The organism is Idiomarina sp. UBA3176 (assembly GCF_002364295.1).
Lineage (GTDB): Bacteria > Pseudomonadota > Gammaproteobacteria > Enterobacterales > Alteromonadaceae > Idiomarina > Idiomarina loihiensis.
Genome location: NZ_DEXU01000026.1, coordinates 1 through 81,644 on the forward strand (window position 1 = coordinate 1; position 81,644 = coordinate 81,644).

An 81,644-nucleotide genomic window follows, 5' to 3' on the forward strand; every position below is an offset into this window, starting at 1 on the left:
CTGACTGCGTAAAGTTTCAGCAAATGTGATCAAATCCAACATAAATAAAGGGCGTTGGCACATAAAGGCATTGATGCGTAAAATAGAAGCCTGACTAATTACTGGCAAATATGGCGTAACCTCATAATGACTTACAAACGAATCGATACATCTGAATACCCACAACAACTCGCACAGAAGGCAGACCGGGTTAGAGAGATGTTTCGTCCTTTTCACCTTAATGAAGTGGAAGTGTTTGAATCGCCCGCCAGTCACTACAGAATGCGTGCTGAGTTTCGAGTTTGGCACGAAGGCGATGACTTATACTACATTATGTTTAACCCTGAGACGCGTGAAAAAATCCGCATGAATGAATTCATACCAGGGAGCCTGCTTATTAATGAACTAATGAAAGAGCTTATTAGTTTATTAAAGCCGAATGATGTTTTACGTCGCAAACTGTTTCAAGTGGATTTCCTGACTACCACCACCGGTGAAGCCATTATCTCTTTACTCTATCATCGCCCTTTAGATGACCAATGGGAACAGGAAGCCATCCAACTTCGCGAAGCGCTGACCTCTATAGCTAAGGTTGAAGTTATAGGAAGAGCTCGTAAGCAAAAACGCGTGTTATATAAAGAAAGCGTCACTGAAGAAGTTAAGGTTGATGGAAAAAGCTATCTGTCTCTACAAACCGAGAACAGCTTCACTCAGCCAAATGCCATTATTAATCAGCAAATGATCAGTTGGGCTAAACGCCACGCGGGCAACAATTCGCATGACTTATTAGAGCTCTACTGCGGCAACGGCAATTTTACCTTACCGCTGGCTGAGAACTTTAATCGCGTTTTAGCTACTGAAATTAGCAAAAGTTCTGTTGCGGCGGCTCGCGAGAACGCAGAATTGAACAATATTAAAAATGTCACCGTTGTTCGTATGTCTGCCGAGGAGTTTAGTGCAGCGTTAAGTGGAGAGCTGGAATCTAAACGAGCGGCTGATGCTGAGATTCACAGTTTTGATTGTCAAACCGTATTGGTTGATCCACCCAGAGCGGGTTTAGATAAAGACACGTTGAAGCTGGTGTCTCAGTATCAAAGAATAATTTATATTTCCTGTAACCCGGAAACTTTGACAGAGAACATTCATGATTTATCCAGTAGCCATAAAGTGACTGCAGCGGCAATGTTCGATCAGTTTCCCTACACAGACCACATTGAAACGGGCGTTGTTCTGGAAAGGAAGAGTTAACCTTGAACGGGCTCTTCAGCCACCGAGGAAAAATTAAGCTTGCGGCTTAAGCGAAGGTTCGAGACATGGGCATAAATAATGAGACCGGCACCAAATAGAATAATGACAGGTTCACCCCAGTGTCCCAGAATATCGCGTTGAGAATAGATAAATGCTCCTAGCAGTAACAATGACAGCAGGTGCCATTTACCGTGCTTCCGCGCACCACTAATAAGAGATAATAGCCCGATAACAACACTGAAGCCTAAAATGGTGTTTTCCAATAGGTCTTCGCCGATAAAGGCTAAACCCGCCATAGCGAGCAACGGCAGAATAACAGGCAGCAATAAGCAATGAATCGCACACAAAGTGGTGACCCAAATTCCTGCTTTATCCAAATTTTTGGATGCTGTTGCTGACATACTAGAAACGACCTTCTGCATAAACCTAAGCTGTAATATTATAACATACGAAAAGAATAGCCAAGGGAGATCAGAAAAAATTGTTTTCTCAGGCGATACTGATCAAGCAGTTTGAATAGAAAAAGGCAGCACTTCGGTTATTGATTTCGCCCCACAGGCAATCATTAGCAGCCGATCGAACCCTAGTGCTACGCCGGAACACGCGGGGAATCCCGACTCTAACGCCGCCAATAAACGAGTATCTTCGGGTTGTGTGGGCAAATTCAGCTGTTTACGTCGTTGATTATCCTGGTCAAAACGCAGGCGTTGCTCAGCTGGATCAGCAAGCTCATTATAACCATTGGCCAATTCCACTCCCTGATAATAAAACTCAAATCTTCTGGAGACACGCGGATTATGCTGGTCAATTTTGGCCAAAGCAGCTTGCGACTTTGGAAACTCGGTGATGCAAATCGGTATCTCCGCAGGAAACTGGCCTTCTATTAATTCCGAAAATGCCACTTGAAGAATGGTATTTTCATCGTCTTCTTTTGACATCCAGTCCGTTAAAGCGGGTTGTTCAATAAGCTCTTGTCTGATGTTTTCAACACCGCAAGTCGTCAAAGGGTCTTCGCCAAGGTAATCAAGAAAACACTGCTGGTAGGTGATGACTTTAGTTTCCGGCGCGTCACAGACTTCAGTCAGCAGCTCTGAAACTTCAGCAATTAGCTGAATATCGTCGTACCCAACCCGGTACCACTCAAGTAAAGTAAATTCCGGATTATGGAAGCGCCCTATTTCGTCATCGCGCACCACATGGCTCAATTGATAAATATCTTTTCCATAGGCTGCAAGAATTCGCTTCATGGCGTATTCGGGAGAGGTCTGCAAATAGAGTGTTCTATTTCCTGAAGCCAGCGGATACTTGAATTCCGTGGTGAGATTATTCAGATGACAATCGGTTACCCCAAACTGGGACAACAAATGCGTATCGACTTCGGTTACCTTCCTTTCATAAAAAAACTGGCGGACTTGTCGCATGAAATCAGCGCGTTTAACAAGCACTGACCAATCTGCTGCTGGCCGCCAGTCGGTCGTCATATCTATTTACTTTTGAACGCGGGAAACGTATTCGCCCGAGCGAGTATCAACTTTGATCACTTCGCCAATTTGTACGAATAACGGAACACGAACAACCGCGCCAGTGCTCAGTGTGGCAGGTTTACCGCCAGTACCGGCAGTATCACCTTTAAGTCCGGGGTCAGTTTCAGTAATTTCCAATTCAACAAAGTTTGGCGGCTGCACATTAATTGGCTTCCCTTCCCACAGAGTCAAAGTACAAACATCTTGTTCGACAAGCCATTTCTCCGCTTCGCCTACCGCTTTCTCGTCGGCAGGAACTTGTTCAAAGGTTTCGTTATTCATAAAGTGCCAGAATTCACCATCGTTATAAAGATAAGACAGTTCCAACTCAATAACATCAGCGCCTTCAACGGATTCGCCCGACTTGAAGGTTTTCTCAACCACTTTACCGCTGATTAATTTGCGAATTTTAACGCGGTTAAAGGCCTGACCTTTACCGGGCTTAACCATTTCATTTTCAACGATCGAGCATGGCTCGCCGTCCTGCATGATTTTTAAACCACCTTTAAATTCACTCGTACTATAATTCGCCATAACAAGACTTTCCTTTGTAAATGCCTGATCATTTGCGCGCAATAATAAAACAAATAGCGACTTTTTTCAGGTAAAATATGGAGTATTTGCAGCAGTCGCGGAGGCGTAGTGCCTGAGCCAGCGTATCCTATCTCTATAAATGATCGTCCTGACTGGCAGTTTGAGCTGAAACAAGCCTATACCCAGCCAGAAGAACTGCTACGCGCACTCAAACTCGATCCCGCATTATTTAGTGAGGATATCAAAGCCCGTAAGCTCTTTGCTATGCGCGTGCCAAAGCCTTTTGTTGCGCAAATGCAAGTCGGAGACTCTAACGATCCATTATTACGTCAGGTGCTCCCTTTGCACAACGAGTTTGAGTCGGAGCCCGGTTACAGCACCGACCCTCTGCAAGAACAGCAAGGCCCCGTAAATGGTCTTCTGCACAAGTATAAAAGCCGAGTATTGTTGATACTGCAAGGCGGTTGCGCAGTCAATTGCCGTTATTGCTTTCGGCGTCACTTTCCTTACGACGAATTAACTTTCAGCAAACGCCAACTAACGGAGACACTGGAGTACATCCGACAACACCCGGAAATTAATGAGGTGATTCTGAGCGGCGGCGACCCTCTAATGGCAAAGGACGAGCGGCTTAAAGGGTTGATTAACGAATTTGAATTATTGCCCCAACTCACCCGTTTACGTATTCATAGCCGGTTGCCAGTCGTGATACCCTCCCGCCTGACGCATAAGCTTAAAGAAGTGCTCAGCAACAGTCGTTTGCAAAGCGTCTTAGTGCTTCATGCGAATCATGCAAATGAGATTTCTCCTGAGTTAGCCGGGGCACTCGATGACTGGCACCACGCGGGTATCCATTTACTGAACCAGAGCGTCTTGCTCAGCGGAGTAAATGATAATTTAACCGCGCTTATTGAGCTTAGTGAAAAGTTATTTAGTGCCCGGGTTATGCCCTACTATTTGCACCAGCTGGACAAAGTTGAAGGCGCCAGCCATTTCGCGGTTAGTGACGAGAAGGCGCAAGCCTTGTGGCAAAAAATGACTCATGAATTACCTGGGTTTCTGGTTCCTCGCCTGGTCAGAGAGGAAGCTGGTGAACTCAGTAAAACCGCTATCATGCCGGACGGCACTAATACATTAACAGAGGAAAAACTATGAGCGATAACCTGGAAAGTGTAGAAAGCAAACTGCAGGATCATCTTCAGCAACTGTATCGTCAAGTTATTGATGCAGACCAGTACCTTGACGATCTGCGTCAACAAGGCAAAGCCAAGTTCCAGGGCGTTTTCGCCGAGCAAACGGTATTTGAAAGCACAGGCAACCGTTTTCAGCCCTACCTTAATGAAATTGCTGCCAACTTTGAAAAATGGCAGCAGGACAAAGAAAACGAGCAGCAGTTGCAGTTACTGGTACAACAATTACAGTTGATGACTGAAACTCTCGCTCGTCTTAAAGCTATTCGTCAGGCTGGTTAACAAAGGTTTCTTCGAACCACTGAGTCAGCATCTGCTTTTCAAAATATAAGTCATCCCGTCTCATCCGTGATGCCAGGCTGTCGTAATTAAACCCCATATTTTTTACGTGAGCCTGGCCTTCCTTTACAGCTTCTCCTGAGTTACTCATTAAACGATAATCAAATTCCATTCTAGGGAAGTCAATTTCCCGAACAATGCGCACGTAATTTGAACTCGAGCGTCCAAATGTCGGTTCAACCCGGCCGGTTAAATCAACGTCTGTTACGGTAATTTCCAGCTTCTGATCTTCAGGAAGCTTTGCCGCCAACTCCTGAAAATGCTCAGTCAGCTTATCCATCACCTTTTTCTGGTACCGATCACGTAAGCCATCGGCCGGTCGAATATCTGTGTAACTATCAACATCTTTCCAGGAAACTTCAGCCGTACCAGCATATGCTGTAAAGCTACAGGCTAATAACGCCGCTCCCACTATACCTTGAACACGCATGCTATCTTCCTCCCATACAATCGCCAAGGGTGTCATCTCTAGGTTAGAACACAAATAATGAAAAAAATTCCATAAAAAAAGGGGAGCCATCAAGGCTCCCCTTTTCAAAAGTGCGTTGGGAGGCTTACATCATGCCGCCCATACCGCCCATTCCACCCATGTCGCCGCCAGGCATGCCGCCTGCGTTGTCATCTTGTGGGATGTCAGCAATCATTGCTTCGGTGGTGATCATCAGTGCGCCAACAGATGCCGCGAACTGAAGTGCCGAACGGGTTACTTTGGTTGGATCCAGAATACCCATTTCCAGCATATCGCCGTAAGTGTCGTTACCGGCATTGTAACCATAGTTACCTTCGCCAGCACGTACGTTGTTAGCAACCACAGAACCTTCGGCGCCAGCGTTCATTGCGATTTGACGCAACGGCGCTTCCATCGCACGCAGGGCTAAACGGATACCAACGTTCTGTTCTTCGTTGTCACCACGCAGTTCTGCCAGTTTGCTCGCAGCGCGAACCAAAGCAACACCACCACCAGGTACCACGCCTTCTTCAACAGCTGCACGAGTTGCATGCAACGCATCTTCAACGCGCGCTTTTTTCTCTTTCATTTCCATTTCAGTAGCAGCGCCGACTTTAATCACCGCAACACCGCCAGCTAACTTAGCCAGACGCTCTTGCAGTTTTTCACGGTCATAGTCAGACGTAGTGTCTTCCATCTGCTGCTTGATTTGGTTAACACGACCGTCGATAGCGGTATCGTCGCCATTACCGTCAACAACAGTGGTGTTGTCTTTAGTAATCACAACGCGCTTCGCAGTACCTAAGTCTTCCAGCTGCGTTTTTTCCAGCTCCATACCAATTTCTTCAGAAACCACAGTACCGCCAGTCAGAACAGCAATGTCCTGCAGCATAGCTTTACGACGGTCGCCAAAGCCTGGTGCTTTAACCGCAGCAACTTTAACGATGCCACGCATATTGTTCACAACCAGAGTTGCCAGCGCTTCGCCTTCAACGTCTTCAGCAATAATCAGCAGAGGTTTACCGGCTTTAGAAACACCTTCTAATACCGGCAGTAACTCGCGGATATTAGAGATTTTCTTATCAATCAGAAGAATGAACGGGTTGTCTAATTCAACCGAACCACTTTCCTGGTTGTTAATGAAGTAAGGAGACAAGTAACCACGGTCGAACTGCATACCTTCAACAACGTCCAGCTCGTCAGTCAGTGCCTGACCTTCTTCAACGGTGATAACACCTTCCTGGCCTACTTTGTCCATTGCCTGAGCAATGATTTCGCCAATAGTGTGATCAGCGTTTGCAGAAATAGTCGCTACCTGAGCAATGGCTTTGCTGTCGGCACAAGGCTGAGAAATTTTCTTCAGCTCTTCAACTGCAGCGATAACCGCTTTGTCGATACCGCGCTTAAGATCCATCGGGTTCATGCCTGCGGCTACTGACTTCAAGCCTTCGTTAACAATGGCTTGAGCCAGAACGGTTGCGGTTGTTGTACCGTCACCCGCTTCGTCATTTGCTTTAGACGCCACTTCTTTAACCATCTGCGCGCCCATGTTCTCGAACTTATCTTCCAGCTCGATTTCTTTCGCAACAGACACACCGTCTTTGGTGATAACAGGAGAACCGTAAGACTTATCTAATACAACGTTGCGACCTTTTGGACCCAGCGTCACTTTTACTGAATCAGCAAGAATGTTAACGCCTTTCAGCATTTTTTGACGTGCTGTGTTACCAAATTTGACTTCTTTAGCTGCCATTTTTGCTTTCCTCTTAAATTCGTTTAGTCGGTTGTGCTAGTAAGCGTTTCTGACGTCTTATTCTTCAACAGCCAGAATGTCGCTTTCGCTCATGATTAAGTACTCTTCACCGTCAATTTTCTCGGTTTTAACACCGTAGCCTTCATTGAACAGCACTTTGTCACCAGCTTTTACGTCTAGTGCACGTACCTCACCGTTATCCAGAATGCGGCCTTTGCCTACTGCTACGATTTCACCGCGAGTAGATTTTTCTGCCGCAGAACCAGTCAGAACAATGCCGCCAGCCGATTTCGCTTCGACTTCGGTGCGCTTAATAATGACTCGATCGTGTAAAGGACGAAGTTTCATTGTTGATAACTCCTCAACCTATTGTTGTTAGTGGTTAATACCCCTAAGGGGCGGATAAAAATGTGTGTGCACATTAAATGGGGGAGGAATTTTTGTTATCAAGGGGGAAGCTCAAAAATTTTTATGCTAATTTGCAAAACTGACAGGCGCTATAGGGAGGTTCTATGACTCAGCAACCACAATTGATTTTATGCACCACAGACAGTTCTGACTCGGCTAAACAGCTGGCGCGTTCTCTGCTCGAAAAAAAGCTAGTGGCCTGCGTCAACATAGTGCCTAATATGACCTCTATTTACTCCTGGCAGGGCGAATTGCATGAAGACCAGGAGTGGCTTTTACTGATAAAATCGACTGCGGAACGTTTCAGTGACATAAAAAGTACCATCAGTGCTAATCACCCTTACGATTCTCCAGAATTAATAAGCATCAATATTGAAGATGGTTTACCCGATTATCTGACGTGGATACAGGACTCAGTTAAATGATACAAAGATTCATCACATGTCTCGCAGCCTTAACTCTGGTTTTTGCCGTCGTTGCGCCAGCACATAGTGTGCAGTCGAATCCATTCCAGCAGGACAATCAGTTTTTATCGGTAGATCAGGCTTTTGATTTCGACAGCGAAGTTAATGACAGCAAAGTGACGGTCAGTTGGGTTGTCGCTCCCGAGTACTATTTGTATCAACACCGCTTTAAGGTGGTTCCCGAAAATGCATTAGCAGCAGAACCCGAACTCCCGCAAGGCGAGTCTCATAACGATGAGTTTTTTGGCGAGTCAATTGTATACCGCAACTACGTTGAGTGGTCTTTTACACTTAACCCGGAGTTTTCCGGCGACACCATTACCGTTCAGTATCAGGGCTGCGCAGATGCGGGGTTATGTTACCCGCCCACTGAAAAGCAGATTAAACTCTCCAGTACTAGTGAAACCGCCCCCGCCACCGCACCGCCAAACACCGACAGCAGCCTGTTCGGTATAGGTGAACAACATTTAATCATTACATTGTTACTCTTTTTTGCTTTGGGTATTGGCTTAGCTTTTACCCCCTGCGTGTTTCCTATGTACCCCATTTTATCCGGCGTAGTGCTGGGCAACCGTGAACGTAACTGGAAAAACACACTTTGGCTTTCCTTTATATACGTTCAGGGTATGGCTATTACCTATTCTTTATTAGGCCTGGTTGTGGCGTCGGCGGGTATGCAGTATCAGGCTTACTTTCAGCATCCGGTGGTGTTAATCGTTCTGGCAGCGTTGTTCGCTCTTTTTGCTTTGAGTATGTTCGGAGCTTATACGCTGCAGCTTCCTATTAGCTGGCAGTCAAAACTGCAAAGCTTTAGCGGCCAGCAAAGCGGAGGCAATGTCGTTGGCGTCTTTATTATCGGCGCTATTTCCGGCCTGGTAGCATCACCCTGTACCACAGCCCCCTTGTCAGGAGCCCTACTCTTTATTGCGCAATCGGGCGATATGGTAAGCGGCGTCGCTATTCTTTACGCATTAAGCCTGGGTATGGGCGTGCCGCTTATTCTATTCGGCTTAAGTGGCGGCAAGCTTCTGCCCAAAGCCGGCGCGTGGATGAACGTGGTTAAGCAGTTCTTCGGTTGGCTGTTATTGGCAGTTACCTTATTCTTAATTGAGCGCCTTATTCCGACCAGTATTAGCATGTGGCTATGGATTTTTTACTTTATTCTTGCCACCGTATCTCTGGCTGTTTCGATAAGCCAGCCGCTTCGGATAACCACGAAAGTTATCACTATTGTACTCTTAGCAGCGGCGGCTACTACAGGCAGTTACTGGCAGGTTAATAAAGCGCAACTGGAACAAAAAAGTCACGGCCTTTTTACTGTTGTTAGTAATGTCAGCGACATACAACAACAAGTAGCAGAAAGTGACCGATGGGTAATGCTAGACCTTTATGCGGACTGGTGCGTGGCCTGCAAGGAATTTGAGCAGTACACCTTTTCAGATGAGCAGGTTCAGGCGCAGTTTCAGGAGTTTAAACTCATTCAGGCCGATGTTACCCGCAATAACGCGCAAGACGTTGAGATTCTGAGTCGCTACAAGGTGCTGGGGCTACCCACCATTCTGTTCTTTGACCCTGAAGGCAACGAACGCCCTGAATACCGGGTTACCGGTTATATGAACGCTGAGGATTTCAAAAAGCATCTGGAAAAGATAGTTTCCGAGTAAACTTGTGCCTAAATGCGCTGATAAGACCAGTAAAGTGCTGCAATCTTGCTTTTTTTCCCTATAATACTGTTGTTATAGGAACCCAAACTGAAAGTTGTGGTCACTTTTAATAGTTTCCGTAACTTCACAGCAAATGGCGGCACAATGGCAGAACGTTTTAAAATATTAGTGCTCAATGGCCCGAATCTAAATTTACTGGGGCAGCGTGAACCAGAGCTTTATGGTAAGCAAAGCCTGGATGATATCGCTGATTCGCTGGGAGCCATTGCTAAACAACACGCAACAGCACTAGATTTCCGTCAGTCCAATGCTGAACACCAGTTAATTGACTGGATCCAGCAAGCCGCCAAAGACTCCGTAGATTATATTGTGATTAATCCGGCAGCCTACGCACACACCAGCGTGGCATTACGCGATGCGTTATTGGCTGTGAAAATCCCTTTTATTGAAGTGCACCTTTCCAATATTTATCGCCGTGAGAGCTTCCGCCACCATTCTTATTTGGCAGACGTGGCTGACGGTGTTATCTGCGGGCTTGGCGCCCGTGGTTATGAATACGCATTACAAGCAGCTTTAACTACATTGAACAATACAGATAACTAAAGGTAGACGTTAGCATGGATATCCGAAAAATTAAGAAACTGATCGAGCTCGTTGAAGAATCTGGCGTAGCAGAACTGGAAATTACCGAGGGCGAAGAGTCAGTTCGGATTAATCGTTACAGTGCGCAGCCTGCACCGATGCAATACGCGCCACAACCGCAACACGCCCCTCAGCAAGCGCCACAATCAGCTCCGGCAAGCCAGCCAGCGGCTGAACCAGCCAGTGAAGAAATTAGCGGCCACGTTGTTCGCTCTCCTATGGTTGGAACCTTCTACGAAGCTCCATCTCCTGATGCAAAGCCTTTCGTTACTGTTGGCTCTCGCGTTAATGCCGGCGAAACACTGTGCATTATTGAAGCAATGAAAATGATGAACCAGATTGAAGCAGACAAATCCGGTGTCGTTAAACAGATTTTAGTAGATAACGAAGAGCCGGTTGAATTTGATCAGCCACTGTTTATCATCGAATAAAGTAACCGCAGGTATTTGTCATGTTAGATAAAGTGGTCATTGCCAACCGTGGCGAAATTGCACTGCGCATACTGCGAGCCTGTAAAGAGCTCGGCATTAAAACAGTGGCAGTTCATTCAACGGTTGATAGAAACCTTAAACACGTTTTACTTGCAGACGAAGCAATTTGCATAGGTAAAGCGCCAGCGAACGAGAGCTACCTGAACATTCCCCGTATTATCAGCGCCGCTGAAATTACGGATGCAGCAGCTATTCACCCGGGTTACGGCTTTCTGGCCGAAAACGCCGATTTTGCTGAACAAGTTGAACAATCTGGCTTCATTTTTGTTGGACCAACGCCGGATCTTATCCGTCTTATGGGCGACAAAGTATCAGCCATTAAGGCAATGAAGAAAACCGGCGTTCCTTGCGTTCCGGGGTCGGATGGCCCTCTGGATGACGACGACGAACGTAATAAGAAGCTTGCTAAGCGCATTGGTTACCCCATTATTATTAAAGCAGCAGGCGGCGGCGGTGGTCGTGGTATGCGGGTTGTACGCGAGGAGAGCGAATTGCTCAGCTCTATCACTATGACTCAGAACGAAGCTCGCGCAGCCTTCGGTAACCCTGTTGTCTATATGGAAAAATTCCTTGAAAACCCTCGCCATGTGGAAATTCAGGTTCTGGCCGATGGACAAGGCAATGCCATTCATTTAGGTGAACGTGACTGCTCGATGCAGCGTCGTCACCAGAAAGTGGTTGAAGAGGCACCTGCGCCGGGTATCACCCCTGAAATGCGTAAATTTATTGGTGAGCGTTGTGCCAAAGCTTGTGTAGAGCTTGGCTACCGTGGCGCTGGTACATTTGAATTCTTGTACGAAAATGGTGAATTCTATTTCATTGAAATGAACACCCGTATTCAGGTTGAGCATCCGGTTACCGAGATGGTCACAGGTATCGACTTGATTAAAGAGCAGTTGCGCATTGCAGCCGGTCGTCAGCTTTCGGTCAGCCAGGAAGATGTTGTCATTCGTGGTCATGCCATTGAATGTCGGATTAACGCCGAAGACCCTGAAACCTTTACACCGTCACCGGGCACTATCACCCGTTTCCACTCTCCGGGTGGCTTTGGTGTGCGTTGGGACTCACACGTTTACGCGGATTACAAAGTTCCGCCGAACTATGACTCGATGATAGGCAAGCTGATTACTTACGGCGAAAACCGTGATATTGCTATTGCCCGTATGCGTAATGCTTTAAATGAATTGATCATCGAAGACATTAAAACCAATATTCCTCTGCAAAAATCAATTATGGCAGATGAAAACTTCCAGCACGGTGGTACCAACATTCACTACCTTGAGAAAAAACTTGGTATAGGCGGGCATTAATTAATGCCCTGGATACAACTCACCCTTTCCTGTAGTGAAGAGCATGCGCCCCAAGTGGGTGACATGCTCATGGCTAACGGCGCTCAGGCGGTAACTTACCGAGACGGCGCCGACACGCCCATTTTTGAACCCCGCCCCGGCGACGTTATATTGTGGGAACACACTCTAGCCACGGGCTTATTTGACGCCGACGCGGACATCAAAGCCATTATTGCCAACCTGAAACAGTCCAACATTTTCGGCAGCGATTTGCAGTACAAAGTCGATGCACTGGAAGACAAAGACTGGGAACGCGAATGGATGGATAACTTCCACCCTATTCAGTTTGGCGAGAATTTATGGATTTGCCCCAGCTGGCGGGAGATACCAAAACCTGAAGCCGTTAATATTTTGCTCGACCCTGGCATGGCTTTTGGTACCGGAACACACCCAACAACCGCTATGTGTCTGCGCTGGATAGACGCCAACCCACCAACCGGCAAAACCGTGGTGGATTTCGGTTGTGGCTCAGGGATATTAGGCATTGCCGCATTACTATTTAAAGCAGAACACGTAGTTGGCATTGATATTGACCAACAGGCGCTGATTGCGACCAAAGATAACGCTGAGCGCAATAAGGTGGGCGATAAATTTAGCCTTTATCTACCCAGCCAACAACCTGAAACCCAGGTGGACTTGGTACTTGCCAATGTCCTCGCCGGCCCTTTACGAGAGCTAGCCGATACCATACTCGGCTTCGTTTCCCCCGGCGGACAACTGGTTTTATCCGGTATACTGGAACGGCAAATAGAAGGGGTTATTGAGGCTTACCAACCGCACATAAAATTCGATACCCCGACTATAGACGGCGACTGGGCAATGCTCAGCGGTACCCGCGTTGGTTAACAAGCGTACGCTTTGTCAATAGTAAAAAATGAAAAAAAGACTCAAATTGCGTAATAAATAGCCTTTTCTTTATTGCGCAAATTCCCTAAAATTCCTCACCCTTTCGCTGAGTAGTTTTTAACCGATGCGGATTGGTCCATATCAACTCGACAATCAGGTCATATTAGCTCCCATGGCTGGAGTTACTGATCAGCCGTTCCGTCAGCTGTGTTACAGCACGGGGGCCGGGCTTACAGTATCAGAGATGCTGTCCAGTAACCCTAAGGTATGGCAGACCGATAAATCCAGGCAACGCATGGATCATTCGGGAGAGCTGGGCATTCGTGCTGTGCAGATAGCGGGCTCGGAACCGGCATTAATGGCCGAAGCAGCGCGCGTGAATGTGAGTATGGGTGCGCAGATTATTGACATAAATATGGGCTGCCCGGCGAAAAAGGTAAATAAGAAGATGGCTGGCTCGGCGCTCATGCAGCATCCCGGGTTAGTAGAAGAGATATTAACAGCTGTGGTTGCAGCTGTTGAGGTTCCGGTAACACTGAAAACCAGAACCGGTTGGGATCCTGAACACAGAAACGGTATTGATATAGCGCAGCTGGCAGAACGTTGCGGTATTCAGTCTCTTGCCATTCATGGTCGTACTCGTGCCTGCATGTACAAAGGCATTGCCGAATACGACACCATTAAGGCAATTAAGAAGGCTGTTTCTATCCCAGTAGTGGCTAACGGCGATATCCGTACACCACTGCAGGCTCAACAGGTTTTAGAGTACACCGGAGCCGACGCCATTATGATTGGTCGCGGCGCGCAGGGTAACCCCTGGCTGTTTAGAGAAATTGCTCATTTTCTTGAAACAGGACAGGAGCTAAGCCCGCCGTCCTTAACCGAAGTGGCTGAGACCGTTATTCATCACGTTGGCAAACTGCACGAATTTTACGGCAGTTACCAGGGTGTCAGAATCGCCCGAAAACACGTTGGTTGGTATTTAAAAGAACAAGCCAGCAATGATGAATTCAGGCAAACATTTAATCGTCTTGAGGATGCCAGCGAGCAACTTAAGGCACTTGAAGATTATTTTGTCACTGTAGAGAAGAGATAAGCGCATTATGTTTGATCAAAACCCTAGTCGTGAGAACGTATCTCCCCTAACCACTATCGGCAATAACGCACAGCCAAAGCCATTGCGTGATTCCGTAAAACAAGCATTGAACAGTTTTCTGCGTCAGCTTGATGGTCAGGATCCTGAAGAACTTTACGAGTTGGTGCTATCTGAAGTAGAAGCACCGTTACTGGAAGAAGTCATGACTTACACCCGGGGTAATCAAACCCGCGCCGCAACCATGTTAGGCATTAACCGCGGCACCTTACGCAAGAAGCTGAAAAAATACGGCATGAATTAAGAAGTTTTTTGGGCGCCTTTTGGCGCCCTTTTTTTATTAACCTCCCCGTAAGTTAACTCAGTATAGAAAGGCAAAACAATGGAAACCCGTCCAATCCAACGCGCTTTAATCAGTGTTTCTGATAAAACCGGTATTGTTGAATTCGCTCAAGCTTTGGCTCAAAAGAACATTGAAATTCTCTCTACTGGCGGTACAGCTAAACTACTCCGTGACTCAGGCATTGCCGTTATTGATGTTTCTGAACATACCGGTCAGGAAGAGATTATGGGCGGGCGGGTAAAGACACTGCACCCTAAGGTTCATGGCGGTATTTTAGGTCGCCGCGATGTCGACCAGGGTGTTATGCAGGAGCAAAACATCGCGCCTATCGATATGGTTGTCGTGAACCTGTATCCCTTTGCTGAAACGGTTGCCAAAGAAGGTTGCTCTCTGGAAGACGCTATTGAGAATATTGATATTGGCGGTCCAACTATGGTTCGTGCAGCAGCGAAAAACCACAAAGACGTGACTATTGTTGTGAATGCCAGTGACTACCAGCGCGTGCTCGCTGAGCTCAATGAGCAAAATGGGGTCAGCCACAGCACTCGCTTTGACTTAGCAGTAGCAGCATTTGAGCACACCGCTCAATATGATGGCATGATTGCAAATTACCTCGGCAAGCAGCTGAGCGAAAACGATTTTGCGCGCACGTTGAACCTGCAGGTATCAAAAAAGCAGGACCTACGCTACGGCGAGAACTCACATCAGGCAGCGGCATTTTACGCAGAGCGCAATGCACCAAAAGGGACAGTTTCCAGCGCGACTCAAATTCAGGGCAAAGCGTTGTCCTTTAACAATATTGCCGATACAGACGCGGCACTTGAGTGCGTAAAAAGCTTTGTTGAACCAGCCTGCGTTATTGTTAAGCACGCAAACCCTTGCGGTGTTGCAATAGGTGAATCTATTTCCGACGCTTATGACCGCGCCTTTAAAACCGACCCAACTTCCGCATTTGGTGGCATTATTGCTTTTAACCGCGAGCTGGATGAAGCAACCGCAACCGCTATTGTTGAGCGTCAGTTTGTGGAAGTTATTATCGCTCCGAGCGTCAGCGAAAGCGCCAAGGCAGCTGTTGCCGGCAAAAAGAACGTTCGCTTACTGGAATGTGGTGAGTGGTCGGACTCTGTTGAACAACTGGACTACAAGCGCGTCAACGGAGGCTTACTGGTACAGGACACCGATAACCAGGACTTCATTCAGGACGATCTGAAAGTCGTCACCGAAAAACAGCCAACCGAAGCACAGATGACCGACTTATTGTTCTGCTGGAAAGTCGCTAAGTTTGTTAAGTCTAATGCCATTGTTTATGCCAAAGACGGCATGACCATAGGTGTTGGTGCAGGCCAGATGAGCCGGGTTTACAGTGCCAAAATTGCAGGAATTAAAGCTGCGGACGAGAACCTCAGCGTACCGAGTTCGGTCATGGCGTCAGATGCTTTCTTCCCATTCCGTGATGGCATTGACGCCGCAGCTGAAGCCGGTATAACCGCTATTATTCAGCCAGGCGGTTCTATCCGCGACGAAGAGATCATTGCCGCTGCCAATGAACACGGTATTGCGATGGTCTTTACCGGCATGAGACATTTCCGTCACTAAGCACCTTTGCTGATAACTGCAGCATTGCGTCAGTAACGTTTGGGGGCTAGTCTTATAGGCTAGTTCTCAACTCTACAGGTGATAGTATGAAAAAAATAATAACTTCTGTTTCCGCCATTGCACTAGCAAGCGTCCTTAGCGCCTGTTCGCCGGCTCCTGAAGCCGACTCTTTGCAAGCCGCTGTTGACCATGAATCACGTACTGACAAGTATCAGGCTCGTGACGAATTTCGTCATCCCAAAGAAACGTTAGAGTTCTTTGAATTAGAGCCAAGCATGACGGTCGTCGAAATTTGGCCGGGCGGCGGTTGGTACACTGAAATACTGGCACCTTACCTTGCCGACGAAGGGCAGCTATACGCAGCTCACTTCCCGGAAAATTCAGACAGTGACTATTACCAGCGTTCACTGGAAAACTTTAAAGAAAAACTCACCACGAACCCGGTTTACGGGAACGTCGAATTAACCGAATTCGCGCCAGGTGAAGACACCGATATAGCGCCACCCAGAAGTGCGGATCGTATATTAACGTTCCGTAACCTGCATAACTGGTACATGCAGGAAGGTGAAGAAGGCGTGCTGCAAGCTTTCCGTCACTTTCATCAGACATTAAAGCCTAACGGCATGCTGGGTATCGTTGATCATCGCTTGCCCGAGTCAGCAGATGCAGAAGCTTTTAAAGACTCAGGTTATGTGAAAGAAAGCTGGGTTATAGACTTAGCCGAACAAGCCGGTTTTGAGTTTGTCGCAAGCAGTGAAGTTAACGCAAATCCGAAAGATACAGCCGATCATCCTAAAGGTGTCTGGACTTTACCACCAACCCTTACTCTGGGTGATGAAGACAAAGAAAAATATGAAGCCATTGGTGAAAGTGATCGCTTCACTTTAAAATTTCAAAAACCCGTTACAGACTAACAGGATACAACTAACCTTATGAAAGTACTGGTCGTTGGCGGCGGAGGCCGTGAGCACGCTCTGGCGTGGAAAGCAGCGCAATCAAGTCAAGTTGACAGCGTGTATGTTGCACCCGGTAATGCAGGTACAGAGCGCGAGCCAAACCTGACAAATGTTGCCATTGGTGCCGAAGATATCGACGGTCTTCTTAACTTTGCCAAAAAGGAAGGTATAGAGCTGACTATCGTCGGGCCGGAAGCGCCATTGGTTGCAGGTATTGTTGACCGCTTTAACGAAGCCGGACTGGCAGCTTTTGGCCCAACCGCAAAGGCTGCACAGTTAGAAGGCTCTAAAGCCTTCAGCAAAGACTTTTTGCAGCGTCACAACATACCCACCGCCGACTACCAAAACTTTACCGAGGTTGAGCCTGCTAAAGCTTATGTCGCTGAAAAGGGTCTTCCTATTGTCATTAAGGCCGACGGACTGGCCGCTGGCAAAGGCGTTATTATTGCCGAAAGTCAGGAACAGGCAGATGCCGCTATCGACGACATGCTGGCCGGTAACCGTTTCGGCGATGCCGGGCATCGCGTGGTTATCGAAGAGTTTTTACGTGGCGAGGAAGCCTCCTTTATCGTGATGGTTGACGGTAAACATGCAATACCTTTTGCCTCAAGCCAGGATCATAAAGCCCGTGATAACGATGACAAAGGCCCAAATACTGGTGGTATGGGCGCCTACTCTCCGGCTCCGGTCGTTTCTCCGGCCATCCATGACTGGGTTATGCGTCATGTCATTAAGCCTACAGTGGACGGAATGGCTGCAGAAGGTGCGCCTTACAAAGGCTTCCTATACGCGGGTTTAATGATAGCTGAAGACGGCACCTCCAAAGTTCTGGAATACAACTGTCGCTTTGGTGACCCGGAAACTCAGCCCATTATGATGCGGCTGAAGTCTGATCTTGTCGAACTTTGCCTCCAGGCAATTGAGGGCAAACTCAACCAGGCACCTATCGACTTTGACGAGCGTGCCGCAGTTGGTGTGGTTATGGCCGCTGGCGGATACCCTGAAAGCTATGCAAAAGGTGACGTCATTCACGGTTTGCCGGATCACGCACCTGAAAACCAGAAAGTATTCCACGCCGGTACTAAAATGGATAACGGTAAAGTGGTCACTAGTGGTGGTCGAGTTTTGTGTTGTACGGCTTTGGGTGACACTGTTACAGAAGCACAAAAACTAGCATATCAACTGGTTGATCAAGTGAGCTGGAATAACGTCTATTACCGTACTGATATCGCTCACCGCGCAATAAAACGCGAAGGCTAAATACTTACCTCCTGTCATAGCACTGTCATAAAATAAAACTAAGCTTTTATGTTGTGCTGTAACAGGGGGTTCCATGTCAGGGTCTGATTTAACTAAAGAGCTGCTAAACCTTATTCAGGAAAAGCAGCTTTATCCTCTGTTCCAGCCCGTTATGGACACTTCCCGCGGAATTGTTATTGGTCACGAAGCTCTTATTCGCGGCCCCAAGGGTCACCCACTTGAGTTCCCGGATCGCCTGTTTTCTCTGGCCAGCCAGGTACAGTTACTCTCTGAACTAGAGCTTGCCTGTCGCTCGGCAGCAATGGAAGCGTTTCAAAAAAACGCCATGCAGGGAAAGCTGTTTCTTAACGTAAACCCTAACGTCTTGCAGGACGACAGCCACCCTCATGGCTCAACGTTACGCTTGTCTCAGCAATTCGGCATAGCGCCGGAACAAATCGTTATCGAAATTTCTGAGCGTTACCCAATTGAAGATACCGAGAACTTAAAACACGCTATTATTCATTATCAGAAACTGGGGTTTATGATAGCAATTGATGATTTAGGAGCCGGTTACTCAGGACTGAAACTCTGGTCCGAATTACGTCCTGACTATGTGAAAATTGATCGATACTTTATTCATTCTATTGAGACGTCCTCAGTAAAAAGAGAATTTGTACAAAGTATCTTATCGCTGGCCACCAGTCTGCGTACAAAAGTTATAGTGGAAGGCATTGAAACCCCAGATGAGCTTGAGCAACTGCAGGCCATGGGAGTTAATTATTGTCAGGGGTTCCTGCTTGGCAGACCCGCGCCTTATCCGGTGTTGGAGGTTCCGTCCTCGCTGCTGCTACCGCATCATCATGTTGCATTAAACTACCAAAGCACTATCGCCAGTGTGGTCGATACCATTCATTGCGTATCAGCTCATACGCGCTCATCGGAGGTACTTGATACCTTTACACAGGACAAAACCTTATCCTCCCTGCCCGTTATTCATGAGAAAAGAGTCGCCGGAATTATCCGCAGAGAAAAAATTATGGAATTCTTTTCCGGTTCCTACGGGCATGCACTTTATGCTAATAAACCGGTTTCTTACATAATGGACGAACACCCTCTTTCGGTTGACTGGCAAACGTCGCTGGAAGAAGTGAGCCAGCTTATTACCGATAACGACGAAGTCGATATTTATCAGCACATTATTGTGACTAAAAGAGATGTTTACTACGGCGTGGCATCCATTAAAAACCTACTACGCAGAATCACCGAATTAAAAGTTAACAATGCACGCCATGCTAACCCTTTAACCCAACTGCCGGGTAACGTGGCCATTAACCAAATTATCGAGGACCAACTTTCCCGGGCACGCCCATTTCACGTAGCCTACTTTGATCTGAACCATTTTAAGCCCTACAACGACATTTATGGGTACGAACAGGGCGATCAAATTATTAAATGGCTGGCGCAGATACTGCAAAAGCAATTATTCAGACACGGTCATTTCATTGGTCACATTGGCGGGGACGACTTTGTCGCCATTTTCAAAGACACAGATAAAGAACAAACCGAACAACAATGTAATAAAATTATCAGGGATTTCGAGCAGGATATTACCCGCTTTTATCATCAGGAACACATTGATTTAGGGGGAATAAAAGCGCTATCCCGAAACGGCACGCCAGTTTTTTACCCTTTACTGGGCCTTGCTATAGGAGTTGTTCAGCCTGATCCTTCCGAGTGTTTATCGCATCACGATGTCGCACTGCTGGCCAGTGAAGCCAAAAAAGAAGCGAAACAATCTGACGGCAGCCATTGTTACATGTGCCACCGTCAAAAACCCAGACGTTTACGCCAAATCAGTCCTCAACAATAAGGTCATCTTCGGTGTCCGAGGCTGAACTGAAAGTGTCATCAGCAAATTTCCCCCGACCATACATACTGGCAACTTTAGGGCGATGAATTCGCGCCTGATACTTGGCCCAAACCTTTTCTACAGTACTTACCGGAGCTTGTTCGCCTTTGCATGCAGCCAGTAATTCAATGTCTTCTTTTAACGTCGGCTTAAACTCACCGTTCAGCATAGCTGTAATCAAACAACCATAATGAGTCAATGCATCGCTTTCACGAATTGAAAAGTCGCCGGAGCGTGAAAAGCCATAAGGATAGTTACGGAAATCGTTAAACGGTTTCTTTAACAGTAATTCACGGGTCATCTTGGTCATGGGTAAGCCCTTCCTACAGACTAAAAACCGAACAAAAGTCTGTCGTTGTATACGACAAAGACGATATAGAGCTAACTCAGAATTTTGTCAATGAAAATTTTCGTAAAATGTCTTTTAACAAATTGTTACAGCATCTATACATTAGCCTCACATGTTTAAGTATGTCATTTTGTTTCACGACTAAAAGGAAGAGCGCTATGAATAAGTTAATGTTAACAACGCTGGCTACCGCTACATTAAGTTTGGCTGCATGCGGAGGCTCTGATAGTAATGACACTAACGATGTCGCTCAGTTCTCTTTAGGTATCAGTGACGCCCCTGTAGACAACGCAGAATCCGTTGTCGCCTGTTTTAACGCCATTGAGCTTACGGGAAATGGCAACTCTCCCCGCACTTTCACTGTTGGTGAAGACATCGAGGCTCCTGAGGAAAATGATCTTTGTACTAATGAGGAAGGCCAGCCCATAGCTAACACCATAGGTATTAATCTATTAGAATTCACCGGCAACGATTCAATGATGTTTCTCGAAGATGCCGAAATAGAAGCAGGGCAATACGGTCAATTGAGGCTGGTTATGGCCGATGGCTCGTACATTATGACCGACACAAATAGTGACGGCGAAGCCGAGAAGGTAAGTATTGAGGTTCCTTCTAATGAACTCAAACTGGATGGCTTTATTGCCGATGCCGGTGGAAATCTAAACTTTACAGTCGAATTCGACTTGCGACACTCGATGACAAACCCCGTGGGCCAGGAGCATTACATTCTTAAGCCTCGTGGTGTTCGTTTAGTCGATAATTCTGCGGTTGGTCACCTGAAAGGAACCGTAGCTGAAGGCGCACTGCTGTTTAACGACACTTGCACCGTGGCACCGGAAAACACTGAGGAGCCAGTTGCTTATGTCTATCTATACGAAGGTAGTGATCTTGACGAAGCAACTCTGGCTGATAACGGCGGTGCAGAAGAAAATACGCCGTATGCCAGTACAGGGGTTTACTTTGATGGCGTCAACACCTACGACTTTTCGCTTGGGTTTATTGCCGCAGGGGACTACACCGTCGCTCTAACCTGCAATGGTGACGACGACCCTGAAGCCGACGATGACATTAACTTCTTCTTAACGGAGAATGTCAGTATTGAAGCGTCCAGCGAACCACAAGAACTTGAGTTTATTGGTGCCGCCAGCGATTAATAACCTCAAATTAAAATAAAGCTACAGGGACGTAGCTTTTACCTACCAAAACCCAAAAGCGGAACCAAGACTTCTACCACTCAGTACTACAGAAATCAGAAAAATAATGGCAGCTAAAATGTTTTGCAGCAGTGAGTTACGATATTTTCCCAGCAAAGGGCTTTGGCAAAGCCACCAAAGAAAGCCGGCTATCACGGGAAGCAAGATGCCATTAGCCACCTGTGCAAACCAGATAACGGTAACTGGTTTGATACCAACGCTGGAAATAATAATGCCGATTACCAGAATCGTGAACCAGATAATCCGAAAAGCTCTGCTGCGTAAATTAACGGACCAGCCCATAATTCCGCAGAGTGCATAAGCACTGGCTAAAGGCGCTGTTGTTGCCGACGAAATACCCGCCGCAAACAACCCTATTGCCATTAAATAAGTGGCTCCGTCTCCAAACAATGGTCTTAAAGATTCAGCCAGGTCGCCAGCACTCTCTATCTCAACTTGCTGACCAAAAAAGGCCGAGGCAGCTGTAGCCACAATAGCCATAGAAATAAGGCCGCCAAAAGGAATAGAGAGGAAAAGATCACGCCGCGCGGCTGGCAATTCTTCTGCTGTTTTCCACTTTTTTGAAACACTGGATGCGTGCAGGAATATATTATAAGGAACCACAGTTGTGCCAATTAAAGCCACAACTGTTAAAGTCGCTCCGGTAGGCATGGAAAAACCAAAGGTACCATTGAATACCGCCCCCCAGTCAGGGTCTGTTAATAGAAACGTGCCGATAAAAGCCACGCTCATTAACAGCACCATAACGATAAGAGCTCGTTCTATCACCCGCGCATTACCAGACCAAAGTATTAATAGCGCAATAATACCAATAATAAGCGCCCAGGCATTACTCAGCCAGACATCAAGTACAGGTACCGGTCCAAGCAGTTCGCTGGCACCCAGGCTTGCCCCGGAAAGGTTGCCACCCTGATAGACACTATTGCCAATAGCAATAGCACTAAAAATGAGCAACAGCGCCAGCCACCGAAGCCAGCCAGAGGTTAAATTATTACGAATATTCTCGCCCAGACCAGCTTGAGTGACTAACCCAATACGGGCAGACATTTCCTGCAAAATGACACAGGCGACAACGGAAAACAGCAATGCCCACAGCAATGCATAACCAAAATTAGCTCCAGCTAATGAAGCCGTAACTACCGTACCCGGACCAATAAAAGCCGCAGCGACCAGAGCGCCTGGGCCAAAGTTAGACAGTTTTAACATAAGTATTCCTGTGCCCCGGAGACAACAGAAAATTTAATTTTTTGATTAACCCATTTATTGTTTTTATTTTGCATGGGAAGCATGTCCGTTTGACGGTAATTTAACCGCTGAGTCTATCTCACTTTAGAGGATTGCACAAAGCACCTCACTGCGGTAAAACAGTGCTATGACAAAGACAAAATTAGACTGGTCAAAAATACTGAAATCCGGGCAGAGAATCTTTATAGGTTCTCACGCAGCGGTGCCTACGGCCCTTATTGATGACCTGATAGAAAATTCGAAAAACCTGCACGATATTGAAATTGTGCAGTTAATGACGCTGTCTGATAACAAATGGGCAGGTCCGCAGTATCAGCAACTCTTTAAGGTAAACACCTTTTTTATTGGTGGGGATACAGTACGAACTGCGGTTAACGAAGGACGCGCAGATTACACTCCCAGCTTTATTTCCGACATTCCGAATTTGTTCAGTAACGGAATTCTGCCGCTGGATGCGGCCTTAATTATGGTCAGCCCCGCCGACAAGTACGGCTACCATTCTATGGGCGTGTCGGTTGATGTGGTTGCCGCGGCAGCTAAGTCTGCCAATACGGTAATAGCGCAGGTTAACCCTAATATGCCGGTTACCTATGGACAGTCGTTTCTGCACACGAACCAGATTCACCATTTTTGGGAACATGCGGCGCCACTACCGGAGCTGCCGCCGCCAAGCCTGGAAAACAATAAAATCATTGAACGTATAGGCCAGTACATTGCTTTGCTGGTTGAAAATGGCGCGACTCTGCAAATTGGTGTGGGTACCATTTGCGCGGCGGCACTGCGTTACCTGAGCAATCACAAAGATCTTGGCATTCACAGTGAGCTTATCACTGACGATGTTATGCACCTTATGCTCAAAGGGGTCATCAACAATCGTAAAAAAACCTTTCACCCGAACAAAATCGTCACCAGTTTTTGTATGGGTTCTAAAGCTCTGTATGACTTTGTTGATCACAACCCCCACGTTGGTTTTTACCCTAGTGAGTACGTTAACTCACCGGCCAATGTCGCCCGCAACGACAAACTCGTGGCTATTAATAGCGCCATTGAAGTGGACTTAACCGGACAGATTGTTTCCGACTCCATAGGACATCAGTTTTATAGCGGTATTGGCGGGCAAGTTGACTTCAGTCGTGGCGCTTCCTTAAGTAAGGGGGGTAAGCCCGTCATTGCTCTGCCGTCAACCACCGAAGACGGCAAAGTATCGCGCATTGTGCCTTTTATTCGTGAAGGAGCCGGAGTGGTCACCACGCGAGGGCACGTGCATTATGTCGTAACCGAATTTGGGGTGGCGTCGCTGCGCGGAAAAAGTATCCGCGAACGCGCATTAGAGCTGATTCGTGTTGCCCACCCTAAATTCCGTAGCCATCTGTTACAGGAAGTACGCAAACACTACTGGGTGCCCAACTATCAGCAACAAACGCCTGTCGATGTGCCTGAACTTGGTGACATCGGCTTTAAAAAGCTAAAAATTAATAATGAGTCTTTCGACTTAAGACCTCTCTATCCATCAGACGAACGACGATTGCAGGAGTTTTTCTACTCTCATACAAAAGAAACTCTGCAGTTACGATACAACGCCGTGCCCACCAACATGACCCGGGAGAAATCCTGCAATTTGGTCAGCGTTGATCAATCCAGAGACCTGGCTCTGTGTATTGTTCGCCAAAAGGGCTCAGCGGTTCAAATTCAGGCCGTAGGACGTTACTACTTCATTGAGTCTCAAAATAGCTGTGAAGTGGCTTTTGTTACCCGTGAGAAGTATCAGGGGCGGGGCATGGCGGGCATGTTACTGGATGAAATGATCCGTATTGCCAAAGAACGCAAGCTGGACAGTATGCAGGCCTATGTTCTGGCAGCTAATAAGCCCATGCTCAGCGTGTTCGAGCGCGGAGGCTTTAAGCGCCTACCCAGTGAAGAGCCCGGAGAAGTGCTGCTGAAACTCGAGCTGAACGAGGACGCAGACTAGCTATGTCTATCGTTGTTTTTAGTCATTCAGATTGCCTGGAGCATATTCCGGATGAACAACACCCAGAGTGCCCGGCTCGCATAGCGGCCATTAACGACCAATTGATCCGCTCCGGAATGGACTTTGTTCTGGTCAGAAAAGACGCTTCCGACGCGCCACTTGAGGCTATTTACAGAGCCCATACCAAAGAGCATGTCGATTTTGTTTTCGCGCAAATTCCGGAGTACGACCACGAGTGGATTGATCCGGACACCTTAATAACCGCAGGCAGTAAAGCCGCCGCCCTGAAGGCTGCCGGAGCCGCCATCAATGCAGTGGATGATGTACTGACCACTTACAACAAGCAGGCCTTTTGTGCCGTGCGCCCGCCCGGACACCACGCCACCCGCGACAAAGCGATGGGCTTCTGCCTGTTCAATAATGTTGCTATTGCCGCTTACCATGCTCTGGAAACGCACGGGCTTGAACGCGTTGCCATTGTCGACTTTGACGTGCACCACGGCAATGGAACAGAAGACATTGTTCAGAGCGATGAGCGTATTTTATTTTGTTCGTCTTTTCAGCAGGCGTTTTACCCCTTTACCGGCGAAGACACCAGCGCCGACAATATCCACAACGTTCCCTTACCCGCAGGATGCAAAGGCCCACAATGGCAAGAAGCCGTTAGCCAAAAGTGGTTTAAGGCGTTAGATGACTTTGCTCCACAACTCATGCTGATTTCTGCAGGGTTTGACGGCCACGCCGAAGACGACATGTCGCAGTTCTTATTGAAAGAAGAAGACTACCACTGGATAAGCCTCAAACTGAAAGAAATTGCCGATAATCATTGCGACGGCCGTATCGTATCTTGCCTGGAAGGCGGGTATAATCTCAGCGCTTTAGGCCGCAGCGTGGTTGCGCATTTAAAAGGCTTGCTCTAATTAGCTAAGGCTTAAATAGCGCCTAAAACAGCAAGCTTCCATTCGTAAAAACATTCATAAAAAGAGTCGAGTATTATGGGATTAATTCTTAAGCTAATTGCGGGTATTGTCGCCGGTATTCTCATTGGGCTATATATGCCCGAGTGGGTCAGCCAACTGTTATTGACCTTTAAAGCTCTGTTCGGTCAGTTGTTATTCTTTACCATCCCATTACTTATTTTGTTCTTCATTACCAGCGGTATTGCCAGCTTACCAAGCAACTCCGGAAAAATGCTCGGTAAAACCTTAGGTATAGCTTATGCCTCTACCGTCATCGCCGGTAGTGTTGCGTTTTTCGCCGCCAGCCTTGTCGTGCCCTGGCTGACCACCGATGCTCAAAGTGTTTCTACCGAAGCCAAAGCCACTATCGAACCTTTTATTGAACTGTCAGTTCCGCCACTTATGGAAGTCATGTCAGCTCTGGTTCTAGCCTTTATATTCGGGTTGGGCATTGCCAGTACTAAAGCTGAAAGTTTGAAAAAACTGTCGGATCAAGGCCGCGACATTATCGAGCTGCTGTTGGTTAAAGTTATTATTCCATTGCTGCCGCTGTATATTGCCGGTATCTTTACAGAAATGGCCGTTGCCGGCACGGTGTTTAATACCCTGAAAACATTTGGTGTCATTCTCATACTTGCCGTTGCTCTGCACTGGGTTTACATCACCTCTATGTACATTATGGCAGGCATAAAAACCGGTCGTTCGCCACTGTTTTTAATTAAAAACATGCTGCCAGCCTATTTCACCGCGTTAGGTACTATGTCCAGTGCTGCAACTATTCCTGTTACCTTACAAAGCGTGCGTAAAAACAAAGTCGATAATGACGTAGCCAACTTTACCGTGCCACTTTGCGCTACCGTTCACTTAGCTGGCTCCACCATTACCATTGTTAGCTGTGCGGTCGCGGTTATGGTGCTGCATAATTCACTGGCTATTCCCGGCTTCTTTACCATGCTGCCGTTTATTTTAATGCTTGGCATTGTCATGTTAGCCGCACCAGGTGTGCCCGGCGGCGCCGTTATGTCGGCGGTTGGTCTATTGGGTTCAATGCTGGGCTTCGGCGAAACTGCTATCGCCTTAATGATAGCCTTGTACATGGCACAAGACAGCTTCGGTACCGCCTGTAATATTACAGGTGATGGCGCTATTGCTATGTTTGTAGATAGTTCGAAGAAGAGTTAGTAAACGAAGGTTCAGAACACCTTGTCGCTGGTGCGTATTAAATTCAATTTAAACGTACTAGCGATTAAAACTTGGAGCGGGAAACGAGATTCGAACTCGCGACCCCAACCTTGGCAAGGTTGTGCTCTACCAGCTGAGCTATTCCCGCGTATTGGTACTTATTGCAGTATTTCTGGAAAGACTGACGTTGGAGCGGGAAACGAGATTCGAACTCGCGACCCCAACCTTGGCAAGGTTGTGCTCTACCAGCTGAGCTATTCCCGCTTCGTCAGTGCGGCGTGTATTCTACTGATACCACCGATAAGGTCAATAGTTTTCACGCCGCAATTGGTTTATTTGCTGAAAAAATGCTCTCGATAGTGCTGTAATTCTGCAATAGACTCGCGAATATCCGCTAAAGCCTCATGCGCACCTGACTTTTTAAAGCTATTGGCAACTTCCGGGTTCCAGCGTTTAGCCAGCTCTTTTAACGTACTGACGTCTAAATTCCGGTAATGGAAAAACGCTTCCAGTCCAGGCATATGCTTTGCCAAAAAACGGCGATCCTGACAGATACTGTTGCCGCACATTGGTGATACGCCGGCATCAATGTACTGCTTTAAAAACTCAATGGTCTCTGCAGCCGCTTTATGCTCGTCGTGCTGACTTTTCTTTACCCGTTCAACCAGACCAGAACCGGTATGTGTTTTCACATTCCAGTCGTCCATCCTGTCCAGGTACTTTTGTGGCTGATGAACCGCAATGACAGGCCCTTCGGCCAGAGTGTTTAACTCGGCATCGGTGACTATGGTAGCCACTTCAATAATGTGATTTTCATCAGGCTCCAGGCCTGTCATTTCAAGGTCAATCCAAATTAAGCGTTGTTTCTTATTGTCCTCGGTCATTACCCTGCTCTCTCAATACAATTTGTTGTATGATAGCGTCATTTCTAGCACGACAACAGGTTAACGGGCTTGGTAAAACGCAGACGTCTTAACAAAGGTCAGCAACGGCAAGTATCAGTCAATCAGAAAAAGCGACTGAAAAACACTGATATAGAGTGGACTGACAGCCAGCTTAATGCACCGGAGCCCGGTCGCGTTATCAGCCGCTTTGGCCAACATGCCGATATCCGTGACGAGCAGGGAAACACCTATCGCTGCCATATTCGCAGGGTTATCAGCAGTCTGGTGTGTGGCGACAGTGTTTTATGGTCCAGATCTTCGGTTGAGCAACAAGGCATGAAGGGCGTAGTGGTTGCCGTTCAGGAACGCGACAGCTTGCTCTCGCGTCCCGACTACTACGACGGTCTTAAACCGGTTGCCGCTAATATTGATCAAATCTTTATTATCTCGAGCGTATTGCCAAGCTTCTCCTCTCCGATTATCGATCGCTACTTAGTCGCCTGCGAAGACATTGGCATAGAGCCGGTTATTGTCCTGAATAAAGCCGATTTACTGCCGGAAATAGACGAAGAAGAGCGCAACCATATCCAGCAGCGCTTAAAAGACTACGAGAGTATTGGCTATAAAGTCCTTAACGTCAGCAGCGCGACTCAGGATGGTCTGGATGCCCTGCAGGACATGCTGAAAGACAGTATTTCTATTGTGGTTGGGCAGTCCGGGGTGGGTAAATCCTCGCTGGTCAATCAACTGTTACCTGAGGTGAACGCCGAGACGAATTTAGTGTCCGATAATTCAGGATTAGGACAGCACACAACCACCGTCGCAACTTGGTATGATTTAAAGCAAGGCGGTGCACTGATTGACTCTCCTGGAATTCGGGAGTTTTCATTGTGGCATCTGGAACCCGAGCGAATCGCTCGTTGCTATGTGGACTTTCGCGACTATTTAGGCGGCTGTAAATTCCGTGACTGCAAACACGCAGACGACCCAGGTTGTGCATTACAGGAAGCTGTCAGCAACAATCAATTGCATGACTGGCGTCTTTCTAATTATCATCGCATTATTGAGACTATGAAAACACAAAAGCCCAGTCGGGCAATTCGAGGTAAATAACTGTGGCTAAGACCGATAAAGTCAAAATATTCTTCCAGCATGTCATGCCTAAGCATTTAATTTCCCGCTTAATAGGAAAGTTTGCTGCGGCGCGTGCCGGATGGTTTACTCAGCTGTTTATCCGTTGGTTTATCCGACAGTATAAAATTGATATGAGTGAAGCCATTGAAGAATCGCCAACAGCTTATAAAACCTTTAATGCGTTTTTTACCCGCCATTTAAAACCTGAGCTCAGACCCTTAGAAGCCAGCGAAAGCGAACTGGCTCATCCGGTCGATGGTGCCGTCAGCCAACTGGGCGACATTGAAAACGGACGTATTTTTCAGGCCAAAGGCCACGATTATTCGTTGCAGGAATTACTGGGAGGCAACGAAGAAGATGCGAAACCTTTCGTTGACGGTAAATTCGCGACCATTTATTTGGCACCGAAAGACTATCATCGCATTCATATGCCCTGCGACGGCGTGCTGAAAAAAATGATTTATGTGCCAGGTGACTTGTACTCCGTTAACCCGTTAACAGCGGCTAATGTCCCTAATCTTTTTGCCCGAAATGAGCGCGTGGTTGCCATTTTTGATACCGAAGTTGGCCCCATGTCATTGGTATTGGTTGGCGCTACAATTGTTGCCAGTATCGGTACTGTATGGTCCGGTACCATAACGCCTCCTACCGGCGGGCGTATTCAAAGTTGGTCATATCCAACCTCGGGGCACTCTGCGATACACCTTAAAAAAGGTGAGGAAATGGGTCACTTTAAACTGGGCTCGACCGTTGTGTTGACCTTTGCTAAAGACGCCATTGAGTTTAACGACGAACTTAAACCTCTGTCAGTGACCCGTATGGGTGAAGTCATGGCAGAAATAAAAGAGAGCGACGATTGATTTTATGGGCTCACCGAGGAGCCAGTTATGAGGCTCCGGAAAACACGCTCGCCGCGTTCTCGCGCGCAATGGACAGCGGAGTGCATGGCATAGAGCTGGATGTTTACGCTATTGACGGTGAGCGTTTTGTCTTTCACGACCGGTATTTAGAACGCCTGACCGCCACCCCGGGCAGATTAAAAGATTTAACCGCAGAGCAAATTCGGCATCTGAAAGTCTTCGGTCAGCAGTCTATACCCACGCTGCGAGAAGCTTTAGCTCATATTAACGGACATTGTCATGTCAACATCGAGCTTAAAGGCGATGTGCCGACCAAAGAGCTGTTACTGGACGTTGATTACGCTCTGCAGAACTCGAATTTTAAGCCCGAGCAACTGCTGGTTTCGTCTTTTAACCACCATTGGTTACAACGCCTTAAAAAGCGTCGTCCCAGCATTAAAATTGGAGCGTTAAGTGCCAGTTGCCCTTTGAGTTATTGCTACTTCGCTGAAGAACTCAAAGCCTTCTCAGCTCATTTCGCTGTCGACTTTGTGACACCTGAGTTAGTCGCAGATGGTCATCGCCGGGGCTTACAAGTTTATGTCTATACTGTGGATGGTCAGCACGACATTGAAGAACTGCACGCAATGGGAGTCGACGGTATTTTTACCAATCACCCTAGTTATGCACAAAACGTCGTTGCCGGCCTGACCACTGCCGGCAACGAACCTATTCTGCACTATTAGCACCGCAGGCCATCAACTATGATGGTCTGGATACTCTTCCTGTAAAGATTCCAGTTTACGCGTGATAGCCATTGGTGAGCTGGTATTCTTCGCCAGAGCGATATACAGAGCAGGAATAACAAATAACGTCAAAAATGCTGACACTGCAACCCCGGCAAAAATAACCGTACCAATGACCATACGGCTTTCAGCTCCCGGCCCAGAACCGAGGATAAGTGGCACGGAACTCATTAGAGTTGTGAACGCCGTCATCACAATCGGTCGTAAACGCTGTTGCGCAGCTTTAAGCACAGCTTCTTTGAACTCCACTCCTGAATCACGCAACTGATTCGCAAATTCAACAATAAGAATACCATTTTTCGCTGCCAGACCAATGAGCATTACTATGCCTATCTGACTGTATATATTGATGCTCATTCCGGCCAGATACAGCGCCATTAAAGCCCCAACTATAGCCATAGGTACCGCCAGCATAATGACCAACGGATGAATAAAGCTTTCAAACTGCGCCGCCAGAACCAGGAAGGTAATGACCAATGCCAACCCAAAAACAAAGACAATTGAACTACCACTCTCTTTGTACAGTTGAGACTCGCCTTTATAGTCAATTGAGACATCTTCCGGCAGTTTTTCCTGCACCACGCCTTCCAAATAACTCAACGCTTCACCCAGTGAATATCCCTCAGCCAGATTCGCTTCAATGGTGACACTGCGCATACGGTTGTATCGGTTAAGCCGGGCTGAAGTGGCCTGCTCAGTGATGGTTACGAGGTTAGAAAGCGGAATCAATTCGTCACTTTTACGCGAACGTACATAGATATTATCTATGGCGCTGGGGCTACGGTAATCGGCTTTTTCGCCCTCCAGCATCACGTCATACTCTTCACCGCGATCAAGGTAGGTTGTCACTCGTCTTTGGCCTAATACAGACTGCAAGGTGATACCTATATCCTGCACTGAAACTCCTAAATCAGCCGCGCTGGCTTCATCCACCTGAATCAGTAATTGTGGCAAAGTTTCTTTATAGTCACTGTCCAGATCCTGTAAACCCGGGTTGGTAGAAGCTTCCTCAATAACAATGTCACGAAATTCAGCTAAGCGCTCGTAGGTATTCCCCTGCAACACGAATTCGACCGGACGCCCGCCTCCGCCGCTAATACCACTCCGCATAAAAGCGAACGCCTGAACGCCGACAACCGAATCCAACTGAGAGCGCATTTCTTCCATTAGATCAAAACTTGACCAGTCACGCTCGTCAAACGGAACGGCACCGACGATAGCAATACCGGCGCTACCGCCCCAACCGGGAGCACGAACAATCAAACGGTCAATCTTGCCTTCATCAATATAAGGCAAAAGAATCTGTTCTATTTCGTCCATATGTCTGGAGCTGGACTCGAAACTTGCGCCTTCGGCACTGCGCACCTGAATATAAAAAGTACCGCGGTCTTCAGGTGGCGCGAACTCTTGTGGAATAAAGCTGAATAAACCGAACGCAACAACACCCGACATAACCACCAACACGATTGCCATCATAGGCCGCTTCACGCTTTTCTCAAGCACGCCACGGTAACCTTGTTCCAGCCAGTTGAAAGTCGCATCAAAAGCCTTACCAAATTTACTGGTACGCTCTTTTTTACTCAGTATTTTAGAGCTCAGCATTGGCGTTAACGTCAGTGCAGCAATACTGGAAAAAGCAACAGCAGCGGCTATGGCAAGGGCAAACTCCGTAAAAAGCTTACCGATATTTCCGTCTAAGAAAGCCAACGGTACAAATACCGAAATCAGTACCAGAGTTGTCGCAATAACCGCAAAGCCCACTTCTCTGGCTCCACGATAAGCAGCCAGAACCGGAGGCTCTCCCTCTTCTATACGGCGGTATATGTTTTCCAGCACGACAATAGAGTCATCAACCACCAGTCCAATAGCCAGTACCAGCGCCAGCAAGGTTAACAAGTTTATGGAAAAGCCCAGTGCGAATAGCACCATGTAGGACGCAATAATCGCCACAGGCACCGTCAGCGCAGGAACAATAGTTGCCCTTATATTTCCTAAAAACAGGTAAATAACGACAATAACCAGTGCCATCGCCACAGCCAGAGTATTATAAACTTCGTCAACTGAGCCCTGAATAAATATCGACGAGTCATAGCTGGGTGCCAGATACATGGTTTCAGGCAGGGTTTCCTGAATTTTTTTCATTTCCCGGTGAACGTTCTTCACCACATCCAGGGTGTTGCCCTTCGACTGTTTAATGACACCAACACCAACCATGTTAACGCCATTACCCCGGAAGTCGGTTTTGTCATCTTCGGCACCCAGTTCTACCCGGGCCACTTCACCCAACCGGACTAAGTAACCATCGTCGCCCTGTCGTATCACCAAGTTTTTAAAGTCTTCCGGCGATAAATACGCGCGTGCCATACGAACCGAGAATTCTCTGTCGGTTGACTCAACTTCACCTGCCGGAAGCTCAACGTTTTCTTCTCGCAAACGGCTAACAATATCGGTTACCGTCACCTGCCGTGCCGCCATAGCATCACGGTCCAGCCATACACGCATGGCGTAACGGCGGTCACCACCAATGACTACCCGTGCGACACCGTCGGCAACTGACAGACGGTCTACGATGTATCGCTCCGCGTAGTCAGTTAGCTCCAGAATCGACATGCTCTCGCTGCGAAGGTTATACCAGACAATGGTACTCTCATCGCTTGAGGCCTTTGAAACTTCAGGGGGGTCAGCTTCTTCCGGCAGGTTATCAAGTACCCGGGACACCCGCTCACGAACGTCGTTAGAAGCGGCATCAATGTCGCGAGTCAGATTAAACTCTATACTGATACTGGAGCGCCCGTTGCGGCTGCTAGAGCTAATGTTTTTAATGCCTTCTATGCCACTAATACGGTCTTCGACTAACTGCGTGACCTGAGTTTCTACAACTTCGGCAGAGGCGCCGGGGTAGTCTGTATCAATAGTAACTATAGGACGATCGATATCCGGATATTCTCGCAACGGCAGCATGGTAAAAGCTACAATACCGAAAACCACCAGCAGAATATTCAGTACGGTTGCAAAAACCGGACGTTTTACAGAAAGGTCTGACAACAACATACTTTAACCTCCCTGCACAGAAACGGGTACACCGTCACGAAGGCGAACAATACCTTCTATAATAACTTCTTCTCCGGGTTTAAGGCCGCCTGTAATTTCCACAATACCGGGCTTACGTCGACCAATAGTGACTTCTTTTTGGCGCGCGCGATTATCCGGTGTTAACACATACACATATTGTCTGTTTTGAATGGGGATAAGCGCTTTTTCCGGCAACAAAAGAGCTTCATCAATGCTCCGTAGCAAAGTAATTTGCAAAAGCATTCCCGGACGCAGGCGTTCATCATCATTGTTAATTTTTGCACGGACTTTTACTGACCGCGTTACCGGGTCCACACGAGAATCAATGCTGGAAATACGCCCAATAAACTGTTCGCCCGGATATGCACGGCTGCGGGCAATCACTTCCTGATCTACGGCAATACTAGCGAAATAACGTTCAGGAACGCTGAAGTCCACTTTAATAGGTTTGATATCATCAAGCGTTGTAAACACATCCCCCGGACTGACCAGAGAACCGGCGCTTATTTCACGAATACCGACACGGCCTGAAAATGGCGCATAAATCTTCATTTCTTTTAAAGTTGCTTCCGCAACTTCTAAATCGGCCTGGAGCCCATTTACCCGAACTTGTTGCTCATTAAGTTGTTGTTGTGAGGCTGCATTACCACGACGCAATTCGGTTATGCGTTCCAGCTGTCGTTTTGCTTCGTCTAAACTAAATTTGAGTTGTTGCACACGAGCTACTTCTATACGCGCATTTAACTCAGCCAGCAGTTGTCCCTGCTCAACTAAGTCGCCGCTTTCAAAATAGATTTTTTCAACAACGTCCTGAGTTTGCGCGGTAATACGAACCGTTTCATTGGCCATGGCGGTGCCTAACGCTTCAATAGTATCGCGGAACTCACTAATTTCAGCGGTCTGAGTTTTAACCGGAACCGACTGTTCCTTTCCCTCTTCAACCTTAGTTTCAGGCGGAAACCCAAACAAATACACAGCTGCCGCAGTCAGGACAACGACAACAATAGTAATGGGATTAATCCAGGAACGTTTCGCCATGCTTACCTCTAGGTTCTTTTTACAACGGTTTTAACATGGACTATTGTACGCAAAACACCGCCTAAAGGCGGTGCACTTAACGAGGATTCTGGCGGTTTAATCGCAAATTCAATCGTTTGAATGAAACGCGGGGCTGTATTTGTGAATAGCTTCAATAAAAGCAGCAGCATGCTCCGGATCTACTTCGGGGTGAATTCCATGCCCCAAATTGAACACATGGCCAGTACCTGAACCATAGCTTTGTAATATGCTTTGTACTTCTTCCTCAATCCGCGCTGGTTTCGCATACAGTACGCTAGGGTCCATATTTCCCTGCAGCGCGACTTGCCTACCAACACGAGCTCTGGCATCGGATAAATCGGTGGTCCAATCCACACCCAGCGCATCGGCACCGCTGGCAGCCATAGCTTCCAACCATTGCCCACCATTTTTGGTAAATAAAGTAACCGGCACTTTGCGTCCGTCGGCTTCCCGCGTAAGACCCGCTACAATTTTCTCCATGTAAGCCAGAGAAAATGCTTTGTAGTCACGTGGTGATAAAACTCCCCCCCAGGTATCGAATATCATGACCGACTGCGCACCTGCGGCAATCTGCGCATTTAAATACTGAGTAACGGACTCAGCCAGTACATTCAGCAAGGTATGCATAGCTTCAGGATCAGCAAACATCAGTTGCTTCACCTTGGAGAAGTTTTTGGTGCTGCCACCTTCAACCATGTAGGTCGCCAGTGTCCAGGGACTTCCGGAGAAACCAATAAGTGGCACACTGCCATTCAGTTCGCGACGAATAGCGCGCACAGCATCCATCACGTAACCCAGCTCGTCTTCCATATCGGGCACAGCCAGATTTTTAATAGCAGCCATGCTGCGAACCGGGTCTTTAAATTTTGGACCTTCGCCAGCCTCAAAATATAAACCCAGACCCATAGCATCCGGAATGGTCAAAATATCACTGAAGAGTATAGCGGCATCCAGGTCGAATCGACGTAACGGTTGCATGGTCACTTCACAGGCCAGTTCAGTGTTACGGCATAATGACATAAAGTCGCCAGCCTGACCGCGCACTTCTTTATATTCAGGTAAATAGCGCCCAGCCTGACGCATCATCCAGACGGGTGTGCGATCAACAGGTTGTTTTGCCAATGCACGAAGGTAACGATCATTTTTAAGCGCCGGAGCGGTCATAGCGAATCCAATTATTTATCAACATCAATGCCCGGCATTTTATCAGTCCACAGGCATTGGCTCCATGAAAACTTATGCTTACCTCTTTTGAGATAGGTCAATCAACGTTCTTGCTATGGTCCCTTCCGGCGGAATATTCGGAAGGCTGTCAAAAGCAAACCAGTCGCCTGTCACCAATTCGTGCGGATCAATATGCAATTCGCCTTCTGCCCAGTCTGCAGTGTATCCCATCATTAATGAATGAGGGAAAGACCAGGGCTGGCTTAAATGGTACTGAATGTTCTTAACGCGGATACCTGCTTCCTCATAAACTTCTCGCTCTAATGCCTGCTCCAGACTTTCGCCGGCTTCAACAAACCCTGCCAGTATAGAGTGCAACCCAGGCTTATGCCGCTTACCCTGAGCCAATAAAATTTTGTCACCTTTGCGAATAGCCACGATAATGCATGGCGACACGCGCGGGTAACAACGTTGCTGACACTGGTTACAATGCATCGCCAGCTCCCATTCAATGGTCTGCATGCGGGCCCCGCAGCGGCCACAAAAGCGATGAGTATTCAAAAAGTCGCTGAATTGCCGGGCTCTGCCTGCCATCGCAAACTTTTCCATGTCATCCACGGTAAGTAATTGCCGTAAAGGCACGAACTCACCACCAATGAACTGCTCATCCATATAGTCAGCCATGACCAAATAACAGCTGCGCTCCCGCAGTTCTCCTATTTCCACTACCCGGTAGTCATTTAAGTCTGGAAAGCTCAGATCTTGCAGGCAGCCAAAGGGGACTTCTCCGCTTTCATCCAGAAAAAGATGGTCAGAGCTCACCACAAACCACCAGGCAGGTTCATCACCCGCCGGTTTTGAATACAAAGTCGCCATATTAATCCCGCGTATCAAATGCGTTTGGTTTTCTGTAAAATCAGTTGAGTTCTAATGCTTCTGAATTTACATTAGGTACTGAAACTATAGACGGAGAGTATCATGTTAAGCCGTAATGAGCAGGCAAAAAAGCGCTGGGGCGGCGCTCATAAAAGTATCGACCTATGGCTATCCGAGCGCCAGGACTTACTGGTGAATTACTTTAAACTTGCCGCGCTCCCGCCTTATGAAAGCATTCGCTCGGGCTTACCCGACGTCACTGATATCCGTAACTTTTGCGGTCAATTAGTCGACTACGTATCGAGTGGTCATTTTGAAATTTATGACCAAATTGTGCGCGAAGCTTCATCTCAGGGAAACTCAGTTGATGATTTGGCTGATGAGTTATTCCCTTTAATTTCTGACACAACCGAAATAGCGTTAGATTTTAACGATAAGTACGGTGAGATAAGCTCAACTGACCACTGTGAAACCTTCGATAGAGATTTATCGGCACTTGGTGAAGCATTGGAATTAAGAATGGAGTTTGAAGACAAACTTCTCAACCATTTAGACGAGCATAATTTAATAACAGCTTAAGCTGACTTTTATTGAATTTATAAAAACGCCGGCAATTCGCCGGCGTTTTTGTATAGATGAAAACTCAACTGAGCTTATTCGGTATCCGGTTCGTCTTTTTGTACGTTAAGTAATTCAACGGTAAAAATCAGCGTTGAATTTGGTGGGATTTGACCATCACCCAATTCACGATCTCCATATGCAAGTTCAGACGGGATCACAAAACGGTACTTAGCACCTTCCTTCATCAACTGCAGACCTTCAGTCCAGCCCGGAATAACTCGGTTTAGCGGAAAAGATGTAGGCTCGCCACGTTCATAGGAGCTATCAAAAACTTCCCCATTAACCAACGTGCCTTCGTAATGAACTTCTACCATATCGGTTTCGGATGGACTAACACCGTCACCCTCTTTAAGAACTTCATACTGAAGACCTGAATCCGTTGTTTGAACACCTTCTTTTTTCGCGTTCTCGGCTAAATACGCTTTACCTTCTTCCGCCGCTTTCTTACCCAATACGTTTTGACGTTGCTCCATAACTTCTTTGCGCATAGTGTTCAGGATTTTTTCAGCTTCCTCATCACTTAACTGAGGATCACCTTTAACCGCATCCACAAAGCCAGCAATAACAATATCGCGTTCCAGCATGAAATCCGCTTCTTCCTGACGTTCTAAGTTACGTGCAATAAACCCGCCAACAGAAGAGCCTAGAGCGTAAGCCTGCTTGTCTTTGTCTGTTTTTAATTCCGTATCATTCGCCGGAAATTTTTCTTGTGAGCAGGCCGCCAGTACCAGCGCGATAGCTGAAATAGCTAACGGCTTCATCAGTTGTTTCATCGTTTTCTCCAATTATCGTCTTGCATCCTTTCGGACTATGCCATAATAGTGTTATCTAACAGAACCATACTACACAACCACAAGGAACTTGCCTATGCCTTTTCTTAAGCTCTGCGGTGCGTTTATTTTGCTGGTTGTAATTACCGGTTGCCAACCTGCACCGGAAAAGGTCAAGAAAACGATTCACGCTGAAAACGGCACCTACGCCGCTGATATTTCCGACGACGGAAACTATAGCCTAGTCTCTACAGATGAAACTGGTTTACTGCTGTGGCCACGTTATGCCACCAACGCCAAGTACCAATGGCAGCATAATGAAAACACCGTCTCTCAGATTATAGACGTTGATATTAGCGCCGACGGGGAAGTGGCGGTTGCAGCATCGCGTAAAGAATTCTCCATGTGGGATATTAATAACGGCGAAAATCTGGGGTTCTGGCAAATAGGTTCAGGCGAGATACAAAAGCTGGTGGTCAGTAAAAAAGGTGGAACGGTGGTGCTTGGAAAGCAAGACGGTACACAGGTTGCTTTCAACCCCGCCTCAGGTCGACGTATTGAATTTTATGGGCATACCGAAAGTATTAATGTTCTTGATATTTCGCCCAATGGTTTTTATGTTCTAAGCGGTTCAAACGACCATTCGGCTATTCTGTGGGATACCCGGAGCGGGCAAATTATGCACCGTTGGCCACTGGAAGGGCGGATCACACAGGTTGCTCTGCACCCTGATGGTCACTTCGCGTTTATCTCAGATGCAATCGATAATTCGATTATTCACTCACTACCCGATGGCGAAATTGCCTCAAAACTTAAATTCATAGAGCGCCATAAAATTTTTAGTGCTGCGCGTTTTAGCGCATCCGGTGATTATCTCATTACCGGCTCGCCATCACGTCAAATTGCAATCTGGGACACCTCGACAGGAGAAGAGCTCACGCACTGGCGGGTAGATTTACGCGACGGAGGACGTCCCAGCAACGCTGCGGTGTTAGCCGTCGTCTTTGATGAAAAACAGCAACAGGTCATTAGCGAGAGCTCTGCCGGTCTTGCTGAGTGGTGGAATATTGATTTAACAGGTAGTAAAGAATGACAGTAGAGAAGATAGAAGCACAATTAACTAATCTGGAAATGCAGTTAACATTCCAGGAAGACACTATTGATTCACTAAATAAACTAGTTACTGAGCAGACTCAGCAAATGAGTGAAATGCAAAAGCAAATTCGCTGGTTAGGAAAACGCCTAAAACAAATGCAGGAGAATCAGTCGACTGACTCAGATCCGGCAGACGAACCACCCCCTCCTCATTATTAAAGCGTTGGGTTTACCTTGACCTTAGCAAATCAGGTCAGTATAACAACTGTTCTTATTTAGTTTGCGAGAATGTTATGTCATCAAAGCACCCGATTATTGCCGTTACCGGTTCATCAGGAGCAGGAACAACCACCACAGGTCAGGCCGTACGCCATATCTTTCGTTCGTTAGATGTGAGTGCAGCGTTTGTGGAAGGTGACAGCTTTCATCGCTACTCCCGCCCTGAAATGGACTTGGCTATTCGCAAAGCTCAGGAACAGGGTCGTCATATCAGTTATTTTGGTGCCGAAGCCAACGACTTTGACCGGTTAGAATCGTTATTCCGCTCTTATTCGCAAACCGGCAACGGTAAAGTCCGTCGCTATTTACACAGCTTTGATGATGCGGTTCCTTATAACCAAATGCCCGGTACTTTCACGCCCTGGGAAGAACTGCCTGAAAGTACCGATGCACTTTTCTATGAGGGCTTGCATGGTGGTGTTTGCGGAGACGGCTACGATGTAACTCAATATGTTGATTTATTAATCGGTATGGTGCCCATTGTTAACCTTGAGTGGATCCAGAAATTAATTCGCGATACCTCGGAGCGGGGGCACTCACGTGAAGCGGTTACCACCAGCATTATTCGCGGCATGGAAGATTACATTCACCATATTGTTCCGCAGTTTTCGCGTACTCATATCAACTTCCAGAGAGTACCTACGGTTGATACGTCCAACCCTTTCAGCGCCAAGGATATTCCATCACTGGACGAGAGTTTTGTTGTTATTCGTTTTCGCGGTATTAAGAACGTCGACTTCCCATATTACCTGCAGATGATAGACGGCTCGTTTATGTCACGTACCAGCACCCTAGTTGTGCCCGGTGGGAAAATGGCCTTAGCCATGGAGCTTATTCTGACACCGCTGATTGAACAAATTATGGAAAGGAAAAACCAGGTTCGCCGTCAGGTTGACTGGATATCAAGTAAGTAACTACTCACCAACTAACCAGCGACTGTGAAAGTTGGCACCTTTATCCTGAGCCAGAGTCTTGCACAACACGGGTAACAGATGCTCGCTGTCCTGTACCACGCCATAAGGCGGATTAACCCAGAGAAAGCCACAGCCGTGAAGCCCTTTACGCTCATCATTGGTGCGTATATTCAGCTCCATGATCAGAGTCTTAGGCAGATCCGACAAAGCGCCAACGTCGCGATGAAAAGCCGCCGTTTTCAGCTCATCTTTAATGGGATACCAAACCGCAAAGCTGCCGCTTTTCCAGCGTTTTAAGCCCTGTTCAAGCGCGCTGACCACATCGTCAAACTCCGTGGTGTTTTCAAAAGGCGGGTCAATAAGTACCAAACCACGCTTTTCAGCCGGGGGCAGTTGCGCACGCACAGCCTGATAACCGTCCATAGGAGCCAGTATTTGCACTTGTTTGTGTCGCCCCAAGGGGGTGTTTTTAAGAGTCTCTGCGTCTTCTTTATGCAGTTCACAAACAACTAACCGGTCATTTTCGCGTAAAAATTCAGAAGTTATGACCGGTGAACCGGGGTAATACCGAAGCTTATCCTGCTCTTCGTTTAATTGACGCACGGTGCTTAAGTATGCGGCGGCTAAAGGCTCTTCAGCTGAGTGCTCAGCAAAACGAACAATGCCCTGCTCAGCTTCAGCAGTTCTTATTGCCTGATCGCCTTGCAAATCGTAGTAGCCGATACCACCGTGGGTATCGAGTACAAAGTAGGGCTTATTCTTTTGCTGAAAATACTCTAGCGCCCGCGCCAACAGCAAATGCTTAAAAACATCGGCAAAATTGCCAGCATGAAAAATGTGTCGATAATTCAAAGATCAGTCGTCTTGTTGAGGGGATTCAATACGGTAACTGTGGGTAATATTAACCGAAGCTTCCAGCATCTTAGCCACCGAACAGTACTTGTCGGCTGACAGTTTCACCGCACGCTCTACGTGCTTTTCGTTGATATCGGTGCCCACGACCACGAACTCCAGGTGAATGTCGGTAAAAACCTTTGGTACTGAATCGGCACGTGTCCCTGACAACTCACAATAGCAGCGCTGAAAGTTCTGCTTAGCTTTTTGCAATATGCTGACCACATCAACCGATGCGCAACTTCCCGCAGACATTAGCACCATTTCCATAGGGCTGGGCGCCTTGCCCGGGCTGTCACCATCCATAACCACTTGATGACCACTACCTGAGGTAGCCACAAAAGTCATGCCCTCTACCCAGGTGACCTTTGCATTCATGCTATTTGCTGACATTGAAGATCCTTGCTGAACTCAATAAAAGACTAAAGTCGGTAACTTTGCAGACGCTCATCGAAAAGGTTTTTTACCAGACCGACAAACTCGTTAATGAAGGCTTCCTGCTGCGGAGTCGGGTGTGTATCCAGAACTTTCGATAACACCTCTTCTAAATCGTAAACGATAGCATCCGTTTCCCGGACAATATCCAGCCGCACAGCCTCATCAAGCTCATTCTGCTCAAACACTGCCATCATGCTTTCTGACAAGCGCTCTTCCATAAAGTCGCGCAAAGTGTAATCCGCAGTTCTTGCGCTGCTACTTTGTTCAGTGAAGACCGGTAACTGACCTGTCAGGTACTGGATTAACTCAATGTATCCGTCTGTTTCAACTATCATCTGTTTCTCTTTGTCACGCGGCCAGGCAACCCATACGTTGCCCAGCCACTAAACTAGCACAGATTGCGATTAAAATTTAAGCCCTGGTGCTAAACTCTCAGGTAAGCTCATGCTGTCAGCTTCCACAGAGGCGACCGGATACGCGCAATAATCCGCCGCATAATACGCACTAGCGCGATGATTACCGCTTGCGCCAATACCACCAAAAGGTGCGGCACTGCTGGCACCAGTAATCGGCTTATTCCAATTCACAATACCTGCACGAATGTGTTTAAAGAAGTAACGATAGGTTTGTTCATCGTCACACAATACACCAGCAGACAAACCATAACGCGTGTTGTTCGCTTCTTTAATAGCCGCATCGATATCTTTAAAACGATACACTTTCAATAATGGTCCGAAATGCTCCTCGTCCGGTAAATCTTCAACTCCGGTTACATCCACAATACCCGGAGTGACAAAGCCTTTCTTCGAATCGGTCTGCTTCATACGAACTAATGACTTAGCTCCTTTATGTAACAGCTCATTCTGTGCATCGACCATTTCGCCCGCAGCTTTAGCAGAAATCATGGCACCCATGAATGGCTGTGGATCAGCTTCGTAGTCGTCGACCAGAATATTCTCAGTCACTTCAATGAGGCGTTCCAGTACAGCACGACCTTGCTCAGAATCTTCGATGAACAAGCGACGTGCACAAGTGCAGCGCTGACCAGAAGTGATGAAAGCCGATTGCACAATATTGTGTACCGCTGCATCAATATCAGCCACATTAGTCACCAATAATGGGTTATTACCGCCCATTTCCAGTGCCAGAATTTTATCCGGACGACCGCCAAACTGTTTGTGTAACAAATGGCCGGTGTTTGATGAGCCAGTGAAATACAGACCGTCAATTTGTGGATGCGCTGACAATGCTTTACCCGTATCAACTTCACCCTGAACCAGGTTGAGAACACCCGCTGGAATGCCTGCTTTTTCCCATAACTTCACGGTTTCCTGAGCCACCATAGGAGTCAGTTCGCTTGGCTTGAACACCACAGTGTTACCCGCAATAAGCGCCGGTACAATGTGCCCGTTAGGCAAATGCCCCGGGAAGTTATAAGGGCCATAAACAGCGACCACACCGTGCGGCTTGTGGCGGATAAAGGCTTTTGCGCCCGGCATGTCGTTTTCCACGGTACCGGTGCGTTCATGGTAAGCACGCTCGGAAATAGCCACTTTACCCATCATAGCGCCAACTTCGGTGCGAGTTTCCCAAACGGGTTTGCCGGTTTCTTTAGCCATGGTACGAGCCAAGTGCTCTTTATTTTCTTCCAGCAATTCAGAGAATTTTTGGCAAATAGCCAAGCGTTCTTCAACACTGCGACCAGACCAGTCCGGAAATGCCGCCCGTGCTGCCAGAATGGCCTTTTCAACCTGAGTTTCACTGGCAGCTTCGCCACTCCAGATAACTTCGTTTCGTGCTGGATCAATCGATTTGAACAACTGGCCTTCGCCAGCTTCCCAACAACCATCAATAAATTGAATACTGTTCGTCATACAAATACTCCTGCTTAGAGTGCAACAATGCGGGCTTCATCGCCGCTTTCTAAATGCATTGCCTGGGCTTGTTCTGTCGTCAATATGAGTTCGTCTGCACCTGCTGGTAAAGACAGTTTGGTTGCGCGGAAGTTCTTCAGTTGCGTGTTGCAGACAATATGAGGAATACCTTCATCTTCCGCTGTAGATCCGCTGACAGTTACCGTCACTAAACGACTGTTACGGACACTATTAAGATTACACACTTCGGCTTCAACCGTTGGCCCTGCGTCAAATATATCGACGAAGCCTCTGAACCGGAAACCTTCCGACTCCAGCAATTTCAGTGCCGGGCGGGTATTGTCGTGAACTTTACCGACAACCGCCTGCGCTTCCTTACTCAACAAGTTGGTATAAATAGGGAAGCGTGGCATCAATTCAGAAATAAAGACTTTATCACCAATGCCGCTTAAGTAATCGGCTTTAGGAAAGTCCATCGAGAAAAAGTTCTCTTCCAGCCAGTTCCAGAATGGCGAATCCCCATTTTCATCTGAAACACCGCGCATTTCGGCTATTACCCAGTCGCTGAAACGCTGTTTAAACTGCGCTAAAAACAGCATACGGAAACGAGATAAAGTACGTCCGTTCATATTGTGCCGGTAGGGTTCACGCAAAAATAGAGTGCATAGCTCAGAAACACCTGTGTAGTCATTACACAAGGTTAAGGTTTCCAGCGCATTATAAATATTAAGCTTTTCTGAATGATGCACAACTTTACCCAAACGGTAATGCCAGAAGGCTTCATTCAAACCCACCGCAGCTTCAATACCACTGACACCTGCAATAGTACCGGTTTCGGTATCTTCCATAACAAACAGGTAGCTTTCATCGCCCGGTGTTTCAACGGTGTCTTTAGCGAATGCTTTTTGCGCCGCATTAATGCGGCGCTCCAGCAGCGACTGGTCTACCGGTAAGGAAGTAAAACCATGACCGGATTCAATCGCGCACTGATATAACGCTTCGTAATCTGACGGCTTAATGGGTCTGATTAGCAACATAAAACAGCCTCAGTTATTGACCGACGACCTGAGCAACAGCTTTTTCAAAGCGCTGCAGGCCTTCTTTAATGTCTTCTTCAGAAATAACCAGTGACGGGGTAAAACGCACCACATTAGCACCGGCAATCAGTACCATCACGCCATGCTCTTGACCGGCCAGCAAGAAGTCGCGCGCACGCCCTTCGTACTCTTTATTCATTGCCGCGCCAAGTAATAAGCCCTGACCTCGAATTTCGCTGAACACGTTATATTTTTCGTTAATTGCGGCCAGTTGCTCTTTGAACCACTGCTCACGTTGCTTCACGCCGTCCAGCGTTTCTTTCGTATTCACAACATCAAATACCGCTTCTGATACAGCACATGCCAGTGGGTTACCGCCGTAAGTACTACCGTGAGTACCAGGTTTAAGATGCTCAGCAATTTCCGTTGTTGTCAGCATAGCGCCAATAGGGAAACCACCGCCTAAAGCCTTGGCTGAAGTCAGAATATCCGGCGTTACGCCCAGCTGTTCATAAGCATAGAGGCTACCGGTACGGCCAAAGCCTGTTTGTACTTCATCAAAAATCAATAACGCGTCGTTTTCATTACACAGTTCACGTACCGCCTTCACGAATTCCACGTCAGGGCTTACTACGCCGCCTTCACCTTGCAATGGCTCCATCATTACCGCGCAAGTTTTGTCGGAAATCAGTTCCTTAAGCGCGTCGATGTTGTTGTAATCCACATGCTCAATAGCACCAGGTTTTGGACCAAAACCGTCAGAGTAGGCTGGCTGGCCACCCACGGTTACGGTAAAGAAGGTGCGTCCGTGGAAACCTTTGGTAAAAGCAATAATTTGTTGCTTATGCTCACCGTGCTTTTCAATTGCCCAGCGACGCGCCAACTTTAATGCCGCTTCGTTGGCTTCAGCACCTGAGTTAGCGTAGTAAACGCGATCAGCAAAGGTGGCTTCGGTTAATTTCTTCGCCAGACGAATTGCCGGTTCGTTGGTAAAAACATTACTTAGATGCCACAACTTCTGGCTCTGTTCCTGTAGGGCTGACACCATCGCTGGGTGGCAATGACCAAGACAGTTCACAGCGATACCACCGGCAAAGTCGACATACTCACGACCTTCTTGATCCCAAACACGAGCACCTTCTCCTTTAACTGGAATCATCGATGCCGGGTTGTAGTTTGGAACCATTACATCATTAAACATTTCACGGTTTACTGTCTTATTGTCTGTCATTACTCTCGTCCTTATCGCCTTAGCGAGTTAACAAAGGTGTCAACAAATTCATCTCTAAAAGTAGCCGGCTATTATGCCAAAATTTGTGCAGTTTGTCTGTGATAATTCGGTTATAAATCCCTAATCCCGAGGGTTTACGCTTTTCTTGCATAAGATACGAATAGTTATGCTAATGCATACTGAAACCATGAATCTTTAGTCATTATTTTTTAGGTCACGAAAATGTTTTCTCCGAATTAACATTTAAGTACGCAGAATTACATTGATCTTTAACTGGTGTTAATTTAGCCTGACTTATTGAATAAATGTTCGGCAACAGAAGACGTTATGGAAAATCAGACTCCGCCCCTGAACGCCTCATCTCAACCACAGTTAAAGCTTACCTACTTACGTCCGGGCGACGTAATTGATGTTGAGTTTTCTTCGGCGACCAAGGTGCGCACCAAGCTTCAGGTTGTGGGCTTTGATACCGGTAACTATTTATTGTTAAAACAGCCGAATCCACGCACTGACGGCAGCTATGCCGATGTGTTATATGAAGGCAACCCGGTTATTGTTCGCTTGGTTTTAGAGGGAGAAGCGGGTGAATGCCTGGCGTTTAAAACAAAGATCCGGGCCGTCTCAAATATCCCGTTCAGGTTGCTGTATCTGGATTATCCCAAAGAAATTGAGAATCGCGCACTACGCGCACAGCGGAGGGTTCGAACACACATTCCAGTCGATGTTACTGCTGACGGCAGCCAGACTAACACTAAAAAGAAATTGGCCAGTGGTGTTATCGTCGATATCTCTTCTGCCGGGTGTCGAATTGTGTTTAAGGCGCAGAACCAGACAGGTAATGTCACTCATATGAATATAAAAATCAGTATTGGCTCGGGTTCTCAGAAAGAGCCTCTGACTCTTTCAGGTCAAATTATGAATCAGCGCAAAGAGCATGGAATGATAAGTGTTGGCGTGCGCTTCACTGACGAGGAAGCGCATATCGGTAAAGTGTTCGAGCATTTATTAATCGACACCGAGTTTGAGTGCTGACCTCTCTATTCCGGCACGACAATTGGCGGGCGTTTTAAGCTCACATTGTGCAAGCGAGCAACAGTTTCTGACGTTATTGAATGCTTATTGAGTAGATGTTTACCCTCTTCCAGACTGGCAAGGTCCACTTCCCGCAGCATTCTGAATTCGCAATAAGCATTAGCTTGGGCTAAGGCTTCCGCGTATTCAGATTCATAGCCTTTGTCTTTCGTTTTGCTTTGCGTAAAAGCCAATAAGTGTTTGCTTACCGGAACACGCTTTAACCCCCAGCCTTCAGCAACCAGATAGCTCACGTCTTTATCCTTTTCCAGCATTAAGTCGCGTAGAAAGCGTTCGTCCGGAGTTAAAGTGACAATAGTATTGTGGCGCTCGGGTGACTTATCGTTAACGCTTTGCATAGCGAATTCGCGCTGCACATCATCAAATAAACGCAAATACAGCTTGGTTAAGGCAATTTTTCCCAGCTCATGGAACATACCAATGGTATAGGCTAGAACCGGATCTCGCAGGTTACGCTCTACCGCAATATTGTGTGCAGCAATAGCCGTACCCAGCGAATGCTCCCAAATTTTGCGGCGGAATAAGGTGAAGGGTTGCGTTGCCGGCGGCAGCCAGTTTTGCATAATATAAGCGGGAGCCAGCAGGCGTAGGTTTTCGGTGCCCACAAAGCTCATGGCTACCCTAAGGTTATCAATTTTCACCTGCTTATTCCGATCAATAAACGGTGGTTGATTGACCGTACGGATTAACCCCGTATGAAACCAGTCCATACCTTGCACAACGGACTCAATCCGGCGCATAGAAGCGGCTTTCATGCTAAGCGTATCGAGCAATTCAGGTAGCTTTTCAGGTAGTGGGATCAAGCGCTCGCGAATGTAGTCACCATCTTCGATGGTTTTCAACGCACGATGATAAATCTCTTCATGCAATTCATCAGAAATACGATCGGCGTACCGTTGGCGCGCCTGCGCTTTACGATCGCGCTCTTCGTAATTGAGACGCTCAACTTCTAAAAGCTTACGTCGCTGTTCATGCTCTTCGTCGTCGGTACCATCTTCTTTTGAGCGAGTTTTACGCGCAAACGGGAAGCTTATCAGATAGTTGATAAAGCGTTTTTCTAAGCGCAGGGCGGGATCATTACTACCGCCTTCTGTGGTACCCGCAAAAAAGTGGAACATGTTACCTCGGTATTATCTGAACTGCGGCAGTATTATGTTGAATAAGCAGAGAAAATACTACTTACTGATTATCGTATATAACGTAAAAAATTCGCTAACAGATTATGTCCTTGTGCTGTCATCACAGACTCGGGATGAAACTGAACACCAAACAGCGGCAAATGCCGGTGCCTTATTGCCATAATCTCGCGCTGACCTTTTTCGGTTTCTGTATCGGCATCAATGACAAAATCTGTTGATAAGCTTTCAGGAGAAACAACAAGGGAATGGTAACGGGTCACTTCTAATGGGTTATTCAGCTGTCGGAAAAGTCCTTCGCCGGAGTGTTTAATCACACTGGTTTTTCCATGCATAACTTTTTCTGCCCGAACAACGTTTGCACCAAAAACCTGTGCCAATGCCTGATGACCAAGACACACACCTAATATTGGCAGCTTAGTCTGAAAGTGCTCAATAGCAGCTAAAGATATTCCCGACTCGTTGGGAGTACAGGGGCCAGGTGATATAACAAGTGCTTGCGGCGCTAACTGCTCTATGTCGGTAAGGGTTAATTCATTATTCCTGAAAACACTAACGTCTTCGCCTAATTCCCGAAAGTAGCGTGCAAGGTTGTGAGTAAATGAATCAAAGTTATCAATTAAAACAATCATACTGCTAGGACAACCGCTCACTCAGCCAGTCTTTAAAATGGACGGGGCGGGCAAAGTAGAAGCCCTGCAATAAGTCAGCGCCATTTTCTTTCAGAAATTTAACCTGAGTTTCAGTTTCTACGCCTTCTGCTACCGAGGAAACCGATAGAGATTTAGTCATATTCAGCATAGCCAGTAGCAGACCCATATGTTTGTCATTCACTTCCGCCAGTTGAACAAACTCCCGGTCTATTTTTAGCTCGCCTATTGGCAGTTGCTGAATGCGCATGAAATTAGAATACCCAGTCCCAAAGTCATCAATAGAAAAAACGACGCCGAGCCCGGCAAGCCGCGACATTGTTTGCTCGACTATTTCAGGGTCAGCTAACAGTAAGTTTTCGGTAATTTCAATGGTCAGTTGATTCAGCGGCGCATCCTGTTCGGTAAATATTTTCTGTACCGTCTCGACATAGTCGTCTTGTAAAAACTCAATTGGACTGACATTCACCGCTATACGATCGTTAAGCCCTTTATCGCTCAGCTGCCGCACAACGAAAGCGACCTGACTCAACAATTCTTTAGCCATAGGAATAATCAGCTTAAAACGCTCCGCAATCGGGATAAATTGATCTGGAGGAATGATTTCTCCGGCTTCGTTGCGCCAACGCATTAGAGCCTCTGCACCACGAACAACACCGTTGGTATCCACTTTAGACTGCAACCAGCATTCGAACTGCCCTTTACCCAAAGACGCTCGTAAGGCCACTTCGGTTTCGGCATCGGTTACAACCGAGTTGGATATTTCAGCTCGGTGTACCGCAACTTTATCCCGGCCGCTATGTCGTGCATTAGACGTTGCCGTATCGGCCTGTGACAGCAGTCCGGAAGCATTTTCATCACCTCCACTTAAACTGACACCGACACTTGCGGTGAGATAATGCGTCTGGAATGCCGTTTTAAACGGCTCGCGCAGTACGCTATGAAGCTCATCAATAATAGCCAGACTGGTCTCGGTAGAGTCCTGCATAACCCCCACCCAAAATCTGTCACCAAGATCTCTCGCTATCCAGCCCGAATCGCCAATAGTTTTTCTCATTCGCTGTGCAATTAACTGAATAACACGGTCACCTTCCTCGTGTCCGTGAATTGTATTAACGCGATTAAAGTAGTCAATATTAACGGCAGCGACAGCAATGGGTAACTGACTTTCAATACGTTTCTCAACCAGATCAAGAAAACGATGACGATTTGGCAACCCCGTTTGCTCATCGAAGTTTGCTAAATATTCAAGCTTACGGGCATTTTCTTTTTGTTCGGTAATATCCCGTATAATGCCAACATATTGCGTTTCACCAGAATGCGTTATCTCGGTTACCGCCAAATCGATAGGAAACACTTCTCCAGTTTTGCGCTTAGCCTGAACTTCACGGCCAATACCAATAATGCGGGCGCGGCCTGTTTTTTGATAAGCACTAATATAACGGTCATGTTCACGGGCATAGGGTTCGGGCATTAACACACTGACATTTTTACCCTTCACTTCAGCGGCGCTGTAACCGAACATGCGTTCAGCCGGCACACTAAAGTTAATAATCATGCCGTTATTGTCGATGGTAATAACTGCATCCAGTAAATTGTCCAGTGTGCTGCGTAAGGTGTTGGCTTGCTCTTGCAACTGCTGCAAACGGTACTTTTTAACCGTAATATCCTGAATGGCACCAAACAGTGCCATGTCACCATTTTTCAGCGTTCGGGTAATGCCCGTAATAGCAACCCAGTGAATTATTCCGCTTCTGTCTTTAAGACAGCTTTCTGCCGACCAGCTATGGTGATTTTGAAAGCTTTGCTCGACCAGGTGCTCAATATTTTCACGGTATTCAGGAAGGTGAAACGCCATTGCCTGTTCATAAGTAATGGGTTCATCCTGGGCTACACCATGAATTTCTCGTAACTGAGGGCTCCAATATAAATCTCCGGACGCGGGTTCATACCAAAAGCTGCCAATGTTAGCCATGGTTTCAACACTGGTTAGCAACTCCTTTTCGCGCTGTTCCGGAGATTTATCCACCATAGTTAAATTTATCCCGGGTAAGGTACAAAACCTACCGCTTTATAAACATCTGACAAAGTTTTTGCTGAGGCTTCACGTGCCTTATCAGCGCCTTGTTTCATAACCTGTTGCAAAAATGCCTGATCATTACGCATTGCGTGATACCTCTGCTGTATCGGTTCCAGCATGGCAACCACAGATTCCGCCACATCCACCTTTAGATGCCCGTACATTTTGTCTTCGTACTCAGGTACCAGCTCGTCTATCGACTTACCTGTGGCAGCTGACATAATGCTAAGCAAATTCGAGACGCCCGGCTTTTCTTCCTGATTAAAGTAAATGCGCGCCTGCTCATCAGAGTCGGTAACGGCTTTCTTAATTTTCTTCAGAATCTTCTTCGGCTCTTCCAGCAAGCCGACAAAATTATTTGGATTATCGTCCGACTTTGACATTTTCTTAGTCGGTTCCTGCAGTGACATCACCCGCGCCCCGACTTTTGGAATCATTGGTTCCGGAATCGTAAAAATATCGCCATACAAGTTATTAAAACGCTCAGCAACATTACGCGTCATTTCCAGGTGCTGCTTCTGGTCATCGCCCACCGGCACTTCATTCGCCTGGTACAACAGAATGTCTGCCGCCATTAACGCCGGATAAGTGAACAAACCCGCATTAATATTACTAGCGTGACGCTGAGACTTATCCTTAAACTGCGTCATGCGGTTTAGCTCGCCCATTTGCGTGTAGCAGTTAAGCACCCAGGCTAATTGAGAATGTTCCGGCACATGCGACTGAATAAACACCGTACTTTTTGCCGGGTCAAGGCCACAAGCCAGGTACAAAGCCAGTCCATCAAGAGTTGCTTGCTGCAGTTTCTCGGCGTCCTGGCGTACAGTAATGGCGTGCTGATCAACCAACATAAACTTGCAGTCGTGAGTGTCCTGCATCTTAACCCACTGACGTAATGCGCCAATATAATTACCAATAGACAACTGTCCCGACGGCTGACAACCACTTAACACAATTGGTTTCGACATTACTGTTTCCTCTAAGAACCTGTTACCGCAGCGATTTCATCGCGCATTGTCTGGATGACACTGGCGTAATCATCCGCATTAAAAATAGCTGAACCAGCAACGAACATGTCCGCGCCAGCTTCTGCAATTTCACCAATATTTGAAACCTTAACACCACCATCCACTTCCAGGCGTATGTCGCGGCCACTTGCTTTAATTCGTTTACGCACCGCTCTGAGCTTATCAAGCGTTGACGGAATAAAAGACTGTCCACCAAAACCTGGGTTAACCGACATCAGTAAAATGACATCCACTTTGTCCATAACATGATCAAGGTAATGCAGCGGTGTTGCAGGGTTTAACACTAAACCCGCCTGGCAACCCTGTTCGTGAATAAGCTGTAAAGTCCGGTCAACATGGTCGGATGCTTCCGGGTGGAAAGTAATGATAGAAGCCCCGGCTTCGGCAAAGTCTGGAATAATACGGTCAACAGGCTTAACCATTAAATGCACGTCAATTGGCGCTTCAATTCCGTAATCACGTAACGCTTTGCATACCATAGGACCTATCGTCAGGTTAGGCACGTAGTGGTTATCCATTACGTCAAAATGCACGACATCGGCACCAGCGTTCAATACCGCGTCAACTTCCTCACCTAACCGCGCGAAGTCCGCGGACAGTATCGACGGTGCAATTAGTGGTTTCATTGTTCGTTTTCCTGACCTATTTCAAAATGATGCTTATTGTAGCAGTTAACCCATGACAAAAAAATTCGCAATGATGACTAGAATTTTTACAAAATCGCTGATAAATTAGTCAATCAAGACTTGAGAGGGACTTTCATGCGATTACTAACAATAATAACATCACTAGCATTAGCTGCGTTTACTGCGCTTGCTATCGTGAGTCCTTCCTCGCTCGTTGCTCAGCAAAACCCCACTCAGCGCTGCCAGCAGCTTGTCACTGAAATAGAACCCAGTAACACCTCTGTTGAGTGTCAGTTAGCTGCCGAGCAAGTGACATGGTTTAGCTGGTTAAAAGGCAACAGCCGGTCCGTACAATTTCACTTCTTCGACTTGATTGAGTTAATCTCGAGTTCAAGCGACAGCAACAAAAAACATTATCAAAACGAATACACTGATTAATGTCTGAATCTACCGAAAATAAAACCTCTAAACCAGGTGTCTTTAGTATGGTTATGAGTGTGTTGGCGGCATTTTTGGGTGTGCAAACAGAAAAAAACCGCCAACGAGACTTCCAGCATGGTAGCCCGAAAGCCTACATCATCATTGGTGTTATTCTTACCATTCTATTCGTGTTTGGTTTAATTGGTCTCGTTAACCTGGTCCTGGCTACCGCGGCCTGATGCAATAGCATCAGGCAGCTATGCCGCTATGACGTAACAAAGCTTCGGCATTCGGTTCGCGACCACGAAATTCCTGGAATAAATCTGCGGCTTTACGGCTGCCACCACGTTCCAGAATGACATGTAAAAAGTCGCGCCCGGTTGTAGCGTTAAATATGCCCTCTTCTTCAAAGCGCGCAAACGCATCAGACGACAGCACTTCAGCCCATTTGTAACTGTAATAACCTGCCGCATAGCCGCCAGCAAAGATATGACCAAAGCTATGCTGAAAACGGTTGTACTCCGGTGGAATACGTACCGAAGTTTGCTGACGCACTTCACTCAGAATTTCACTAATACGCGCACCCGTGTTTTCGTCAAACTCGTGGTGAATGCGCATATCAAACAGCGAGAACTCCAATTGACGCATCATTTGCATAGCCGACTGATAATTGCGCGCAGCCAGCATTTTTTCCAGAAGCTCCTGCGGCAGCGGTTCACCGGTTTCATAGTGTCCGGATATTAATGCCAGCGCTTCCGGTTCCCAGCACCAGTTTTCCAGGAATTGACTGGGCAGCTCAACAGCGTCCCATTCAACACCGTTAATACCAGACAAACCAGCGGTATCGACCTGAGTTAACATGTGGTGCAAGCCATGACCGAATTCATGGAATAATGTCAGCACTTCATCGTGAGTAAAGAGTGCAGGCTTACCACCCACCGGCTTGCTAAAATTACAGGTTAAAAAGGCCACCGGGTTTTGCAATTCGCCATCGGCGTGCACTCTGCGGCCGACAAAATCCGCCATCCAGGCGCCTCCTCGCTTGCCTGAACGCGCGTAGAGATCCAGGTAGAAGCTGCCACGCAAATGTCCGTCGGCATCGTGAATGCGGAAGAAACGCACATTCTCATGCCAGGTTTTTACGTCTTTTTGCTCGCTAACCGTCATGCCAAACAGGCGCTTAACCACCTCAAACAAACCGTTTAGCACTTGTTGCTCAGGAAAGTAAGGGCGTAATAATTCATCGGAAATAGAGTAGCGCTGCTGCTTTAACTGCTCACTAAAGTAAGGAACATCCCAGGCTTCCATTTTCTCCACGCCTTGCTCTGCCGCAAAGGTTTCAATTTCAGCATACTCGGCTTTCGCCTGTGCTTTAGACTTATTGGCAAGATCCTGCACAAAACCTAATACCTGCTCCGGCGACTCAGCCATTTTCGTCGCCAGTGACATTTCAGCAAAGTCGTTAAAACCTAACAGCTCCGACATTTCATGACGCAAAGCCAAAGTTTCGTTCATAACCTCAGAGTTATCGAACTCCCCGCCATTAGGTCCAGTTTCCGACGCGCGGGTCACAAAAGCCTGGTACATTTCTTTACGCAGCTCCCGGTCTTCGGCGTACAACATGACCGGCAGATAACTTGGAATATCTAAAGTGAACAACCAGCCTTCTGTTTCCTGGTCTGCTGCGGTTTCTTTTGCAGCTTCTTTGATGCTTTCCGGCAAGCCAGCCAGGCGGCTTTCATCGGTAATCAGGCAAGTCCATGCGTGGGTGGCATCCAGCAAGTTGTTGCTGAAGGTTGAAGACAAGTCAGACAGCCGCGATGAAATTTCAGCATAACGTTTCTTTTTGTCTTCGGGTAAATCCACACCCGACAAACGAAAATCACGTAAGGTGTCGTTAATGAGTTTTTGCTGAGCTTCGGTCAAACTGTCGAACTCGTCACTTTCACGCAGTGCCTGATAAGCGTCAAACAAGCCTTTGTGCTGTCCTACATAGGTTGCGTAGTCCGACAACAATGGCAGGCAACTGTCATGCGCTTCACGCAGTTCTGATGTGCTTACTACCGAGTTCAAATGCGAAACTGGCGCCCAGACATGCTCAAGCTTTTCATCCGCATCGGTCAAAGGTTCAATCAAACCATTCCAGCTAAAATCACCACGTTCCAGCACGTCATCAATGGTTTTTCGAGCATGCTTTATGCACTCTTCAACAGCGGGTTGAATATGTTCGGGTTTAATTTGCTCAAAGTCCGGAAGATGGCTCTGTTCTAATAGCGGGTTATGGCTCATTTTTACCTCAATTTTTCAAAATGCTTACAATGGATATTGGGGCTTTGCGCTAGTCTTCAACCACGCTTATGTGGTTTCCTGCGTTTTTTGCGGTATTATCAGTTCGTTAATAAATCAGAATAAAGGTAAATGTCATGTCTGACACCTCTTTTCGATCTTTACGCTTATTGGCCGGATTAACGGCCATTATCACCTTAAGTGCCTGTAGTAACTTGGGTGGACAATCCACTGCGGACTCCGATAAAGCTGACGTAACAGGTGTTAGCCAGCTGACAGCGGAGAAAATATTCGCCAGTGATACCTTCAATATTGACCGCCCGGCTCCAACTCGCTGGCTTGAAGACGGCTCAGGTTATACGACTTTAGAGCAGTCCAACTCGGCAGATGGCCGCGATATTGTTCGTTATCATCCTGAAACCAACGAACGCACGGTTTTAGTCAGTGCTGAACAGCTTACCCCTAAAGGTAAAAGCAAAGCGCTGGATATTGCCAATTACGTCTGGTCAGACGATGGCGACAAAGTACTCATTTTCACCAATACCAAGCGTTCGTGGCGTACCCATACTCTGGGCGACTACTGGGTGCTGAACCTCAACAACAACGAATTACGCCAACTGGGTGGTAATGCGCCTGAGTCGACTTTGCAGTTTGCTAAGTTTAATCCGCAAGGTACAAAAGTCGCGTTCGTTATGCAGAACAACATTTACGTGCAGGATCTTAGCAGCTTCACTGTCAGCGCGCTGACCAGCGACGGCAACGACACTATCGTTAACGGTACCTTCGACTGGGTTAACGAAGAAGAGTTTTTCCTGCGCGATGGTTTTCGCTGGAGCCCGGATGGGCAGCACATTGCGTACTGGCAGCTGGACACCGAAGGCACGCCGGTATTCACCATGATCAATAACACCGACGAACTCTACCCAACGTTAAAAGAATTCCCTTACCCGAAAGTGGGTGAAACTAACGCGGCTATGCGCATTGGCGTTATGCCGGCCGGTGGCGGCCAGACAAAATGGATGGATATTCCCGGTGACCCTCGCCAGCATTACCTGGTGCGCATGAACTGGGCTGGCAACAGCGAAAAACTGTTAATTCAGCAACTGACCCGCAAACAGCACATTAATCGCGCTTTTATCAGCGATATTGAAACCGGTCGCAGTCAGGAGCTGTTACGCGAAAGCACCGACTCGTGGGCCGAATATGTCGACGACATTCACTTTTTAAATGATGGTCGCGAATTTACTTGGTTAAGCGAACGCAGCGGTTATCGCCATATCTATCGCGTGCATCGTGATACCGGCAGAACCACAGCGATTACCCGCGGTAATTGGGACGTGGTTGAAGTGCTGCGGGTAAACGAAGAAAACGGCTGGGTCTATTTTATTGCTTCACCGGAAACACCTCTGGAGCGTTATCTGTTCCGCGCCAGCTTAGACGGCAGCGGCCGCTTAGAACGTCTGACCCCGGACATGGAGGGCACCCACAGTTACAGCATTTCGCAAGACGCCAAATACGCTGAACATACCTTTAGTTCGGTTAACCAGGTTCCGGTTACTAATATGATTTCACTGCCGGATCATGAAGTTATTCGCACGGTGGTTGACAATAACGAGGTACAGCAAGCGGTTGAGCAGGTGCAGAAACAACCAGTTGAGTTTTTCCGGGTGGAAGCTCGTGACGGGTTAGAGCTGGACGGCTACATTATGAAGCCGACTGACTTCGACCCCAGCAAAGAATACCCCATTTTGTTCTACGTTTACGGCGAACCCTGGGGGCAGACAGTGGCCAACCGCTGGGGCGGCTCATTGTATTTATGGCACACCATGCTGACACAGCAGGGCTATATTGTTGCGTCTATTGATAACCGCGGCACCAAATCACCACGCGGCTTTGACTGGCGCCGTTCTATTTACAAGAACCTGGGCGTTGTTACCGTACGCGACCAATACGATGCGCTACAACAAATGCTGGAACGCTGGGACTTCATTGATGAAAACCGCGTAGGCATTTGGGGACACAGCGGCGGAGGTTCACAAACGCTGAATGCTCTGTTCCGTTACCCGGACAGCTACCACATGGGTATGGCGCTGGCACCGGTACCCGATTTAACGCTGTACGACACCATTTATCAGGAACGTTACTCCGGCTTACTGCCTGAGTCAGCCGAGCGTTATAAAGAAACCTCTGCCATTACTCACGCTGAAAACCTCGAAGGCGACTTACTGTTAGTGCATGGTACGGGCGACGACAACGTTCACTTTCAGGGCAGCGAGCGCCTGGTCAATGAGCTCATTAAACACGGTAAGCAGTTTGAGTTTTTTGCCTACCCGAACCGCTCTCATGGTATTTACGAAGGTGAAGGTACAACCCTTCATTTACGCACCATGATGACCGAGTTTGTGAAAGAGAACTTACCTGCCGGCGAACGCCCGTCATCTGAGTAATGAACTGATCTTTCGATTACCGCTATCGGTATAAAAAGCATGACAACCCCGTGTCTTTATTTGCAAGATACGGGGTTTTTATTCAAGATATCCGCAGTTTTTGAATTGAGTACAGGAGTTAAGCAATATGACCAGACATTATGACTATCTTGCGATAGGCGCCGGCAGTGGCGGCATAGCCTCAGCCAACCGCGCAGCCATTCGTGGCGCGAAAGCCGCCGTTATTGAAGCGAAACACGTTGGCGGCACCTGCGTAAACGTGGGCTGTGTTCCCAAGAAAGTCATGTGGTACGGCGCTCATATTGCTGAAGCCATAAAATACTCGCCGTCATACGGCTTTGAGCTTGAACAGAAAGGTTTTGACTGGGCGACTATGGTTAAAAACCGCGAAGCCTATATTGAACGCATTCACGGTGGTTACCATCGCGGCTTTCAAGGTAATGGCGTTGAGTTTATAGAAGGCTTTGCGAAATTCGTTGACCACAAAACAGTAGAGGTTAACGGAGAAAAGATTACCGCTGACCATATTACCATTGCCACCGGCGGGCGCCCCATGATCCCTGAAATTCCGGGCGCAGAGCATGGTATAGACTCTGACGGCTTCTTTGCCCTGACGGAACAGCCTAAAAAAGCAGCCGTTATTGGAGCCGGTTATATTGCCGTTGAAATTGCCGGTGTCTTCCATGCCTTAGGCACTGACACGCACTTAATGGTGCGACGTGATCGCCCGTTGCGTACCTTTGATAAGGATATTACCGATGGTTTGCTGGAGCGCATGAAGCAGGACGGCCCTGAACTTCATACAGAAACCACCGTTCGTGAAGTGGTTAAGCAAGACGACGGTACGTTAACGCTGCACTTTGAAGGTGGTCAGACAATGGACGGCTTCGACTGCTTAGTCTGGGCTATAGGCCGCGTGCCATCCACCGATAAAATTAACCTGGAATGCACCGGTGTAGAACTGGATAGCGAAGGCTTTATTAACGTCGATAAGTTCCAGAATACCAACGTACAAGGTATTTACGCTGTAGGCGATAATACTGGTGCCGCAGCACTTACACCGGTTGCTATAAAAGCAGGACGTTTACTGGCGGAGCGTTTGTTTAACAACATGCCAAACGCGCACATGGACTTTGAAAACATTCCGACCGTGGTATTCAGCCACCCGACCATTGGCACCGTTGGTCTGAGCGAGGAAGACGCTAAGCTCAAATTCGGTGAAGACAACATTACCGTGTATAAGTCATCGTTCGCAGCCATGTACAATGCCGTGACTCCGCACCGAGCTCTTAGTTATTTTAAGCTGGTATGCCACGGCAAAGAAGAAAAAGTGGTCGGCATTCACGGTATCGGTGAAGGTATGGATGAAATCTTACAAGGCTTTGCCGTTGCTTTGAAGATGGGGGCAACTAAAGCTGACTTAGATTCGACTGTGGCTCTGCATCCGACCAGTGCTGAAGAGTTTGTTACCCTGAAATAAGAAGGGTACAGGAAGCCCCGCAAATTCTCTCGCGGGGCTTATTGTCAACAGTATAAACATGTCAAGCTTTAGCGCCAGAGGCATATTCCCAAGGATCCCGAACGTTTTCGTCAGACTCAGCTGGCGGAATATAAGATGACACCACATTTTCCAAGTCTTCCAGGTAGCCGATTTGTTCCTTTCTATTTAGGTCGTTAAGTTGGTCACCCATTTCTACGAGCTGTTCGTCACTGAAATTATAGGTTGTCAGCAACTCCCCCATATTCTCAAGCATTTTTTTCGTTGTCTCGAATAGGTTATCGCCAAACCCTTTGCTGATACTCACCACATGTTCCGAATCACCAAAAGCGCTCATTTCAAAGAAAGGGTTTGTTTTAAGTGCTACTTTACCAATAAAAGACAATATGCTCGTTCTGGCCTCATCACTTTTATCCAGAAGACCGTCAAGCAGTTGCTCACCTTCAATCCGGCTCATTCCAAGCACATTTAACAAGCTACTTTGCTGTTCCCGGCTGTATTGATCGAGCTTGTTAACAAAATCAGCGGGCGATTTGGTATCTATTACGGTCGAAACAAAGTTCTGCAGGTCGTTCGCGCTCGATTTAACGTCGAAATATCCTCCTAGAGATTCATAGGTATCATTGTTCTCACGCTCAGCTTTGTGAATACTGATTTTTTCATCATATTCAGCCGCCTTTTCAATCAGTTGATCCCGGGCAATTCGCTGAGTGTCTGATAGCACTTCAATAAATTGTTCTACTTTTTCTTCGTATGTTCTGGAGGGATTAAATTCATTAACATGGGTAAAAAGCATGTTTGCAGAAGCCGACAACCCATAAAATGTATCGGTTAACTGCGAAAGTTGTTCTTTGTCCAGGGTTTCAACCATAGACAAGAAATCATCGTTCGATGTAATGCCTAACCTACCCAGCCGGATAAAATCTTCCTCAGACATTTTTGAGTACAAATCTTTTAGTTTTTCTATTTTCTCCGCCGAGAATTCTGATTGTATTGGCTCTTCCAACCATTTATTAAAATTAAAATAGAGTTTATCTAGCTCACTAAGGAAGACCCCCTGGGTATTTTCAGGCTGGGTATCCAGAGGCTCCGACACATGGCTCTGTAGCACCGTTATCGGCTGCTTAGCGGGTACCGGCTTGGTTAAGGATGAATAGTGATTTGTTATTGATATTTTCACCTTTAGTCTCTTATTAGTATGAGATACCTACTATAATCATCGGCAGTAACGAATAAATATTGAGCAAAATTTCGAGAGTTTCTTACTTGCGCCGCCAGCACTTTGCGGTAATCTTTAAAAAAGATAACAAACGAACTTAGATAACTTTGAAGGCAGCCAGTATTCCATGAGCAATATTCTTAACAATGCTGAACAAGGTTGTGACTCGCACGAACAACCGTCATCTGCAATAGAAGTTATTATTGAACCTCGCGACAGCGACTTAGGCGGCTTTTATGTCCGCCGCGCATTACCCACTCGCCAAAAGCGTATGGTCGGACCGTGGATTTTCTTTGATGAAATGGGCCCAGCCGACTTCCCACAGGGAGAAGGTGTCAATGTCGCACCACACCCGCATATTGGGTTATCCACTGTCACTTACTTATTCGATGGCGAAATGCTGCACCGGGACTCCATTGGCAGTTATCAGATAATTATGCCCGGCGATATCAACCTGATGGTCGCAGGCAAAGGCGTTACGCACTCAGAAAGAGAGCGCCCGGAAATTACGGCCCGCGCTCACAGGCTACATGGCTTGCAACTCTGGTTAGCTATACCCGAACAGTACGAGCAGACAGAGCCTGCCTTTTATCATATTCCGTCAACCGATATTCCGTCGGCTAATGTGAATGGGGTTTCGGTTCGCGTCATGATAGGTGAAGCTTATGGCGTAAAGTCACCTGTACCTACCTTGTCTGAAACTTTGTACCTAGAAGCCAAGTTGGACTCTGGCCAAGAACTGACGTTACCGACAACAGAAGAGTTGGCTGTTTATATCGTTTCTGGTCGCTTAAATTCAGAAGGTAAAGAACTAGCGGCAAGAACATTGGTTGTATTAAAAACTGAAGAGCAACCCGTTATTACAGCTCAGAAACCATCACATATTGTCATTATTGGCGGTAATGCATTGGGCAACCGGTTTATTAACTGGAATTTTGTGTCCTCTAATAAAGAACTAATAGAGCAGGCAAGAAAAGATTGGCAGAATCAACGCTTTGATAAAGTTGTTGGCGATGAAGATGAGTTTATTCCTTTGCCTTAGTGGTTCCAGCCAACCGCTATAATAGCCATTCCGGTTAAAGTGAAAGCAGCGCCTACGGCATCGTAAGTCGACAATGAAGCTCCTTCAACAGCCTTTAACCACAGCAGTGCAGTTACCACGTAAACGCCCCCATAAGCCGCATAGACCCTGCCACTTTCAGCCGGATGCAATGTAAGCAGCCAGGCAAATACTGCCAAACTGATAGCTGCAGGAATCAATAACCAGGCACTTCCATCTTTTTTCAACCACAGGTAAGGTAAATAGCATCCGATAATTTCGGCAATTGCAGTAATAAAGAAAAGCCCTAGCGTTTTGGCTATCAACAAAACAGACATGTTCAGCACCTTTATTTAGCAGGAGAAGACATTATGCAGTCTACACTGAATGTACTGCAGAAAAATAACCTCTGCTCGTTATCGGATCTAATAGTGAATGATCATGAACTCGCAATTTTCTGGTAATACTTTATTGTCGCTGTTCGTAACGACTATTTTGTCTGCGGTTTTCATTCCCGCATAGGTTTCTACAGACACTTTAGAAAGCCTCAGTGTTACGGGGCCTTCCAGACTCTCGAAGTTAGCATGAATAGTGTCAGGTAATATGGACTGATAGCTTCCTTTGTACGAGGTTATTTCTTCTTTTTCTACGTCAATATGTACCCGTTTATTATTCTTAAATTCAAGAATCATACGCTGGTTATTACAGGTTTGGTGGTTACCGCGAAGAACCGGTGGAAGCCTTAATTCAGGAGCATTACCTCGCACGTATAACCCAACATTACGCCCTTTATAATAATGTTTCTGCTGATAAAACTTTTGATAAGCTACAGGCTCAAGGTTTTGTTGCCTAATAACCTGTTCAAGTTTAGCGAAAAACTCAGGGTTTTCATTCGCGGGGTTTGTTGCTACAACCACATCTGGGAATTCTTCCGGAACCATCACGCCTGAAGTTGCTTTAACTTTGAACCCATTTTCAGACAATGCAGAAATTAATTCCTGACGCTCTTTCTGTGGCAGCCGTTCTGTTGTAAGAAATACCGTGGGTGAACTGCAGCTAACTAAAAAAAAAAGCACCGCTATTATAATAATTGCTTTCATTTTGACATCCCTGTACCAAAAGTATGTTTTAACTCTCACAATCTGTTACAAATTAGTCAACAAATAATTAAAAATCACCCTCAACAAGCAGGGTAGTCGTCGTTATTATATTGTGGTCATTTTTTAAGGGATATTTTTATGAAGAAGTTATTACTCGCAAGCTCTATTAGCTTCGCTCTTCTAGCTGCAGGTTGTAGCCAGCCAGCAACGGAGAGCAGCACGGTACAACCGGCAGTAGCCGGCGAAGTCATTAAAAGCCCGAACGACCAGCGCGAATATCGCGTAGTGACTTTGGATAATAATATTGAAATTATGTTGGTTTCTGATCCGAATACAGATAAGTCGGCTGCCGCTTTAAGTGTTGGCGTTGGTTTATTGCAGGATCCCGAAGCTCAGCAAGGACTGGCGCATTATCTTGAGCACATGTTGTTTCTGGGAACCGAAAAGTATCCCGATACCAACGAATACAGCGAATTTATGAGTAATAACGGTGGTAGTCAAAATGCCTCTACCTGGCTGGATGTCACCAACTACATGTTTAAAATTAATAACAACGCCTATGATGAGGCTTTAGATCGCTTCTCTGATTTTTTCAAAGCACCAAAACTGTACCCTGAGTACGCAGACAAAGAGCGCAACGCAGTGAACGCCGAATGGTCAATGCGCCGTGAAATGGACTTTTTCGGCCAGTTTAAATTAGGCCGCTTATTATTGGGGGAGCACCCTTCCAACCGTTTCCTTATTGGCAACCTCGACAGCCTGAGTAACAAAGAGAACAGCGAGCTGCATAAAGAAACCGTCGATTTCTACAACCGTTTCTATTCTGCCAACATTATGAAAGTTGCCATGATAAGCAACCGTTCGTTAGAAGAGATGGAAACCTTAGCTCGTAAACACTTTGCCAGCATTGAAGACGACGGTATTGAAGAACCCGAAGTCACGGCTCAAATTAATTTCGATGACGTTGGCAAGAAGCGCATCCACTATGTACCGAATGAAGACGTTAAGCAGCTAAAGCTGGAATTCATTATCAATGACAACCAGGAACAGTTTGCCGTTAAGCCCAACCGCTATGTCAGTTACTTGCTCGGCTCAGAAATGCCTGGAACGCCAGCACAACAACTCAAAGATGCAGGCCTTATTGCTAGCTTAAATGCATCGGCACAACCCACTTTTTACGGGAACTACGGTGTTCTGGCCATTGATGTTGAGCTCACTAATGCCGGCATGCAACAGCGTGAAGAGATTGTCGCGCTTATTATGCAGTACATCGATAAAGTACGCACTGAGGGCGTTGATGAAAGTTACTTTAAAGAAATAAAAACTAGCCTGAGCAATCGTTTTCGCTTCTTAGAAAAAAGTGATGAGTTCAGCTACGTTTCTTCTCTGGCTGAAACAATGCAGAACTTCCCTGCCGAGTATGCTATCAGCGCCCCCTATGAATACCGTGAATTTGATCCTGAAGCCATCCGCTCGGTACTGTCACAACTAACACCCGAAAGACTGCGCGTTTGGTATATTAGTCAGGACGAACCGCACGACAGCGAGCTCGATTTCTATGAAGGCAAATACAAGGTTGTTGACATACCGCAAGAAGAAATCGCGAGCTGGGATAACGAACCTAAAATGGCAATTAATTTGCCTAAAGTGAATACCCTGTTGCCAGAGAGTTTTGCCATTAAGCAGAACGACGCATTCGATAAACCCAAAGTGATTATCGAAGAAGAAGGCATTCAGGTCTGGCAGTATCCAAGCCAATTATACAGCGACCAGCCGCGCGGCGTTTTTTATATTCAAATAAACAACGACGCACCTATTAAAAGTATAAAAGCCGACGTTTTAACCGCTTTATGGCGCGATTTATACAATATGAATGTTAGCGCACTGGATACCGAAGCAAATATTGCGGGTATGAACCTGAACCTTAACGATGGCACCGGCCTGTCACTAACGGTGTCCGGCTTTACCGATAAGCAGCCTCAGTTGCTTGAACGAGCTATCGATAATTTGAGCTTCAACGTAGAAGAGCAGGCCTTTAAACAGGCCGTTGATCGCTATATCAGAGAACTGCAGAACAAAGGTCAGCAATTTCCTATTTATCAAAGTTTTGACGCCTACGGACAGTTGATTCGTGAAGGTGGTTTTAATCAAACGGACTTAATTGAAACAGCAAAAGGATTAACTTCGGCAGATTTGTCTGACTTTATGAATACCTTACTGGGCAATAATGCGATACGCGTATTTGCCTTTGGTAATTATGACCGAGGTGACCTGGAGGAGTCTGTTAAAAACATTCAGGCCAGCTTACCCGAAGACCGTAAGGTTACTGACTTTAAAATGGCTCAATTCTGGAAGCCTGAAACAGGAAAATCCATTGTATTACGTCGTGACCTGGACGTTGCTGACGTAGCGGTGGTCGATGCGCACATTCACCCTCAACCGGGTTTTGCCGCGTTAGCGGCAGGAACGGTTCTGCAAAGTCACTTCCGTACCGTAGCCTTTGATACCCTGCGTACAGAAGAGCAACTGGCCTATGCTGTGGGCTCTTTCGCACCGAGCCTGGATAATTACGCAGGTTTTGGGCTGTATATTCAGACGCCGGTTAAAAGCGTTGCCGATATGCAGGAACGCTTTGATAGCTTCAAGGAAGAATACTGGGAAGACTTACAGGAAATGACGCCAGAAGAGTTCAATCAAATCAAACAGAGTACCTTGATTACATTGAACGAAAAGCCTAAAAACTTAATGGAAGAAGTGTCTCCATTTCTGGCTGATTTGAGCTTGCAGCGCTTCGAATTCGACAGCAAAGAGCAATTAATTGATGCCGTTGAAAACGTAAACCTTGAGGACGCCAAAACGTTTTACCAGCAAACCATGTTAAACCCCGATGCGGCGCGTATTTCGGTGCAACTGCGTGGTACCAAGTTTGCTGAACAACCCTACGCGGAATTGCCAAACCAGAAAGTTATTTCCGATTTGGCAGAGTTTCACCAGGAGATGGAAAAGCAGCAGTAACACCTAGTATTGAGCAACCTCATTATTGAGGTTGCTCTTTCGCGTAAGTATCTAAATAATCTTCCTGCTTCAGAATCTTATGCAACGGATCTAGTACATAATGTGCATTGTCTGTCGGTAACTCAACTTGAACAGGCTCCTTCCCAACAACAACTGTCGATATGGTGTCACCAACTTTCACTTCTACTGGTAATTCAAAGGGTGCTTCGCTGAAGGTCTTCCAATGCAGGCTTAACTTACTCCCTTCTTGCTCACCAACCAGCTCTGGTAACTTCGCTGTATAAAGGTAGTGTTCAAAAAACCATGTAAAATCTTCGCCTGTTTGCTCATTAACAGCATCAATGAAGTCTTGTGAGTCCGCAAAATGCGGTTCAAAGTTTCCAGGTTTCGGGTCAGTAGTTTGGTAAACCAGTTTTCTCGTTGCTGCAAAGAAATCATCGTCGCCAATCAAGTTTCTCAAAGTATGCAGTATCCATGCGCCTTTTTGATAGATATCGCTACCCGGCCCTCTGTCAGCTTTATAAACGTCATCTTCTGACATTGGTTTATTCGATACAACCGGATGCTCGTTTCGTATACCTATACGTGAGTCATACATCATGCTGTGATAGGCAAAGTCTCCATGCAAATATTGCCCATATAATGGCTGCATATAAGCGCCAAAACCTTCATGTAGCCACATGTGGTCCCAGTCAGTATTAGTGACTTGATTCCCAAACCACTCATGAGCCAGCTCATGATGAAGTAACCAGTCGAAATTGTATTTTCCAGCTTTGTATTCTTGCCCATACGCATTAATGGTTTGATGCTCCATCCCCAAATGCGGCGTTTCCACAACGCCCATTTTTTCAGCGTAGAATGGGTAGGGGCCAATGACATCTTCGTAAAAGTCTAACTGCTCAGAGAACTCATTGAATAACTTTTCCGCTTCAGCTTTTTTACCTTCTAAATAGTAAAAAACCAACGGGTACTCATGTCCATAACGGCTTTGGTATGTATCCTTAAGAACCTCATAAGGACCCACATTTAATGCAATACCATAGTTATTCTGTGGCTGCTCACTACGCCAGTGGTACTGCGACCAGTCCTCGCCCTCACTGCTTTCAATTAACTTTCCGTTACTGGCTGCAACCAGACCTTTCGGCACCCGGATAACAATATCGGTTTGTTTAGCTTCAAACGTCGGGTGGTCAATACAGGGCCAGATCAAATCACAACCCTCTCCCTGTACGGCTGTGGCTATCCAGGGCTTACCATTTTCAGTCTCATCCCACACGTAGCCGCCATCCCAGGGAGGGTTTATTGCGACATGAGGTTGTCCTTTATATTCAATCGTGACTGTTAACTTATCTCCAGCAGCTATTGGTTGTTCAAGGCTAAAACGAATTTCACCGAGTTCGTGAGTGTAGTCATTTGTTTTAAGACTATTAATAGAGAGTGCTGAGATTTGGTAGTTATTGTCAAAATCGATAAGGAAGTCTGACTGTTTCTCAGTAACAGAGAGCACCAGTTCAGTTTTGCCTTTAACTTCACGTTTTTCCGGGTTTATATCGAAAAATAAATGCGCTTTTTCAAGATTAATGTGCTGATGCTCTGGTTTTAGTGCGCCACCAGTTTCCAAGGTTTCAGTCAGAGTTTCCTTTGGCTGAATGCCGGCACACCCGCCGATAATTAATGGGACAAAGGCCGTCGCCAAAAGTGCTTTTTTCATATTTTTATCTCCCCAGTTGTTTATTAACTGAGCATGCCTTTATTATTAAAAACACTAAAGCACTTTTGCGACCAATGGTTTGTTTCAAACGTTTGTCTGAATTTAAAGGAAAAAACGAGCTTAATTAAATCAAACCACACCTTGTTCCAGCATGGCATCGGCAACCTTACGGAACCCGGCAATATTTGCGCCAAGAACTAAGTTTGACGGGTGTCCGAAATCTTCGGCAGTGCGTTTTGCATCCTGGTATATATTACTCATAATGTCTTTGAGTTTTTCGTCCACTTCTTCAAAGTCCCAGCGCAACATACTGGCATTCTGAGCCATCTCTAACTGGCTAGTGGCGACACCGCCAGCGTTTGATGCTTTGCCCGGACCGTAGCCAACACCACTTTCAATGAACAGATCGACTGCAGCCTGGGTGGTAGGCATATTGGCTCCTTCCACTATGTACTTGCACCCATTTTCCAGAAGTGCCTGGGCATCTTTTTCGGTCAATTCATTTTGAGTCGCACAGGGGAAAGCTATATCGGCTTCGTAGCGCCAAACGCAGTGACCTTCTTCGGGGTAATCGTCCTTAGACGTGTATTCCGCATCCTCATGAGTTTCAAGGTACTCTTTAAGTCGTCCTCCCTGCTCTTCTTTTATGCGCTTAACCAAGTCCAGATCAATACCACTGTCATGGTAAATGGTTCCGCTGGAGTCACTGCAACTTATCGGTTTAGCTCCCAATTCATACAGCTTCTCCATAGCATGAATAGCGACATTACCAGAACCTGAAACCAAACAACGTTTCCCGTCCAGAGAGTCATCCTGGTCATCCATCATGCATTGCGCGAAATAGACAACCCCATATCCTGTCGCTTCTTTTCTAACTTGCGAGCCGCCCCATAATTCGCTTTTTCCGGTTAAAACACCGTCAAAACGGTTGGCCAGACGCTTATATTGACCAAACAGGTAGCCAATTTCCCTTGATCCCACACCGATGTCTCCCGCCGGAACATCCGTATGGGGCCCTATATGACGATAAAGTTCACTCATAAACGACTGGCAAAAACGCATAATTTCCGCGTCCGACTTGCCTTTAGGATCGAAGTTGGCGCCACCTTTGCCGCCGCCAATGGGTAAACCGGTCAGCGCATTCTTAAATATTTGCTCAAAGCCAAGAAACTTAACAATACCGGCATTAACACTTGGGTGAAAACGCAACCCGCCTTTATAAGGCCCCAGCGCCGAGTTAAACTCTATTCTGTAGCCTTTATTCACCTGAATTTTACCATCATCGTCCATCCAGGGGACACGAAACATAATTTGCCGCTCAGGCTCAACCAGACGCTCAATAATAGAGTGTTCCCGATACTTAGGACGTTCTTCCAGCAAGGGTTCTATCGACTCAAGTACATCCTCTACCGCTTGATAGAACTCAACTTGAGCCGGACTGGTTTGCTTTAACTTTTCGATGGTTTCTTTTATGTAGCTCATTGACATGTCCGCGATTTAAAACAATATAACTATTAACGTATATCGTTGGTTTTAGATCGCTTCTATTTCAGCACCACTTTATTACGCCCAGCTTTTTTCGCAGAATAAAGGTTTTCATCAGCACGTTTCAAAATACTGTCCGCGGTATCATCAGGTTCCTTTAACGTCGCACCTAAACTGATAGTAACTTTTACCGTTTTACTCTGCTCCTTTTTACCTCGCGCTTCTTTGCCTTTTATCTTACTCTCCGGCCGCGAGGGCTCTCGCAATTTAAGCGGGTAATTAGCTACCTGGCTACGAACGCTTTCCAGCGTACTTTTTAACTTTTCTTCATCGTTGTGGAAAAATACTAAGGTAAATTCCTCTCCGCCATAGCGGTATGCCTTAAACCCGCCGTGTTCTTTTAAGATACTGCCTAACAGCCGCAACACCTGATCACCAACCTCGTGTCCATAGCGGTCATTAAACTTTTTAAAATGATCAACGTCGAGCATGCAAACGGCACTGCGTTTGCGTAAGTGTTGCAACTGACTCATCAACGCACGCCGTTGCGGCAGCCCGGTTAGTTCATCAATGTAAGCCAGCTTCAACATTTGGTCGGCCAGCGCCAGCAATAAGCAAGCACTGGCTGCCAAAGCGGCCCAGGTGGAGGCTTGTTGATACTGCACGGCCAACAAAAAGACCATAAGCGAAAACCAGGCCGCCCAATTACTCCAGGCAAAAGCGGAAGCGCTTTTATAAAGCAAATAAGTTGCCCAGACGCCGCCCATGGCAACCGTCCAAATTAGCAGCCCAATAGCAAACGAACTTTGTTGCCAGTCAGGTAAAGTCAGAACCTCTGCGGGACTCAATAACGCAAGGGTTTGTGCAACTGGAGTCAGCAATAACGATAAAGGCAGTATTGCCAAAGCAACAAATATCAGTATGCCTTTTCCGGTTAGTAGCACTGGCTTTTTCAGGAAGGTCAGAAGCAAGGCACTAACCGATAACCACACAGGAAGTGCCTCGTACAGTTGGGAAACCTCTTTCTGCGCCAGCGGTTGCTGCAAACCGAGCTGAATCGTAGCGTAGATACCACCAACCCAGGCGCACCAATAAAACCATTGCCATTGCCGAAAGAAAGCGGCAACCAAGAACACCAGCCCTAATGCTGCTGAGATAGTTCCGGGAACTGAAAACGAGACAGACGTCAGCCACTCAGGAAAAAAACAAACCATAAGAGCCCAGATAATTGCCGGTAACGCCGCAAAAAAGGTCAAGTTCAACTCCCTGCTAATAAACGGTCTAAATGATCCGCAAAGTTTTTTCGATCCACATTCGACAACGGCGGCGGACCACCAGACTGAATACCGCTACTACGCATGGTGTCCATAAAATCTCTTATGTTCAGCCGCTGTCGAATATTATCGGGAGTGAAGAGCTGCCCCCGGGGGCTTAATGCTTTAGCGCCTTTGTCTATCACTTCTGACGCCAGCGGAATGTCACTGGTTATGATTAAGTCGCCCGCTTCACAGCGCCGGACTATTTCATGGTCTGCCACATCGAAACCACTACCTACCTGCACCATATGAATAAATTTAGATTTAGGTGTTTGAATGCGTTGATTAGCCACTAAGTAGAGGTGCAGTTGTTTTCGTTGTGCCGCGCGAAAGAGAATTTCCCGTATTGCCACAGGGCAGGCATCGGCATCAATAAATAAAGTCATTGCTAATAGTCCACGCATCTATATTAGAGTAAAAGGTTATAAGCCCAATGCCTTGTAATGTGTTCAGTACGCTATCATTTAATGGTTACCAGCAAAGCTTATCAATAATTGCTTCAGGAGGCACTCTATGACATTACGTATTGGCGATACTGCACCGAATTTTACCATTGATACCACACAGGGTTCGATAGAATTCCACGACTGGGCGAAAGGCTCGTGGGTATTTTTCTTCAGCCACCCGGCAGACTATACACCGGTTTGCACAACGGAAATGGGTCGCACAGCCCAACTGGCACCAGAGTTTGAAAAGCGCAACGTGAAACCTCTGGGGCTGTCTACCGATACCGTGGAAGCTCACAAAGGCTGGATCAATGATGTTAACGACACTCAAAATACCGTACTTGAGTTTCCTATCGTTGCCGACAAAGACTTAGAAGTCGCGCAGCTTTACGACATGATCCATCCAAACGAGAGCGCCACAGCAACAGTGCGTTCGGTTTTCATTATCGATCCGAACCAAAAAGTTCGTTTGATCATGACGTACCCAATGACTGTCGGCCGCAACTTCAACGAGATTTTACGGGTTATTGATGCTCTGCAAACGACTGACCGTGACGAAGTGGCATGCCCGGCAGATTGGATGCCCGGAGATTCTGTCATTATTCGTCCAACGGTCAGCGACGAAGACGCAAAAGAGAAATTTCCGCAGGGCTGGAAAACCTTACGTCCGTATTTGCGACTGACTGATATTAAATAGTTAAAAATCAATTATGCTGGGTGTTATATGACACTCAGCATTTTTTCATCCCCCCCTAAAGTAACCCTCTTTAGCTTCCGATAATAAGTCACACGACATCGGTCGCGAGCTACTTTAGAGGTTAAATTATGAGCTGGTTTAACAACCTTACATTTCGGTACAAGTTAATACTTCCTATTGCACTGTTGGCTTTAGTGCTTATTGGTATTGCTACCGTCAGTACCGTGAATTTTAAATCCGTTGCTAACAGCGTTGATGAAATAGCCAGTGAACACTTACCCGGCCTTAATTACTTATTGCAAGCGGATCGCGACCTACATCAGGCTCTGGTAGCAGAAAGAACCTTACTTTCAGTTCCACCAGGTTCGTCAAAAAAACAAGCACTTGTCGACACAGTCAATGAGAACCTACAGCAAGCTTCTCAACGGGTGGACCGATTTTTAGCTATCACTTCAAGTGCCGAAGAACGTCAAATGGTTGCTGATTACAAGCGAAAAAATGAGACCTGGGTCGCAACCACTAAGCGAGTAATAGAGCTTCATGGTCAAAACAGGGTTGAAGAAGCCATTAGTTTAAGTGAGCAGCAAAGCGGCCCTCAGTTCGAGACCATGCGGGACGTTCTTGACCAGCTAGAGCAACGCAAAGAAGAAGCAGCACTCAGTCAGTCTGACATTATTGACGAAGTCATCAGTCAAAGTAACTGGACAGAGATGGTTGTCCTGACCATAGGTTTAGCTATCTGCGTATTGCTGGCATTATTCTTTCCACCATTAATTACCAGGCCATTGAACTTAATGCTTGAGCGTTTTGAAGATATGGCCAAAGGCGAAGGAGATTTAACCGCACGCGTTAATCTGGACAGAACAGATGAACTGGGTCGAGTAGCCGATGCATTTAATGCTTTTGTCGAAAAGCTTCAGCGCATTATTACCAAAATTAATGAAATGACCGAACAACTGGCAACATCGTCAGAAGAGCTTTCCAGCATTTCAGAAGAGTCTAACGAAAGCATCAGGAAGCAACACGAAGCGGTTGAGCAGGTGGCAACGGCTATCCATGAAATGTCGACCACAGTGGACGAAATAGCCAAAAGTGCTAATGACGCAGCGACTTCTGCGAAAACAGCTGACGATCATACCAAGCAAGGTCGCGATGTCGTTAAGTCGACAGTTGATGCGATTCAGAGTTTAGCTAACCACGTGAATCAAACATCTCAAACTATTTCTAAGGTAGCGGAAGATAGCGACAACATAGGTAAGGTACTGGACGTTATTGGTAGCATAGCTGAACAAACAAACTTGCTTGCGTTAAACGCGGCTATTGAATCTGCGCGTGCAGGGGAACATGGAAGGGGCTTCTCTGTTGTTGCTGACGAGGTCAGAACCTTAGCCAGCCGCACACAAAAATCAACCCAGGAGATTCAGGAAATGATTGAGCGTTTACAAACAGCAACTCATGAAGCTGTCCGCTCAATGAACACCGGTAAGGAAGAGGCGGATCACACAGTGGAAAGAGCAAGAAATGCTGATGAGTCACTCCAGGCAATAACCTCGGCGGTAGCAGAAATTAATGATATGAACAGTCATATTGCCAGCGCGGCTGATGAGCAAAGCTCAGTTACAGAGGAAATTAATCAGAACATTAATACTATTAGTAGTATTTCAGATCAGTCCGCGCAAAGTTCGGCGCAGGTAAAAGAGTCCAGTGAAAATTTGGCGGAGCTATCTGCCAACCTGCAACAGGAGCTCCGTCAGTTCCGAATCCGCTAACGTTCGTTTTCGAAAGATTGCTGGCGTTCTGCCCATTTGAGCAGTTCTCCCAGCGGCTTCGGCTTACTGAATAAGAACCCTTGCATAAAGTGGCAACCATGCTCCACTAAATAAGCACATTCTTCTTCTTTTTCTACACCTTCAGCAACGGTTTCGATACCTATGCCTGCAACCATGCTCAGAATACCGCAGGTAATAGCAGCGTTATGCGAGTTCTCATGAATATTTTCGATAAAGCTGCGATCAATTTTGAGCTTATTTACCGGCAACATATTTAAATAACGTAAGCTGGCAAAGCCACTACCAAAATCGTCAATGGCCACATCCAAACCCAGATCTCGCAATTGCTGCAATAACTCAGCAATACGCTGAGTATCATTAACTAATACATTCTCTGTAATTTCGACGGTGATCTCGCCGGGTTTAATATCAAACTGTTCGAGTATCGCTTTCGTTTTACTGACAAAATCTTCACGATAAAACTGGATAGGCGAAAAGTTCACCGAAACAGATTTTATACCATATCGCTTAAGCTGCTGCAGATCGCGACAAGCCTGCTTTAGCACCCATTCACTAATTGGAATGATTTGCCCTGTGCGCTCAGCAACAGGAATAAAGTCTGCGGGAGAAACATAACCTTTGGTTGGATGTTGCCAGCGAATGAGCGCTTCGGCTCCGGCAACTTTACCTTTGTCGGTCATAATGGGTTGATAAAATAGCTCAAACTGTTCTTGCGCAAGCGCTTCCTGAATTTTAGTCCGCAATGCCACTTTGTAACCTAAGCCTTCATCAAGGTTTGCGGAATACCAGTAAACAGAGTTACCACCGCGTTTTTTCGCTTCATACATAGCAACATCGGCACGTTGAGTAAGCTCCATCGGGTGTTTAAATTCAATATCATTTGCTGAAACACCAATTGCTGCCGACAAAGAAACCTCGACTTCGCCAATCCGAAAAGGCTGTTCGAATACCGCTAAAACTTCCGCGCATAACGCATTAACTTGCTCAACAGCACTCATATCCTGAATAACGGCGACAAACTCATCGCCACCAAAACGGCAAAGTAAGTTAGGTTCCGAAACAACCTGCTGCAAGCGTTGCGCCGTTTCAATTAAGACCTCGTCTCCAAGGTAGTGTCCCAAGCTGTCATTTATAGGTTTAAAGCCATCTAAATCGATAAAGAGGACGAATATTGCCGCGTCACTCTTGTTTTCCTGCAGCTGTTGTAGTCGCTGCTCCATTGCACTGCGGTTTACCAGGTGCGTTAAGCTGTCGTGAGAAGTGAAAAATTCTAACGCTTCTTCTCGCTGAATTCGTTCGGTAATATCTTTAGCTATGCCGTGAACACCGGTAATTTCGCCATCGATAATAATAGGAATATTGGTTATCGCTAAGTCATGAAGCTGACCGGTCTGGTCTTTTACCTTTATCTCGTAGGACTGTGGAATACCGGCTTTAGCCGCTTCAAAATGCTCTGAGGTTCGTTTCTGGTCACTTTCAGGCACTGCCAGCTCATAGTGTTTACCCAGTAAATCCTCTTCTTTAAGCAATAAAAGCTCACAAACTGAACGATTAACACTCGTAAAGTTGCCTTCTAAGTCGAGCATAAACACGGCATCGGGGTTGTGAGTAAAGAGTGAACTTTGACTTTGCTCAAGACGAGCTTGTTTCCTTCTTTGCTCCTCCTGTTCAATGATGAGAGCCACCAGATCACGATTACGGACAATAATTTCAAGTTCAGGTCCTAAAGGCACTCTCGGCTCTGAAAAGTAAATTGCGAAAGTTCCAATAACGTCACTGTCAGAGGTTGCAAAAATAGGGTGGGACCAGCACGCCACTAAACCTTGCTGCTCGAGGAGGGACCGGAACTCATTGAAGCGCTGGTCCTTTCTCATATCAGCAACCAGCACGGGCTCACCGAGTGCTGCCGCTGTACCACAAGCGCCAACACCGTCTGCTACGGCTAAGCCATCCAAGGCGCGGTTATAGGACTTAGGCAGGGAAACAGAAGCGACAGTTGATAAGGTTTGTGTTTTTTTATCAACCGCCATAATGGAGCACATGGCACCATCAATTTGAGACTCAATAAGCCGACAGATGCCCAACAGGCGGCTTTCAATATCCCGGTGCCGGGCTAACGAGTTAAACGCTTCATAATGTGACTGAATTAAGTAATTTGTGCCTTGGTATTTCTTTTCCGCTCTTTTGCGGATCACTACGACAAAAATTGTCGTAGCAATCAGAACAATAGCTATGCCTGTCGCCAACAGGCTGTATTCGGGGAGGCTATCCTGCATTGGCTCGCTGCATATTTACCGCCTATTTTATTTAACCCGCTGCACTCGCATACGGCGATTCGAACCTTCACGGCCAAAGAAAAATGAATTTAATGCGCCGCGTTCAATATAATAGGTATCGTCTTCGTCCCAGGGAAAATAACCACCGCTGTCGGTCTGTTTCCAAATTTGGCCATTACTCAGTTCGATACGCCACTTGTCATAAGGTCCCTGCTCTTTCGCTGCGACTTCAACCTCAATTCGGTCGAGCTGGCCTTCCTCTTTGTCTTTATGCTCCATACCAAAGGTTCGCTCGAAAGAAGAGTTACCACGGCGCTCAGCCTTTGATTTTTGTTTTTCTGCCTGCACTTTTCCTCTGGCTTTTCCTTCTGCTTGCTTCACCTGTCCCTGAGACTGCTTAGCAATATTGTCATAACATACCAGTCGCTCCAGCGAGTCTTCAATCCCTGCACATTGCTGCAATGCCTCTTGTTGTGCATTAACACTGCCCGCCACCAACAATAAGCTTGCCCCTAGTAATGTTTTGTACATACATCATTCCTGTTTTGTTTTATTTAATAACGTAACGTAAGAGTATCGCCTTTTTGCGTTAACTCAAATTCCTTCAAAGCACTCATGCCCAAAAGTATGACATCCCCATCCATTCCGGGAGTGATAGACGCCGCGACATTCGTTAGCTGAATTTCACCCAGTTCTAATCTGTCAATTTCTGTTCTATAAGTTATAACACGTCCGTTCGCGGTTTGAGACATACCTTGCCGGCCTTTTCGTAAACCCAGTTCTGCGGCCAGGTTTTCAGGAACAGCAACCAATGTTGCCCCAGTATCGAGTAAGAATGTCACAGATTGACCATTCACTTTACCCTGAGCCACATAGTGACCCATCCGGTTTTGCTCCAGCAAAACGGTGACTTGTCCGTTATCAACATGGCTTTGCACCTGAGAGTTCGGGTTAAACTGTTGCTGCAACTGGTCTTCAAAAAACCAGACCAACATGACAAGGGCTAGCCCCCAGGCAATAAACATAAAAGGTTTGCCGAAAGAAGTCGTACGCGCCAAGTTAATCTCCTTTAATCATCATAGGGCAAACTTTGCTTTTTTACCTGGTCAGCTCTTTGCTGTCGCTGTTCGGTTACGTCTTCAACTGACCAGCCTTGCAAATTATTTTCAATAAGCTGACTTAACGCATCAATATGCCCGCTTTCGGCATTCAGAGCTGAAATGTACTCGTACCGCTCACCGCCACTTTCCATAAAGTATTCACGGTTTTCTTCCCCAATTTCTTCTACGGTTTCCAAACAGTCAGAAGAAAATCCCGGACAAAAGACCTGAACCGACTTTACTCCTTTACCGGGAAGCGCTTTCATCGTCATATCGGTGTAGGGCTGCAACCATTCTTCGCGGCCAAAACGTGACTGAAAAGTCGTCAGATACTCGTCTTTTCCAAGCCCTAATCGTTCTGCCAGTAAGCGCGATGTTTTGTAGCATTCGCAATGGTAAGGGTCACCATTTTTCAGGTAGCGCAGTGGAATCCCATGGTAGGAAAACAGCAACTTATCAGCCCGTCCATGAGCGTCCCAGTGTTTTTCAATGCGCTGAGCAGCGGCCTCGATAAAAGGTGAAAAATCGTGATAGTGAGTAATAAAACGAAGTTCAGGTAACCAGCGGCGTTTGGTAAAGTCTTTGGCCAGCGCATCAAAGGTTGAGGCCGTGGTCGATGCCGAGTACTGCGGATACAAAGGCAACACCAGCAGTTTGCGAACGCCTTTTTGCATCATCTTCTCAACCACCTCGCTAAGAGCCGGGTTCCCGTAACGCATGGCAAAATCCACAACAATGTTGTCACCCCAGGTTTGCTTCAGTTTTGCCTCAATGGCCGAAGCCTGGTCTTGCGTGTGAAATAACAAGGGAGAGCCACGATCAGTCCAGACAGTTTTATAAGCTTCAGCTGAACGTTTAGGCCGAAAACGCAAAATAACGCCGTTTAAAATCAAAAACCAAAGTAAGCGCGGAACTTCCACCACTCTAGGGTCGGATAAAAACTCTTTTAGATAGGGCTTGAGCGCTTTTTTTGTTGGAGCCTCTGGAGTTCCCAGATTAGTAACCAAGACACCAATTTTGTCCGCCTGCCCATGAGAAAAGCCCGGGCTTCCTTGATATTTCATTTTGAGTTACCTTTTAACAACACGATGTAAGTGCAAATTTTACGTAAGTTTTAACGGCTTCGATCCCTATTTGCAAAAAAATCACGCTACACTGGGCCGATGAATGCTATCGAAAATAATATGTTGACGCGCCAATGACAGAAAACTCGAAGACGCAACAATGGTATCAGAAACTGGCCAGTTCCCCCCATGCGTTGATACTTCTATTTTTTCTGTCTGCCCTGGAGGCAACGATACTTCCCATAGCCTTAGAGTTGGTCCTAGTACCTTACATGGTACTAGAACGCAAACGCATATGGCTGGTTTCGACTGTCGCTTTAGCGGGTTTTTTGGCCGGGGCTATTGTCGGTTACTACATTGGCTTTGCCTTATTTGATACCGCTGGAGAATGGTTCATCAACTACCTGTCCATTCAGGACTACTATAAAGAATTCCAGGACACTCTGAGTGAAGACGGTTTTATTGCTATTTTTCTGGTGGGCGTTACTCCCGTTCCTTTCCAGGTAGCCATGCTGGCCGCAGGTGCTGGTGATTATCCGCTTTGGCTATTTATGCTAGCGGCTGGTGCCGCAAGAGCTTTACGTTATTATGTATTAGCACTTATCGTTTTATGGTTAGGGCCTTATACTGAACGCTTATGGGGTAAATACGCAGGTCTCGTCGGTTGGTCCATTCTCATCGTCGCGGGAACTATGTTATTACTAATGCAGTTTTTGTAAGTATTTAAGGTACCAATGTTCCTACTCATTGTTTTTGCTTTTATCGCCATTGGCGTTTCATTTATTTGTTCAGTTTTAGAAGCCGCTATTTTGTCGGTTACGCCAAGCTATATAGCACAGCTAAAAGAGTCCCGGCCTAAAACCCATCAACAGTTGCGCAAGCTAAAAGATTCTATTGATAAACCGCTGGCAGCTATTCTGACGCTTAATACCATAGCTCATACAGCAGGTGCCGCAGGGGTTGGAGCACAAGTTGGGGTCGTCTTTGGTGACGGTTATCTGGGAGTAGCTTCAGCAATTATGACGCTGCTTATTCTGGTACTATCGGAAATAATTCCGAAAACCATAGGCGCTAAATTCTGGCGTGGGATAGCTCCAATTCTCCCTCCAGTACTGAATTTTTTAATTTTATCACTTAAGCCGTTTATCTGGCTTTCAGATCAAATCACAAAACGCATTGGCAGCGGAGAAGCGGACATTGACGTTCGCTCCGAAATTAAGGCCATGGCGACTATTGGACACGAAGAAAAAGCGTTAGATGACGACGAACGTCGGGTCATTCTGAACATTCTCGACTTACATGAAATTCGGGTACGTCAGGTCATGACTCCAAGAACAGTATGTGAATCCATTCGACCAGATTTAAGCATGCCGGAAGTCGGCGAAAGAATTAGAAAGCTGCCTTTTTCCCGATACCCGGTCATTGATACCGACGAGGAGCCACAAGGTATTGTTTTTCGTAGTGATATCCTTGATGCTGACGAATCAGACTCGCTGAAAGACATTGTAAGACCGGTTGAGATAGTCACAGAAACCGTCAGTGTCGAAGCTCTGATGAGCCATCTGATTAAAGAACGTCAGCATATGGCTTTAGTGTATGACGAACACGGCAGCTGGCTGGGACTCATTACGCTGGAAGATATTATCGAAACCATACTGGGTACCCCCATCATGGATGAAACCGATAACATTGCCAGTTTACGCCGTTATGCCCGTCAACGCTGGGACAAACGGCTCAAGCGCGACCCAAAGCAGACGCAAAGCCAGCAAGGTAATGATTAAGCGAAATAGTTGGTCAAAGCGCTGGTCAGTAATTTTTTTCAGCCAGTGCAGACCAATCCAGGTACCGGCAAAACCGGCCGCTATCATTGCTAATACCAGCGGTAGCCAGTCCTGAAATACAAACCCGGCCATGCCAAACACCAGCGCTTTAGGCGCGTGTTGCATGGTCATTACTGCGGAGAACGTCGCGACGGTTTGCATTCGCTGACTAAACCGGGCTTTTACAAAAGCGGCAACCAGTGGCCCTGACGCACCAACAAAAAGAGAAATAAAGCCGGTAACCAAGCCACCACCGACTAGACCAGCACGCCCACGGAAACTCTGTGGCAACTTAGGTCCCCAGGTTAGCCAGATTAAAAATAGTGCGATGGTAATTTGCAGAAAATGTGTCGGAAGCTGAACCAATAATAAACTGCCGATAAAAGTGCCTAACAAACCAAAGGGCACAAACCAGGCAACGGTAGGCCAATGAATGTATTTCCAGGACAACCCGGTTCGTCCAATATTAGACCCCATTTGCACTAGTCCATGTACCGGAATAACCGCGCTACCGGGTAATACCAGAGCCATTACACCAATCAATACCGCGCCTCCGCCAGCACCGGCCACGGCTGTTAATAACGAGGTTGCGGCTGATAAGAGTACCAGGCCATAAAACAAGGCTTCGTTAATCATGCTTTCTTACTGCTCCCTGAGTCCCTGATTTGCGCTGATCGGGATCAAAACGGTATAATCCGCGCGATTTACTGATCCGCAATTTAATTAATGGCTCCGGATTTACGTTCCGGACCGCTGAAGAAGGTAACATGATATGTATATTTGTGCGGCATTGTATAAATTTGTTGAGCTAAATGACTATAAAGAGCTCCGCGAACCTCTGTATCAAACGCTTATCGCAAACGATGTAAAAGGCACTCTGCTGTTAGCCCGTGAAGGCATTAATGGCACCATTTGCGGTACCCGCGAAGCCATTGACAACGTTTTGAATTACTTACGTTCCGATGAGCGTTTTGCTGACATTGAACACAAAGAATCCCCCAGTGACGAGCAAGCTTTTTACCGCACCAAGGTAAAACTGAAAAAAGAAATTGTCACCCTGGGCGTTGACTGGGTTGACCCTAAAAGCTCGGCCGGTACTTATGTCGATCCGGAAAAATGGAACGACCTGATTGCCGACCCGGAAGTGCTGGTTATTGATACCCGCAACGAATATGAATACGCCGTAGGAACCTTTGAAGGCGCCATTAACCCTAAGACCGATACTTTCCGCGAGTTTCCGGAGTACGTGAAGCAGCATCTGGATCCGGAAAAACATAAGAAAGTTGCTATGTTCTGCACCGGTGGTATCCGCTGCGAAAAGTCGACCGCTTATTTAAAAGAGCAGGGCTTTGATGAGGTTTACCATCTAAAAGGCGGAATTCTTAAATATCTGGAAATGATGCCGGAAGACAACAGTCGCTGGAATGGTGAGTGCTTCGTTTTTGACCAACGCGTTACCGTTAAGCACGGTCTGGAGCAGGGTGAATACGACCAGTGTTATGCCTGCCGCATGCCCATTACTGCTGAAGAAATGCAGTCAGAACATTACCAGAAAGGTGTCAGCTGCCCGCATTGCTATGACAAGACCTCAACCGAGCAAAAAGAGCGATTTGCCGAACGTGAGCGTCAAATTCAATTAGCTAAAGCCCGCGGTGAAAAACATATCCGCGACGGTAAACTTGAAAGCCTGAGTTGATTTAACTCACAGCGCCCCCATACTCCCTATGTAAGCATAAGCTGACAGTTATCGAGTTTAACTGTCAGCGTTATCGATTTTCATCGCTTTCTTTAACCCTATGATTCAACTATGGTTAAGGCATAACGATGATAAAGGAGGGTTTATGAAACAGTTAAGCGTTATTGGTTTAGACCAGAAAAAAGCAGAACAACTTGGTGACAAGCTCAATGAGCTACTTTCAAATTACCAAGTTTTTTATATGAATGTTCGCGGTTTTCACTGGAACATTAAGGGCGAGCGTTTTTTTGAACTGCACGCTAAATTCGAAGAGACCTACGACGATTTACTGCTTAAAATTGATGAAATTGCTGAGCGTATTTTAACTTTGGGTCAGCGCCCTCAGCATGCTTACTCAACTTACATCAAGAACAGCGAAATTGAAGAAGTTAAAGATGTACACGACGGTCGTGCCTGTGTAGCCAATATTCTGGATAGCTATCAGACCACCATTCGTTTGCAGCGTGAAATTCTTGAAATTTCTGATGAAGCAGGCGATGAAGGAACCAACGCGTTGATGAGTGACTACATCAAAGAGCAGGAAAAAACAGCCTGGATGCTGACGTCTTACATGGGCAATTAATCGCTCCGAGAAGTAACAATAAAAACGCCCCGGTATTCGGGTAATGCCGATCAGTTAAGAAAA

At 46.7% G+C, this 81,644-nt stretch carries 77 protein-coding genes and 2 tRNA genes; 39 read left to right on the top strand and 40 right to left on the bottom strand.

Going from position 1 to position 81,644, the window contains the following annotated elements:
• The first annotated feature begins 126 nt into the window (after positions 1-126).
• Positions 127-1,227, top strand: a complete 1,101-nt coding sequence (trmA, locus tag B2U97_RS12675; RefSeq protein WP_016341401.1) for a tRNA (uridine(54)-C5)-methyltransferase TrmA — start codon at positions 127-129, stop codon at positions 1,225-1,227.
• Here the strand turns inward: trmA and B2U97_RS12680 are convergent.
• From B2U97_RS12680 to efp, 3 genes are all read right to left on the bottom strand, one after another.
• Positions 1,224-1,628 (bottom strand): MerC domain-containing protein, encoded by a 405-nt coding sequence (locus B2U97_RS12680; RefSeq protein WP_011235500.1) that lies wholly within the window; start codon positions 1,626-1,628, stop codon positions 1,224-1,226. The genes trmA and B2U97_RS12680 overlap by 4 nt on opposite strands.
• 102 nt (positions 1,629-1,730) lie before the next feature.
• Positions 1,731-2,708 carry an EF-P lysine aminoacylase EpmA gene (gene epmA / locus B2U97_RS12685; RefSeq protein WP_011235501.1) on the bottom strand — a complete coding sequence of 326 codons (978 nt, stop codon included), beginning with the start codon at positions 2,706-2,708 and terminating at the stop codon, positions 1,731-1,733.
• Between the two features lie 6 nt (positions 2,709-2,714).
• Entirely contained in the window at positions 2,715-3,284 is a 570-nt protein-coding gene (efp, locus tag B2U97_RS12690; protein WP_011235502.1) for an elongation factor P, read from the bottom strand.
• 108 nt (positions 3,285-3,392) lie between these two features.
• On the opposite strand from efp, the gene epmB reads away from it, so the two are divergent.
• Together epmB and priC are read left to right on the top strand one after the other, a co-directional pair.
• Entirely contained in the window at positions 3,393-4,439 is a 1,047-nt protein-coding gene (gene epmB, locus B2U97_RS12695; RefSeq protein WP_011235503.1) for an EF-P beta-lysylation protein EpmB, read from the top strand.
• On the top strand, positions 4,436-4,756 hold the full coding sequence (priC, locus tag B2U97_RS12700; RefSeq protein WP_011235504.1) for a primosomal replication protein PriC: 321 nt from the start codon (positions 4,436-4,438) through the stop codon (positions 4,754-4,756). Before epmB ends, priC begins: the two co-directional genes overlap by 4 nt.
• On the opposite strand, the gene B2U97_RS12705 is transcribed toward priC, so the two are convergent.
• The 3 genes from B2U97_RS12705 to B2U97_RS12715 form a co-directional block, all read right to left on the bottom strand.
• The gene (locus tag B2U97_RS12705; RefSeq protein ID WP_011235505.1) at positions 4,737-5,243 is read right to left on the bottom strand and encodes a DUF3016 domain-containing protein; all 507 of its coding nucleotides are present in this window, start codon (positions 5,241-5,243) and stop codon (positions 4,737-4,739) included. The two genes, priC and B2U97_RS12705, sit on opposite strands and share 20 nt — an antisense overlap.
• Positions 5,244-5,367: 124 nt before the next feature.
• Entirely contained in the window at positions 5,368-7,014 is a 1,647-nt protein-coding gene (gene groL, locus B2U97_RS12710) for a chaperonin GroEL (RefSeq protein ID WP_011235506.1), read from the bottom strand.
• 57 nt (positions 7,015-7,071) lie between these two features.
• Positions 7,072-7,362 (bottom strand): co-chaperone GroES, encoded by a 291-nt coding sequence (locus tag B2U97_RS12715; protein ID WP_011235507.1) that lies wholly within the window; start codon positions 7,360-7,362, stop codon positions 7,072-7,074.
• A gap of 164 nt (positions 7,363-7,526) precedes the next feature.
• Here B2U97_RS12715 and cutA point away from each other — a divergent pair, with 164 nt between their 5' ends.
• From cutA to B2U97_RS12775, 12 genes are all read left to right on the top strand, one after another.
• The gene (cutA, locus tag B2U97_RS12720) at positions 7,527-7,847 is read left to right on the top strand and encodes a divalent-cation tolerance protein CutA (protein WP_286823707.1); all 321 of its coding nucleotides are present in this window, start codon (positions 7,527-7,529) and stop codon (positions 7,845-7,847) included.
• Entirely contained in the window at positions 7,844-9,550 is a 1,707-nt protein-coding gene (locus B2U97_RS12725; protein ID WP_286823705.1) for a protein-disulfide reductase DsbD, read from the top strand. The genes cutA and B2U97_RS12725 overlap by 4 nt, the downstream gene beginning before the upstream one ends.
• Positions 9,551-9,694: 144 nt before the next feature.
• On the top strand, positions 9,695-10,153 hold the full coding sequence (gene aroQ / locus B2U97_RS12730; protein WP_011235510.1) for a type II 3-dehydroquinate dehydratase: 459 nt from the start codon (positions 9,695-9,697) through the stop codon (positions 10,151-10,153).
• A gap of 14 nt (positions 10,154-10,167) precedes the next feature.
• Positions 10,168-10,623: an acetyl-CoA carboxylase biotin carboxyl carrier protein gene (gene accB / locus B2U97_RS12735; protein ID WP_011235511.1), complete on the top strand. Its 456-nt coding sequence runs from the start codon at positions 10,168-10,170 to the stop codon at positions 10,621-10,623.
• Positions 10,624-10,643: 20 nt separating this feature from the next.
• Positions 10,644-11,993 (top strand): acetyl-CoA carboxylase biotin carboxylase subunit, encoded by a 1,350-nt coding sequence (gene accC, locus B2U97_RS12740; RefSeq protein ID WP_011235512.1) that lies wholly within the window; start codon positions 10,644-10,646, stop codon positions 11,991-11,993.
• A 3-nt stretch (positions 11,994-11,996) separates the two neighbouring features.
• Positions 11,997-12,878 (top strand): 50S ribosomal protein L11 methyltransferase, encoded by an 882-nt coding sequence (gene prmA, locus B2U97_RS12745; RefSeq protein ID WP_011235513.1) that lies wholly within the window; start codon positions 11,997-11,999, stop codon positions 12,876-12,878.
• Between the two features lie 124 nt (positions 12,879-13,002).
• A complete protein-coding gene (dusB, locus tag B2U97_RS12750; protein ID WP_011235514.1) occupies positions 13,003-13,974 on the top strand; it encodes a tRNA dihydrouridine synthase DusB in 972 nt (323 codons plus the stop codon).
• Positions 13,975-13,981: 7 nt separating this feature from the next.
• Positions 13,982-14,275 carry a DNA-binding transcriptional regulator Fis gene (gene fis / locus B2U97_RS12755; RefSeq protein ID WP_011235515.1) on the top strand — a complete coding sequence of 98 codons (294 nt, stop codon included), beginning with the start codon at positions 13,982-13,984 and terminating at the stop codon, positions 14,273-14,275.
• A gap of 78 nt (positions 14,276-14,353) precedes the next feature.
• Complete coding sequence (gene purH, locus B2U97_RS12760) at positions 14,354-15,910, top strand: bifunctional phosphoribosylaminoimidazolecarboxamide formyltransferase/IMP cyclohydrolase (RefSeq protein ID WP_286823694.1); 1,557 nt, start codon at positions 14,354-14,356, stop codon at positions 15,908-15,910.
• An 86-nt stretch (positions 15,911-15,996) separates the two neighbouring features.
• Complete coding sequence (locus B2U97_RS12765) at positions 15,997-16,824, top strand: class I SAM-dependent methyltransferase (RefSeq protein ID WP_272988579.1); 828 nt, start codon at positions 15,997-15,999, stop codon at positions 16,822-16,824.
• An 18-nt stretch (positions 16,825-16,842) separates the two neighbouring features.
• On the top strand, positions 16,843-18,126 hold the full coding sequence (gene purD / locus B2U97_RS12770) for a phosphoribosylamine--glycine ligase (protein WP_272988576.1): 1,284 nt from the start codon (positions 16,843-16,845) through the stop codon (positions 18,124-18,126).
• 73 nt (positions 18,127-18,199) lie between these two features.
• Complete coding sequence (locus B2U97_RS12775) at positions 18,200-19,978, top strand: bifunctional diguanylate cyclase/phosphodiesterase (RefSeq protein WP_272988574.1); 1,779 nt, start codon at positions 18,200-18,202, stop codon at positions 19,976-19,978.
• On the opposite strand, the gene maoP is transcribed toward B2U97_RS12775, so the two are convergent.
• Entirely contained in the window at positions 19,962-20,327 is a 366-nt protein-coding gene (maoP, locus tag B2U97_RS12780) for a DUF413 domain-containing protein (protein WP_272988573.1), read from the bottom strand. The genes B2U97_RS12775 and maoP overlap by 17 nt on opposite strands.
• A gap of 197 nt (positions 20,328-20,524) precedes the next feature.
• On the opposite strand from maoP, the gene B2U97_RS12785 reads away from it, so the two are divergent.
• Positions 20,525-21,520: a DUF4382 domain-containing protein gene (locus B2U97_RS12785; RefSeq protein ID WP_272988571.1), complete on the top strand. Its 996-nt coding sequence runs from the start codon at positions 20,525-20,527 to the stop codon at positions 21,518-21,520.
• Positions 21,521-21,562: 42 nt separating this feature from the next.
• Here the strand turns inward: B2U97_RS12785 and B2U97_RS12790 are convergent, their stop codons facing one another.
• Entirely contained in the window at positions 21,563-22,786 is a 1,224-nt protein-coding gene (locus B2U97_RS12790; RefSeq protein WP_272988568.1) for an Nramp family divalent metal transporter, read from the bottom strand.
• A gap of 166 nt (positions 22,787-22,952) precedes the next feature.
• Here B2U97_RS12790 and B2U97_RS12795 point away from each other — a divergent pair, with 166 nt between their 5' ends.
• The 3 genes from B2U97_RS12795 (at position 22,953) to B2U97_RS12805 (ending at position 26,935) form a co-directional block, all read left to right on the top strand.
• Entirely contained in the window at positions 22,953-24,794 is a 1,842-nt protein-coding gene (locus B2U97_RS12795) for a GNAT family N-acetyltransferase (RefSeq protein WP_011235523.1), read from the top strand.
• A 2-nt stretch (positions 24,795-24,796) separates the two neighbouring features.
• Positions 24,797-25,714: a histone deacetylase family protein gene (locus tag B2U97_RS12800; RefSeq protein ID WP_034822589.1), complete on the top strand. Its 918-nt coding sequence runs from the start codon at positions 24,797-24,799 to the stop codon at positions 25,712-25,714.
• Positions 25,715-25,789: 75 nt separating this feature from the next.
• Entirely contained in the window at positions 25,790-26,935 is a 1,146-nt protein-coding gene (locus B2U97_RS12805) for a dicarboxylate/amino acid:cation symporter (protein ID WP_034822591.1), read from the top strand.
• Between the two features lie 72 nt (positions 26,936-27,007).
• On the opposite strand, the gene B2U97_RS12810 is transcribed toward B2U97_RS12805, so the two are convergent.
• From B2U97_RS12810 to orn, 3 genes are all read right to left on the bottom strand, one after another.
• Positions 27,008-27,083: transfer RNA gene (locus tag B2U97_RS12810), tRNA-Gly, on the bottom strand.
• Between the two features lie 40 nt (positions 27,084-27,123).
• Positions 27,124-27,199: transfer RNA gene (locus tag B2U97_RS12815), tRNA-Gly, on the bottom strand.
• Positions 27,200-27,267: 68 nt separating this feature from the next.
• On the bottom strand, positions 27,268-27,819 hold the full coding sequence (gene orn / locus B2U97_RS12820) for an oligoribonuclease (RefSeq protein ID WP_034822593.1): 552 nt from the start codon (positions 27,817-27,819) through the stop codon (positions 27,268-27,270).
• A 69-nt stretch (positions 27,820-27,888) separates the two neighbouring features.
• Between orn and rsgA the strand changes: the two genes are divergently transcribed.
• Genes rsgA through B2U97_RS12835 form a run of 3 tightly spaced genes read left to right on the top strand, consistent with a single transcriptional unit; the run spans position 27,889 to position 30,538 of the window.
• A complete protein-coding gene (gene rsgA / locus B2U97_RS12825; RefSeq protein WP_034822595.1) occupies positions 27,889-28,932 on the top strand; it encodes a small ribosomal subunit biogenesis GTPase RsgA in 1,044 nt (347 codons plus the stop codon).
• 2 nt (positions 28,933-28,934) lie between these two features.
• Positions 28,935-29,813, top strand: coding sequence for an archaetidylserine decarboxylase (gene asd, locus B2U97_RS12830; RefSeq protein WP_286823678.1), 879 nt, complete (start codon positions 28,935-28,937; stop codon positions 29,811-29,813).
• Positions 29,810-30,538 (top strand): glycerophosphodiester phosphodiesterase, encoded by a 729-nt coding sequence (locus B2U97_RS12835; protein WP_110013392.1) that lies wholly within the window; start codon positions 29,810-29,812, stop codon positions 30,536-30,538. The genes asd and B2U97_RS12835 overlap by 4 nt, the downstream gene beginning before the upstream one ends.
• Before the next feature lie 12 nt (positions 30,539-30,550).
• On the opposite strand, the gene B2U97_RS12840 is transcribed toward B2U97_RS12835, so the two are convergent.
• The 4 genes from B2U97_RS12840 to nudC all read right to left on the bottom strand — a co-directional run bounded on the left by B2U97_RS12840 (position 30,551) and on the right by nudC (position 36,769).
• Entirely contained in the window at positions 30,551-33,649 is a 3,099-nt protein-coding gene (locus B2U97_RS12840) for an efflux RND transporter permease subunit (protein WP_011235530.1), read from the bottom strand.
• A 3-nt stretch (positions 33,650-33,652) separates the two neighbouring features.
• Positions 33,653-34,708, bottom strand: coding sequence for an efflux RND transporter periplasmic adaptor subunit (locus B2U97_RS12845; protein ID WP_011235531.1), 1,056 nt, complete (start codon positions 34,706-34,708; stop codon positions 33,653-33,655).
• 108 nt (positions 34,709-34,816) lie between these two features.
• Complete coding sequence (gene hemE / locus B2U97_RS12850; protein WP_034822598.1) at positions 34,817-35,893, bottom strand: uroporphyrinogen decarboxylase; 1,077 nt, start codon at positions 35,891-35,893, stop codon at positions 34,817-34,819.
• A 78-nt stretch (positions 35,894-35,971) separates the two neighbouring features.
• Positions 35,972-36,769, bottom strand: a complete 798-nt coding sequence (gene nudC, locus B2U97_RS12855) for an NAD(+) diphosphatase (RefSeq protein ID WP_286823664.1) — start codon at positions 36,767-36,769, stop codon at positions 35,972-35,974.
• A 102-nt stretch (positions 36,770-36,871) separates the two neighbouring features.
• Between nudC and B2U97_RS12860 the strand changes: the two genes are divergently transcribed.
• On the top strand, positions 36,872-37,348 hold the full coding sequence (locus B2U97_RS12860; RefSeq protein ID WP_011235534.1) for an Rsd/AlgQ family anti-sigma factor: 477 nt from the start codon (positions 36,872-36,874) through the stop codon (positions 37,346-37,348).
• A 74-nt stretch (positions 37,349-37,422) separates the two neighbouring features.
• Here B2U97_RS12860 and fkpA read toward each other — a convergent pair whose 3' ends face one another.
• Positions 37,423-38,163: an FKBP-type peptidyl-prolyl cis-trans isomerase gene (gene fkpA, locus B2U97_RS12865; RefSeq protein ID WP_011235535.1), complete on the bottom strand. Its 741-nt coding sequence runs from the start codon at positions 38,161-38,163 to the stop codon at positions 37,423-37,425.
• A 94-nt stretch (positions 38,164-38,257) separates the two neighbouring features.
• Here fkpA and B2U97_RS12870 point away from each other — a divergent pair, with 94 nt between their 5' ends.
• The 3 genes from B2U97_RS12870 to B2U97_RS12880 all read left to right on the top strand — a co-directional run bounded on the left by B2U97_RS12870 (position 38,258) and on the right by B2U97_RS12880 (position 40,448).
• Positions 38,258-39,253: a WD40 repeat domain-containing protein gene (locus B2U97_RS12870; protein WP_110013396.1), complete on the top strand. Its 996-nt coding sequence runs from the start codon at positions 38,258-38,260 to the stop codon at positions 39,251-39,253.
• Entirely contained in the window at positions 39,250-39,474 is a 225-nt protein-coding gene (locus tag B2U97_RS12875) for a SlyX family protein (RefSeq protein WP_011235537.1), read from the top strand. The genes B2U97_RS12870 and B2U97_RS12875 overlap by 4 nt, the downstream gene beginning before the upstream one ends.
• A 74-nt stretch (positions 39,475-39,548) precedes the next feature.
• A complete protein-coding gene (locus B2U97_RS12880) occupies positions 39,549-40,448 on the top strand; it encodes a phosphoribulokinase (protein WP_011235538.1) in 900 nt (299 codons plus the stop codon).
• Here the strand turns inward: B2U97_RS12880 and B2U97_RS12885 are convergent, their stop codons facing one another.
• The 6 genes from B2U97_RS12885 to B2U97_RS12910 form a co-directional block, all read right to left on the bottom strand.
• Positions 40,449-41,300, bottom strand: a complete 852-nt coding sequence (locus B2U97_RS12885) for a 23S rRNA (adenine(2030)-N(6))-methyltransferase RlmJ (protein ID WP_011235539.1) — start codon at positions 41,298-41,300, stop codon at positions 40,449-40,451.
• 3 nt (positions 41,301-41,303) lie between these two features.
• On the bottom strand, positions 41,304-41,720 hold the full coding sequence (locus B2U97_RS12890) for an OsmC family protein (protein ID WP_196803391.1): 417 nt from the start codon (positions 41,718-41,720) through the stop codon (positions 41,304-41,306).
• A 44-nt stretch (positions 41,721-41,764) separates the two neighbouring features.
• Positions 41,765-42,115 carry a DUF3802 family protein gene (locus B2U97_RS12895; protein WP_011235541.1) on the bottom strand — a complete coding sequence of 117 codons (351 nt, stop codon included), beginning with the start codon at positions 42,113-42,115 and terminating at the stop codon, positions 41,765-41,767.
• Between the two features lie 69 nt (positions 42,116-42,184).
• Entirely contained in the window at positions 42,185-43,654 is a 1,470-nt protein-coding gene (astD, locus tag B2U97_RS12900) for a succinylglutamate-semialdehyde dehydrogenase (RefSeq protein WP_110013400.1), read from the bottom strand.
• A 14-nt stretch (positions 43,655-43,668) separates the two neighbouring features.
• Positions 43,669-44,691: an arginine N-succinyltransferase gene (gene astA / locus B2U97_RS12905; RefSeq protein WP_110013401.1), complete on the bottom strand. Its 1,023-nt coding sequence runs from the start codon at positions 44,689-44,691 to the stop codon at positions 43,669-43,671.
• Positions 44,692-44,704: 13 nt separating this feature from the next.
• Complete coding sequence (locus B2U97_RS12910) at positions 44,705-45,922, bottom strand: aspartate aminotransferase family protein (RefSeq protein ID WP_011235544.1); 1,218 nt, start codon at positions 45,920-45,922, stop codon at positions 44,705-44,707.
• 327 nt (positions 45,923-46,249) lie between these two features.
• Between B2U97_RS12910 and B2U97_RS12915 the strand changes: the two genes are divergently transcribed.
• Positions 46,250-46,954, top strand: coding sequence for a flagellar brake domain-containing protein (locus B2U97_RS12915; RefSeq protein ID WP_034822618.1), 705 nt, complete (start codon positions 46,250-46,252; stop codon positions 46,952-46,954).
• 5 nt (positions 46,955-46,959) lie between these two features.
• Here the strand turns inward: B2U97_RS12915 and B2U97_RS12920 are convergent, their stop codons facing one another.
• The 5 genes from B2U97_RS12920 to rpe form a co-directional block, all read right to left on the bottom strand.
• Positions 46,960-48,132, bottom strand: coding sequence for an HDOD domain-containing protein (locus B2U97_RS12920; protein ID WP_011235546.1), 1,173 nt, complete (start codon positions 48,130-48,132; stop codon positions 46,960-46,962).
• A gap of 68 nt (positions 48,133-48,200) precedes the next feature.
• Positions 48,201-48,782 carry an anthranilate synthase component II gene (locus tag B2U97_RS12925; protein ID WP_272989261.1) on the bottom strand — a complete coding sequence of 194 codons (582 nt, stop codon included), beginning with the start codon at positions 48,780-48,782 and terminating at the stop codon, positions 48,201-48,203.
• Positions 48,783-48,786: 4 nt separating this feature from the next.
• Positions 48,787-50,832, bottom strand: coding sequence for a sensor domain-containing protein (locus B2U97_RS12930; RefSeq protein ID WP_286823622.1), 2,046 nt, complete (start codon positions 50,830-50,832; stop codon positions 48,787-48,789).
• 8 nt (positions 50,833-50,840) lie between these two features.
• Positions 50,841-51,848: a tryptophan--tRNA ligase gene (trpS, locus tag B2U97_RS12935; protein WP_034822624.1), complete on the bottom strand. Its 1,008-nt coding sequence runs from the start codon at positions 51,846-51,848 to the stop codon at positions 50,841-50,843.
• A gap of 11 nt (positions 51,849-51,859) precedes the next feature.
• Complete coding sequence (gene rpe, locus B2U97_RS12940; RefSeq protein WP_034822626.1) at positions 51,860-52,534, bottom strand: ribulose-phosphate 3-epimerase; 675 nt, start codon at positions 52,532-52,534, stop codon at positions 51,860-51,862.
• 135 nt (positions 52,535-52,669) lie between these two features.
• Here rpe and B2U97_RS12945 point away from each other — a divergent pair, with 135 nt between their 5' ends.
• Both B2U97_RS12945 and B2U97_RS12950 read left to right on the top strand, forming a co-directional pair.
• Positions 52,670-52,972: a hypothetical protein gene (locus B2U97_RS12945; RefSeq protein WP_110013406.1), complete on the top strand. Its 303-nt coding sequence runs from the start codon at positions 52,670-52,672 to the stop codon at positions 52,970-52,972.
• A complete protein-coding gene (locus B2U97_RS12950) occupies positions 52,972-53,193 on the top strand; it encodes a DUF2970 domain-containing protein (RefSeq protein WP_011235552.1) in 222 nt (73 codons plus the stop codon). The genes B2U97_RS12945 and B2U97_RS12950 overlap by 1 nt, the downstream gene beginning before the upstream one ends.
• A gap of 10 nt (positions 53,194-53,203) precedes the next feature.
• On the opposite strand, the gene prlC is transcribed toward B2U97_RS12950, so the two are convergent.
• Positions 53,204-55,243, bottom strand: coding sequence for an oligopeptidase A (gene prlC, locus B2U97_RS12955; protein WP_272991070.1), 2,040 nt, complete (start codon positions 55,241-55,243; stop codon positions 53,204-53,206).
• A 134-nt stretch (positions 55,244-55,377) separates the two neighbouring features.
• On the opposite strand from prlC, the gene B2U97_RS12960 reads away from it, so the two are divergent.
• Both B2U97_RS12960 and gorA read left to right on the top strand, forming a co-directional pair.
• The gene (locus B2U97_RS12960) at positions 55,378-57,687 is read left to right on the top strand and encodes a S9 family peptidase (protein WP_286823616.1); all 2,310 of its coding nucleotides are present in this window, start codon (positions 55,378-55,380) and stop codon (positions 57,685-57,687) included.
• A 127-nt stretch (positions 57,688-57,814) separates the two neighbouring features.
• Positions 57,815-59,167, top strand: a complete 1,353-nt coding sequence (gene gorA, locus B2U97_RS12965; RefSeq protein ID WP_286823611.1) for a glutathione-disulfide reductase — start codon at positions 57,815-57,817, stop codon at positions 59,165-59,167.
• Between the two features lie 61 nt (positions 59,168-59,228).
• Here gorA and B2U97_RS12970 read toward each other — a convergent pair whose 3' ends face one another.
• Positions 59,229-60,365: a hypothetical protein gene (locus B2U97_RS12970; RefSeq protein WP_286823610.1), complete on the bottom strand. Its 1,137-nt coding sequence runs from the start codon at positions 60,363-60,365 to the stop codon at positions 59,229-59,231.
• A gap of 166 nt (positions 60,366-60,531) precedes the next feature.
• On the opposite strand from B2U97_RS12970, the gene B2U97_RS12975 reads away from it, so the two are divergent.
• Entirely contained in the window at positions 60,532-61,446 is a 915-nt protein-coding gene (locus B2U97_RS12975; protein WP_034822642.1) for a pirin family protein, read from the top strand.
• Here the strand turns inward: B2U97_RS12975 and B2U97_RS12980 are convergent.
• Together B2U97_RS12980 and B2U97_RS12985 are read right to left on the bottom strand one after the other, a co-directional pair.
• Positions 61,443-61,781, bottom strand: coding sequence for a YnfA family protein (locus B2U97_RS12980; RefSeq protein ID WP_011235558.1), 339 nt, complete (start codon positions 61,779-61,781; stop codon positions 61,443-61,445). The two genes, B2U97_RS12975 and B2U97_RS12980, sit on opposite strands and share 4 nt — an antisense overlap.
• A gap of 87 nt (positions 61,782-61,868) precedes the next feature.
• On the bottom strand, positions 61,869-62,543 hold the full coding sequence (locus tag B2U97_RS12985) for a hypothetical protein (RefSeq protein ID WP_272990909.1): 675 nt from the start codon (positions 62,541-62,543) through the stop codon (positions 61,869-61,871).
• A gap of 138 nt (positions 62,544-62,681) precedes the next feature.
• Here B2U97_RS12985 and B2U97_RS12990 point away from each other — a divergent pair, with 138 nt between their 5' ends.
• Positions 62,682-65,558: an insulinase family protein gene (locus B2U97_RS12990; RefSeq protein WP_286823608.1), complete on the top strand. Its 2,877-nt coding sequence runs from the start codon at positions 62,682-62,684 to the stop codon at positions 65,556-65,558.
• Between the two features lie 22 nt (positions 65,559-65,580).
• Here B2U97_RS12990 and B2U97_RS12995 read toward each other — a convergent pair whose 3' ends face one another.
• From B2U97_RS12995 to B2U97_RS13010, 4 genes are all read right to left on the bottom strand, one after another.
• Complete coding sequence (locus tag B2U97_RS12995) at positions 65,581-67,269, bottom strand: M1 family metallopeptidase (protein ID WP_286830563.1); 1,689 nt, start codon at positions 67,267-67,269, stop codon at positions 65,581-65,583.
• Between the two features lie 129 nt (positions 67,270-67,398).
• Entirely contained in the window at positions 67,399-68,751 is a 1,353-nt protein-coding gene (gdhA, locus tag B2U97_RS13000) for an NADP-specific glutamate dehydrogenase (RefSeq protein ID WP_272990902.1), read from the bottom strand.
• Positions 68,752-68,813: 62 nt separating this feature from the next.
• Positions 68,814-70,010 carry a GGDEF domain-containing protein gene (locus B2U97_RS13005; RefSeq protein ID WP_272990900.1) on the bottom strand — a complete coding sequence of 399 codons (1,197 nt, stop codon included), beginning with the start codon at positions 70,008-70,010 and terminating at the stop codon, positions 68,814-68,816.
• Between the two features lie 2 nt (positions 70,011-70,012).
• Positions 70,013-70,456 (bottom strand): YaiI/YqxD family protein, encoded by a 444-nt coding sequence (locus B2U97_RS13010; protein ID WP_286830566.1) that lies wholly within the window; start codon positions 70,454-70,456, stop codon positions 70,013-70,015.
• Between the two features lie 127 nt (positions 70,457-70,583).
• Between B2U97_RS13010 and B2U97_RS13015 the strand changes: the two genes are divergently transcribed.
• Positions 70,584-71,213: a peroxiredoxin gene (locus tag B2U97_RS13015; protein WP_110013418.1), complete on the top strand. Its 630-nt coding sequence runs from the start codon at positions 70,584-70,586 to the stop codon at positions 71,211-71,213.
• Between the two features lie 128 nt (positions 71,214-71,341).
• Positions 71,342-72,982 carry a methyl-accepting chemotaxis protein gene (locus tag B2U97_RS13020; protein WP_034822656.1) on the top strand — a complete coding sequence of 547 codons (1,641 nt, stop codon included), beginning with the start codon at positions 71,342-71,344 and terminating at the stop codon, positions 72,980-72,982.
• Here B2U97_RS13020 and B2U97_RS13025 read toward each other — a convergent pair.
• The 4 genes from B2U97_RS13025 to hemH are packed head-to-tail and all read right to left on the bottom strand — an operon-like array spanning position 72,979 to position 77,443.
• Positions 72,979-75,279 carry a putative bifunctional diguanylate cyclase/phosphodiesterase gene (locus B2U97_RS13025; RefSeq protein WP_034822658.1) on the bottom strand — a complete coding sequence of 767 codons (2,301 nt, stop codon included), beginning with the start codon at positions 75,277-75,279 and terminating at the stop codon, positions 72,979-72,981. The genes B2U97_RS13020 and B2U97_RS13025 overlap by 4 nt on opposite strands.
• 27 nt (positions 75,280-75,306) lie before the next feature.
• Positions 75,307-75,810 (bottom strand): hypothetical protein, encoded by a 504-nt coding sequence (locus tag B2U97_RS13030; RefSeq protein ID WP_034822659.1) that lies wholly within the window; start codon positions 75,808-75,810, stop codon positions 75,307-75,309.
• Positions 75,811-75,833: 23 nt separating this feature from the next.
• On the bottom strand, positions 75,834-76,337 hold the full coding sequence (locus tag B2U97_RS13035) for a retropepsin-like aspartic protease family protein (RefSeq protein ID WP_011235572.1): 504 nt from the start codon (positions 76,335-76,337) through the stop codon (positions 75,834-75,836).
• Between the two features lie 11 nt (positions 76,338-76,348).
• Positions 76,349-77,443 carry a ferrochelatase gene (hemH, locus tag B2U97_RS13040; RefSeq protein ID WP_011235573.1) on the bottom strand — a complete coding sequence of 365 codons (1,095 nt, stop codon included), beginning with the start codon at positions 77,441-77,443 and terminating at the stop codon, positions 76,349-76,351.
• A gap of 272 nt (positions 77,444-77,715) precedes the next feature.
• Here hemH and B2U97_RS13045 point away from each other — a divergent pair, with 272 nt between their 5' ends.
• Positions 77,716-78,162, top strand: a complete 447-nt coding sequence (locus tag B2U97_RS13045; RefSeq protein WP_227016394.1) for a YqaA family protein — start codon at positions 77,716-77,718, stop codon at positions 78,160-78,162.
• Between the two features lie 15 nt (positions 78,163-78,177).
• Positions 78,178-79,224, top strand: a complete 1,047-nt coding sequence (locus tag B2U97_RS13050; protein WP_272990888.1) for a CNNM domain-containing protein — start codon at positions 78,178-78,180, stop codon at positions 79,222-79,224.
• Here the strand turns inward: B2U97_RS13050 and B2U97_RS13055 are convergent.
• Positions 79,141-79,899 carry a sulfite exporter TauE/SafE family protein gene (locus B2U97_RS13055; RefSeq protein ID WP_034822662.1) on the bottom strand — a complete coding sequence of 253 codons (759 nt, stop codon included), beginning with the start codon at positions 79,897-79,899 and terminating at the stop codon, positions 79,141-79,143. The genes B2U97_RS13050 and B2U97_RS13055 overlap by 84 nt on opposite strands.
• Positions 79,900-80,035: 136 nt before the next feature.
• Here B2U97_RS13055 and B2U97_RS13060 point away from each other — a divergent pair, with 136 nt between their 5' ends.
• Together B2U97_RS13060 and B2U97_RS13065 are read left to right on the top strand one after the other, a co-directional pair.
• On the top strand, positions 80,036-80,959 hold the full coding sequence (locus tag B2U97_RS13060) for a rhodanese-related sulfurtransferase (RefSeq protein ID WP_034822663.1): 924 nt from the start codon (positions 80,036-80,038) through the stop codon (positions 80,957-80,959).
• 145 nt (positions 80,960-81,104) lie between these two features.
• Positions 81,105-81,581 carry a Dps family protein gene (locus tag B2U97_RS13065; protein ID WP_011235578.1) on the top strand — a complete coding sequence of 159 codons (477 nt, stop codon included), beginning with the start codon at positions 81,105-81,107 and terminating at the stop codon, positions 81,579-81,581.
• The last annotated feature ends 63 nt before the right edge of the window (positions 81,582-81,644 follow it).

Bases quoted from the DNA above. Each gene is read 5' to 3' on its own strand.
- trmA (WP_016341401.1), top strand. From the start codon at position 127: ATGACTTACAAACGAATCGATACATCTGAATACCCACAACAACTCGCA.
- B2U97_RS12680 (WP_011235500.1), bottom strand. From the start codon at position 1,628: ATGTCAGCAACAGCATCCAAAAATTTGGATAAAGCAGGAATTTGGGTC.
- epmA (WP_011235501.1), bottom strand. From the start codon at position 2,708: ATGACGACCGACTGGCGGCCAGCAGCAGATTGGTCAGTGCTTGTTAAA.
- efp (WP_011235502.1), bottom strand. From the start codon at position 3,284: ATGGCGAATTATAGTACGAGTGAATTTAAAGGTGGTTTAAAAATCATG.
- priC (WP_011235504.1), top strand. From the start codon at position 4,436: ATGAGCGATAACCTGGAAAGTGTAGAAAGCAAACTGCAGGATCATCTT.
- B2U97_RS12705 (WP_011235505.1), bottom strand. From the start codon at position 5,243: ATGCGTGTTCAAGGTATAGTGGGAGCGGCGTTATTAGCCTGTAGCTTT.
- groL (WP_011235506.1), bottom strand. From the start codon at position 7,014: ATGGCAGCTAAAGAAGTCAAATTTGGTAACACAGCACGTCAAAAAATG.
- B2U97_RS12715 (WP_011235507.1), bottom strand. From the start codon at position 7,362: ATGAAACTTCGTCCTTTACACGATCGAGTCATTATTAAGCGCACCGAA.
- cutA (WP_286823707.1), top strand. From the start codon at position 7,527: ATGACTCAGCAACCACAATTGATTTTATGCACCACAGACAGTTCTGAC.
- B2U97_RS12725 (WP_286823705.1), top strand. From the start codon at position 7,844: ATGATACAAAGATTCATCACATGTCTCGCAGCCTTAACTCTGGTTTTT.
- aroQ (WP_011235510.1), top strand. From the start codon at position 9,695: ATGGCAGAACGTTTTAAAATATTAGTGCTCAATGGCCCGAATCTAAAT.
- accB (WP_011235511.1), top strand. From the start codon at position 10,168: ATGGATATCCGAAAAATTAAGAAACTGATCGAGCTCGTTGAAGAATCT.
- accC (WP_011235512.1), top strand. From the start codon at position 10,644: ATGTTAGATAAAGTGGTCATTGCCAACCGTGGCGAAATTGCACTGCGC.
- prmA (WP_011235513.1), top strand. From the start codon at position 11,997: ATGCCCTGGATACAACTCACCCTTTCCTGTAGTGAAGAGCATGCGCCC.
- dusB (WP_011235514.1), top strand. From the start codon at position 13,003: ATGCGGATTGGTCCATATCAACTCGACAATCAGGTCATATTAGCTCCC.
- fis (WP_011235515.1), top strand. From the start codon at position 13,982: ATGTTTGATCAAAACCCTAGTCGTGAGAACGTATCTCCCCTAACCACT.
- purH (WP_286823694.1), top strand. From the start codon at position 14,354: ATGGAAACCCGTCCAATCCAACGCGCTTTAATCAGTGTTTCTGATAAA.
- B2U97_RS12765 (WP_272988579.1), top strand. From the start codon at position 15,997: ATGAAAAAAATAATAACTTCTGTTTCCGCCATTGCACTAGCAAGCGTC.
- purD (WP_272988576.1), top strand. From the start codon at position 16,843: ATGAAAGTACTGGTCGTTGGCGGCGGAGGCCGTGAGCACGCTCTGGCG.
- B2U97_RS12775 (WP_272988574.1), top strand. From the start codon at position 18,200: ATGTCAGGGTCTGATTTAACTAAAGAGCTGCTAAACCTTATTCAGGAA.
- maoP (WP_272988573.1), bottom strand. From the start codon at position 20,327: ATGACCAAGATGACCCGTGAATTACTGTTAAAGAAACCGTTTAACGAT.
- B2U97_RS12785 (WP_272988571.1), top strand. From the start codon at position 20,525: ATGAATAAGTTAATGTTAACAACGCTGGCTACCGCTACATTAAGTTTG.
- B2U97_RS12790 (WP_272988568.1), bottom strand. From the start codon at position 22,786: ATGTTAAAACTGTCTAACTTTGGCCCAGGCGCTCTGGTCGCTGCGGCT.
- B2U97_RS12795 (WP_011235523.1), top strand. From the start codon at position 22,953: ATGACAAAGACAAAATTAGACTGGTCAAAAATACTGAAATCCGGGCAG.
- B2U97_RS12800 (WP_034822589.1), top strand. From the start codon at position 24,797: ATGTCTATCGTTGTTTTTAGTCATTCAGATTGCCTGGAGCATATTCCG.
- B2U97_RS12805 (WP_034822591.1), top strand. From the start codon at position 25,790: ATGGGATTAATTCTTAAGCTAATTGCGGGTATTGTCGCCGGTATTCTC.
- orn (WP_034822593.1), bottom strand. From the start codon at position 27,819: ATGACCGAGGACAATAAGAAACAACGCTTAATTTGGATTGACCTTGAA.
- B2U97_RS12840 (WP_011235530.1), bottom strand. From the start codon at position 33,649: ATGTTGTTGTCAGACCTTTCTGTAAAACGTCCGGTTTTTGCAACCGTA.
- B2U97_RS12845 (WP_011235531.1), bottom strand. From the start codon at position 34,708: ATGGCGAAACGTTCCTGGATTAATCCCATTACTATTGTTGTCGTTGTC.
- hemE (WP_034822598.1), bottom strand. From the start codon at position 35,893: ATGACCGCTCCGGCGCTTAAAAATGATCGTTACCTTCGTGCATTGGCA.
- nudC (WP_286823664.1), bottom strand. From the start codon at position 36,769: ATGGCGACTTTGTATTCAAAACCGGCGGGTGATGAACCTGCCTGGTGG.
- B2U97_RS12860 (WP_011235534.1), top strand. From the start codon at position 36,872: ATGTTAAGCCGTAATGAGCAGGCAAAAAAGCGCTGGGGCGGCGCTCAT.
- fkpA (WP_011235535.1), bottom strand. From the start codon at position 38,163: ATGAAACAACTGATGAAGCCGTTAGCTATTTCAGCTATCGCGCTGGTA.
- B2U97_RS12870 (WP_110013396.1), top strand. From the start codon at position 38,258: ATGCCTTTTCTTAAGCTCTGCGGTGCGTTTATTTTGCTGGTTGTAATT.
- B2U97_RS12875 (WP_011235537.1), top strand. From the start codon at position 39,250: ATGACAGTAGAGAAGATAGAAGCACAATTAACTAATCTGGAAATGCAG.
- B2U97_RS12880 (WP_011235538.1), top strand. From the start codon at position 39,549: ATGTCATCAAAGCACCCGATTATTGCCGTTACCGGTTCATCAGGAGCA.
- B2U97_RS12890 (WP_196803391.1), bottom strand. From the start codon at position 41,720: ATGAATGCAAAGGTCACCTGGGTAGAGGGCATGACTTTTGTGGCTACC.
- B2U97_RS12895 (WP_011235541.1), bottom strand. From the start codon at position 42,115: ATGATAGTTGAAACAGACGGATACATTGAGTTAATCCAGTACCTGACA.
- astD (WP_110013400.1), bottom strand. From the start codon at position 43,654: ATGACGAACAGTATTCAATTTATTGATGGTTGTTGGGAAGCTGGCGAA.
- astA (WP_110013401.1), bottom strand. From the start codon at position 44,691: ATGTTGCTAATCAGACCCATTAAGCCGTCAGATTACGAAGCGTTATAT.
- B2U97_RS12910 (WP_011235544.1), bottom strand. From the start codon at position 45,922: ATGACAGACAATAAGACAGTAAACCGTGAAATGTTTAATGATGTAATG.
- B2U97_RS12915 (WP_034822618.1), top strand. From the start codon at position 46,250: ATGGAAAATCAGACTCCGCCCCTGAACGCCTCATCTCAACCACAGTTA.
- B2U97_RS12920 (WP_011235546.1), bottom strand. From the start codon at position 48,132: ATGTTCCACTTTTTTGCGGGTACCACAGAAGGCGGTAGTAATGATCCC.
- B2U97_RS12925 (WP_272989261.1), bottom strand. From the start codon at position 48,782: ATGATTGTTTTAATTGATAACTTTGATTCATTTACTCACAACCTTGCA.
- B2U97_RS12930 (WP_286823622.1), bottom strand. From the start codon at position 50,832: ATGGTGGATAAATCTCCGGAACAGCGCGAAAAGGAGTTGCTAACCAGT.
- trpS (WP_034822624.1), bottom strand. From the start codon at position 51,848: ATGTCGAAACCAATTGTGTTAAGTGGTTGTCAGCCGTCGGGACAGTTG.
- rpe (WP_034822626.1), bottom strand. From the start codon at position 52,534: ATGAAACCACTAATTGCACCGTCGATACTGTCCGCGGACTTCGCGCGG.
- B2U97_RS12945 (WP_110013406.1), top strand. From the start codon at position 52,670: ATGCGATTACTAACAATAATAACATCACTAGCATTAGCTGCGTTTACT.
- B2U97_RS12950 (WP_011235552.1), top strand. From the start codon at position 52,972: ATGTCTGAATCTACCGAAAATAAAACCTCTAAACCAGGTGTCTTTAGT.
- prlC (WP_272991070.1), bottom strand. From the start codon at position 55,243: ATGAGCCATAACCCGCTATTAGAACAGAGCCATCTTCCGGACTTTGAG.
- B2U97_RS12960 (WP_286823616.1), top strand. From the start codon at position 55,378: ATGTCTGACACCTCTTTTCGATCTTTACGCTTATTGGCCGGATTAACG.
- gorA (WP_286823611.1), top strand. From the start codon at position 57,815: ATGACCAGACATTATGACTATCTTGCGATAGGCGCCGGCAGTGGCGGC.
- B2U97_RS12975 (WP_034822642.1), top strand. From the start codon at position 60,532: ATGAGCAATATTCTTAACAATGCTGAACAAGGTTGTGACTCGCACGAA.
- B2U97_RS12980 (WP_011235558.1), bottom strand. From the start codon at position 61,781: ATGTCTGTTTTGTTGATAGCCAAAACGCTAGGGCTTTTCTTTATTACT.
- B2U97_RS12985 (WP_272990909.1), bottom strand. From the start codon at position 62,543: ATGAAAGCAATTATTATAATAGCGGTGCTTTTTTTTTTAGTTAGCTGC.
- B2U97_RS12990 (WP_286823608.1), top strand. From the start codon at position 62,682: ATGAAGAAGTTATTACTCGCAAGCTCTATTAGCTTCGCTCTTCTAGCT.
- B2U97_RS12995 (WP_286830563.1), bottom strand. From the start codon at position 67,269: ATGAAAAAAGCACTTTTGGCGACGGCCTTTGTCCCATTAATTATCGGC.
- gdhA (WP_272990902.1), bottom strand. From the start codon at position 68,751: ATGAGCTACATAAAAGAAACCATCGAAAAGTTAAAGCAAACCAGTCCG.
- B2U97_RS13010 (WP_286830566.1), bottom strand. From the start codon at position 70,456: ATGACTTTATTTATTGATGCCGATGCCTGCCCTGTGGCAATACGGGAA.
- B2U97_RS13015 (WP_110013418.1), top strand. From the start codon at position 70,584: ATGACATTACGTATTGGCGATACTGCACCGAATTTTACCATTGATACC.
- B2U97_RS13020 (WP_034822656.1), top strand. From the start codon at position 71,342: ATGAGCTGGTTTAACAACCTTACATTTCGGTACAAGTTAATACTTCCT.
- B2U97_RS13025 (WP_034822658.1), bottom strand. From the start codon at position 75,279: ATGCAGGATAGCCTCCCCGAATACAGCCTGTTGGCGACAGGCATAGCT.
- B2U97_RS13030 (WP_034822659.1), bottom strand. From the start codon at position 75,810: ATGTACAAAACATTACTAGGGGCAAGCTTATTGTTGGTGGCGGGCAGT.
- hemH (WP_011235573.1), bottom strand. From the start codon at position 77,443: ATGAAATATCAAGGAAGCCCGGGCTTTTCTCATGGGCAGGCGGACAAA.
- B2U97_RS13045 (WP_227016394.1), top strand. From the start codon at position 77,716: ATGGTACTAGAACGCAAACGCATATGGCTGGTTTCGACTGTCGCTTTA.
- B2U97_RS13050 (WP_272990888.1), top strand. From the start codon at position 78,178: ATGTTCCTACTCATTGTTTTTGCTTTTATCGCCATTGGCGTTTCATTT.
- B2U97_RS13055 (WP_034822662.1), bottom strand. From the start codon at position 79,899: ATGATTAACGAAGCCTTGTTTTATGGCCTGGTACTCTTATCAGCCGCA.
- B2U97_RS13060 (WP_034822663.1), top strand. From the start codon at position 80,036: ATGTATATTTGTGCGGCATTGTATAAATTTGTTGAGCTAAATGACTAT.
- B2U97_RS13065 (WP_011235578.1), top strand. From the start codon at position 81,105: ATGAAACAGTTAAGCGTTATTGGTTTAGACCAGAAAAAAGCAGAACAA.